This window comes from Mycobacterium sp. SMC-17 (assembly GCF_045310915.1).
In the GTDB taxonomy this organism is placed as follows: Bacteria; Actinomycetota; Actinomycetes; order Mycobacteriales; family Mycobacteriaceae; genus Mycobacterium.
Window position 1 is genome coordinate 115343 of sequence record NZ_JBJIAK010000001.1, and the last position, 113597, is coordinate 228939.

The following is a 113597-nucleotide window of genomic DNA, read 5'->3' on the forward strand; positions in this document are numbered from 1 at the left end:
CGGTGGTGCCGCGGCTCACCGCCGACCGCGCAGTGGTCGCCGATGTGGTGGGACCCTTCCGGTTCGAGGCCACCGACGCCGCGACGCTCGCCGCCGCCGGCGGCACCCTCGTCGACGCGGCCGGGGGGTCGATCTCCGCCCCGGTCGCCCCCGGCAGCGACGTCTACCTGCGGCCAGCACCACAGGTTCGGCGGGTGACCATCACCGCGAGTGTGCCTGCGGCACAGAACGGTTTCGGCGGCCGCGTCATCACCGGGGTGGCGCACGACAGCAGCCTGACGCCCGTCGCACTCGCGGTGCCGACCCCGACCGTCATCGACTTCGAACTCACCTTCTAGCCGCGGGATTTGTGCACGTTTTTCCGCGGCCACCGCGGAAAAACGTGCACAAATCGCTCACTACATCGGCGCGTTCGCGGGCTGGAACACCCCGCTGCTGTCGGCTTCCTCTTCGGCGCGGATGACGTGCACGACGGCGTTGATCAACGCCAGGTGCGTGAACGCCTGCGGGAAGTTGCCCAGGTGCCGGCCGGTGCGCGGTTCGATCTCCTCGGCGTACAGGTGCAGCGGGCTGGCGAACGACAGCAGTTTCTCGCAGAGGTGCCGGGCCCGGCTCACCTCGCCGATCTCGACCAGCGCAGACACCAGCCAGAACGAGCAGATCGTGAAAGTGCCTTCCTCGCCGGACAATCCGTCGTCGGTCTCCTCGGTGCGGTAGCGCAGTACCAGCCCTTCCTCGGTGAGCTCTTCGGCGATGGCCATCACCGTCGCGCGCACCCGCGGGTCGTCGGCCGGCAGGAACCGGGTGAGGATCGCCAGCAGCAGTGAGGCATCGAGCGCGTCGTCGCCGTACCGCTGGGTCAGCACGCCGCGCTTGTCGACACCGTGGGCCAGGACGTCGGCCTTGATCTCGTCGGCGATCGCACGCCACTGCTGCGCGTACGACTTTTCGCCTTGCAGCTCAGCGAGTTTCGAGCCGCGATCCAATGCCACCCAGCACATGATCTTGCTGGAGGTGAAGTGCTGCGGCTCGCCGCGCACCTCCCAGATGCCGCGGTCGGGTTCCTTCCAGTGCTTGATCGCTTCTTCCACTTGATTTTTCAGCACCGGCCACAGCATCTCGGGAATCTGCTCACGGGATTTGGCGTGCAGGTACACCGAATCGAGCATGGTGCCCCAGATGTCGTGCTGCATCTGGTTGTAGGCGCCGTTGCCGATCCGGACCGGCCGCGAATAGTCGTAGCCGGACAGGTGGTGCAGTTCTTCCTCGACCAGGCTGCGTTCGCCGCCGACGCCGTACATCACCTGAAGGGGATGGCGCTCACCGTTGTTGGCGCCGGACACGTCGGCGATGAACGAGAAGAAGTCGTCGGCCTCACGGTCCAGCCCCAGGGTGTACAGACCCCACAGCGCGAACGTGGAGTCCCGGATCCACGAGTACCGGTAATCCCAGTTCCGTTCGCCGTGAGGGGTTTCCGGCAGCGACGTGGTGCTCGCGGCCAGCAGCGCGCCGGTCGGGGAGTACGTCAGGCCCTTCAGCGTCAGCGCGCTGCGCTGCAGGTACGACCGCCACGGATGGTCCGGGAAGTCGCCGACGTTGATCCACTGCCGCCAGGCCTCGCTGGTCTTCCACATCTTGTCGGAGGCCTCGTCGAAGGTCTGCGGCGACGGGTGCTTGGACCACGACAGCGCGACGAAAACCTTGTCACCCTCGGTCAGCCGCGTCCGGGCCCGCGCTTCGTGGCCCTCCAGACCGATCCGCAGGTTCGTGGTCAGCCGCAGGGTCGGGTGCGCCTCCGGGTTCTTGCCCGCCCGCGCGATCGCCTCGCCGTAGGCCGCGGCCGAGTACTCCCACGTCGCGCTCTCTCGGTGGTAGTCGAACGACGGCTCGCAGCTCATGACGAACTCGACGGTGCCGCTGACGCAGCGGACGGTGCGCAGCAGGATGTGCTCGGCGTCCCAGTCCATCGGGGTGCGACGGTGTGTGCGGGACCGGGTCTCGATGTCGTGCCACGGCCCCATCACGAGGGCGTCGCGCACGATGGCCCAGCCGGTGTGCGTCTGCCAGGTGGTCTCCAGGATGAGCGAGCCCGGCAGGTACCGCCGCGCCGACGGCACCGTCACCCCGTAGGGCGCCAGGCGGAAGTGGCCGGCACCGCGGTCCAGGATCGAGCCGAAGACGCTGGGGGAGTCCGGCCGCGGCACGCACATCCACTCCACGGAGCCCGCGGACGAGATCAGGCAGGTGTTCTCGCAGTCGGAGAGGAAGGCGTAATCCGCGATGGGTGGAAACGGCGTGCGGACCGCCGTCGAGATCGCACCGCCAGTCAGTGAATCGTCGCCCGCTGCGGCGAGGTGAGGAATCCCGTGGCCGTTCGCCAGGATGTGGCCTGGGTCGCTGGATTGGCCCGACTTGTCCGTTTGTGGCAGCACCATTCGCACATCATCGACTGCATCTGCGGTTGCCGTCCACCGAAAGCCCCGACGGGGCCTGCCGGATTCGACCCAGCGCGATTCGAAAGGGCACACACCGTAGGCTGAGAATCGATGAACGGCATTCTGAATTGGTGGGACGGCGTCGAGCTGTGGCTGTCCGGCCTGTCGTTCGTGGTGCAGACGATCATCGTGATGCCCGTGGTGCTGGCGCTCGCATACGGCCTGGCAGTGGTGCTCGACGTGGCGCTGGGCTACTCCATCACGCTGCTGCACCGGGCCCGCCACGTCGAGGAGGACGCGCTGTGAACGGACTGCCGCAGTCACGAGTGACGCTGATCCTGGTGCTGCTGGTGGTGCTCGTCATCGTCACGTGGCTGCTGACTCGCTGAGCAGTGGCTACGAGCCGGCCTCTGATATTCTTCCGGCCATGCACGCAGCGTCCGGCACAACCGAGGGCCACATCCTGGCCCTCATTGCCGTGGGTACCCGCGCTGTTGCTGACGTCGCCTGTTGTCGCTGACCCCGTTTCCGTCCGCGGTTTCCGGGATCGGCGTCGGCTTCTGCTATGCCCACGTGCTGATCGATCACCTTGCCGTGTGACGGGTAGTCCATCCGTAAACCAGCAAGGAAGGCCCATCAATGCACAAGATCATCAAGAACTGGCGGCCCGCCACCGCGGTCGCTGCCGTCGTGGCCAGCACGACAGTGCTCGCCGCATGCGGTGGCGGAGCGAGTGACGTCGCCGGCGGTGGCGGTGCACAGTCGGGCGCCAACACCACCCTGACCCTGGTGGCCTACGCCGTGCCGGAGCCCGGTTGGAGCAAGATCATCCCGGCGTTCGCTGCCACCCCTGAGGGCAAGGGCGTCGCCGTGACCACGTCGTACGGCGCATCGGGCGACCAGTCGCGCAAGGTCGAGTCCGGTGCTCCCGCCGACATCGTCAACTTCTCGGTGGAGCCCGACGTCACCCGCCTGGTTAAGGCCGGCAAGGTCAGCAAGGACTGGAACGCCGACGCCACGAAGGGCATCCCATTCGGTTCGGTGGTGTCGCTGGTCGTGCGCAAGGGCAACCCCAAGGGCATCAAGGACTGGGACGACCTGCTCAAGCCGGGCGTCGAGGTCGTCACGCCCAGCCCGCTGAGCTCGGGTTCGGCCAAGTGGAACCTGCTGGCGCCGTACGCCGTGAAGAGCAACGGCGGCAAGGACGCCCAGGCGGGTATCGACTTCGTGCGGCAGCTGGTCGTCGAGCACATCAAGACCCGTCCGGGTTCGGGCCGCGAGGCCACCGATCTGTTCCTGCACGGCACCGGTGACGTGCTGATCAGCTACGAGAACGAAGCCATCAACGTCGAGCGTCAGGGCAAGGACGTCGAGCACATCAACCCGCCGCAGACCTTCAAGATCGAGAACCCGGTGGCGGTCGTGACCTCGGGCCCGCACCAGGACAAGGCCAACGCGCTGAAGAACTTCCTCTACACCGCGGACGGCCAGAAGCTGTGGGCGCAGGCCGGGTTCCGTCCGGTCGATCCGGCCGTGACCGCTGAGTTCGCCAAGGACTTCCCGACGCCGGAGAAGCTGTGGACCATCGCTGACCTGGGTGGATGGAAGACCGTCGATCCGGCGTTGTTCGACAAGGAAAATGGCAGCATCACCAAGATCTACAAGCAGGCCACTGGATGACGAGCACTGTTCAGTTCGACGGCGTCCCGGCCCGGCCCGAGTCCAATGGTGACTCGGCCGGGCCGGGCCCTGGCGTGAGGAACGCATTGGGCACGACGTCGTTGCGCGTGGGAGCGGCGAGCATCTGGCTGTCCGTCATCGTGCTGCTGCCGCTGGCCGCGATCCTGGTCCAATCCGCTCGCGGCGGCTGGGGATACTTCTGGTCGGCGGTGACGTCCAACTCGGCCATCGCGTCCTTCCGGGTGACGCTGGAGGTCTCCGCGGCCGTCGCGCTCATCAACCTCGTCTTCGGGCTGTTGGTGGCGTGGGTGCTGACCCGGGACGACTTCGTCGGCAAGCGGCTTGTGGACGCCGTCATCGACCTGCCGTTCGCGCTGCCCACGATCGTGGCCAGCCTCGTGATGCTCGCGCTCTACGGTCCGGCCAGCCCGGTGAACCTGCATCTGCAGCACACCAAGTGGGGCATCGGCGTCGCGTTGCTGTTCGTCACGCTGCCGTTCGTGGTGCGGTCGGTGCAGCCGGTCCTGCTCGAACTCGACCAGGAGACCGAAGAGGCGGCCGCGTCGCTCGGCGCCAACAACTTCGTCATCTTCACCAAGGTGGTGCTGCCGGCGTTGCTCCCGTCATTGCTGTCGGGCGCCGGTCTGGCCTTCTCCCGCGCCATCGGCGAGTTCGGTTCGGTGGTGCTGATCGGCGGCGCGGTGCCCGGCGAGACCGAGGTGTCGTCGCAGTGGATCCGCACCCTGATCGAGAACGACGACCGTACCGGTGCGGCCGCTATCTCGATTGTGCTGCTGGTGATCTCGTTCGTCGTGCTGTTCGTGTTGCGAGTCATCGGGTCGCGGGCGGCCAAGCGTCAGGAGTTGGCCGCATGACGGCCGGCGAGGAGCCGAAGGCGGATCGCGCATGACCTTGTCACCGGTGGTTCGCTACCTGGCCCGGTACGTGGCGCTGGCCTACATCACGGTGCTCGTCATCGTGCCCGTCGGCCTGATCCTGTGGCGGACGTTCCAACCCGGCCTCGGCGAGTTCTTCACCCAGATCACTACGCCGGCAGCCATTTCCGCGCTGCAGCTCTCGCTGCTCGTCGTCGCCATCGTGGTGCCGCTCAACGTGCTGTTCGGCGTGCCGACCGCACTGGTGTTGGCCCGCAACCGGTTCCGCGGCAAGAGCGTCCTGCAGGCCGTGATCGACCTGCCGTTCGCGGTGTCGCCCGTCGTGGTCGGTGTGGCCCTGATCCTGCTGTGGGGCTCGGCCGGACTGCTCGGCTTCGTCGAGCACAGTTGGGGATTCAAGATCATCTTCGGCTTCCCCGGCATCGTGCTGGCGAGCATCTTCGTCACGGTTCCCTTCGTGATCCGCGAAGTCGAACCGGTGCTGCACGAGCTCGGCACCGACCAGGAAGAGGCGGCCTCCACCCTGGGTGCGCAGTGGTGGCAGACGTTCTGGCGGATCACGCTGCCGTCCATCCGCTGGGGCCTGACCTACGGCGTCGTGCTGACCGTCGCGCGCACGCTGGGGGAGTACGGCGCCGTCATCATGGTGTCCTCCAACCTGCCCGGCCAATCCCAGACCCTGACCCTGCTGGTGTCCGACCGGTACAGCCGCGGCGCCGAATACGGCGCCTACGCCATGTCGACAGTGCTGATGGCCGTCGCGGTGATCGTGCTGATCGTGCAGGTAATCCTCGACGCCCGGCGTGCCCGGGCGGCACAATAGCTTTTCGATAGGAAGAACCGATCATGAGTGACGAGCAGAAGCAGGGCAGCCCGCCCGCCATCACGGTGCGCGGTGCCAACAAGCACTACGGCGACTTCGCGGCCCTCGACAACGTCGACTTCGACGTACCCGAGGGCTCGCTGACCGCGCTGCTGGGCCCCAGTGGGTCGGGTAAGTCCACGCTGTTGCGGGCCATCGCCGGCCTCGACACCCCGGACACCGGCACGATCACCATCAAGGGCAACGACGTCACCGGGGTGCCGCCGCAGCGGCGCGGCATCGGTTTCGTCTTCCAGCACTATGCAGCGTTCAAACACCTCACCGTCCGCGAGAACGTCGCGTTCGGGCTGAAGATCCGCAAGAAGCCGAAGGCCGAGGTCAAGGCCAAGGTCGATGATCTGCTGGAAGTGGTGGGGCTCAGCGGTTTCCAGACGCGCTACCCCAGCCAGCTCTCCGGCGGTCAGCGTCAGCGCATGGCGCTGGCCCGCGCCCTCGCGGTCGACCCGCAGGTGCTACTCCTCGACGAGCCGTTCGGCGCCCTCGACGCCAAGGTCCGCGACGACCTGCGCAGCTGGCTGCGCCGCCTGCACGACGAGGTGCACGTGACCACCGTGCTCGTCACGCACGACCAGGCCGAGGCGCTCGACGTCGCCGACCGGATCGCGGTGCTGAACAAGGGCCGCATCGAACAGGTCGGGTCGCCGACCGAGGTCTACGACAGCCCGGCCAACCCGTTCGTGATGTCGTTCCTGGGCGCGGTGTCGACGCTGAACGGGACGCTGGTGCGGCCCCACGACATCCGCGTGGGCCGCAACCCCGACATGGCCATCTCCCAGGCCGACGGCGACGTGGCGGCTACCGGAGTGCTGCGGGCCAAGGTCGACCGCGTGGTCGTCCTCGGCTTCGAGGTGCGCGTCGAGCTGACAACCGCGGCCGACCACACGCCGTTCACCGCCCAGATCACGCGCGGTGACGCCGAAGCGCTGCAGCTCATCGAGGGCGACACCGTGTACGTCCGGGCCACCCGCATCCCGCCGATCGCGGGGCAGACGCAAGAGGTCGAGGCGGTCCTCGCCGGGGCCTGAGCCACGAGGGATCACGCACCGCGGCCGCGCAACCAGACTGGTTGCGCGGCCGCAGTGTTTTCGTGTTGACCCGGTGGCCGGGTGCGTCAGATGTACATCGCGGGGTCGATGTAGGTCGTCGGGTCGACGGCGGGTTCGCGCTGTTTCTCGGTGCGCGGGCGCACGATCGCCGGAATGCCGGTGGCGATGGAGTCCGCCGGAACATCGTGTGTCACAACGGCATTCGCGCCGATCGCCGAATCGTCGCCGATGAGGATGGGGCCGAGTACCTTGGCGCCGGCGCCGACGGTCACCCGGTTGCCGATGGTGGGGTGGCGCTTGCCCTTGTTGAGGCTGCGACCGCCCAGTGTCACGCCGTGGTAGAGCATGACGTCGTCGCCGATCTCGGTGGTCTCACCGATCACCACGCCCATGCCGTGGTCGATGAAGAACCGCCGGCCGATGGTGGCCCCCGGGTGAATCTCGATGCCGGTGAGGAATCGGGTCACCTGTGCCAATACCCGCGCCGGCCCGCGCCAGGCCGGCCGCGCCCACAGCCGGTGGGCCAGGCGGTGCGACCAGATGGCATGCAGGCCCGAGTACACCAGGGCGTTCTCGACGTCCCCGCGTCCCGCCGGGTCGTGGCTGCGAGCGTTGTCCAGGTCCTCGCGGAGGGTCGAAAGAGCCCCGGCGAACAGCGTCATTTTTGTTTCTTTTCCCGTCGCTTCGCTCGCCCGGTCAGTCCCGGATGTGCTCGTACAGCGCCGTGGAGACGTACCGCTCGCCGAAGTCGGGGACGATGACGACGATGAGCTTGCCGGCGTTCTCGGGGCGCTTGGCCAGCTGCAGCGCTGCCCAGACGTTGGCACCCGCAGAGATGCCGCCGAGGATGCCCTCGTCGGTGCCCAGCGCCCGCGCGACCTCGATGGCGTCCGGGAAGGCCACGTCGATGATCTCGTCGTACACGGCGCGGTCCAGCACCTCGGGGACGAAGTTCGCGCCGAGGCCCTGAATCTTGTGCGGGCCGGCCTGGCCGCCGGTGAGGATGGGGGAGTCGACGGGTTCGACACCGACGATCTTGACGTCGGGCTTGCGGGACTTGAGGACATGCCCGACACCGGTGAGCGTGCCGCCGGTGCCAATGCCTGCGACGAAGATGTCGACCTCACCATCGGTGTCGGCCCAGACCTCCTCGGCCGTGGTCTTCTCGTGGATCGCCGGGTTGGCCGGATTGGCGAACTGATCGGCGGCGACGGAGTTCGGGGTCTCGGCAAGGATCTGCTTGGCCTTGGCGACCGCGCCGGCCATGCCTTCGGAGCCCGGCGTCAGCACGATCTCGGCGCCGTAGGCACGCAGCATGACGCGCCGCTCCAGGGACATGGTCTCCGGCATCGTCAGGATGACCTTGTAGCCACGGGCCGCGCCCACCAGTGCCAGCGCGATGCCCGTGTTGCCGCTCGTGGCCTCCACGATGGTGCCACCGGGCTTGAGTTCACCGGACTGCTCCGCGGCGTCGACGATCGCCACACCGATGCGGTCCTTCACGCTGTTCGCCGGGTTGTAGAACTCCAGCTTTGCCACAACCTGTGCACCAGCGCCCTCGGTCAACCGGTTGAGCCGGACCAACGGCGTGCGTCCGACCAGTTCGGTGACATTGGCGTAGATCTTGCCCATCGGTGACCTCTCGTCGGCGCTAGCTTGGTGAAATTGTGATGCCCGCGCAGGCACCTGCCGAATCTGCTGAATGGCGGGTGTCCCGTCAAGGGTTTCGTTCATCACAAAATCTATCTGTTTGCGACAACGCTTCAGCCCGGGGTGGGTATTTCACACCTCGATGCGCGATCCCAGGATCACCGTGCGGTCGAGAGGCAGCCGGAAGTAGGCCGCGGCGTCGGATGTGATGTAGGACGTACCGATGAAAAGCCTTGTGCGCCACGGGGCCATCGACGGCTTCTTGCCCATCACCAGATCGACCTTCGACAGGAAATAGGTCGCGCCCGCCAGATCCAGCGGCCCCTCGGTACGGGTCGAGTCGAGCAGCGCCAGCGCGGCGGGCACGTCGGGCCGGTCCATGTATCCGTAGGTGGCGGTGACGTGGATGATGCCGTCGTCGCGGTAGCCCAGGTCGTCGACCGCCAGCCGGGCGCCGTCGGTGACCCGCGGCACCGTCGCGGTCTCGAGAGACAACACCACCACGTGCTCGTGCAGCATCCGGTTGTACTTCACGTTGGCGCGCATGGCGAGCGGCGCGGTCTCGATGCCGCGGTTGAGGAACACCGCGGTGCCCGGTACCCGGGTCAGCGGGGGATCGCTGGCGACGATCGATTCCACGAACTGCCGCAGCGGGCCTTCGACGGCGTCACGGGCCCGCGTCACCACCGCGCGGCCGTCCTGCCACGTCGTCATCACGGTGAACGCGATCAACCCGATCAGCAACGGCAGCCAGGCGCCATGGACCAGCTTGGTGAGGTTGGCGGCGAGGAACAGCAGGTCCACGGTGAGCAGCGGGGCCCCGATTGCGATGACGGACCACCGGGGCCAGTTCCACCTGGCGCGGGCGATGTTGAGGAACAGCAGCGTGGTGATGGTCATGGTCCCGGTGACCGCCATGCCGTACGCGTAGCCCAGCGCCGCGGAGCTGCGGAAGGCGAAGACCAGGGTCAGCACCGCGATCAGCAGCATGCTGTTGATCCACGGCACGTAGATCTGGCCCATCGTGGACGCCGACGTGTGCAGGATCCGCAGCCGCGGCAGATAGCCGAGGTGTGCGGCCTGGGCGGCGACGGAGAACGCCCCGGTGATGACGGCTTGCGACGCGATCACGGTTGCCGCGGTGGCGAGCAGGACCATCGGCAGCCGGCCCCATTCGGGCGTCAGCAGGAAGAACGGGGCGTCGTGGACGTTCGGGTTCTGCAGCAGCAGCGCGCCCTGCCCGAAGTAGCTCAACATGCAGGCCGGGAACACCAGCAGCAGCCAGGCGACGGTGATCGGTTTGCGGCCGAAATGCCCCATGTCGGCGTACAGGGCCTCGGCGCCCGTCACCGACAGCACCACGGCGGCCAGCGCGAAGAACGCGATGTGGAAATGCCCCGCCATGAAGCCCAGCGCGTACAGCGGATTCAGGGCGCGCAGGATCTCGGGCTCCCTGATGATGCCGCCGACGCCGCAGGCGCCGATCACCGTGAACCACACGATCATCACCGGACCGAAGAACTTGCCGACGACCGCGGTGCCCCGGTGCTGCACGCTGAACAACGCGATGATGATCACCGCGGTGATGGGCACCACCCAGTCGGCAAGGCCCGGGTCGATGGTCTTCGAGCCTTCGACGGCCGACAGCACCGAGATGGCCGGGGTGATCATCGAGTCGCCGAAAAACAGTGCGGCACCGAGGATTCCGAGCGCGGCGAGGAAGGCCGCGGTGCGCCTGCCGAGCTTGTTCGACGACTGCTTCACCAGGGTGATCAGCGCCATGACGCCACCCTCGCCGTCGTTGTCGGCGCGCATCACCAAGCTGACGTAGGTGATGGTGACGATCAGCATCACCGACCAGAACACCAGAGAGACGACGCCATAGATGTTGTCGTGGCTGATCGGCACCGGATGCGGGTCATCGGGATTGAACAGCGTCTGCATCGTGTAGATCGGGCTGGTGCCGATGTCGCCGAAGACGACGCCCAGTGCACTGATGGCCAGGCCCGCTCCCAGCCCCTTGCGACCGGTGTCGGGGTGTGTGCCCACGCGCGGCGTCTCCTTCGTCCGGATCGTTGACCAACCGTCCGGATCGTAGGCGACGTAGCCGTGCAGTGTTGTCAGGTTCGAACTGCGCCCGACGGCGGGTTGCGCCGGTTGACGCGCCGGCACACCAGCAGCACCGTCGCCGGCAGCGCCATCATCGACAGCAGTTGCAGCAGCTCAGACATCGGTGGTCCCGGAAATTCGCATGAGGCCGAGTCAACCGGCGCCGTCGGCGCGGCGCCACGATCTATACGCAATCCATACGGCGCCGGCCGCGGTCTTGCCGGGATTCAGACGAGTTACGCGGCGCGTGGAATCGCGGCGACCTCGTCGAAGCGGTCCAGTACGGTCTCGGCGACGAGCCGGTGTGCGCCCAGCGGCTGGGCCATGGCGATGTGTTGTGCCGCAGCGAATTCGGCGACGCGATCGGTGATCGTGCCGTGCGCCAGGAACCAAGGCGCGATGACCAGACGCGTCGCACCCTGCTCCCGCAACAGCTCGGCGGCTTCGGCCAGGTTGGCGTGCGGGCCGGTGGCGAACGCCGTCGTGGCGTGCCAGTGGGTGCCCGCGGCGAGCCCGGGGGCCACGGTGGCGGTGCGTGCGTTGGCGGCCGCCGACGACGACCCGACAGCCGTCACCAGGACGCCGACGCTCGAGTCCAGCCGGGACACCCCGCAGTGTGTCAGCCGCTGGCTCAGCACGTGGATCAGCCGGTCGTCCTCGCCGAGCACTGGCGCTTGCCGGACCGCCGGACCGGCGTCGGCGATCATCGCGGGGATGTCGACGCGCGCGTGATAGGCGTCGGCCAGCAGCAGTGGCACCACGACGCCGTCGGTGGGCGAGTCGGCCAGCACGTCCCGCAGATTCGGCGAATTCTGTTCGCAGAACGCCACTTTGACGTCGACGCCGCGCCGTAGGGCGGCCACGGTGCGGGCCACCTCACGGGCGTTCGCCGCAGACCGCGGATCGGCACTGCCGTGCGCGGTGAGGATCAGTTGCACGGGTTCCTTCCCGTCGCTGCGCTCGCCCAGGGCGAACTCAGGACGCGTGCAGACCGCACTCGGTCTTGGCCAGGCCGGCCCAGCGACCACTGCGGGGATCGGCGCCCTCGGCCGGCTTCTGGGTGCACGGTGCGCAGCCGATGGACGGATAGCCCTCGTCCACAAGCGGATTCACCAGAATGCCGTTGGCTTCGATGTACGCCTGCATGTCGTCATCGCTCCACGCGGCGATCGGGTTGATCTTCACCAGACCGAACGCCTCGTCGAAACTGATCAGCGGAGCGTTGGCGCGCGTCGGCGCCTCGACGCGGCGGATGCCCGTCACCCACGCCGAGTAGCCCTTGAGCGCCTTCGACAGCGGCTGCACCTTGCGCAGGTTGCAGCACTGCGCCGCATCACGCGCGAACAGGTCCTTGCCGAGGAGCTGGTCCTGCTCGGCGACGGTGTGCTCGGGCGTCACGTTCACCACGTGCACGCCGTAGACGGCCTCGACGGCGTCCCGGGTGCCGATGGTCTCGGCGAAGTGGTAGCCGGTGTCCAGGAACAGGACATCGACGCCGGGACGGACCTTCGCGGCCATCTCGACGAGCACCGCGTCCTGCATGTTGGACGCCACGACATACCGGCCGGCGAAGTTCTCGTCGACCCAGCGCAGCAGTTCCTCAGCAGTGGCGTCGGCCAGTTCGGCAGCGCCGCGCGCGGCAAGTTCCCGTAGCTCGGTTTCAGTCATGGCTGTGTTCACCAAGGTCACCTCAAGTCAGCTTCGTCGGCCCGAACGGCCCACTGGGCAAAACGCTCTCCGGCCTCGCGTTGTTTCACGAAGTTGCGCACGACACGGTCGATGTAGTCACCGAGCTCGGTGGCCAGCACCTTGTGCTGACGCAGCTTGCGCCCGAAACCGCTGTCCAGGCCCAGGCTGCCGCCCAGGTGCACCTGGAAGCCCTCCTCGGGACCGTTGCCGTCGTCGATCATCTGGCCCTTGAAGCCGATGTCGGCGATCTGGATACGGGCGCACGAGTTCGGGCAGCCGTTGAGGTTGATGGTGACCGGCACGTCGAGCTGCGAGTTCAGGTCGGCGAGCCGCTGCTCGAGCTCGGGGACCAGCGACTGCGCCCGGACCCGGGTCTCGGCGAACGACAGCTTGCAGTACTCGATACCGGTGCAGGCCATCAGGTTCTTGCGCCAGTGCGACGGCCGGGTCTGCAGGCCCAGCGCGTCCAGGCCGGCGATCAGTTCCTCGACCTTGTCGTCGGGCACGTCGAGGATGATCAGCTTCTGGTACGGGGTGAGGCGGATCCGGTCGGAGCCGGCGGCCTCGGCCAGGTCGGCGACCTTGGTCAGGATGGTGCCCGACGAGCGGCCGGCGATGGCCGCGACGCCGACGGCGTTCAGGCCGTTCTTCAGCTTCTGCACGCCGACGTGGTCGATGGTGTGCGGCACCTGCTCGGGCGCCGGGCCGTCGATGAGCTTGCGGCCGAGGTATTCGGTCTCGAGAACTTCCCGGAACTTCTCCACGCCCCAGTCCTTGATCAGGAACTTAAGGCGGGCCTTGGAGCGCAGCCGGCGGTAGCCGTAGTCGCGGAAGACCTTGGTGATGCCCTCCCAGACTTCGGGCACCTCGGCCAGCGGCACCCACGCGCCGAGGCGCTGCGCAAGCATCGGGTTGGTGGACAGGCCGCCGCCGACCCAGACGTCCAAGCCGGGGCCGTGCTCGGGGTGGTTGACGCCGATGAAGGCGATGTCGTTGATCTCGTGGGCGACGTCCTGCAGACCCGAGATGGCGGTCTTGTACTTGCGCGGCAGGTTCGAGAACTCCGGGTTGCCGACGTAGCGGCGCACGATCTCGTCGACGGCCCAGCTCGGGTCGAGCACCTCGGTGAGGGACTCACCGGACAGCGGGCCACCGAGCACGACGCGCGGGCAGTCGCCGCACGCCTCGGTCGTCTGCAGGCCGACCGATTCGAGGCGACGCCAGATCTCCGGCACGTCCTCGACGCGGATCCAGTGGTACTGGATGTTCTCGCGGTCGGTGATGTCGGCGCTGTCGCGGGCGAACTCGACCGAGATTTCGCCGATGGTCCGCAGCGCGGCGCTGGTCAGGGCCCCGCCGTCGCAGCGCACCCGCATCATGAAGTAGGGCGCCTCGAGCAGGTCGGCGTTGTCGTCGCCGGTGTAGGTGCCGTCGTAGCCCTGCTCGCGCTGCGTGTACAGACCCATCCAGCGGTAGCGTCCGCGCAGATCGTCCTTGCTGATCGACTCGAAGCCCTGCTTGGAGTGGACGTCGATGATGCGCTGCCGCACGTTGAGCGCGTCGTCCTCCTGCTTGAACACCTCGTTGGGGTTCAGCGGTTCACGATTGCCCAGCGCCCACTGGCCTTCGTCGCGGGTCTTGGCGGGTTTTGCTGTTGTCACTGGGTGGTTTCCTTCGCGCAAGAGCTGGCGTTGGATCACGCGTACGCCGGGGGCTGTCCGGCACTGCCGATCCTGTGCCGGCTGAAAGATTCTGGTGGCAGAACTAGGGCATCAAGGCAGCATCAAGGCAGACAGCAACAGCTGCATACACGCTTGAAGTCGACATGCCGCCGCATTACCAATGCGGAACCGAGGGCGCGGTTGAGGCTGGCGGACACCCGGCCATTCTGCCACGAACAGGACATTCGGCCTAACCGGGCCAGGTTCGGAATCATCGCGAGCAAAACCTTGCTCGCCGCGGTGGGACACTGGTTGCCATGACCGACGCCCATACCAGCGCTACCGGGCCGTTCGGCATCTATATCCACGTCCCGTTCTGCGCGACCCGCTGCGGCTACTGCGACTTCAACACCTACACCGCCAGTGAGCTGGGCGGAGCCAGCCCCGAGGGCTGGCTGACGGCGCTGCGCACCGAGCTGGCGATGGCCGGCGCCCAGGTCGACCTGCCGGTCGACACGGTGTTCGTCGGCGGTGGCACGCCGTCGCTGCTGGGTGGCTCCGGCCTGCGGGCCGTGCTCGACGCGGTGCGGGACAACTTCCGGCTCGGTCCCGGCGCCGAGGTGACGACCGAGTCCAACCCGGAGTCGACGTCGCCCGAGTTCTTCGCCGAGTTGCTGGACGCCGGCTACACGCGGGTTTCCCTCGGCATGCAGTCGACGGCGCCGCACGTGCTGGCGGCACTCGACCGCACCCACTCGGCCGGCCGCGCCCCGGCGGCGGCGCGGGAGGCGCTGGCGGCCGGGTTCGCGCACGTCAACCTCGACCTCATCTACGGGACGCCGGGGGAGTCCGACGACGATCTGCGCCGGTCCGCGGATGCGGCCATCGAGGCCGGTGTCGACCACGTCTCGGCGTACGCGCTGATCGTCGAGGACGGCACCGCGCTGGCCCGCAAGGTGCGGCGCGGCGAGATCCCCGCACCCGACGACGACGTGCTCGCAACCCGCTACGAGCTGCTGGATACGCACCTGAGCCAGGCCGGGCTGGACTGGTACGAGGTGTCGAACTGGAGCCGTCCGGGCGGCGAGTGCCGGCACAACCTCGGCTACTGGGACGGCGGCCAGTGGTGGGGCGCCGGGCCGGGTGCGCACGGTTTCGTCGGCGCCCGGCGCTGGTGGAATGTCAAGCACCCCAACGCTTATGCCGAGGCCCTCGCCGCGGGCAGGCTGCCGGTCGCGGACTTCGAGGAGCTGGACGACGCCACCCGGCACGTCGAGGACGTCATGTTGCGGTTGCGGCTGCGCAGCGGTCTGCCGGTCGCCGTGCTCACCGCGGCCGAGCGGGACCGGGCCGAAGGTGCGGTGGCCGACGGTCTCGTGGCGGTCACCGACGACCGTCTGGTGCTGACGGAGTCCGGCCGGCTGCTGGCCGACGCCGTGGTGCGCACGGTCCTGGACTGAACCACTGGACTGAACCCAGCGGGCGGGTTCTCGCATCCCACAGCCAGTCGCTATGGTTAGGCAAACCTTAGTCTACGGGTGGAGTGGGTATTCCGATGACCGACGCAGAACCGTCGCCGCGTGCGCAGCTCAAACAGGCGAAGCTCGCGGCAGCGCAGGACCGCGCGGCGCTCAAGGAGCTGCTGGCGCCCGTGCGCGGCCGCACCGCGCTGGCCCAATTGCTGCAGCTGATCGCGGCGGCCGCGACGGTGGTGCCGTTCATCGGCATCGTCGAGCTGGGCCGGTATCTGCTGGCGAGCGGCCCGATCGAGGCGGCCCGGGTGTGGACGATCGTCGCGGTCTTCATCGGCGGCGGCCTCGGCCTGCGCACCCTCGCCGGCGGCCTGGCGCTGACGCTCACCCACCACGCCGACGTCCAGCTGCAGGGCGAGCTGCGCCGCCGGTTGGTGACCACGCTGGGACGGTTGCCGCTGGGCTGGTTCGGTGCGACGTCCTCCGGCGAGGTACGCAAGGCCGTCCAGCACGACGTCGGCGAGCTGCACCACCTGGTGGCCCACGCCGCGGTCGAGAAGACCGGCGCACTCGCCACACCGGCATTCGGCCTGGCGTACTGCTGGTACCTGGACTGGCGGCTGGGGCTGCTGGCCATCGGCACGATTCCGATCTACCTCGTCGTCTACAGCGTCCTGATGCGCGGCGCGATGGCCCGCATGGCCCAGATGAACGAGGGCATCGCCCAGATCAGCGCCACCATCGTCGAGTTCATCGCCGGGGTCTCGGTGGTCAAGACCTTCGGGGAAACCGGCAAGGCGCACAAGCGATTTGCCGACGCCGCCGACGAGTTCAACGACGGCTTCGCCGGATTCGTGGGACCCATGGTGCGGCTGCGCGCGGTGTCGTCGGTGTTCGTCGAAGCGCCGGTGGTGCTGCTGGTGAACCTCGCCGGCGGCCTGTGGTTCATCCGCAACGGCTGGGTGACGCCGATCGAGGTCCTGGGGTCGACGCTCGTCGCCGTCACCATCCCCACCGCCGTGCTGGCCGTCGGGTACTCCGCCGCCGCGAGCCGCCAGGCCGTCGCCGCAGCCGGCCGGCTGACGGCGTTGCTGACCGCCCCCGAGTTGCCGATCGCCCAGAACCCGCAAGTGCCGCAGGATAATTCGGTCAGCTTCTCGGGCGTCGAATTCTCGTACGACGGCACCAACACGGTGCTGCACGACATCTCGCTCGACCTGCCCGCCGGCAGCATCACCGCGCTGGTCGGCCCGTCGGGCAGCGGCAAGTCGACGCTTGCGACGCTCGTCCCGCGCTTTCACGACGTCACCGGTGGCGAGGTGCGCATCGGCGGCGTGGACGTCCGTCAGATCGACCCCGCGGTGCTGTACCGGCACGTTGGTTTCGTCCTGCAGGACGTGCAGCTGCTGGGCATGAGTGTGGCCGACAACATCCGCCTGGGCCGTGCCGATGCCGACGACGATGCGGTGTACGCCGCCGCGCGCGCCGCACACATCCACGACCGGATCCTGGCGCTGCCCAAGGGGTATGACTCGGTGGTCGGGGAGGACGCGCACTTCTCCGGTGGCGAGGCGCAGCGCATCAGCATCGCCCGCGCGCTGCTCGCCGACACCCCGATCCTGGTGCTCGACGAGGCCACGGCATTCGCCGACCCCGACTCCGAGGCGCAGATTCAGGCCGCGCTGTCGACCCTGATCGAGGGCCGCACAGTGCTGGTGATCGCCCACCGGTTGGGGTCGATCGTCGGCGCCGACAACATCGTCGTCCTGCGGGACGGGCGCATCATCGAACAGGGGCGCCACGACGAATTGCTCTCCCGGGAAGGTGTTTTCGCGCGCATGTGGCAGACGTACACGGCCACCGGTGAATTGGAGGCGGTGCGATGACGATGATCAACGGGTTCCTGCGGATACTCGGCCCCGAGCGTGGCCGCATGTACAGCTTCCTGGCCTGGGCCGTCGCGTACGGCCTGCTGCACGGTCTTTCGATGACGCTGCTGGTGCCGATCTCGCTGGCTTTGTTCGACGGTGACTTCGGTGCGGCGGGCCGCTGGCTCGTCGTCCTGGCGGCGGTGGTGCTGCTCAGCGCCGTCGCCCACTACGTGCAGGCCGCGCAGTCGATGCGGATGGCCCTGACCACGATGCGGCTGCTGCACCACCGGCTCGGCGACCACATGGTCACCCTGCCGCTGGGCTGGTTCACCCGCGAGCGGGTCGGCCAGGTGTCCCAGATCGCGGTCAAGGGCACGACTTTCGTCGGCACGAGCAGCGCGCACCTGGTGACGCCGCTGGTGGTCAACACCACCAGTGCACTGACCGTCGTCGTCGGGCTGTTCGTCTTCGACTGGCGCATCGGCGTCGCGGCCCTGGCGGGTGGGGTGGTCCTCATCCTGGCCACCCGGGCGTCCGCCGCGTTGATCGCGTCGGCCGAGGCGCGCACGCATGCCGCCGAGATCGAGGTGAACTCCCGTGTCATCGAATTCGCGCGCTGCCAGCCGGTGCTGCGCGCGTTCGGGCGGACCGGGGCCGAATTCGATCCGCTGACCGGGGCGCTGGCCGAGCAGGAGCGGGTCGGCAAACGGGCGCTGTGGGCCTCGGTGGCCGGCATGATGCTGAGCGGCGTCGGCGTGCAGGCGGTGCTCGGCGGACTCATCACGGTGGGCGTCTGGCTGGCCGTCGGCGGCGAGATCAACCCGGTGACGCTGGTGGCCATCCTCGGGCTGGCGGCGCGCTTCACCTCGCCGCTGTCGGAACTGGCCGAATACGGCTCCGCGATGCGGATGGCCGGTGCGGAGCTGGATCGGATCACGTCGGTGCTCGACACGCCGGCGCTCCCGGAACCGGCTGCACCGCAATCGGTTACGACGCCCGGGCAGGTTGAACTGGACGGTGTCGCCTTCAGTTATCCGGGGCGCCGCGTGCTCGAGGACGTCAGCTTCGTCGCGGCGCCCGGCACCATGACGGCGCTGGTCGGCCCGTCTGGCTCGGGCAAGACCACCATCACCCGCCTGCTGGCGCGCTTCTACGACGTCGACGCCGGCGTGGTCCGCGTCGGTGGCGTCGATGTCCGGGACCAGAGCACCGCGGAGCTGATGGCCCAGCTGTCCCTGGTGTTCCAGGACGTGTACCTGTTCGACGACACGCTCTGGGAGAACGTGCGGATCGGGGCACCGGCCGCGTCCGACGACGACATCCGGGAAGCGGCCCGCACCGCCGGCCTGCAGTCCGTCGTGGACCGGCTGCCGGCCGGTTGGCAGACGCGGGTCGGCGAGGGCGGTTCGGCGCTGTCCGGCGGTGAACGTCAGCGTGTCTCGATCGCGCGGGCATTGCTGAAAAACGCTCCGGTGGTGCTGTTCGACGAGGCCACCAGCGCGCTGGACCCCGAGAACGAACGCCACGTCGCCGCGTCCATCCGCGAACTGGCGGATCGCAGCACCGTCATCGTGATCGCGCACAAGCTGTCGACGGTCACGGCCGCCGACAACATCGTCGTGCTGTCCGACCGCGGCACGGTGGACGACAGTGGCACGCATGACCAGCTGATGGCGCGCGGTGGCCGCTATGCCGACTTCTGGGCGCAGCGGACGTCGGCCAGCGGGTGGACCGTCGCGACGCGGGAGGCGAAAGCCGGCGCTGGGTCCTGAATCACAGGGGCGGGCAGTGTTTTTTGGGTGAGGTTAGGCTAAATTAACTTTCGTGACTGCTGAAGCTATAGACGCGGCGTCGGTGACGCGCATTGCTTTGCCCGCCGACGTCGTCCCGGCCGATCTGATCGCGCAACTGGCAGCCGAACTTCCCGAGCGCTCCGGCGCCGACTATGTCGGCTACGAGCACTCGGGCGAGTGGGTGCTGGCCATCGGAGTGCGCACCGCCATCGAATTCGACAGCGACGAATTGCGGATCGTCGACGCCGGCGGCGCAGTCGCCCGCCAGGCGTGGAGCGGCCGGCCCGGCGAGGTGCTGGGCGACGCCGTCGACCGGCTGCTCTTGGAGACGGACCGGCTTTTCGGTTGGGTCGCTTTTGAATTCGGCACCTACCGCTTCGGGCTGGCACAGCGACTGCCGGCGGGGACCCCGCTGGCGCGGGTCTTCAGCGCGCAGACGCAGGTGGTCGTCGCCGACGGCGAGGTGTGCGTGTCGGGTGACGGGGACGTGGTGGTCGAGACGCTGAATCGGCTGCTGCAGTCGGGTATCCCGGCGGTCGGGGCCACCCGCGCCGTCGACGTGAGCGTCGACGGCAGTGACTACCCGTCGCGGGTTGCCGCCGCCGTCGCCGAGATTGTGGCGGGCGACTACCAGAAGGTCATCCTGTCGCGCCGGTTCGAGGTGCCGTTCGCGGTCGACTTCCCGGCGACGTACCGGGTGGGCCGGGCGAACAACACCCCGGTGCGGTCATTCCTGTTGCGGCTGGGCGGGATTCGCGCGCTGGGCTTCAGTCCGGAGCTCGTCGCCGCGGTGCGGGCCGACGGCACCGTGGTCACCGAGCCGCTGGCCGGCACCCGCGCCTTCGGCCGCGGCGTGGATCACGACCGCGCTGCCCGCGCCGATCTGGAATCGAACTCGAAAGAGATTGTCGAGCATGCGATTTCGGTCCGCAGCTCGCAGGAGGAGATCGCCGAGGTGGCCAAGCCCGGCACCACGGTCGTCAGCGACTTCATGACGGTGCGGGAGCGCGGCAGCGTGCAGCACCTGGGCTCGACGGTGTCCGGCGAGCTGTCGGAACAGATGAACCGGATGCATGCGCTGGAGGCGCTGTTCCCGGCGGTGACGGCCTCGGGCATTCCCAAGGCCGAGAGCGTCGACGCCATCATGCGGCTCGACGAGTCGCCGCGTGGTCTGTACTCCGGCGCGGTCGTGATGTTCAGCGCCGACGGCGGTATGGACGCCGCGTTGACGCTGCGCTCGGCCTACGAGGCCGACGGCCGGACCTGGCTGCGCGCCGGCGCCGGGATCATCGCCGAGTCGACGCCGGAACGCGAGTTCGAGGAGACCTGCGAGAAGCTGACGACGCTGGCCCCGTATCTGGTGCCCCGCGCCTGAGCTAGAAGTCCAGGCCGGCCGGGGCGTCGGCGGGCGGTTCGCCGCCGGCGTCGGTGAACGCGTGGAGCGCGCGGACCAACCCCATGCGCTCACGGGCCGGCATGACCTCGACGATCCGGGCGATCTCGGCACGGCGGCGGGCGGTCACGGTGTCCACGACGGCGCGTCCCCGGCGGGTCAGCTCCACGACGATCTCGCGGCGGGAACCGGGGTTCGGGTGCCGGTCGATCAGACCGGCCGTGACCAGGCGCTCGGTCATCCGGCCGATCGTCGAGGGCTGTACGTCGAGCTGACCGGCAAGTGTCGTCAGATTGCTCGTGCCGTGTGCCGCCAGGATCGCCAGGACTCGGAGCTGGGGGATGGTCAGCATGTCGTCGACGGCCGCAACGGAGCGGGCCGTGATGTCCAGGAGCAGGCGCGATGCGGTCACGAGAGCGTCGGCGATGGTGTCGACCGACGGCTCGGCGGCGGTTCTCGGTTGGGCGGACACCGCGGTTCCTCCTCGTGGGGTAGAGATAATTTACCAGCTCGCTAATTTTGAAGCCGTTACCAAACGGTGACCTGCGGGGTATGGTGCACCGGTGGACAAGGCCGGATTAGCTACCGCGACGCGCGCCAGGCGCCGCTGGTCGGTGGCTCTGGCGGCGCTCGTCATGCCGGCTGCGGCGTTCGTCACCGCCGGCACCGCGACCCAGGCCGTCACCACCGCCGCTGACGTGGATGTCTGCTGCGCGCAGGTGGTCCTGGCCGAGCGGGCCGCTTCCCATCCGGGTTCGCTGATCGTCGCCGAGGCCGCCGAGAGTTCGCGTGCCATGGTGCGCACCATGGCTTTGCCGGTGGGCGTCGCCGCCGAACGCGGCCTGCAGGTCGACACCATCCTCGCCGAACGCGCGGTCAGCGCGACGTTCCCGGAGATTCACACCATGACCGGGGTCCGGCCGGACGCGCTGCGCTGGCATCCCGAAGGCCTGGCGCTCGACGTGATGGTGCCCGACTACGGGTCGTCGGCAGGCAAGGCGCTCGGGGACCGCATCCTGCGGTACGTGCTGGCCAACGCGCAGAAGTTCGATCTGAACCATGTGATCTGGCGGCAGGCCATCTATTTCCCGGACGGCACCGCCCACCGGATGCCGGACTACGGCGGGCCCGACGCCAATCACTACACACACGTGCACATCTCGACCAACGGCGGCGGCTACCCCACGGGCAACGAGTCCTACGTCTTGTCCGCTTCCGGGCCGACGTTGGTCAAGGGTTCATCGACGCCCACCGTGACGTTCGTCAGCGCGCACTGAGTTCGACCCGCGCTGAGCCGGGCCCCGGCGAGCGCACCGATGAAGAGCGCCAACAACATCCAGCCCGCGCTCGTGCCCAGCCCGTTCTTGGCCATCAGCAGCAGCGCCACGCCGGCCGCGCAGATCAGCACACCGGCCACCGTCGACGCGCGCCCCGTCGCCCGGACGCGTGCGTCCCACCAGCGCAGCGGATTGTGCTCGAGCGGGGACAGCAGCAGGAACATGACCGTCATCACCACGGCGAAGACCAGCGCGCGGATCGCGATGTTGCGCCAGAAGTACGGGGCCGCCGGGTCGTACGCGTCCAGGCCCACGGCATGCAGGCTGAACGTCGCGATGGCGATGGCCGCGATGTGCCACAGGTACAACGTCATCGCCCCGCTGTTGCCCACCACGATCAGGTACCAGATGCGGGGACGCCCGGCCCACCGGCGGACCGCACCGGCGCAGGCGATGAACAGACTGGACATCCAGACGCATTGCAGGGCAAGCAGCAGCGTCGGCGGGGTGACGTTCGACATCCGTTCGGTGCCGGTGACCACCAGTGACACGTCGTAGGGCCCGTACCTGGCAACCAGCACCTGGACGGCCAGGGTGCCGGCGGCGACGGCCAGCGCCGTCCTCGGTGCGATGAGCCGGTGCGCGTACGCCGCGCCGATGACCATCGGAATCAGCCAGACCACAATCAGATTCGCCGCGCCGGCTTCCAACATGTGCGTGCTGATCCGGGCCCAGTCGCCGAGCGCCGCAGCCGCCATGAGGGCCGCGACGACCAGTGCGGCCGACCGCGCCGAGCGCAAGCGCGCCAAGGCGGGGACGAACGCCAGCACGATCAGATAGGTGCCGAGGAACCACAGCAGTGCGACGGCCTCGTTGCCCAGGGCCGCCGCGGACTCGGCACCCATGGTGAACCGCACCACGATCAGGGCGACGGTCCACGCGCCCAGGTACCACAGCGCCGGTCGGCACAGGCGTTGCGCGCGGGTGAAAAGCCAGGTGCCCCAGGGCGTCCCGGCACGCCAGCTGTGAATGCCCGCCGCGGCTCCGGCGAAGAAGAACAACGGCATGACCTGCAGCACCCAGGTGGCCGGCTGCAGGCCGGGAACGGCGCCCAGGGTGTTGCCGATCTGGACGCCGTCGGCGGTGATGGTGGCCAGCAGCAACGCGCAGTGACCGAACATCACCACCAGCAGCGCACCGAGGCGCGCCACGTCGATGCTGCGGTCGCGGTCGGGCGCGGTGCCGTCAATCACGGTGTGGAAATCGGGCAACAGTCTCGGCATGAGCTGATGATGCCCGAGCGCCGGGCGGCGTGGATGAGTGTGACTACTCAGACCCGCCCGCGACCACCGCGACGTCGGCGGCACCGTCGTGCTGCCCGACGAACCGGCGAATGCGGGCCACCGCGAACACGATGCACAGCACCACGAGCGTGGGACCGGTCGCGACGATGACGAACTGCGAGATGTCGACCGGGTAGTTGAAGATCATGTACAGCGCGAAGACGGGATAGAAACCGCACAGGAGCCCGAGCCCGACGCACAGCTGCGTGTGCAGCCGGTGCCAGTCCTGGATGCTCTGCTCGGTCCAGCCGCGTTCGGGCAGCGCCGGCTCGGCGAGCGCGGGGGAGATGACGCCGGCCATCTTCTTCGAATTCGGTTTGCGCAGTAGCCCGCTGATGGCGAAGGACCACACCAGCAGCGACATGGGGACGAGTTCGAGGGCCTGCACGATGCGCGGGTTCCTGGTGGTGAGCGCGATGATCAGCGAGCACGCGGCGCCGACGATCACCACGACGTTCGCGGGCTCGACCTTGCGCTTGCGCACCATGGTCAGCGCGCCCTGCGCGGCGGCGGTGATGATGGCCCCGACCAGCGCGAGGTACGGCTCGAAGTCGAACACGCGCAGCACGTAGTACGCGATCAGCGGTGGAATGGTGTTGATCGCCGTGTTGACGATGTACTCGCGCAGGGTCTTCGGGGTATCGGACATGGAAGCTGGCTCCTAGCGGGGGTCGGTTTATCCCGCGAGCAGACGTAAAACTGTCGATATCTGGCGAAATTCGACAGTTTTGAGTCTGCTCGCGAGGGATTTCATGGTCAGGCGGATGTGGCGGCCGCGATGGCCCGGCTGATGGCCTTCTTGTCGACCTTGCCGACAGCAGTCACCGGCAGCGATGGCTGTGCGATCAGGGTGTCGGGCCGGCTGTGTACCGCAACGCCGCGGTCGTCGAGGTAGCTGTTGAGGTTGCTGAGGCTGACGGCAGGACCGCTGAATACGACCACCGCGCATATCTTTTCGCCCAGATAGGGGTCCGGCAGCGGGACCGCGGCCGCGGCCCGGATCGACGGGTGCGTGAGCAGGTGTTCCTCGAGATCGAGCGCCGAGATCGTCTCCCCGCCCCGGTGGATGACGTCCTTGATGCGTCCGGTGACCTCGAGGTAGCCGTCGGCCCGGCGGCGCACCCGATCCCCGCTGCGGTAGAAGCCATCCGGGCTGAATGACCGCTCGTTGTCGGACGGGGCCCGGTAGTAGCCGTTCAGGGTGTACGGCCCACGCACCAGCAGCTCACCCTCGCCGCCGACCGGCACGTCGGCGCCCTCGTCGTCGACGATGCGCAACTCGTCGTCCGGGCACAGCGGTGCCCCTTGGGTGTGGTCCAGCAGTTCGGGATCATCGCCGGGACGGGTGTAGTTGATCAGCCCCTCGGCCATGCCGAAAACCTGTTGCAGGCCGGGGGTCAGCGCGGCGCGCGCGGCCGCCGCGTCCGGTGCGGACAGTTTGGCGCCGCCGACCTGGAGCAGTCGCAAGGTGGTGGGGCGCTGCGGTTCCCAATCGCAGGCCTGCGTCCACAGGGTGGCCAGGGCGGGCACCAGAGCGCAGACGGTGACGCGGTGCCGGGCGATGGTGGCGAACGCGGACTCCGGGCTGGGATCGGTGGTGAAGACCGTGGTGGCGCCGACGGACATGGCGCCCAGCATCCCCGGGCACGACAGCGGGAAGTTGTGCGCAGCCGGCAGCACCGTCAGATACACGTCGTCACCGGTCATTTCGCACACCGCGGCGCTGGCGGTGGCGTTGTAGTAGTAGTCGTCGTGGGTGCGGGGGATCAGCTTCGGCGCCCCGGTGGTGCCGCCGGAGACCAGCAGCAGGGCGGGTTCCGCGGTGTCGATCGTCGGCGCGGCTGCCGCCGCGTGGCCGAAAAGGGAAGTCCAGCTGGTGAATTCGCCGGCATCGCCGCTGACGACCACGTGCCGCAGGCGCGGGTGCTCGGCAACCAGCTCGCGCGCCATGTCGCGATAGTCGAAGCCGCCGAACCGGTCGGCGATGACGAGCGCGACGGCGCCGCTGACCGTGGCGAAATGACCGAGTTCGGCGCGCCGATGAGCGGGCAGGCACATGACGGGCACCGCACCCGCGCGCAGCAGTCCGAACAGGGCGATGGCGAAGTCGGTGGTGTTGGGCATTTGCAGCAGTACGCGGTCGCCGGTTTCGATGCCGAGAGCGGCGAAGCCGGCGGCGGCTTCGGCGGCCAGCCGATCGAGTTCGGCAAACGTGTGTGACGCGGATGAGTCGACGACGGCGACGCGGTCCGGCCACTGTCGCGCGGCGTCGGACAACAAGCTGTCCAGCGGTTTGCCTGCCCAATAGCCCGCCTCGCGGTAACGCTCTGCGCGATCGTGCGGAAACGGAACGAATCCATTCAGCAAATGCTGGTCGGCCTCGGTGGAGACAGTGGTGCGCGTCACGGCGGATCCCTCGGGGTAGGCATGGAGGTAGCGGCAATATAGGGTAGCCTAATCAAAATTAGGACAGCCTGTCTTTAACGTGTTCGGGAGGGTTTTGTGGGCGTCGTGGCAGTGAATTCGCAGGCCATCCGCGAGGAGGTTGCCGAACTGCTGGGTGCCCGTGCCGACACCCTCGACCCGGGCGCCGACCTGATCAGCCAGGGCCTGGATTCCATCCGCATGATGTCCCTCGCCGGACGCTGGCGGAAGCAGGGCATCGACATCGACTTCGCCGCACTGGCCGCCGAGCCGACCATCGCGGCCTGGTCCGAACTGCTGTCGGCGGCGGGCGGCCTGCAGCGCGCCGAAACTTCGGCACCGCAGGATGATTCGGAACATGACCAGCCGTTCGGCCTGGCCCCGATGCAGCACGCCATGTGGATCGGCCGGGAAGACGACCAGCAATTGGGTGGCGTCGCCGGGCACCTCTATGTCGAATTCGACGGCCACGGCGTCGATGCCGGGCGACTGACCGCCGCCGCAACGGCTTTGGCGGCACGGCACCCCATGCTGCGCGTGCAGTTCCTCGCCGACGGCACGCAGCGCATCAAGGCGCTCGACGGCGACTTCCCGGTGACGGTCACCGACCTGCGGGACCTGCCGGCGGACCAGATTGCCGAGCAGCTGGCCGCGACCCAGCGCCGCAAGGCGCATCAGCAGTTGACCGACCAGGTCTTCGAACTGACCCTGACCCTGCTCCCGGACGGCAAGACCCGCCTGCACGTCGACCTGGACATGCAGGCCGCCGACGCCATGAGCTACCGCACCCTGATGACCGATCTCGCGGCCCTGTACCGCGGTGTCGAGCTGGCTCCGCTGGCCTACACGTACCGCGAATACCGCGTGGCCACAACGCAATCGGCGCAAGAACCCAATCCCCGCGCCGACGCGGATCGGCAGTGGTGGGGCGAGCGGCTCCCGGAACTGCCCGACCCGCCACGCCTGCCGCTGGTTCCGGTTGCCGAGCAGAACGACCCGCGGCACACCACGCGGCGCTGGCACTGGCTGGCCCCCGACGTGCGGGACGCGCTGTATGCCGCGGCCCGCCGGCGCGGCATCACGCCCGCGATGGCCCTGGCCGCGTCCTTCTCCGATGCCCTGGCCTGCTGGTCGGCCGGACAGCGCTTCCTGCTGAACGTGCCGCTGTTCGGGCGCGATCAGCGGCACGCCGACGTCGACCGCCTGGTGGGTGACTTCACGTCGTCGCTGCTGCTGGACGTCGACCTGACCGACGCGGCCACCGCGACGGCGCGCTGCGGCGTGCTGCAGGATGCATTCCGCAGCGCCGCAGCGCATTCCGAGTACTCCGGGCTCGAGGTGCTGCGCGACCTGAGCCGGCACCGCGGCACCCAGGTGCTGGCACCCGTCGTCTTCACCAGCGCCCTCGGCCTCGGCGAACTGTTCGGCTCGGCCGTGCTCGAGACGTTCGGCACGCCCGGGTGGATCAATTCGCAAGGGCCGCAGGTGATGCTGGACGCCCAGGTTACCGAGTTCAACGGCGGCGTGCTGGTCAACTGGGATGTGCGCGAGGACGCGTTCCCCGACGGCGTCATCGACGCCATGTTCGCCCGGCACATCGCCGAGCTCGAACGGCTGGCCGGCGACGACGCCGCATGGGAGGCACCCACCCCGGAGCCCTTGTCGGCGGCGCAGCGCGCGGTCCGTGACGCGGCCAACAGCCGCACCGCGGCGCCCAGCGGCGCGGCGCTGCACACCGGCTTCTTCGCCTCGGCAGCAGCCCGCCCCGACGCCACCGCCATGATCGGCGAGTCCCGGCAGTGGACGTATGCCGAACTGGCCGAGGAGGTTTCGGCCGTCGCGTCCGCGCTGCAGATCGCCGGTATCGTGCCGGGGGACACCGTGGCCGTCCTCGGACCCAAGGGCGCCGAACAGATCATCGCGCTGCTGGCCATCCTCGCCGCCGGCGCGGTCTACCTGCCGATCGGCGTGGACCAGCCCGCCGACCGCACCGAGAAGATCCTGGCCACCGGCGGCGTCCGGATGGCGCTCTACTGCGGTGACCTGGCACCGTCGTGGAAACCGTCGCTCACCGTGACGGAGGCATTGCGGATCGGCCGTCGCGCCGAGGGACCGTTCGTCCCGGCCGCCACCGATCCGCACGAACTGGCCTACGTGCTGTTCACCTCCGGCTCCACCGGTGAGCCCAAGGGCGTCGAGGTCACCCACGACGCGGCGATGAACACCGCGGAATTCCTGTACGGGCACTTCGACATCGGACCGGCCGACCGCTGCCTCGCGCTGGCCACCCTCGAGTGTGACCTGTCGGTGCTCGACATGTTCGCCACGCTCGCGACGGGCGGCAGCATCGTCGTCGTCGACGAGCCGTACCGGCGCGACCCGGACCGCTGGGCCGCCCTCATCGCCCAGCACGGCGTGACGGTGCTCAACTTCCTGCCGGGCTGGCTGGAGATGCTCGTGGAGGTCGGTGCGGGGCGTCTGGACACCGTCCGGGTGGTGCTCACCGGTGGCGACTGGGTCCGGACCGCCATGGTCCGGCACCTGCAGGCGCAGGCGCCCGGTGTCCGCGTCGCGGGCCTCGGCGGAGCCACCGAAACCGCCATTCACGCAACGATTTTCGAGGCCGGCAAGTTGCCGGACACCTGGTCGGCGGTGCCCTACGGCGTGCCGTTCACCAACAACGCGTGCCGCGTGGTCAACGAGTCGGGCCAGGACTGCCCCGACTGGGTGGCCGGCGAACTGTGGTTCGCCGGACGCGGCATCGCCTCGGGCTACCGCGGCCGGGCCGATCTGACCGCCGACCGCTTCGTGCGCTACGCGGGCCGAACCTGGTACCGCTCAGGGGATCTGGCGCGCTACCGGCCGGACGGCATCCTGGAGTTCGTCGGGCGTGCCGACCACCGCGTGAAGATCAGCGGCTACCGCATCGAGCTCGGTGACGTCGAGGCCGCACTGCAGCGGGTTCCGGGCGTGCGTGCCGCGGTGGCCGGAGTGGTCTCCGGCGGGGAGCGTGGACATGACGTGCTGGCGGCCCTCGTCTCGGTCGACGACGCGGAGCTGACCGCCGAGCGCATCTCCGCGGCCGTTGCCGAACTCGTACCGCCGCACATGATCCCGCGGCAGCTGCAGGTGGTTGCGGCGATTCCGTTCACCGTCGGCGGCAAGACCGACCGCCGGGCCGCGGCCGGTCAGCTCGCGGCACTGGTCCAGGCGGCCGACGGCGCCGGACGGGCGCAGCCGGAGACGATGCTGGAGCGCGCCCTGGTGGCGATCGTCTCCGAGCTGGTCGCAGTCGATGCGGGTGTCGAGGACGACTTCTTCGAGCTCGGCGGTGATTCGGTTCTGGCGACCGCCACCGTCGCGCGGATCCGGAAGTGGCTGGATACCCCGACCGTGGGCGTGCCGGACATCTTCGCCGCCCGGACGGTGCGGGCGCTGGCGCAGCGGCTGACCGGCCGCGAGAACGGCAGCGACCGACTGGAAATGGTCGCCGAGCTCTACCTGGAGATTTCCGAGATGAACCACGACGACGTGCTCACCGCGCTGGACCCGGCGGCCGTCTCATGACCGACGTGCATACCGGCTCCGCGACCGAGCCGAAAAGCGCCTTCGCGCCCTGGATCAAGCACTACGCGGGCTCCGGCGACGCCGGAGCGGTCGTGATCTTCCCGCATGCCGGCGGGGCCGCGGTCGCCTACCGGGACCTGGCCACCGCCTTGTCGGGCAAGGGGATCGACGCGTATGTCGTCCAGTACCCGCGCCGCGCCGACCGGCTGGCGCATCCGGCGCACCCGACCGTCGAGCAGCTGGCCGCCGACCTGTACGCCGCGGGCGACTGGCCGGGCCTCGGCCCGCTGCGACTCGTCGGGCACTGCATGGGTGCGGTGGTGGCCTTCGAATTCGCACGCGTGGCGGAACAGAGCGGCGCCACCGTGCACAGCCTGTGGGCGTCGGCCGGCCAGGCGCCGTGCGATGTGGTCGACGCGCCGCCGCTGCCGACCGGCCCGCGCGAAATGCTCGCCGAGATGGTCGATCTCGGAGGTACCGACCCCCGGCTGCTCGCCGACGTGGATTTCGTCGAGATGCTGCTGATGGCGGTGGGGGCCGACTACGAAGCCCTCAACAGGTACGTGGGCGGCGGCCGCATCGCTGCCGACATCCACGCTCTCGGCGGGCGCGACGACCATCGCATCGACCGGGACATGCTGCGCCGCTGGGAGAACCACACGTCGGGCGCCTTCACCCTGGCCGAGTTCGACGGCGGCCACTTCTACCTCAACGACCAGCTGGACGCGATCGCGGAAGTGATCAGTGCGCGCTGAATCGATGGGCGCCGACTCGGCAACGGACGATCCGGTGGTCATCGTCGGGATGGCGGTCGAGGCCCCCGGCGATGTGGACGACGCGGACAGCTATTGGCAGCTGCTGTCTGCCGGGCGAGAGGCGCTCGGCGCGTTCCCCGAGGACCGCGGCTGGGCCGTGCGCGACCTGCTCGCGGGCTCGCGCCGCGACGGGTTCAAGCGCATCCACAACCGTGGCGGATTCCTGACCGGCGCAGCGCTTTTCGACCCCTCGTTCTTCGGCATCTCGCCGCGCGAGGCGGTGGCGATGGACCCGCAGCAGCGCGTCGCGCTGCGCGTGACATGGCGGGCGCTGGAGAACGCCGGCATCAACCCCGATGATCTGGCCGGGCACGACGTCGGCTGCTACATCGGCGCCTCGGGCACCGGATACGGCCCCGATCTCGCCGAATACTCCGACCTGAGTGGGCATCTGATCACCGGGACGTCGCTGGGCGTGATCTCCGGACGAATCGGTTACCTGCTGGGCCTCGACGGCCCGGCGCTGACGATCGACACGTCGTGCTCATCGGCGCTGACCGCGTTCCACACCGCGGTGCAGGCACTGCGCTCGGGTGACTGCAGCATGGCGCTCGCCGGCGGGGTGTGCGTGATGGGGTCGCCGGGATACTTCGTCGAATTCGCCAAACAGCACGCCCTCTCCGACGACGGGCACTGCCGGCCGTACAGCGCGCAGGCCAGCGGCACCGTCTGGGCCGAAGGCGCCGGCATGTTCGTGCTGGCACGAAAGTCGGTGGCGCAGCGGAGCGGTCACCGCGTGCTCGCGGAGGTCCGGGCCAGCTGCCTCAACCAGGACGGCCGCAGCACCGGCCTGACCGCGCCGAGCGGGCCGGCGCAGGCGCGGCTGTTCGCCCGCGCGCTCGATCTAGCCGGTGCCCGGCCCGACCAGATCGGGATGATCGAAGGCCACGGCACCGGAACCAAACTCGGGGACCGCACCGAATTGAACTCGCTGGCGCAGACCTACGGTGCCACCGCACCCGGCCGGGGCGCGGTCCTCGGTTCGGTGAAATCCAACGTCGGACACAGCCAGGCCGCCGCCGGTGCGCTGGGACTGGCCAAGGTCCTCGTGTCGGCCGAGCACGCCACCATCCCGGCAAGCCTGCACACCGCGCAGGCCAGCGCCGAAATCGACTGGAGCGCACAGGGATTACGGCTCGCGACCGACCACACCCCATGGCCCGCCGTCGGTGGTGAGCGCCTTGCCGCGGTCTCGGCGTTCGGCATGAGCGGCACCAACGCGCACGTCGTCGTCGCGATGCCGGAGGGATTGGTGGCGTGATGAGCCTTTCGCACTTTCCCGACGGCCGCGTCCCCGTCCTGCTCAGCGCGCACACCGAGGAGCTGCTGGCCGCTGAGGCGACCGGCGTCGCCGACTACCTGGACCGGCATGGTGCCGTGGGCCTGGGCGCGGTGGCCGCGATGCTGCTGCGGCTGCGCCGTCGCCGGCGGTTCCGGGCCGTGGTCCGGGCCCATGACGCCGCCGAGTTGGCCGCCGCACTGCGGGCACTGGCGGCGGGGGAGGAGCATCCCCTGGTGGCCGTCTCCGCGCGGACCACAGCGCCCCGGACGGCCTTCGTGTTCCCGGGTAACGGCGGCCAGTGGCCGTCGATGGGCACCGATGCATACCGGCAGCTGCCGGTGTACCGCGCCGCGGCCGACCGCTGCGCCGCCGCATTCGTCGCCGCGGGCATCGACTCGCCGCTGGCCTTCCTGGTCGACCCGGGCGACCGCGAGTGGACGCAAATTCACAGTCAGAGCGCGCAGTTCACGCACGCCGTCGGTCTCACGGCGGTGTGGCGGGCACTGGGCATCGAGCCCGACGTCACGCTGGGGCACAGCCTCGGTGAGATCGCCGCGGCGTATGTCGCCGGGGCCATCACACTGGACGAGGCCGTCGCCGTCGTCATCGCCCGGGCCGGGGCACTCGACAGCCTGGCCGGTGAATTCGGCGCCGCGAGCCTGGGGATGAGCGTCGACGAAGCGCAGCAGGTGGTTTCGGACGCCGCCGGGTGGATGGAACTGTCCGTGGTCAACTCGTCGGCATCGGTCGTGGTGTCCGGCGAGCGCACCGCCGTCGCCGACCTGGTGTCCGACCTGCAATCGCGCGGCCGCTTCGCGCGCGTCATCGCCATGAGCTTCCCGGCGCACACCAGTGCCCTGGATCCGCTGCGCGCACAACTGCTTTCCGGCGTGCCGAAGACACAGTTCGGTGCCGGCGCGGTGCCGTTCATCGGATCGGTGACCGGCGCGGCAGTCGAGGCGGGCACCGAATTCGGTGAGTACTGGTACCAGAACCTGCGGAACACCGTGCGGTTCGACCGGGCCGCCGCCGCAGCGCGGGACAGTGGCGTCGAGGCCTTCGTCGAGATGTCGGCGCACCCGGCGCTGCTGCACGCGCTCGCCGATACCGATGCGCCGCTGACAGTCGGCTCGGGACGCCGCGACGAGGCGCTGCCCGACGTGCTGTCCGACAACATCGCCACGGTGGCCGTGTCCGACCCCGATTACGACTGGGCCGGGCACATCGAGCCGTATCAACCCCTGCTGCGCGGATTTCCGCATGCCCCCATGGCGGCGATGCACCTCTGGGCGACTCCCGAACCGCTGCCGCCGGTGGCCGGCCTGACGGTCGGTGCCGAGCAGTGGCTGCCCCAGCCGGACGAGACCGTGCCGCTGATCATCCGGCGCGCTGCCGTGGTCGAACTGGCGGGACCGCGCGGCGAGCTCGCCGACCAGCTGCGCGACGGCGTGCGGGCCAACCTCGGCACGGTGCTGGTCGAGCCCGTCGACGCCGATCTGCTCATCGTCGTCGCACCGATGCTCGACCACCCCGACGCCGAAGCGGCGGCCACCGACCTCGCCGAGCTGATCGGCGGCGGGCTGTGTGACTACCCGAATGCCATTGGGCCGCAATGCGCCGACGTGTGGCTGGTCACCGTCGGCGGCCAGCACGTGCGCGACGACGAGCCGGTGGCGCTGCCGGCCCAGGCGGCCCTCGCCGCCATGCACCGCAGCATCGGCTTCGACCATCCGGACCAGTCCTTCCGGCACCTCGACCTGGCATCCTGGGAACTCGACGCACCGGCGGCCACCGCCGTCATCGAGACCATGCTGGGCACCGGAACCGAAGTGGCGCTGCGTGATTCGCAGCAGTACCGCCGCGGTCTGCAAGCCCTGCCGGACGCCGACGCACCGCCGCCCGGGCTCCTCGACAACGTGGTGATCACCGGCGGCAACGGCGCCGTCGGGCTGCATTTCGCGCGGACCCTCGCCGCCGCGGGCGCCCGCCGCATCGTGCTGGTGAGCCGCAGCGGCACCGGCGCGCAGCAACTGGCCGGCCTCGACGGCACCGACGTGGTGTCGGTGCAGTGCGACATCACGTCGCCCGAACAGCTTTCGGCCGCCGCGGCCGCCCACGGCGGTGACGGTGCGACGCTCGTGGTCCATGCAGCCGGTGCGGCGGTGTTCGGCACCGAGGTCGGTGCGGACGAATTCATCACCACCGCGGCCGCGAAGGTCGGCGGTCTGGCCCGGCTGGCCGAGTACTGGCCGCTGCGTCCGGACGCCCGAATCCTGGTGTGCTCGTCCGTGTCCGGACTGTGGGGCGGGCTCGGTCATGTCGCGTACGCGGCCGTCAACCGCATGCAGGACGTGCTGGCCGGGCAGTTCCGCGCCAAGGGTCTCGACTGTGTCGCCGTGCGGTGGGGACTGTGGCCGGGTGCCGGTATCGTCGGGGCCGACGAAGTGGCGCGCATCGAGCGCGCCGGACTGCGGGAGATGGATCCCGACATCGCGATCGAGGCGGCTCTCGGAACCCAGGCGCCCGCACCGCTGATCTTCAGCGCGGACGCCGAGCGGCTGGCGACGCTGCTCGGCGCTGCGCCACTGGCCGCGGAACCCGCTGCACTGCAGCATGTTCCGGCGACCCTCGGAGCCGGTGCCGACGCCGCGGACGTCGTCCGGCACGAACTTTCGGCAGTGCTCAAACTGGGCGACCCCGCTGCCATCGACCTGACCGCGGCCCTGTTCGACCTGGGCCTGGATTCGCTGCTGGCACTGGACCTGCGCAAGCGACTGCGCCGGGGCACCGGCCGATCCGTGCCGCTGGCCGGGCTGCTCAGCGGCATCACCGGTATCGAACTGGTGGATTTGCTAACCGACAGAACAGAAAAGGTGGAGAGCTAGCGTGACCGAGACCGACATCGGGGCACTGCGCACGCGAGGAGCAAACGGGGCAGACGACGCGCGCCTGGAGCTGTTGCGGCGCAAGCTGGCCGAGCGCGGCCTGCAGTCCCAGAACGGCACGCAGTCGAGCGATGGCGGCCCCGTCGTGCCGGTGCTGTCCGACGGCCAGCGCCGGATGTGGTTCGTGCAGACCGCCGACCCTGCCGGCGCACTGCTCAATGTCTGTGTGTCCTTTGCGATCACCGGTGCGCTGGACCACGAGCGCCTGCGGGACGCGGTGAACGCGGTGGCCCGCCGCCACCCGGTCCTGCGCACCACGTACCGGGCCGATGCGACGGGCGAACCCGGGCTGACGGTCCACGACGAACTGGCGCCCGGCTGGAGCACGCACGACCTCAGCGACCTCTCCGAAGCGTCGCGCGCCCTGCGGCTCGAAGTGCTGGCACAGCGGGAGTTCGGCACGCCGTTCCAGCTCGACACCGAATCACCCTTGCGGATCAGCCTGATCCGCACCGGGGCCGACGAGCACATCATGCTGCTCACCGCACACCACATCGCCTGGGACGACGCCTCGTGGCAGGTGTTCTTCAGCGATCTCACGCGGGCCTACGAGGGCGAGCAGCTGGCCGAGGTGATTCCGGCCGCGGTGCCCGCCGACGACCACACCGAGGAACTCGAGTACTGGCGCTCGGTGCTCGCCGATCCGCCTGAGCCCCTGGAGCTCCCGGGTGCGCACGGCTCCCTCGTGCCGACCGGTCACCGCTCGCAGCGGGTCACCCGGCGCATCGACGCCGACACCGTGGCCCGGATTTCCGAGCTGGCGCGCCAGACGGGCTCCACCCCCTACACCGTGCTGCTGGCGGCGTTCGGGACCTTGCTGCACCGCTACACCCACGCCGACGACGTCCTGGTCGCCACGCCGGTCCTCAACCGCAGCGGTGGCACCGAGGAGGCGCTGGGGTACTACGGCAACACCGTGGCGCTGCGGCTGCGCCCCGACGCCCGGCAGAGCTTCGGGGAGTTCGTCAGCCATGCCAAGGACACCACCCAGGGGGCCTTCGCCCATCAGCAGATCAACCTGGATCGCGTGGTACGCGAGCTGAACCCGGACCGCCGGCACGGTGTGGAGCGGTTGGCCCGGGTCTCCTTCGGCGCCCGCGAGGCCGACGGCCGGGGCTTCTGCCCGTCCGGGATCACCTGCCGCCGGGCCGAGTACCGGGGTCACCAGACCCAGTTGCCGCTGGGCTTCATGGTGGAATTCGACGACGCCGGGGCAATCGTCGAGGCGGAGTACCTGACCGAGATCCTCGACGCCACACTGGCCGACCAGATGCTGCGGCACTACGCGGTGCTGCTGGAATCCGCGCTGACCGACCCGGGCCGGGCCCTCGCCGAGCTGGACCTGATGGACGAGCACGACGCCGACTGGCTGCGCCGGATGGCCACCGGCGAGCAGTTCAGCACCCCGGACACGACGCTGGCCGCGCTGATCGAAGCCCAGGCCGAACGCACCCCGGACTCGGTCGCCGTCGCGTACGAGGGCCGGTACTACACCTACCGCGAGCTCAACGCCGAGGCGAACCGGTTGGCACACTGGCTGATCGGGCAGGGCATCGGTACCGAGGACCGCGTCGCGGTGCTGCTGGAGAAGTCGCCCGAGCTGGTGATCACGGCGCTGGCCATCGTCAAGGCCGGCGGTGTGTACCTGCCGGTCGACCCGACCTATCCCGAGGACCGGCTGTCGTTCATCCTGAGCGACGGTGACCCGAAACTGGTCATCCGCGAGCCGATCACCGACCTCGACGGCCTGCGGGACGACAACCCGACCGATGCCGATCGGATTCGGCCGCTCACGGCGGCCAACACCGCCTACCTGATCTACACGTCAGGTTCGACGGGGCTGCCCAAGGGCGTGCCGGTGCCGCACCGTCCGGTCGCCGAGTACTTCGTGTGGTTCGTCGACGAGTACCAGATCGACGCCGACGAACGCCTGCTGCAGGTGGCCTCGCCGAGCTTCGACGTGTCCATCGCCGAGGTGTTCGGCATGCTGGCCTGCGGTGCGCGCCTGGTCATTCCGCGCCCGGGCGGGCTCAACGACATCGGGTACCTGACCGAACTGCTGCGCACCGAAGGCATCACCTCGATGCACTTCGTGCCGTCGCTGCTGGGGCTGTTCCTGTCCCTGCCCGGCGTCAACGAATGGCGCAGCCTCAAGCGGGTGCCGATCGGCGGCGAAGCGCTGCCGGGCGAGGTCGCCGACAAATTCCACGCCACGTTCGACGCGCTGCTGCACAACTTCTACGGGCCGACCGAGACCGTCATCAACGCCAGCCGGTACCGCGTCGAGGGCACGCAGGGCACGCGCATCGTGCCGATCGGCAAGCCGAAGATCAACACGCAGATGCACCTGCTGGACGACGCGTTGCGCCCCGTCCCGGTCGGCGTCATCGGTGAGATCTACATCGGCGGAACCCATGTCGCGCACGGTTACCACCAGCGCCCCGGCCTGACCGCCGAGCGTTTCGTCGCCGACCCGTTCACCCCGGGCGGTCGGCTGTACCGCTCCGGCGACCTGGCCCGGCTCAATGCCGACGGTGACATCGAGTTCGTCGGCCGCGCCGACGAGCAGGTCAAGATCCGCGGCTTCCGCATCGAACTCGGTGAGATCGCCGCCGCCATCGCGGTGGATCCCAGCGTCGGCCAGGCGGTCGTCGTGGCGAGCGATCTCCCCGGGCTGGGCAAGAGCCTCGTCGGCTATCTCACCCCGGCCGAGCGCGGCGACCTGGAATCGGTCGACGTGCCACGGATCAAGGCGCGGGTGGCGGCAGCGCTGCCCGAGTACATGGTGCCGGCCGGGTACGTCGTGCTCGACGAAATCCCGATCACCGCGCACGGCAAGATCGACCGCCGCGCGCTGCCTGATCCGGACATCCAGTCCCGCACCGCATTCCGGGAACTGACGACCGACACCGAGCGGAAGGTTGCCGAGCTGTTCGCCGACCTGCTCGGCGTCGAGCAGGTCGGTGCCGACGACTCCTTCTTCGAACTCGGCGGACACTCGCTGCTGGCCACCAAGCTGGTCGCGGCGATCCGGGCGCGGTGCAACGCCGACATCGGGGTGCGTGAGGTGTTCGAGTTGGGCACCGTGGCCGAGATCGCCGCGCGGGTCGACACCGGCGCGCCGCGCAACCGGCCGCCGCTGCTCGCCATCGAGCACACCGGCCCGCGCCAGATGTCGGCATCGCAGCTGCGCCAATGGTTCCAGTACCGCATCGACGGTCCCGGACCGGTCAACAACATCCCGTTCGCGGCCCGGATCACCGGACCATGTGACGTCGACGCCTTCGTCGCGGCGCTCGGTGACCTGGTCGAGCGGCACGAGGTGCTGCGCACCACGTACACCGAAATCGACGGCGTGCCATACCAGGTCGTGAACGACCCGGCGCCGCTGCCGGTGCGCCGCGCGCGCGGCGCCGACGAGGAGTGGCTGCAGGCCGAACTCGACGCGGAACGTCGCTACGTGTTCGACCTGGAAGCTCAGTGGCCGATCCGGGCTGCGGTGCTGTCCATCCCCGGGCAGCACGTGTTGTCGATCATGGTGCACCACATCGCCGCCGACCACTGGTCGGCCGGCGTGCTGTTCACCGACCTGGTCACCGCCTACCGGGCGCGCCTCGAGCAGCGGGCGCCCGAGTTCGCGCCGCTGCCGGTGCAGTACTCGGATTACGCGGCCTGGCAGGCCACCCTGCTGGCCGACGAGTCGGGAACGCTCGCCGCGCAACGGGACTACTGGCGCAGCCAGCTGGCCGAACCGCCCGCCGACCCGGGTCTGCGTCCCGATTTCACGCGGCCACCGGTGCTCTCGGGTGAGGGCGCGTCGGTGCCGTTCGTCGTCGACCCAGAGGTGCGGACCAAGCTGACCGCGCTGACCCGAGAACTCGGTATCACCGACTTCATGCTGCTGCAGTCCGCGGTGGCGGTGGCGCTCGCGAAATCGGGTGAGGGGCTGGATATTCCGCTCGGCACCCCGGTGGCCGGGCGTACCGAGGCCGAACTCGACGCACTGGTCGGCTTCTTCATCAACATCCTGGTCCTGCGCAACGACCTGAGCGGGGATCCGACACTGCGCGAGATTCTGGTCCGGTCCCGCGACACCGCACTGGCCGCCTACGCGCACCAGGACCTGCCGTTCGATCACGTCGTCGACGCGGTGAGCCCGGCCCGGTCGCTGTCACGCAACCCGCTGTTCGGTGTCGTCGTGCACGTGCGCGAGGACCTGCCCACCGACCACGTCATCGATTCCCGGGCCGACGGCGACACCACGTTCACCGCGCTCGAGCCGACGTTCGACGTGGCGCACGCGGACCTGTCGGTGAATTTCTTTGCCACCCAGGACAGTTACCGTGGCCACCTGATCTACCGCACCGATCTGTACACGGCGGAGACCGCGCAGCGGCTCGCCGACCGGTTGGTCCGGGTGATCACGGGCATCGCCGAGGACGCCGATCAGCGGCTGCGGGACCTGCGGGTCGACGAAGCCGTCCGAGGCAACGACGGGGTGCAGGTGCTCGATGAGTGGCAGCAGCCCGTGGGCGTCGGCGTGGTGGGCGACATCTACCAGGAGTCGGCACCCACCGGCGAACGCGGCAGGTGGCTGGCCGACGGACAGCTCGAGCGCATCGAGGCCGTCCAGTTGCGCGCCGTGCGCACCGGGTCGGCGGTGGCAGAGCCCGCGCGTACCGACACCGAACGCGCCCTCATCACCCTGCTGACCGAGGTGCTCGACGCCGAAGGCGAGATCGGCCGGGGCGACGACTATTTCAGCCTGGGCGGCGACAGCATCAAGGCGGTCCAGCTGGCGGCGCGGGGCCGCGACGCGGGCATGAAGCTGACGGCCCGCATGGTCTTCGAGTACCCGACGGTGCACGAGCTGGCCGCGGCGATCGACGCCCGGTCGTCGGCGGAAACCCAAGGGGCACCAGGTGAGGACCGCGAACACGCGCCGATGACGGTCTCGGGCCTGTCGGCCGACGAACTCGCCGAGCTGACCGCATCGTTCGCGTCATCGTGGAACGCACCGCAGGAGCCGCAGTGACAACGGTGCAGCCGGCGCCGGTCATCGAGGACGTCCTGGCGCTCAGCCCGCTGCAGCAGGGGCTGTACTCGATGGCGCAACTCGATCAGGCGGACGACCCGTATCTGATCGCGATGTCCGCCGACATCGACGGCGACGTGGATGCGGCGCTGCTGCGGGACTGCGCGGCCGCATTGCTGGTGCGTCACCCCAACCTGCGGGCCAGCTTCGTGCAGGCCGGAGCCCGCACGGTGCAGGTGATCCCGAGTGCGGTCGACCTGCCGTGGCGGCAGCTGACCGCCGCGTCGCCCGATGCCGCCGATGACCTCGAAGCGCAGGAACGGCGCCGGCCCTTCAGCCTGGAGCGCGGCCCGGCGATCCGGTTCCTGCTCATCGAAATGCCGCAGCAGCGTTGGCGTTTCGCGGTCGTCGCGCACCACATCGTCATCGACGGGTGGTCGCTGCCGTTGTTCGTCGGTGAACTGCTCGCGCTGTATGCCGCCGGCGGCGACATCTCCGTGCTGCCTGCCGCGCCACGCCCGTACCGCGACTACATCGGCTGGCTCGCGGCCCGTGACCCCGAGGCCAGCCGCGGGCTGTGGCGGCAACACCTGGCCGGGCTCGACGGCCCCACGATGCTGGCTCCGGCCCTCGGCTCCGGTGAACTCGGCGACGACCTGCCGCACACCACCGAGATCAAGGCACCCCGAGACGAGACGCACCGTCTGGTCGAGGCCGCGCGGGCCCGCGGTGTCACGCTCAACACCCTCACCCAGATGGCCTGGGCGGCAATCCTGTCGGTGCTCACTGACCGCCGCGACGTCGTCTTCGGCGTCACGGTCTCGGGCCGGCCGGGCGAGCTCGCCGGCGTCGAGACCATGGTCGGTCTCTTCATCAACACCGTGCCGCTGCGAGTTCGCCTGGACCCGCAGCGCCGCGTCGGCGAGCAGTGCCTGGCCCTGCAGCGGGACGCCGCCGAGCTGCGCGAGCACAGCTACCTGTCGCACACCGAACTGCGCTCGCTCGGCGGTGTCGGCGAACTGTTCGACAGCCTCCTGGTCTATGAGAACTTCCCGCCGGGCGGCCTCGTCGGCAGTGGCGAATTCGACGTCCGCGGAGCCACATTCCGGCCCCGGGCACTGCAGAGCCTGGCGCACTTCCCGGTCACTGTCGCAGCGCACCTGACCGATGGCGAACTGACCGTCCTGGTCGAGACGAAAGACGGTGCCACCGGGCTCGTGCCACCGGAGAGCCTCGGCCGGCAGGTGCTCGCGGTGATGCAGCGCCTCGTCGACGGTTGGGACCGCCCGTTGCGCGACGTCGGTATCCATCTCGCCGCGCCCACGGTGGCAGCACATCCCGCCAGTACCGAAACCGGTGGCATCCATGAGAAGTTCACCACTACCGCGCGCAGCAAGCCGGGTTCGGTGGCACTGAGCTATGACGGCGGCGCGCTGACCTTCCGCGGTCTCGACGAGGCGTCCGACCGCGTCGCCACCGAACTGCGGCGCCGCGGCGTCGAGACCGAGACGCCGGTGCCGGTGCTGTTGCGCCGGGGACCCGACTACGTGGTGGCGATGCTCGGCGTGCTCAAGGCCGGTGGGTTGGTCGTGCCGCTGGATCCGTCGATGCCCGCCGACCGGATCGAGGAGATCCTCGGCCAGACCAATGCGTCGGTGGTCGTGGACGACGCCCTGCTGGCGGCTGCGGGCAACCACCCCGCCGGCGAATTCACGCCGCTGCCAATACATCCCGGCCAGGGCGCCTACATCGTGTTCACGTCGGGTACCACCGGCAAGCCCAAGGGCGTCATCGGTACCCATGACGCGGTGCTGGCCTATGCCGCAGACCATGCCGCCCGGGTGCTGCGGCCCGCGGTGGCGAAAGCCGGTCGGCCACTTCGGGTTGCGCACGCCTGGTCGTTCACGTTCGACGCGGCCTGGCAGCCGCTGGCCGCGCTGCTGGACGGCCACGGTCTGCACATCGTCGGTGACGAGGTGCAGCGTGATGCCGAGGCACTGGTGGCGACCATCGGGCAGTACGGCGTCGACCTGATCGACACCACACCGTCGATGTTCACGCAGCTGCAGGCCGAAGGTCTCCTGACGACGGTGCCGCTGACCGCGCTGGCGCTGGGCGGCGAAGCCGTCGACCCGAACGCGTGGGCGGCCATCCGCAACGAGTGCGACCGCACCGGCATGTCGGCCTACAACTGTTACGGCCCAACCGAAACCACGGTCGAAGCCGTCGTGGCCGCATTCACCGAGCACGGCACCCCCTCGATCGGGCACCCGACCACAGCGACGCGCGCCTACGTCCTCGACGCCTGGCTGCGCCCGGTGCCGGACGGCGTCACCGGTGAGCTCTACCTGGCCGGTGGACAGCTCACGCGCGGCTATCTGGGCCGCGCCGCCGAGACCGCCGCGCGATTCGTCGCCGACCCATTCGTGGCCGGCGCGCGGATGTACCGCACCGGCGACGTGGTGCGCCGCGACCCCGGCACCGGTGGCCTGCAATTCCAGGGGCGGTCCGACGATCAGGTGAAGATTCGCGGATTCCGGGTGGAACCCGGTGAGGTCGCCGCGGTCCTGCACGCGCACCCGGGTGTGCGGCATGCGCACGTCACCGTCCGGCGGCACGGCAGCGGGCCGCGGTTGGTCGCGTACGTCGCCGGGGCGGCAGGGGCCACCGAGTTGCGGCGCATGCTGGCGGCCCGGCTGCCCAGATACCTGGTGCCGCACCACATCATCGCCGTGGACGAGATTCCGCTGACGGTCAACGGCAAAGTGGACGACGCGGCACTGGCCGCGATCGATGCTGCCGCCGGCACCGGGCAGGCGGCGGCGCCGGCGACCGCAACGGAACTGGCCGTGGCCGAGTTGTTCGCCGACGTGCTGGAGGTGGCCGATCCGGCCGGACTCGACGTCACCGCCGATTTCCTCGATCTGGGGCTCGACAGCATCGTCGCGCTGTCGGTGGTCCAGGCCGCGCGCCGCCGCGGCCTGGCGCTGCGTGCGCGGATGATGCTGGACTGCAGCAGCATTCGCGAACTGGCCGACGAACTGGACGCCGAGGACGAATTGGCCGCGACGGCGGTCGAGGAGGCGGGCCCGGTACCCGTGCTGCCCAACGTGCATTGGCTGTATCAGTACGGCGACGGCCGCCGCCTGGCCCAGACCCAGGCGGTGCGGCTACCGGATGCCATCACCGCCGAGCACCTGACCACGTTGCTGCACAGCGTCATTGCCGCGCACCCGGCCCTGCGAAGCCGCTTGGACCGGGCCACCATGACTCTGGTCGACCATCCGGTGGGCGACGTCCTGTCCGAGGTCACCGTCGACGGTGACGTCGTGGCCGCGGTGGCCGAGCAGACCGATCTCGCGGTCGAACGCCTCGATCCCGAGCAGGGGCGCCTGCTGCAGGCGGTGCTGCTGAACACCACGTCCAGCGGCAAGGTGCTGGTCCTCAGTGCTCACGTGCTGGCTGTCGACCCGGCATCCTGGCGAATTGTGCTCGGCGAGTTGGAGAATGGCTGGCACGCGCTGGCCTCCGGTGCCCGGCCCGCAGTCATCCGCGAGCACACCAGCTACCGGGCCTGGTCACGGCTGGTCGCCGAACGGGCGCAGCGCCTCGACACCGTGGACTTCTGGGAGGCACAGGTCGCCGGCCCGGATCCCGCGCTCGGCCGTCGCCGCGTGCAGCCCGAGACCGACTGTGCCGCAGACGTGGTGGTCGCCATGTCGATCATCGACACCGACCTGACGGCGCGCGTACTGGGGGCCGGCCGGCCGGTCACCGATCTGCTGGCCGCGGCGACCGCGCGCACCATCACCCGGTGGCGGCAGCGTCGCGGCCAGGACACCCCGGCGCCGCTGGTGGCGCTGGAGACCCATGGCCGCGCGGACACCGTCGTCGCCGGTGCTGACGTCGACACCGGCGACACCGTCGGACTGTTCAGCGCCATCTACCCGGTGCGTATCAGTTCCGAAGCGCCACAACAGGTCAGCGCCGAGATCGCCGCGGTCCCCGGCCACGGCATCGACTTCGGGCTGCTGCGGTATCTGCGCGCGGACACCGCGGAGCGGTTGGCGGCCTACCCGGAACCACAGGTGCTGCTGAACTATCTGGGCCGGGTACACCTCGGGGCGAGTGGGGCCGCACTGCAGCTCGACGGTGCGCTCCTGGCCGGTGCGTCACCGGTGCCCGAACCGAACTACGCGGTGCACCACGACCTGACCCTCCTGGCGGGAATCATCGACCATGACGGCACCGCGGCGCTCGGTGTCCAATGGCGCACGGTGCCAGACATTTTCAGCGCAGACGACATTGCCGAATTGCAACAGCTGTGGGAATCACAGCTCAGGGAAGTGATGAAATGACCGACACCCGAAATACCCTGGCCGTCATCGGCGCCGGCGCCAAGGCGGTCGCCGTGGCCGCCAAGGCCGCCGAGCTGCGGGCCATGGGCGTGGACGCGCCCGACGTCATCGCGGTGGAGCGCCTGGGCGTCGGCGCCAACTGGCAGGCCGCAGGCGGCTGGACCGACGGCCGGCACCGGCTGGGCACCGGCCCGGAAAAAGACGTCGGCTTCCCGTACCGGTCGGCGCTCGTGCCGCGCCGCAACGTCGAACTCGACGAACGGATGATGCGGCACAGCTGGCAGTCGTACCTGATCTCGACGGGACAGTTCGCCGAGTGGATCGACCGCGGCCGGCCCGCACCCACCCACCGGCGCTGGAGCCAGTACCTGGCGTGGGTCGCGGAAAGCGTTGCCATGCAGGTGGTCACGGGTGAGGTCACGAAGCTGTCGGTCGACGGCGACCAGTGGGTGCTGCACTGCCGCGATCAGCAGGTGCGCGCCGACGGCGTGATGATCACCGGGCCGGGACAGGCCGAGCGGTCCATCCTGCCGGGGCATCCGCGGGTGCTGTCGATCGCTCAGTTCTGGCACCGCGTCGCCCAGGACGAGCGCATCAACGCCGAGCGGGTCGCCGTCATCGGCGGTGGGGAAACCGCCGCCACCATGCTCGACGAGCTGTTCTCGCACCGGGTTTCGACCATCACGGTGATCTCCCCGGGCGTCACGCTGTTCACCCGCGGCGAGGGCTACTTCGAGAACACCCTGTTCTCCGACCCCACGGGCTGGGCCGGGCTCAGCATCTCCGAGCGCCGAGATGCCATGGCCCGCACCGACCGTGGCGTGTTCTCCGCCCGCGTCCAGGACTCACTGCTGGCCGACGACCGCATCCGGCACCTGCGCGGCCGCGTCGCCCATGCCGTGCCCCGCGAAGACCGGATCCGGTTGACCCTGCAGACCGAACGCGACTCCGGCTGCCTGGAGACGGTGCACGGCTTCGATCTGGTGATCGACGGTTCCGGCGCCGATTCGATGTGGTTCGCGCCGCTGTTGAGCCAGGACGCGTTGGACGTGCTGGAGCTCGGTATCGGTGCGCCGCTGTCGGCCGACTCCCTGCAGCGGTCCATCGGCTACGACCTCGCCGTCAGCGGCGTCACACCGAAGTTGTTCCTGCCCAGTCTGTCCTGGCTCACGCAGGGCCCCGGATTCCCCAACCTCAGCTGCCTCGGTCTGCTCAGCGACCGCGTGCTGGGGGCCGAATATGCCACACCATCCGTGAGGAGAAGCGATGAGCAGCAATCCGTTCGATGACGACAGCGGCGCGTTCTACGTCCTGATCAACGACGAAGAGCAGCACAGCCTGTGGCCGGTGTTCGCCGACGTGCCCGCCGGCTGGCGGGTCGTGTTCGGTGAGAGCACGCGCGCCGACTGCCTGGCCTACGTCGAAGAGACCTGGACCGACATCCGGCCGAAGACGCTGCGGGAGACCCTGGCCGGCTGAGCCGGGGTAAAGTCGCGGAAGCCAGAGCTGACCAGGGGGAGTGCAGCAATGACGTATCCGGATCCGCGGTATCCGCAGCAACAACCGCCGGCGGGGTCGTATCCGCAAGGCCATCCCGCCAGGCATGGGTACGGATATCCGCCGGCCGGCGACCCGTACCCCCAGCAGCCATACGTCCCACAGCAACCGCCCGAGCCGAAGAGCAATGGCAACTCCGCGGGCTGGCACGCCGCGAGCATCGCGATGGCCACGTTGTTCCGTGGCACCTACCGGCTGGGTGGCGACGCCCGCAGCCGCGTCGTCACAGCGCTGATGTGCCTGGGCATCGGGCTCGTCGCGCTGGTGCTCGTAGTGCTGGTCGGCACGTACCTGCGCTAGCGCACGCTCATTCGCCGGCCGGCGAAAGCTGCTGCGACAGCGGCACATCCATGTCGTACACCCGGGCGTGCAGCACCACCCGGTTCCGCAACGCCGACCGCACCGCACGGTGCAGGCCGTCCTCCAGGTAAATGGTGCCCTGCCAGCGCACGGCATGCGGGAACAGATCGCCGTAGAACGTCGAATCCTCGGACAGCAGCCGGTCCAGGGCGAGCACCGTCGTCGTGGTGACGATTTCGTCGAGACGCAACTGGCGCGGCGGAATCTGGGCCCATTCGCGGTAGCTCAGCCCATGCTCCGGGTAGGGCTTTCCGTCGCGTACCCCTTTGAAAATCATGAGTAGATCACTCTGCAAAGCTCCCCGTGAGCCGAGCGGGTCCGCGGTGACAGCGTCGGCATACAGGTGACCCTAGCGGGTCGACTCGGCGTTTGCCGAGGCATCCGACCACCAGATGCTGCCGAATGACGTCTGTCGACCGCCCGAATCCATCGTCACCGTAAAATGGCGGTGAAACTGGAGGTGACGAATGGGTAGTGCCGACGACCGTCGCTTTGAAGTGCTGCGTGCCATCGTTGCCGACTTCGTCTCCACGAAGGAGCCCATCGGCTCCAAGACGCTTGTCGAGCGCCACAACCTCGGCGTTTCGAGCGCCACGGTGCGCAACGACATGGCTGTGCTGGAGGCGGAGGGCTACATCACGCAGCCACACACCAGCTCGGGCCGGGTGCCCACCGAGAAGGGCTATCGCGAGTTCGTCGACCGGATCGACGACGTCAAGCCGCTGTCGTCCAGCGAGCGCCGGGCCATCCTGAGTTTCCTCGAATCCGGCGTCGACCTGGACGACGTGTTGCGCCGCGCGGTGCGCCTGCTCGCGCAGCTCACCCGGCAGGTCGCCATCGTGCAGTACCCCACCCTGTCGCGCTCCACGGTGCGCCACCTCGAGGTCGTGGCGCTCACCCCGGCCCGGCTGTTGCTGGTGGTCATCACCGATACCGGACGCGTCGACCAGCGCGTCGTCGAGCTCGGCGACGCCATCGGTGAACACGAGCTGTCGCAGCTGCGGGAGCGGCTCGGCGCGGCCCTGGAAGGCAAGCTGTTGTCGGCCGCGTCGGTCGCGGTGGCCGACCTGGCATCGCAGATGGACGGTCACGGCGGCCTGGGCGACGCGGTGGGCCGCGCGGCGACGGTCTTGGTCGAGACGCTGGTCGAGCACCAGGAGGAGCGGCTGTTGCTCGGCGGCACCGCCAACCTGACGCGCAACACCGCCGATTTCGGCGGGTCCCTGCGGTCGGTGCTGGAGGCGCTGGAGGAGCAGGTCGTGGTCCTGCGGTTGCTGGCCGCCCAACAGGAGGCAGGTAAAGTCACGGTACGCATCGGCCACGAAACCGAGGCCGAGCAGATGGCTGGGACGTCCGTCGTGAGCACCGCCTACGGCAGTTTGGGCAAGGTTTACGGCGGCATGGGCGTGGTGGGCCCCACCCGGATGGACTATCCGGGCACCATCGCCAACGTCGCGGCTGTCGCCCGGTACATAGGCGAGGTACTGGGCACCCGGTGAGGGTGCCCAGCAGTTCGAGAGATTAGGCAAGGTTCTTAGGCGTGGCACGCGATTACTACGGCCTGCTCGGCGTGAGCAAGGGCGCCAGCGACTCGGAGATCAAGAAGGCCTACCGCAGGCTGGCCCGGGAGCTGCACCCCGACGTCAATCCCGACGAGGGTGCACAGCAGCGGTTCGCCGAGATCAGCACCGCGTACGAGGTCCTCAGCGACCCGGAGAAGCGGCGCATCGTCGACCTCGGCGGTGATCCCATGGAGAGCGGCGGCGGTGGCGGCGGTGCCGGTGGCTTCGCCGGTTTCGGAGGCCTCGGCGACGTGTTCGAGGCCTTCTTCGGTGGCGGCGCGTCCGCGCGCGGTCCGATCGGCCGCGTGCGCCCGGGCTCGGACTCGCTGCTGCGCCTGCGGCTGAACCTCGAGGAGTGCGCGACAGGCGTCACCAAGCAGGTCACCGTCGACACCGCGGTGCTGTGCGACCTGTGCCAGGGCAAGGGCACGCACGGCAATTCGCAGCCCGCCCGCTGTGATACCTGCCACGGCCAGGGTGAGGTCCAGACGGTCCAGCGCTCGCTGCTCGGGAACGTCATGACATCGCGGCCCTGCCCGGTGTGCGGTGGTGTCGGCGAGGTCATCCCCGACCCGTGTCACCGCTGCGGCGGCGACGGCCGGGTGCGCGCACGGCGCGACGTCAGCGTGAAGATTCCGGCCGGCGTCGGCGAGGGCATGCGGGTGCGCCTGGCGGCCCAGGGCGAGGTCGGCCCGGGCGGTGGCCCCGCCGGCGACCTGTACGTCGAAGTCCACGAGCAGCCTCATGAACTGTTCCTGCGCGACGGCGACGACCTGCACTGCACCGTCTCGGTGCCGATGGTCGACGCCGCGCTGGGCACCACCGTCACCGTCGACGCCATCCTCGATGGGCCCACCGAGATCACCATCGCGCCGGGTACCCAGCCCGGTTCGATCACCACGCTGCGCGGCCACGGTATGCCACACCTGCGGTCCGGGGTCCGCGGCAACCTGCACGCGCACATCGACGTCGTGGTGCCGACGCGGCTCGACAACCGTGACCTCGAACTGCTGCGCAAGTTCAAGGAGCAGCGGTCCCGCGACGTCACCGAGGTGCGCTCGACGCAGGCCGTCGCCGGCGGCGGGGGCGGCCTGTTCAGCCGCCTGCGCGAAACCTTCAGTGGCCGTTAGCCTTCGGGGCTATTGGTGAGCCGGGCGCTGTTCTACGTCGACGCGGTACCGGAGGTCGGCGGTCTCGCCGTCGTCGACGGCGACGAGGGCTTCCACGCGGCGACGGTGCGACGCATCCGTCCGGGCGAGGAACTCGACCTGTCCGATGGGGCCGGGACGCTGGCGCACTGCGTGATCGAAGACGCCGTGAAGGGCCGGTTGACGGCACGCGTGCTGTCGATCACCGACGTCCCGGCCGCGGTGCCGGCGGTGACGGTGGTGCAGGCCCTGCCCAAGTCCGAACGCTCCGAGCTGGCCATCGAATTGGCCACCGAGGCCGGTGCCGACGCGTTCGTCGCGTGGCAGTCCGAGCGCTGCGTCGCGCGCTGGGATGGTACGGCCAAGGTGGAGAAGGGTTTACGGCGCTGGAGTGCGGTGGCCCGGTCGGCGGCGCGGCAGTCCCGTCGCCCGTTCGTACCTTCGGTCAGTGGCCCGCTGTCGACGGCTGAGCTGGTCGCGTCGATCGGCGAGGGCAGCGACGGGACGGGTCACGTCGCGCTCGTGTTGCACGAATCCGCGGAAGTCCCCCTGCGCGAGGTGGTTTCGGCAGCCACCGAGGCGGTGACGCTGATCGTGGGTCCGGAAGGCGGCATCACCGACGGCGAGTTGGCGGCGTTGGTGGGCGCCGGCGCCGTTGCCGTTCGGCTGGGGCCGTCGGTGTTGCGCACGTCGACCGCGGCCGCGGTTGCCTTGGGTGCCCTGGGTGTGCTGACGCCGCGCTGGCAGGTCTAGAACCAGCGCGGCCGGTCACGGCGGGCGAACCTCTCAGTCGCCCAACCATGTTCGGGCCGGCTATCGATGCTCACCGCGCAGGTATGCCGCCTCTGCCTCGGCGACCGCGTCGTCGGCCTGTCGCGGTGTCGGCAGGTCGGGCGCGTTCATCTCGATGATGGTCTCGACGCGCTCTTCGTCGAGCCCTTCGGCCGCGAGGACGCCTTCGATGAGTGCCCGTTGCACCGCACGGCCCTTCATGTTCGCGAGCTTCGCGGTCGCGAGGATGCTGCGGGCGAGTTCGGCCTCGGGCATCGAGGCCGCCTTGGGCGCCAGCTTGATCCGCTGGATCGACCCGGCGATGGACGCCTCGGCCGTGACGTTTCCGGCGGGGTCGGAGACCGCGAACACCACCACCCGGGGTGCGTCGTCATCCGGCGTTTCGTCGTCGTCGTCCACTGCGCCACCGACATTCGGCGCGATGGCGTCCGCATAGGAGCCCGCCGTCTCGTCGTCGTACGTCTCGTGATCCGACGTCACCAGCTGGTCGAGACCCGAATCGCCCGGGTCCGGGTCGTCACTGCCGTCGGTGGTGAAGTAGTCGAGCGAGCTCTCGGGTTCGGCGAGATGCTCGTCGTCGTCGTGGTCGTCCCAAGAATGGTCTGACATCGATCAGATCTGCATCTGCTTGCCGAGGTTGGAACCTTCCTGCGCATCCGTCTGGTCGTATTGCGCCGCGGCCTTGTTCAGGTTCGAGGCCAGGTTGCGCGACTTGTTCATCATCTGCTCGCAGGCGGCCTTGCGCGCGTTGTTCGCAGCACTCAGTGCCGATTGCGTCGACATGCACAGCGGCCCGTGGGTCGCGAGCACCTTGACCTCGACGTAGGACGTGGTGTTGCCGGCGGCGCTGAACGTCGCGGCCGCATCGGTCTGTTTGGTGGAGAGCGCCTGCAACTCTGAGGTCTCCACGGTGAGCTTGCCGCCCATGTGTTGCTCCTTTCGGGAAAGCCGGAAAAACTAGGTTTCGGTCGTGATGCGCGGGGGCGCAGTGGGATTCGACGGGTCCAGGCTCACGTGCACGGGGCCTTTGGCGGTGTCGGGATCGACGGCCACTTCGACGTGGTGCGCGCCGTCGTCGAACGACACCTGGATGGGCGCCCGTCCCGCGGGCGACTCCGTCCCGGCTGCCGCGCCCGGCGGATTTGCTTCCGCGGGTTGGGCATTGGGGTCGGCGGCCGGATCGTCCGGCTTGCCGTCGCCGTCTTTGTCTTCGCCGAGCGCGTTGGGGTCCTGTGCGTTCGGATCCTGCTTGCCCTGCTGGGCGGCCTGGGCCGCCTGCGTCGCGGTCTGTGCCGCCTGGCCGGCCAGGCCGGCGAGGGTGCCGAGGAGACCGCCGCCTCCGCTGCCGGAGCCACCGCCGCCCATCTGCGGCAGCGACGGCATACCGCCCATACCGGACCCGGCGCCGGTGCCGGCACCCGATGCCGCTGGGGCGGACGGCATCTCGGGTACCTCGGGCATCTTCGGCATGCTCGGGGTGCCGCCGCCACCGGCGCCCGAACCGCCGCCGGAGCCCGAACCGCCGCCGGAACCTGAACCGCCACCGCCGCCACCGGTGCCCGTCGGGCTGCCGGTGCCGGGCGGGTTGCCCGTGGGCGGACCGGACGGCGTGCCCGTCCCCGGCCGCCCGGGCTGGTTGGGATTGCCCGGCGCGTTGGGGTCGGCATTGCCGAAATCCGGTCCGTCGCCCGGCTTCTTCGCGGGCGGCGGCATGGTGCTCAGCGGCGGAGCGTGCGAGGCGCTCTGGTACATGCTCGTCGCCTGGCTCAATTGCGCTGCGTTGCTCGATGACTGCGCCATCATGTTGTTCATCGTCACGGCCGAAGCCGCGGCGGCGACGGCGACGGATGCGGCCTGCAGCGCGAGCGACTCGGGGGCGCCGATGACCGTCGCCTCCAGGGCCAGACAGACGGGGATCATCGCGCCCAGGCAGGTGGCGATGTTGTCCATCTGCTGGCGGCCCGCGTCGACCTGTTCGGCTTCGGCGCTCAGGATCTGCACGACGAAATTGTCGGCCTGCAGCAGCTGTTCGGCGCTGCCGATCTGTTCGGCGTTCCGGTTGGAGTAGGCCGTGGAGGACGTGCCTTGCCACACGGTCGGATAGGCGCTGCTGAGTCCGTCGCCGGCGGCCTGGAAGAGTTCGGCGCCGTCGGAGAACGATTCCCCGGTGTCCGGATCGCCGATGCCGAAACCGAGCCCCGCGAGGTCCAGGGCCCACAAGCCGCCCTCGATGATGGGCGTGCCGGCGGCCGCGGGCATCAGCATCTTGGCGATGTCGCCGGCATCGCTGATGAGCCCGACGGCGCCCATCGGATCGCCTTCCATCAGCTTCTTGACGTTGTCGGCGATGTCCGAGGCGGTGTCCAGGACGTCGTTGGCCTTGTCGAGGATGTCGTTGATCTTCTCGCCGAGGCTCGGGCTGTCACCGCCGTCGTGGTCACGCCGGTGCGAGTTGCCGTCGTGATCGTCGTGGCGCCGCGGGTTGTGGTCGTTGCGGTCGTTGTGGTTCGGCCGGGGGATGCGCACAGTGGGCTCGTCGTCGTGGCGCGGATGGCGGTTGCTCGGCGAATTGTGCGAACCGCCGTGATGACCGCGACCCCTACCCATGCAGAACCCTCCCCGATTCCTCATCGCCCCGGCGGACCCTCGCCGGTGAATCGAGCGTAACAGCGGCCGGCGCCCCTCCAATGCGCTAATTCCGAACTCCGCGACGTGGCCTTTCGGGCCAATCCTGTGGCCTGGGTTACAGCAATTCCTGCCAGTAAACACTAATTTCCTGCCAGCGGAATTAATCCTTTGACCTGCCTGTTTACATGGATGTCACAGCGGCTCGGGCCGCCAGGGGACAAAGACGGACAGAAGACGCGAAGGGAACACTCCATGAAGAATTTCGGAATTGCAGCAGTTATCGCCGGTGCATTGGCCGCCGGTGCCATGGGGTTCGCCGTTCCCGCCGTAGCCGCCACCGGACCGGCCCCGACAGGGGTGCAGGCAACTGTGGTGCCGACGGGAGTTGATCACCTGAACTGGCTGGACGACGTGCACCAGGGCGCCAAGTCGCCCAAGGTCGACACCAACGTCCACCAGAGCCGGTAATCGGCGACCCAACTACTACGCAACCCGCGGGCGGTACCGAAAGGTGCCGCCCGCGGCTTGCGTGACCAGCCAACTCGTTGGGCGTGCCTTCGGCCCGGCGGTAGAATGTGCTCCTCAGCTCGACACCAGAAAGCAGGCATCGAAAACCACGTGACGCCCCGCGATACGAACGCCGCCGCGTCGCGCTCCTCGGAGCTCGACCCGTCGGTTCGAAGCAGCATCACTGTTCCGCCTGATCTTGTCGTGGGCCTGCTCGGCTCGGCCGACGAGAATCTGCGAGCTCTCGAGAACCTGCTCGCGGCCGACATCCACGTCCGCGGCAATTCGCTCTCGATATCCGGCTCGCCCGCCGACGTGGCGAAGGCCGAGCGCGTGGTCAGTGAGCTCATCACGATTGCCGCCGGCGGGCAGACACTGACCCCGGACGTCGTGCGCCGCAGCGTCGGCATGCTCGACGGCGCCGACGCCGAGTCGCCGGCACAGGTGCTGACGCTCGACATCCTGTCGCGCCGCGGCAAGACCATCCGGCCCAAGACGCTCAACCAGAAGCGCTACGTCGACGCCATCGATGCCCACACCATCGTCTTCGGCATCGGCCCCGCCGGCACCGGCAAGACCTACCTGGCAATGGCCAAGGCCGTCAGCGCTTTACAGACCAAACAGGTCAGCCGGATCATCCTGACGCGTCCCGCCGTCGAAGCGGGGGAGCGCCTCGGCTTCCTGCCGGGCACGCTCAACGAGAAGATCGACCCGTATCTGCGGCCGCTGTACGACGCGCTGCACGACATGATGGACGCCGAGATGATCCCGAAGCTGATGGCAGCCGGGGTGATCGAGGTCGCGCCGCTGGCATACATGCGCGGCCGTACGTTGAACGACGCCTTCATCATCCTCGACGAGGCGCAGAACACGACCGCCGAACAGATGAAGATGTTCCTGACCCGCTTGGGTTTCGGTTCGAAGATCGTCGTCACCGGTGACGTCACACAGGTCGACCTGCCCGGCGGATCGAAGTCGGGTCTGCGGTCGGCCATCGAGGTCCTGGACGGTATCGACGACATCCACATCGCTGAGCTCACGAGTGCAGACGTGGTGCGCCACAAGCTGGTTTCGGAGATCGTCGACGCATACGAAGCGGCGGAAGCCAAAGTGAGCGAGCACGGTCTGGCCAACCGCGCGCACCGTCGAGCCACCGGCCGGACGAGGCGGTGACGCAGTGACGGTCGAGGTTTCCAACGAGTCGGGAATCGACGTATCCGAAGACGAGCTGATCAGCGTGGCGCGGTTCGTCATCTCCAAGATGGACGTCAACCCCGCCGCTGAACTCTCGATGGTCCTGGTGGACCAGTCGGCCATGGCCGATCTCCACATGCGCTGGATGGACCTGCCGGGCCCCACCGACGTGATGAGCTTCCCGATGGACGAGCTCGAGCCCGGCGGCCGGCCGGATGCGCCCGAGCCCGGGCCGTCGATGCTCGGGGACATCGTGCTGTGTCCCGAGTTCGCCGCGAATCAGGCTGAGGCCGCCGGACATTCACTGGGTCACGAGCTGGCGCTGTTGACCGTGCACGGCGTGCTGCACCTGCTGGGCTACGACCACGCCGAGCCGGACGAGGAAAAAGAAATGTTCGACCTGCAGCGTCAGCTGCTCGAGGAGTGGGTCGCCGACCAGGTGCACGCCTACCACAAGGATCGGCAGACCGAGAAAGACCGCCGGCTGCTGGACAAGTCGCGGTACTTCGACGAACCGTGACCGGGTTGACGCCGTTGATCGGCGCCATAGTGCTCGTCGTGATCGGCGGGGTGTTCGCGGCGATCGATGCCGCCATCAACACCGTCTCGATCGCGCGGGTCGACGAGCTGATCCGTGATGAGCGGCCCGGTGCGGTGCGGCTGGCCAAGATCGTCCGGAACCGGCCGCAGTACGTCAATCTCGTTGTGCTGCTGCGGGTTGTCTGCGAGGCTTCGGCGACCGTCCTGCTGGTCGACTACCTCGACGAGCTGATGACGCGCGGGTGGGCCCTGGTGTCCGCCGCGGCCATCATGGTTGTCGTCAGCTTCGTCGCCATCGGTGTCGGCCCCCGCACCGTGGGGCGGCAGAACGCCTATTCCATCTCGCTGCTGTCGGCGCTTCCGCTGCAGGTGATCGCGGTGCTGCTGACCCCGATCAGCCGGCTGCTGGTGCTCATCGGTAACGCCCTGACGCCGGGCCGCGGTTTCCGCAACGGACCCTTCGCCTCGGAAATCGAACTGCTCGAGGTCGTCGACCTCGCGCAGCAGCGGGGTGTCGTGGCCGCCGAAGAGCGGCGAATGATCAAGTCCGTCTTCGAACTCGGTGACACCCCGGCACGCGAGGTCATGGTGCCCCGCACCGAGATGGTGTGGATCGAGAGCGACAAGTCGGCCGGGCAGGCGACCTCGCTGGCGGTCCGCAGCGGACACTCCCGCATCCCGGTGATCGGGGAGAACGTCGACGACGTCGTCGGCGTCGTCTATCTCAAAGACCTTGTGGAGCAGACCTACAACTCCACCAACGGCGGCCGCGAGACCAAGGTGGCCGCGGTGATGCGTCCCGCGGTGTTCATGCCGGACTCCAAACCGCTCGACGAGCTGCTCAACGAGATGCAGCGCACCCGCAACCACATGGCGTTGCTGGTCGACGAGTACGGCGCGATCGCCGGCCTGGTGTCCATCGAGGACGTGCTCGAGGAGATCGTCGGTGAGATCGCCGACGAATACGACACCGACGAGGTGCTGCCGGTAGAAGAACTGGGCGACAACCGGTTTCGGGTGTCGGCCCGGCTACCGCTGGAGGACCTGGCCGAACTGTGCGGCTTCGAGGTCGACGGCGACCTCGACGTGGACACCGTCGGCGGGCTCCTGGCGCACGAACTGGGGCGCGTGCCGCTGCCGGGCGCCGAGGTCCGGGTGTCGTTCCCGTCGCATCGATCGCAGTACCCGGCGACCCTCCAGCTGCGGGCCGAGGGCGGCCGGGACCATCGCGGCCGGGTCCGGATCGGCACCGTCCTGGTGACGCCGGTGGAGCCGGAACGCACTGATGACGTGGAAGAAGGAGAACCCGATGAGTGACGAATTCCGTTCCGGCTTCGTCTGTTTGGTCGGCCGGCCGAACACCGGCAAGTCGACGCTGACCAACGCGCTCGTCGGCACCAAGGTCGCGATCACGTCGAATCGCCCGCAGACCACGCGGCACACCATCCGCGGCATCGTGCACCGCGAGGACTTCCAGATCATCCTGGTGGACACGCCCGGTCTGCACCGGCCGCGCACGCTGCTCGGCCAGCGGCTCAACGAACTGGTCAAGGACACCTATTCCGAGGTCGACATCATCTGTCTGTGCATCCCGGCAGACGAGGCCATCGGGCCCGGCGACCGCTGGATCTACCAGCAGATCCGTGCTGTCGCACCGCGAACCACGTTGCTGGTGGTCGTCACCAAGACCGACAAGGTGCCGCGCGACAAGGTGGCCGCGCAGCTGCTGGCGGTCAGTGAGCTCACCGAGGGCAAGGCCGAGATCGTGCCGGTGTCCGCGGTGGCCGGCGAACAGGTCGACGTCCTGATCGACGTGCTGGCCAGCAAGTTGCCGCCGGGTCCGGCGTTCTACCCGGACGGCGAACTGACCGACGAACCCGAGGAAGTGCTCATCGCCGAGCTCATCCGCGAAGCCGCGCTGGAAGGCGTCCGCGACGAACTGCCGCACTCCCTGGCGGTGGTCATCGAGGAGTTCACCGAGCGCGAAGGCCGCACCCCCGAGCAGGGCGAGATGTGCGACATCCACGCCATCATCTACGTCGAGCGCGACAGCCAGAAGGGCATCGTGATCGGCAAGGGCGGCTCCCGCTTGCGTGAGGTCGGGACGGCGGCGCGGACGCAGATCGAGAAGCTGCTCGGCACCAAGGTGTACCTGAACCTGCGGGTCAAGATCGCCAAGAACTGGCAGCGTGACCCGAAACAGCTTGGCAAGCTGGGCTTTTAATCTCGCGCGAGCGGCCGTGTCTGTACGCGACACGCGGGTCGTGGTGCGCCGTCCGCGCACGCTCGCGGCTGGCGAGCGCGACGATAGTGCTCGGTTCACGCGGCGTGTCGCGGGCAGACACGCACGCTCGCGGAAAATGAATGGCCAGGGCCTAGGGCTGAGTCCACCAGTTGTCGGGCTGCTTGGTGGCCCAGCCGCTGATCGCCTCCAGACTGGCGGCCAGGGAAATCAGCAGCGGCTCGCTGCCTTCGGGACCCATCAGCTGCACAACGATGGGCAGCCCGTCGGCGGTGAAGCCGGCCGGGACGTTGATCGACGGCCAGCCGAGCGCGTTCCACGGCCAGCACACCGGGCACGCCGCGATGATGGCGCGGTCGGTGGCGGTGCTGCCGAGCCGGTCGAAGGCGTCGATCAGCGGTGGCGGCTGCGCGGTGGTCGGCGCCAGCACGACGTCGACGAGATTGAAAATCCAGCCGATGCGGCGCTGATGGGCGGCTTCACGCCGCCGTGCCTCGCGGAGCGCGTGCTCCGACAGCAGCCATCCCGTCCGGATGTTGGCCCGGGTGCGGCGGTCGAGGGTCACGTCGGGTCCCACCCGGTCGCGCCATTCGGCGAGTCCCGTCGTGGAACGGGCGAGGAAGTCCACGGACAGCTGCAGTCCGTACTCCGGATCGTCCGGCCGGACGGTGTGCCCGAGTTCTTCGAGTTGTCCCGCAACGGTGTTCAGCGCGGCCCGGATCTCCGGATGCAACCGGGCGGGGAACAGGGTGAACGGAAACTTGGTCGACAACGCGACGCGCAAAGGACCCGGTGCCCGGCCGACGGCCTCGGCCGCGGCGATGGGCGCCGGTTTGTGGAGATCACCGTCGACGTTGCCGGAGGCGGCGTCGAGAACCAGGGCCGCGTCGGCGACCGTCCGGGCCAGCACCCCGTTGACCGTGATGCCGTTGAAGGCCTCGGGCAGCGGCCAGGTGGAGATGCGTCCGCGCTGCGGCTTGATGCCGACCAGATGGGTCCATGCGGCGGGGATGCGGACGCTGCCCGCACCGTCGGATCCGATTGCGGCGGTGACCAATCCGGCCGCGACGGCCGCGGCGCTACCGCCCGACGACCCGCCCGGGGTGTGCTCGCGCGACCAGGGATTGCGGGTGTGCCCGAAACCGGGCCCGCTGGTGAACGGCCACTGGCCGAGTTCGCAGGTGTTGGTCTTGCCGACGATCACCGCGCCGGCCGCCTTCAGCCGGCGCACCACCTCGGCGTCCGCGGTGGCCGGGGGCACGTCGCCGTCGGTGCCGAACCGGGTGGGCACGCCCGCGACGTCGACGTCGTCCTTGATCGCGATGGGTACGCCGAGAAGCGGAAGATGTTGTCCGGCAGCGCGTTTGCGGTCTGCTTCGGCGGCGTCGGCGAGCGCCTGTTCGGTGAAGACCACCCGGAAGGCGTTCAGCTCGAGCTGACTGGCCGCGATGGCATCCAGCGACTGCCGCACGATCTGCTGTGACGTCACCGTGCCGCTCGCGAGGCGGTACAACTGCTGGGTCAGAGTCGGGAATCGGGGCTGCGCGGAACGTTCGGCCATGACGATTTACGAGGATAGTGGTGCGCACTCGCCCGGCGCTGCCTAACGGAAGTTGTCGGTCCGTGATGGGACAATCGCCCGATGCGGTTGTACCGGGATCGAGCGGTCGTGCTGCGCCAGCACAAGCTCGGCGAGGCCGACCGGATCGTCACGCTGCTCACCCGCGAACACGGGCTGGTCCGCGCGGTGGCCAAGGGCGTGCGGCGGACCCGCAGCAAGTTCGGCTCGCGGCTGGAGCCGTTCGCCCACATCGATGTGCAGCTGCATCCCGGCCGCAACCTCGACATCGTCACCCAGGTGGTGTCCCTCGACGCGTTCGCCGCCGACATCGTCAACGACTACGGCCGCTACACCTGCGGCTGCGCCATCCTGGAGACCGCCGAGCGGCTGGCCGGTGAGGAACGCAACCCGATGCCGGCGCTGCAGCGGCTCACCGTCGGCGCACTGCGGGCCGTCGCCGACGGCAGCCGGCCCCGTGAACTGGTGCTCGACGCCTATCTGCTGCGGGCCATGGGGATCGCCGGCTGGGCGCCGGCCATCACCGAGTGCGCGCGCTGCGCCGCACCCGGTCCGCACCGGGCGTTCCATGTCGCGGCCGGCGGCAGCGTCTGCGTGCACTGCCGGCCGTCGGGATCGGTCACCCCGCCGCAGGGTGTGCTGGATCTGATGGCCGCGCTGCACGACGGCGACTGGGAGTTTGCGCAGGCCTCGCCGAGCGGGCACCGCAGCCAGGCCAGCGGGCTGGTGGCCGCGCACCTGCAGTGGCATCTGGAGCGTCAGCTGCGGACATTGCCCCTCGTCGAGCGTGCGTACCGTCCCGATACCGCACTCATTGAGCAGCGCGTGACCCTACTCAGGCAGGATATTGCCCATGGCACTCAACCGGGCGCGCAAGACCAGCTATCCACAGCTGCCTCAGGCGCCTGACGACTATCCGATTTTCCCGGACGTTTCGACCTGGCCGGTGGTCTTCCCGGAGCTCCCACCGAACTCCAACGGCCGCTTCGCACGGCCGCCGCAGCATCCGTCCAAGGCCGTCGCACCGCAGATTCCCGCCGACCAGGTACCCAACCACGTCGCCGTCGTCATGGACGGCAACGGCCGGTGGGCCACCCAGCGCGGGCTCGGACGCACCGAGGGCCACAAGATGGGCGAGGCGGTGTTGATCGACATCACCTGCGGAGCCATCGAACTGGGCATCAAACACCTGTCGGTGTACGCGTTCTCCACCGAGAACTGGAAGCGCAGCACCGAAGAGGTGCGGTTCCTGATGGGCTTCAACCGCGAGGTGGTGCGCCGCCGCCGCGAGAACCTCAACGCGATGGGCGTCAACATGCGGTGGGTCGGGTCGCGGCCGCGCATGTGGAGCAGCGTCATCAAGGAGTTCGACATCGCCGAGCAGATGACCGTCGGCAACGACGTCATCACCGTCAACTACTGCGTGAACTACGGCGGGCGTACCGAGATCGTCGAAGCGGCGCGCGAACTCGCCGAGCAGGCGGCGGCCGGCAAGATCAACCCGAACCGCATCTCCGAGGCGTCGTTCGCCAAGCACCTGCACCGCCCCGACATCCCCGACGTGGACCTGTTCATCCGCACCTCGGGCGAGCAGCGCGCCAGCAACTTCATGCTGTGGCAGGCGGCGTACGCCGAGTACGTCTTCCAGGACAAGCTCTGGCCGGACTACGACCGCCGCGACCTGTGGGCCGCGTGCGAGGAGTACGTCAACCGCAACCGACGGTTCGGGAGGGCCTGATGGCGGACTTGTTGCAGCGGTTGGCAGCCGTGCTCGCGGATTCGGTGACCATCGTCGAAGAGACCGACGGCGCCCTCACCGTCGCACACGACGGGACGGTGGCGTCACTGCGCGTGGTGAACATCGGCGAGGGACTCGACCTGGTCTCACTGACGCAGCCACTGGCGTGGGATATCAAGCTCGACAACAAGGTTCGGGACCGCGTGGCCGATCACGCGGGTCGCACCATGCTCGGCTCGGTGGTGCTGGTCGAGCGGGCCGGTGATCCACGGTCCAACGGCGCCAAGAAGGTCGGCGACGTGATGCTGCGCTACAACTTCCCGGCCGCCGGACTCAGCGACGACGCCTTGTCCACCCTCGTCATGCTGGTGCTGTCCACCGGTGTCGACGTGCGGGCCGACCTGACGTCGTGACGCCGACGTGACCGTCATCCGGATCGTCGCCGCGGTGGTCGCCGACGAACGCGGGCACCTGCTGGTCGTCCGCAAACGTGGCACGACGACGTTCATGCAACCCGGCGGCAAGTTCGAACCGGGGGAGTCGCCGGTCGACGCGCTGGCCCGCGAGATCCGGGAGGAACTCGGGGTCGGCATCACCGACGTGCGGGAGTTGGGTCACCACACGGCGGTCGCGGCCAACGAACCCGGGCACACGGTCGACGCCGAACTGTTCCTCGTGCAGCTCGACGGCGCGCCGCAGATCGCCGCCGAGATCGAGGAGATGGCCTGGATCGATCCGTCGGCACCCGGCGACATCAAGCTGGCGCCGCTGACGGCCGAGGCGGTGCTGGGCTGGGCGCGGAGCCGGGCGGCTCTGGAGCCCTGAACCTCAGGCGCCGGTGCAGGCCGAGCACACCCCGAAAATCTCGATGGTGTGACTGACATCGGAAAAGCCGTGGGCGGCAGCGGTTTCGGTGGCCCACGCCTCGACCTCGGTGCCGGCCACCTCGACCGTGGCGCCGCACTGCCGGCACACGAGGTGATGGTGATGGTGGGCCTGCGAGCAGCGCCGGTAGAGCGCCTCACCGCTGTCGTTGCGCAGGCTGTCGACCTGTCCGGCCGCGGCCATCGACTGCAGGGTGCGGTAGACGGTCGTCAGGCCGATGCCTTCGCCGCGGCGGCGCAGTTCGTCGTGCAGCTCCTGTGCGGACCGGAATTCTTCGACGTTGGTGAGCAGCGCCGCGATCGCGGTGCGCTGCTTGGTGGACCGGGTGGGAGCGCTCACGACCGGTCCTCCTCGACGTGCGCGATGGCGTCGACGACGATGTGCGCGAGGTGATGGTCGACCAGGCGGTACATCACCTCGCGGCCGGCGCGTTCCCCGGCGACGACCCCGGCCGACTTGAGAATGCGCAGGTGCTGGCTGACCAGGGGCTGCGGGACTTCCAGGGCGTCGACGAGTTCGTGCACGCAGCGCTGTGACTCCCGCAGCTGCATCACGATGGCGATGCGGATGGGCGCGGCGAGGGCGCGCAGCAGGTCGCCGGCGGCGTCGAGCGTGTCCCGCGGCGGGGACGACGGAAACGGCGCGCCGCTGTGCTGGTGGTCGAGCTCGTCATGCGTAGTGGTGGGTGGCACCCCGGCAACTCCCGACTATTGGAAATAGTTTTCATTTAGCTTTCCATGCGCGCATACGCATGTCAAAGGTGGGTGCGACATTGGCCGATCAGCGGGGCCTTTAGGCTGGACGGGTTGCATCCCAGCTGACTCGAGGAGTGCTCGAACATCGTGGCGTCCATCATCGACACCGTTGCCAACCTGGCCAAACGCCGTGGTCTGGTCTTCCAGTCCGGCGAAATCTACGGCGGCACAAAGTCTGCGTGGGATTACGGGCCACTGGGTGTCGAGCTCAAGGAGAACATCAAGCGCCAGTGGTGGAAGTCCGTCGTCACGTCCCGCGACGACGTCGTCGGCCTGGACAGCGCGATCATCCTGCCCCGTCAGGTGTGGGTGGCCTCGGGCCACGTCGCGGTGTTCAACGACCCGCTGGTCGAGTGCCTGAACTGCCACAAGCGGCACCGTCAGGACCACATGCAGGAGGCCTACGCCCTGAAGAAGGGCCTCGATGACCCCGATGCCGTGCCGATGGACGAGATCGTCTGCCCGGACTGCGGCACCAAGGGCCAGTGGACCGAGCCCCGTGACTTCAACATGATGCTCAAGACCTACCTCGGGCCCATCGAGTCCGAGGAAGGCATGCACTACCTGCGCCCGGAGACCGCGCAGGGCATCTTCGTGAACTTCGCCAACGTGGTGACCACCGCGCGCAAGAAGCCGCCGTTCGGCATCGGCCAGATCGGCAAGAGCTTCCGCAACGAGATCACGCCCGGCAACTTCATCTTCCGCACCCGCGAGTTCGAGCAGATGGAGATGGAGTTCTTCGTCGAGCCCTCGACCGCGCCGGAGTGGCACAAGTACTGGATCGACACCCGCTTCCAGTGGTACGTCGACCTGGGCATCAACCCGGAGAACCTGCGCCTCTACGAGCACCCACTGGAGAAGCTGTCGCACTACAGCGCCGGCACCACCGACATCGAGTACAAGTTCGGCTTCGCCGGCAACCCGTGGGGTGAGCTCGAAGGTATCGCCAACCGCACCAACTTCGACCTCAGCACGCACGCCGAGCACTCGGGCGTCGACCTGTCGTTCTACGACCAGGGCACCGACACCCGCTACGTGCCGTACGTCATCGAACCCGCGGCCGGCCTGACGCGCTCGCTGATGGCGTTCCTGGTCGACTCGTACCACGAGGACGAGGCCCCCAACGCCAAGGGCGGCGTCGACAAGCGCACGGTGCTCAAGCTCGACCCGCGCCTCGCGCCGGTCAAGGCCGCGGTGCTGCCGCTGTCGCGCAACGCCGATCTGTCGCCCAAGGCCCGCGACCTGGCCGCCGAGCTGCGCAAGAACTGGAACGTCGAGTTCGACGACGCCGGCGCCATCGGCCGCCGCTACCGTCGCCAGGACGAGATCGGCACGCCGTACTGCATCACGGTCGACTTCGACTCGCTCGAGGACCACGCCGTGACCATCCGCGAGCGTGACGCCATGACCCAGGAGCGCGTCGCCATCGACGCCGTCAGCGACTACCTCGCGGTGCGCCTCAAGGGCTGCTGACGGCCGACCGCCAACCGTCGTATGCGCACCGGTGAGAAATTGCCGCCGGGGACCCGCCGCGGGCTCGAATAGGCTTGTGGGCCAGGGGCAAGGGACGCCGGAGGGGGCGACAGTGACGGTTCTCGGCGCATTTCTTTCGACGTGGGACGACGCGCGCGCGACGTTCGGGTCCGGTACGCCGGTCGGCGGTGCCGAATTCGACATGAGCGACCAGTTCCACGAACTGCGCAGCACAGTGCTGTCGGCGGCGAGCGGCGGCGAGTGGACGGGCACCGCGGCCGAGGCGTACGACGACCGCAATCGCGCGCATGCCGGGGCCATCGGCAGGCTCGCCGAACTCGACCGACGGCTCGGTGTCGAGGTCGACCGGTCGGCTGCCGTGGTGACGGCGGGCCGCCGCGATCTCGACTCCGTCAAACAGTGGGTGGTCGACGCGGCCGCCAGCGTGCCGCCCACCGCCGCGGGCGACCGTGTACTGCTTCCCGTGGTGGTGAAGGGGACGGCCGAGATCGCCGACATCATCAGTCGGTCGAACGCCGATATGGATGCCATCGCGGCGCGCATCCGCGAGATCGGTTCGGGCTATGAGGAAATCGCCGGGCGGGACGGACGCGATCCCGACGATCCGAACGGAAAACCGGAGGACCCGCCGGCCGACAAACATCCGGGCGACACCATTCCGGCGCCGCCGCCATGGGCGAAACATGATGGCGGGGCTGGAGAGTGGGGTTCGCAGCCGTGGTACGCGCGGGGTGACGACGCCGCCTTCAAAGCCGCCATCGAGGCCGGGCTGCCATTGATCGGGCTCAAGTGGCCGCATGCGGCCGACCTGATGGACCACTATCTCGACAACACCGGGAAGCCCTACAACCTCGATGTGAATTCGATGATGAACGACATCCCGCAGATGCGCGCGCGAGCCGACGCCAAGATCAACGACGAGGTCAACCGGATTGTCGCGGACGCCGCGGCGACGGGGCAGTACGGCCGGCCGGTGGCGTTCCGGACGGGCTGGGACGGCTACTACATGGATGCCGAGGCCAATCCCGACTGGTACCACGCTGTCGGTGGCGTCGACATGTCGGTCGGTGGGGTGGTCACCGTCTACCCGCCGGACACTCCGGGCGGGCCGCCTCGCGTCCACGTCGAATCGCAGGTGAACGTGGCGGATCAGTACAACTGGGACGAAGGGAAGGAGACCAAGGTGGGACCCATCACGATCACCGACAAGGACATGGGCGGCCTCCAGACCGCAGGCATGGCAAGGGAATTCGAGATCGCGGGTGCGTCGTCGGTCGCGACGTACGACGGGGTGCCGCGGTGATGCGGCACCTGGGAATGTTGGCCGCCGTCCTGGTGATGTGCGCGTTCTCCGCGTGTTCGGTCGAGAAAACAGGAGAGCAGAAGGTGTCTGCGGAAACGGCCGCGGCGTTCGGCGATGTGACCCTGCCGCACGGCGCGCAGGTTCTGGCCACCGCCACCGATGCGGGCCGGGACACCCGCTACCGGCTGTCCCTGCGGCTGACCGACAGCCAGCTGCGCGAATTCCTGGGCCAGTTCCCGGCGCAGCCGCGGCCGTCCGAGATTCCGAAAACCATCACCGTGCTCGCCGGGCCGTCGCCGGCGACCGCGTCCAAGCCGTTGTTCCTGCAGGACAAGGTCACGACCAAGGACCACAAGCTGGTCAACCGTGAGGTCGTCGTCGACGAGCGCGGGCCCGACGAGGTGTACGTCCACCTGTCGCTGTACACCACCTGACCGAAGTGCTGAGCAGTCTCTCAGCACCCGTCGTCGATCCCGTTGCACTCTCGGTATAGCGTGGCGCCCATGACACGAGTTTCGGTGATCACCGGCGGTGCCGGCGGGATGGGCCGGGCGACGGCCAAGATCGTCGGGCGGGACCACACAGTGGTGCTGGCCGATGTGCGTCAGGACCGTCTCGACGCCGCGGCGGCAGAACTGTCCGGTCTCGGGATCGCCGCAATACCGGTCCACGCCGATGTCACCGACCGGGTCGCGGTGGACCAATTGTTCGCCACCGCAACAGAGTTCGGTCCGATCGTGTCGGTGATCCACGCTGCCGGCGTCAGCCCGAGCATGGGGCCGGCGGAGTACGTGGCACGCACCAATGCGATCGGCACCGTCAACGTCAACGAGGCCTTCTACCGCTTCGCGGACGCAGGTGCGGCGATCGTCAACGTGGCGTCGATGGCGGCACACCTGCTGCCCGACGAGATCATCCCGACGGCGAAGTTCCCGCTGGCCCTCACCGATGAGGCCGCGTTTCTGGCCGAGATGCTGGCGGCCTGTGCGTTCGCGCCCGAGGAACTGCGCTCGGGCATGGCCTATGGCGTGAGCAAGAATTTCGTCAAGTGGTACAGCAGCTCGCAGGCCGAGCGCTTCAACGGCAAAGGGCTGCGCATCGTTTCGGTGTCACCGGGCTCGGTCGACACCGAGATGGGACTGCTCGAGGCCGACGCGGGCGCCGGTGCGATGGTCATGAACGCCGCGGTACCGCGCTGGGGCAAGGCCGAGGAGATGGCCGAGCTGTTCGCGTTCTGCGCCAGCGACAGGGCCGGGTACCTCACCGGCACCGACATCCTGAACGACGGCGGCGTGGTCGCCTCGATGCGGGAACGGGCCCGCCGCGCCGCCGCGGCGGGCTGATCGCTCACCGCGACTAGAACCGCCCGCCACCGCCGGAGAAGCCGCCGCCGGAGCCGCCGAAACTCGTTGAGCTCCAACCGCCCCCGTGGCTGCCACCACCGCTGCCGCCGCCGCGGATCATCCCCGACAAGATGCCGCCGATGATGATGCCGCCGATGTCGCCTGCGGTACTCGAACCCGTCCCGGCGTAGGCCTGGCGGGCGGCGCGGACATCGTCGTCGGCCAGTCTCTGGGCCTGAGCTGCCAGGGCGTCCGCGGCGTTGGCCTGTTCGATGGCCGCCGGCAGGTCGGTGGCCTGTGCTGCCTGGGCGGCTTCGAGGCGGCGCTGCGCCTCGGCCAGCCGGGTACGGGCTTCGGAACCGACGCTGCCGCGGCGGGTGTCGATGAAATCCGAGACGCCCCGCACCCGGGACTGCGCCGCCAGCAGTGCCTGACCGAACGACTGCCGGAGCCGGTTCAGGGCAGCGGTTTCCTCCGAGATGGTCGCGAGGAGCTTGTCGAGCTGCGAGTCGGCGGCGGTCAGTTGCGTGAACGCGCTCAGCGGATCGGCCGCGCCCGACGCCTGCGCGTTCGAAACCGCTTGTACCGCAGCGGTACGCGCGGCCGTCAGCTCGGCGTAGTGCGCGCCCGGCGGTGTGGCCTCCGCCGCCGCGATGCCGTTCTGGATGTCGGTGATCGCGGCGGGCAGCGCGCTGATCGCGTGGGCGATATCGGTCGCGGCACTGTCGACCGAATCGAGCAGGCGTTGCGCCTGGCCCACTGCGGATTCCGCGGCCCGGATGGCGTTGACCAGCGCGGCCTGACTGTCGCTCGGCTTGCTGACCAATCCGCGGGCGGCGGTGATGTTCTGATCGGCGAACGCCAGGCGCTCTCTGGCGCCGTCCACATTGCCGGCCACCGAGGCCAGTGCGGTCTCGGTGAACTGGCCGTGCAGCCCGGTCAGGGTCTGCTGGGCCGGCTCGATGCGGGCGGTCAAGGCGACCATCTGCTGTGTCAGCGCGTCCAGCCGGGTCGGCGCGTTGATGACAAGGTCGCGCATCTGATGGAAGGCGGTGCGCTGGTTCTCCAGTTCTCTGTCGGCGCGGGCCGCCGAGACGACCACCTGGGTCAGGAGATCGCGGCGTTGTTGCGGCGTCTCGGGCACCGCGTCGTCGAGCGTCTGGCGCACGCTGAACGCCTGTGCCATGGCGGCTTTCGCGTTCTGCACGGCGGCGATGAACGGCGCGGTGTCGCGCTCGCCGAATTCGCCGACGGCCAGGGCCAGCTCGTTGTCGCTGGTGCGCACGGCGTTGTCGACCTCGACGAGGATCGACTTGGACAGGTCCTCCAAGGTCTCCGGCGACATCTTCGCGAGGACGGCGGGATCGGTGGCGTCGGCCTGCTGCGCGGCGTTGAGGTCGGCCTGCCGGCGCTGCCGACGCCGCCGCCGGGCCCACCAGATGAGCCCGGCGAACGCGACGCCGATGACCGCAAGCGCAATCACCAGCCCGACCCAGTTGAACGGCGCAGACGAGGCCCCCCGAAGTCCGTCGGCTGCCGCGACGGCCGCGCCCGCCCAGTCGCCGTCGTGCAGCTTGGCCTCGACGACCTCCTGGCGCAGGCGGTCGACGTCCACATCGCCCGTCGCGGCCTCGGGGACCAGGAGCGCGTAGGCACGATCCTTGATCGCCACGGCAAGGATGGCGTCGTGGTTGCCCAGAAAGCTTTTGCGCCAGGTGCTTTCTGCCCAGTCGCGGGGACTGGACCCGGAGAAGGTGTCGACATAGACGACCCACAACCGGGTACCGCGCTTGTCGTACAGCTGCTGCACCGCGCCGGAGACCTGGCTGTGTTGTTGCGCGTTGAGCGCACCGGCCTCGTCGGTGACGTAGTCCGGGAGCCGCATGGGTGGTTCAGCGCACGCGACCGGGGCCAGCAGCGTTCCCACCAACAGGACCGAAATCATCAGCCAGAGCACTCGCACGATGCGCATGTCGCTCAATGTAGTGACAGGGTATGTGGTAAGCGGACGCGCCCGGGCTGGCAGACTTCGGCCGTGGGCATTGCAAGCGACGGATACAGCGACTTCGACCGGCAGCGGCTGGTCGGGGAGGGCACGAAGAGCGCCACGCTGCCCGGCACCGATTCCGGCCACCGCACGGATTTCGCGCGGGACCGGGCCCGTGTGCTGCACAGCGCCGCGCTCCGCCGGCTGGCCGACAAGACCCAGGTGGTCGGACCCCGGCAGGGCGAGACCCCGCGCACCCGGCTCACCCACTCGCTCGAAGTGGCGCAGATCGGGCGCCACATGGCGGTGGGTCTGGGCTGTGATCCCGACCTGGTCGACCTCGCCGGTCTGGCCCACGACATCGGCCACCCGCCCTACGGCCACAACGGCGAACGCGCGCTCGACGAGATCGCCAAGCCGTTCGGCGGGTTCGAGGGCAATGCCCAGAACTTCCGCATCCTGACCCGGCTCGAACCGAAAACGCTTGACAGCGAAGGACGTTCGGCTGGTCTGAACCTGACCCGGGCCGCACTGGACGCCGTGATCAAATACCCGTGGTTCCGCGAGGACCGCGTGAAGTTCGGCTTCTATGACGACGACGCGGCGGCCGCCGCCTGGGTGCGGGAGGGCGCGCCCGCCGAGCGGCTGTGCCTGGAAGCCCAGGTCATGGACTGGGCCGACGACGTCGCGTACTCCGTGCACGACGTCGAGGACGGCATCATCTCGGGCCGTATCGACTTGCGCGTCCTCGCCGACGCCGACGCCGCCGACACCCTGGCCAAACTGGGTGCCCGGTCGCATCCGACGGTGACGCACGACGACATGCTGGCCGCCGCCGCGCGGTTGTCGCAGCTGCCCGTCGTCACCGCCGTCGGCAAGTACGACGGTTCGGTCGCGACGTCGGTGGCGCTCAAGCGGCTCACCAGTGAGTTGGTCGGCCGGTTCGCCAATGCCGCGGTCACCGAGACCAAGAAGCAGGCGGGCCGCGCGACGATGCGCCGTTTCGACGCCGAGCTCGCGGTGCCGACCCTGGTCCGGGCCGAGGTGGCCGTGCTCAAGATGCTGGCCCTGCAGTTCATCATGTCCGACCACCAGCACCTGCAGATTCAGGCCGACCAGCGCACCATGGTCCGCGAGGTCGCGCTGTCACTGTGGGGCCAGGCCCCGGCGAGTCTCGACCCGCAGTTCGCCGCCGAGTTCGCCCTCGCCGACGACGACGGGGCCCGGCTGCGGGTGGTCGTCGACCAGATCGCGTCGTACACCGAGACCCGGCTGGAACGCGTGCACGAGGCGCGCTCGCCGCGGCCGCTGGACTGAATCCCGCGCCGCCTACACTGGGCGCGTGGCCGGCCGGATTCCTGATCGCGATATCGCGGCCATTCGTGAACGCACCCGCATCGAGGACATCGTCGGCGAGCACGTGCAGCTGCGGCGCGCGGGCGCCGACTCGCTCAAAGGCCTGTGCCCGTTCCACGACGAGAAGTCGCCGTCGTTCCATGTGCGGCCCAACCACGGGCTGTTCCACTGCTTCGGCTGCGCCGAGGGCGGCGACGTCTACGCGTTCGTGCAGAAGATCGAGCACGTCACCTTCGTCGAAGCCGTGGAGCTGCTGGCCGACCGGCTGAACTACACCATCAGTTACGAGGGGTCGTCGACCACCAACGTGCAGCGCGACAAGGGCAGCCGCAGCCGCCTGCTCGCCGCCAACGCCGCCGCGCAGGAGTTCTACGCCGAGGCGTTGCAGTCGGCGGAAGCCGCCGCCGCCCGCCAGTACCTGATCGACCGGAACTTCGACGCCGACGCCGCCAAGCGTTTCGGCTGCGGATTCGCCCCGTCGGGCTGGGACACCCTGACAAAACACCTGCTGCGCAAGGGATTCACCTTCAAGGAGCTGGAGGCCGCCGGGTTGTCCCGCGAGGGGCGCCGCGGCCCCATGGACCGCTTCCACCGCCGGCTGCTGTGGCCCATCCGGGGCGCGACGGGTGAGGTGATCGGGTTCGGCGCCCGCCGCCTGTTCGACGACGACCACATGGAAGCCAAGTACGTCAACACGCCGGAAACGGTGCTGTACAAGAAGTCCCACGTGTTGTTCGGCCTCGACCTGGCCAAGCGTGACATCGCCAAGGGCCATCAGGCCGTCGTCGTCGAGGGCTACACCGACGTCATGGCCATGCACCTTGCCGGGGTGACCACCGCGGTCGCATCGTGCGGCACGGCCTTCGGCGACGAGCACCTGTCGATGCTGCGGCGCCTGATGATGGACGACAACTTCTTTCGCGGCGAGCTGATCTACGTGTTCGACGGTGACGCCGCCGGACGCGCCGCCGCCGTGAAAGCCTTTGAGGGCGAACAGAATCTGACTGGGCAGTCGTTCGTGGCGGTCGCCTCCGACGGCATGGATCCGTGCGATCTGCGGCTCAAGTCCGGTGACGGTGCGCTGCGGGATCTGGTAGCGCGCCGAACCCCGTTGTTCGAGTTCGTGATTCGCACCGCGCTCGAGGAGCACGACCTGGACAGCGCGGAGGGCCGCGTCGCGGCGCTGCGCCGGTGTGTGCCGCTGACGGCCCGGATCAAGGACCCCACCCTGCGTGACGAGTACGCCCGCCAGCTCGCCGGCTGGGTCGGTTGGGACGACGTGGCACAGGTGATCGCGCGGGTGCGCGAGACCGCCAAGTCGGGCCCGGCGGCGTCGAAGCGGGACGCGCGGCGTCCGGCGGCGCCGGCGGCCCCGGCCGCGGCAGTGGGGCGCCCGAACCCGAAGGACCCGACGCTGTGGCCGCAGCGCGAGGCACTCAAGTCGGCTCTGCAGTACCCGGCGATGGCCGGCCCGGTGTTCGACGGGCTGCCGGTCGACAGCTTCACCCATCCCGGGTACGCCGCCGTCCGGCAGGCGATCACCGCGGCAGGCGGGACATCTTCGGGCCTGGGCGGTGCGGAATGGATCGAGGCGGTCCGGGCGGCCGAGCCGTCGGCCGCGAACCTGATCAACGAACTGTCGGTCGAGGCCTTCCAGGCCGAAGAGGACAAGCTGCCGCGGTACATCGCGAGCGTGCTGGCCCGCTTGCAGGAGGTCTGGGTCGGCCGCGAGATCGCCGAGCTGAAGTCGAAACTGCAGCGCATGTCGCCCGTCGAGCAGAGCGACGAGTACCACGCCCTGTTCGGCGACCTCGTCGCCATGGAGCAGTACCGGCGCAGCCTGCTGCAGCAGGCCAGCGGCGACGATCTCAGCTGAGGGCTTTCGTCTGCTGTAACGCGGGGACGCAGTCTGCGCGATATGGTGGGGCAGAACCGACCCCAGGGGAGAGGCCAATCATGACCTTCGGAGCAACCCGGCTCTTCGCCGCAGCAGCGCTCGTGGCCACCGCAGTGGCCGCCCCCGTCGTCGTTGCGCTCAGCAGCGCCCCGTCATCGCAGACGACGGCCGACGGTGGCTGCCTCGCCTGGTTCGGTAACAAGGAAGACGGCTACTGCATGGGCCGTTCCAACGGCCAGCCGGTGAACGTGGGCACGCCGTGGGGCGTCTGGGGACCGCAGGGCGGCATCAGCAGCGGCCCGCTGCTGCCGGGCCAGAGCTGGAACCAGCCGCTCGGCTGACGCCGCCCGCACCGATAACCGCCCGATTGTCGGTCGGGTCAGTCGTGAACCGACTCCGGATGCAGCACAGCGGTCTGTGAGTCGATAGCCGTCAACCGCACCATGTTCGGGTCCGGTGACACCTTGTCGGCCAGCTTGCGCCGCCCGGCATCCAGCATCGCCTTGGTCATCGGGCTCTCGGTGATGGCGCGGTATGTGCCGGCGATCTGCTCGTAACGGCGACGGCCTGCTTTGGCTCCCAGAACATAGCCAACGGCCATGACGGCGACGGCTCGGATCACTGGACCCCTCCCTGATGACGGTGCGTGGCTCCATCCTGCCTCACGATCGCCGATGCGTCTGGCCCGACCGGCAGCTACCAGCCGATTCAAAGATCCGCGCAGTCATGCGCTAGAGTCATGCCTCGGTTCAGGGACACGCGCCCAGGGCCTGAGCACAATCCCCTGTAGCTCAATTGGCAGAGCTCCCGACTGTTAATCGGGCGGTTATTGGTTCGAGTCCAATCGGGGGAGCAACGGTGACCAGCACGGAAGTGCTGGTCATTTTGCATTCCGGGGCTACTGCGTCGGCCTCGCCTCGGGCCCTGCGCCGAGCGTGCGGCCTGACGTGATTTTTCTGGCGCGTGACCTCGAAAAGACCCACGCTCGGTGCGCGCCCGGAGTTTGGTGCCCACGCTCACGGGTACCCGCAAGGCATGAACGAATCGCGTACCTCGGTCGGCGCCATGGTGCCGGGCCTGGTGACCATCGCCACGAGTTTCGTGGCCCTGGTCGTCGGAGCCGTCGCGATGGTGGCCGGATATCTGACGTTCGGCGCAGTGGCGATGATCGTTTCGCTTGCCGCTGCGACCTTCGGCGCCGTGTGGTTGCTGTCGGGCATGCTGCTCAGTGAGCACCATCCGCACCTCCACGGCCGGCACGTCTGAGCCGCCGGCAGATCCCAAAAGCACTCGAGAAAAAGGCGTTTGAGCGCCTTTTCGGTGTGGTGTTGCCGCGTGCGGCAACCGGGACCGACCGAGATCGCCGTCAACACGCCCACGTGGGCCCGAACGGGTCTGCGGCGCAATGGGAAATAGGAGTACGGACGAAAGGGAGCGAATCTATGACGAACGTTTTGGAACAGATCAAGGGAGCGACCGCTTACGACCCGTCTGGCGAGAAGATCGGCAAGATCCACGAGCTCTATCTGGACGCACAGAGCAGGCAGCCCAAGTGGGCATCCGTTCACACCGGCCTCTTCGGTATTTCGGAGTCGCTGGTCCCGCTGGCGGGCGCGCGCCCCGACGGCGACGATTCGGTGCAGGTGGCCGTGGCGAAGAGCGCCGTCAAGAACGCCCCGCACGTGGACATCCGTGACCGGATCAGCCCGGCCGACGAAGCCACCCTGATGCAGTACTACGGCATGCGGTCCGATCGGCCGGCCACCCCGCAGCCTGGGCAGCGACCCGCGCCGCAGCCCGGCCCCGAGACCCCGCCGTCCAATGGCGGCAAGCACCTGCGCGGAGCGGCACCGGCCCTTGGCGGCATCGGCGGCACCTCGGCGAACACGTCGGCCCACGCCTCCCAGGCGTCGCCCACTGCTCAGACCGGGCCGGAGATGATCCGTTCGGAGGAGCACCTGCAGGTGGGCACCGAGCGCGCGACGTCGGGTACGGCCCGCCTCAACAAGCATGTGGTGACCGAGCAACAGACCGTCCAGGTGCCCGTCACCCACGAAGAGGTGCGCGTGGAGCGCGCCGCCATCACCGACCCGTCCCATGCCCGTGACAACCGGATCGCCGACGACCAGCGCGAAGTGACGCTGCACGAGGACAAGGTCGTCGTGAGCAAGGAATCGGTTCCTGTCGAACGGGTTCGACTCGCAGTCGACGAGGTCACCGAGAACAAGCAGATCACCGAGAACGTGCGCCGCGAAGAGATCAACGCGGAAGGCGTGCACCGCCGTCAGCGCTGACCATCTCAGTCGAGCGGAGCCGACGGGGGCGGGCCCAGATGCAAGATCGGAAACGGTCGCCCGTCGCCGTCGGTCTCCGACCGGCTCAGGGTGACGAAGCCGTGACGCTGGTAGAACCCGACCGCTTGTGGATTCTGCTCGTTCACGTCGACCAGCAGCCCCGGATTCTTGGCCCGCGCGTCGGCCAGCAGGACCGAGCCAGCGCCACGACCACGGTGCTGGTGGTCGATGAACAACATCTCCAGGTTGCCGCCGGCGACACCCGAGAAGCCGACCGGCACACCGTCGGAATCCGCGACCGTGAGGTCGACCATCTTCAGGTACTCCTCGGCCAGCCGGCGCTCGTAGAAATCGATGTCGCCGGCAGTCAGGAAGTCATGCGTCGCTTCGACCGCGCTACGCCAGATCCGTAGGAGCTCCGGCCATTCCGCGGGCCCGTGGCATGGCCGGAGTGCGAATTCTTGCGTCGTGGTCACGTTCTCAGCGTAAAGACACGCCGGGTCGCCTCACCAAGCCAGGACGTGATCCGGGCCGGAATTCGGTTCTTCGTCGGCGGCCGCCGGGGGAGTCAGGAGGTCGCCCCAATGCTTCAGAGCGATTCGCATCGCGTCGGGTCGAGACCCTCCCGCCAGCCGCAGCGAATGGCCGCCGGACAGCTCGACCAGCGCCTCGGCCAGGACGTACGGCGACATGTCGGAATCGTGGGCGACGCCGATCAACTCGACGGCCGCATCCTGCCACCGCCGTCGTTGCAGGCCGACGAGAACGCCGACGGCAAGCGCCAGTACGCGACGTTGCGCCTTGCTGCCCGCGGCCGGCCAGGTGCCGCCGCCGTAGAGACCGGCGACGCCTCCAGGCAAATCACCGTCATACTCCGGTGGCCCACTACCGACCGTGATCGACATGGCCATTGTTTACCCGCGCGACAGTGCCGCGAAACGCACAGCTATCCGGAGCGGCGCGCGCACCGCCCCGGATGACTGGATGACGCTACTTCTTCGTGGTGCTCTTCGGCGCGGTGTTCTTCGGGCCGGAGTTCGTCGGCGCCGACTTCGCCTTCGGGCTCTGTTTCGGTGCCGTTGCCTTCGAGGACGCCGCCGGTGCTGCGGTATCGGCGGTTGCCGTCGAGGTTGCCGCTGACGCTGTGGGCGCCAACGCCTTTGGCGCGGCAGGGGCCGTTGGCACGGCCGCCGAGATGGGTGCGGCCGGCGTCGCGGGAGCTGCCGGTGTGGCGGGGGTGGCCCGTGTTGCCGGGGTGGCCCGTGTCGCCGGAGTGGTGGCGGTGGCCGGGACTGCCGGCGTGGCTGCGGTGGCCGGGGTGGCCGGAGCGGCAGGCGTCGCCGGGACGGCAGTGACGGGCGTGGTGGCCGCGGCGATCGGGCCGGCGATCACGGGCACCGCCGCCGGGTCGGTCGCCGGGTCGGTTGCTGCCGAGGTCGTGCTCGTCGTCTTCAGCGCTGCCGCAGGATCACCGGAGGCAGTGCGCATCGTCGAAACCGATGGGTCGGCAACGGGATCGGCGGTGGCGCTCAGTGTCGAAACCGATGGGTCGGCAAGGGATCTGGTGGCGCTGAGTGTCGTGAGAGCCATCATGGGGCTCGAGACCGTCGCCGGGTCCGGCGCGCCGATCGGCGTCTGCGGATGCGTCGCCGTCCATTGGGCGATGACGTTCGCCGCGGGCTTGGGCGTCCAATCCGTCTGGAAGACACCGAGAGTGTCCTGGTCGCTCGTGCTGGCGGTGTTCCGGTCGCGGGTGGTGTAGATGAACATCGGCCCGGTGTAGTCGAAGCTGCTCCACGAGTTCAGGAAGTTGGAGATGAACGCCGCCTGGGTGTTGTTGTCGACGACCGAGGTCGGCTCTCCGTACTCGGTTGCCCAGATCTGCTTGCTGCCGTCGCCGGCCGCGACCATTTCCTGATGGATCGTCGCGAGCTGGTTGATCGGGGCCACCGGCCCGTACGGCGTGCCGTTCCCGAAGGGCACCTGGTACTGGTACGGGTGGAACGAGAGCGCGTCGAAATATCCTTGGGCTCCGTTGTCGTACATGCCCTGGACGTATGAGGCCGCGTTGATGGCCAGGCCAGGGGTATCGGTGACCCAACCGACCACGCCGCCGATCACCGTCGCGTTGGGATCAGCGGCCTTGATCGCCGGATATGCCGCCTGCAGCAGTCGGGTGTACGCCGCGGGATCGGGTGTCGGGTACCAGGAGGGCGCCGCGTTGGGCTCGTTCCACACCTCGTAGGCCGACACCTTGCCCGCGTAGCGCTCCGCCACTGCGCTGACGAATTGCGCGTACTGCGTGTTGTCGGCCGGCGGCGCGGCCACGGCCGGATAACCGGGCTGCACTGCCCACGCCGGCGTCGCGTTGAGCACGCCGAGGATGCCCATGTTGCGTTCGGCGGCAGCGTTCACCAGGGTGTCGACGGTGCTCCAGTTCCAATAGCCCGGTGCGGGCTCGATGTTGTTCCACGGGAGCAGAATCCGCACGTTCTGCACGCCGAGGGACTGCATCTCGTCGAGTGTCTTGTTGATGTCGGCATTCGACATCCCGATGATGTCCGAATCGGCGAAACCCACCGTCGTGTTCGATTCGGTGATCGCCGCGGACAGCAAATAGGGCGCCGGTCCAGGACCGGTGCCCACGCTCGCAAAAATCAGACCCGCAACCCCAACGGGCAATGCCGCCGAGATTGCCACTCTCACACCGGTCTTGATCACCGGCCGTTGCTGTTGACCTCGCTTCTGTCTGTGCCACATCGAAATTCCCCTAATCACAATTGATTTCGCTCCCGGCTAACCCCGCCGGGGCGTCAAAGACAAGGTTTGGGTGCCCCGTGCAAACTGCGGGCAACCAGGTTGCTGGCAAAAAGCTTGGTGCACTTGGCCGTAGTCTGGCCGCATGCGGTCCATCGGCTACTCCTCAGCGTTCGTTCTGCTCTCGGCATCTGCCCTGCTCACGGCCGGATGCGGCTGGAGCCCGAAAGGTCCGGACCCGGAGCCTCAGGCCGACAAGTGCACACCCGCCGACGGGCCGGCGCAGAACGTCGTGACCGCATCCGTCTACGCGCTGCCGGCGCCGCCCTCGGGCAAGTGGACTCAGATGGGCAGCGGCCACACCGCGAACTGCGCGTTGTACTGGGTGCAGGTCGGGCAGAACAATTCGACGCCGGACAGCCTGCAGCAGGTGGTGTTCTTCAACAAGAACACGATGATCGGCACACCGACGCCCAACGCGCGGCCGTACATCACGGTGACCGCGAGCGCTCCGGACAGCGTGACGGTGCAGTACCAGTGGCAGCAGCCCAAGGATCAGCCGGGAATGCCGACCGGCATCGGCAGTGTGCGGTTCACCGTCGACGGCGGCGCACTCAAGGCGCTGGACCCGATCCCCGGGCCGTGAGCGTCAGTGCGCGGCGAGCAGGCCGCGCATGATCTCGACGGCGGCCGCCAGGGTGTCCCGGTCGGTGCTGTCGAGTTCCTCCATGAACGGGTCGATGGCGTTGCCGCGGTCGGCCCGTACCTGCGCAAGCGTGGCGATGCCCTGCGGCGTGATGCTGATGAGGACGGCGCGGGCGTCGTCGGGGTCGATGGTGCGGGACACCAGCCCGGCGTCCTCGAGGCGACGGACCTGGGTCGTCATCGTCGGTTGTGAGCAGTGGTCGAGCGCGGCGAGATCGGAGATGCGGGCGCGGCCCTCGGCTTCGATGGTGGAGAGCAACCGGGCCTGGGCGAAGGGCAGCGGGAGCCGGACGCGCTGATTGGCCAGGCGGTTGATGCGTGCGACGACGGCGAGCAGATCCGAGGCGAGGGTCGTTTCGGTCGCCGGTGCAACTGTCATGTTCAACATGGTTCCATAGATTCTCTATGTAGTCGAACCTGCCGCCGGGAGTGGTGACGGTCACAACACCGTCAAGTTTACTCGTCTACGCAGCTGGCAGAATTGTGCAATGACTGCTGCCGGCACCCGAGATAAGGCCGGTCCCCTCGATCCGGGCGAGTACGCCCAGGCCGCTGTGATGGCGGCACTGAGCGCGGCCACCGCCATCATCGCCGTCGTAGTCCCGTTCGCCGCGGGGCTCGGCATGCTGGGCACGGTCCCGATGGGACTGTTGGCCTACCGCTACCGGATTCGGGTGCTGGTCGCCGCGACCATCGCCGGCAGCACCATCGCGTTCCTCATCGCCGGCATGGGCGGACTGATGACCGTGGTGTTCTGTGCCTACATCGGCGGCCTGACGGGCATCGTCAAGCGCACGGGGCGGGGCATCGCCACGGTCCTGTGGGCTTCGGTGGTCGCAGGCGCCGCATTCGGCGCGTACGTCATCGGCATCCTGCTCGTGGTGGCGCGGCTGCGAGAGCTGATCTTCGCGTCGATGACTTCGAACATCCACGGCATCGCCAACATCATCGCGGCGGTCCCTGGCGGGGAGCGCGCGGCCGAGGATCTGCGCACCGATTTCGCCGTGTTCCTGCACTACTGGCCGGTGCCGGTGATGATCTCCGTCATCATGCACATCGTCGTCGTCACGCTGCTGGGCTGGTGGGCGTTGTCGCGGGTGCTGAAGCGGCTCTTCGGAATTCCCGATGTGCACAAGCTCGACACCGTCGAATCCACCGGCCTCGTCGCACCGGTGCCGGCGCGCCTGCGCGACGTCCGATTCCGGTATCCGGGCACCGATCGCGATGCGCTCGGCCCGGTCAGCATGGACATCGACGCGGGTGAACATGTCGCCGTCACGGGCGCCAACGGATCGGGCAAGACCACCCTCATGCTGACGCTCGCCGGCCGTGCGCCGACTGCCGGCACCATCGACCGGCCGGGTGCGGTGGGGCTTGGCAAGGCCGGCGGCACCGCGGTCGTCATGCAGCATCCGGAGAGTCAGGTGCTCGGCACCCGCGTCGCCGACGATGTGGTGTGGGGCCTGCCGTCGGGGACGACCATCGACGTCGAAAAGCTGTTGGGCGAAGTCGGTTTGAGCGGCATGGCGGACCGCGACACCGGCGGGCTGTCCGGTGGCGAACTGCAGCGCCTCGCCGTCGCCGCCGCCCTGGCCCGCGAGCCGGCACTGCTGATCGCCGACGAAGTCACCAGCATGGTCGACCAGGAGGGCCGCGACGTGCTGCTCTCGGTGCTGTCCGACCTCACCCGTCACCACCGCACCTCGCTGGTGCACATCACGCACTACAACGACGAGGCCGACTCGGCTGACCGGGTCGTCCGGCTCGACGGCGCCAGTGACAACATCGAGATGGTCGCGACCGCACCGGTGCCGATCGTGTCCGCCGGCGTCGAACCCGACGGCCCGGCCGTGCTCGAAGTCCAAGGTGTGGGACACCAGTACGGCAGCGGGACGCCCTGGGAATCAACGGCATTGCGCGATATCAGCTTCACCGTCCACGAGGGCGAGGGTGTGCTGATCCACGGGCTCAACGGCTCCGGCAAGTCGACACTGGCCTGGATTCTGGCCGGCCTCACGGTGCCGACCACCGGCAGCTGTCTACTCGACGGCAAGCCCGTTTCCGACCAGGTTGGCGCCGTGGCGATCTCGTTCCAGGCGGCGCGGCTGCAGTTGATGCGGTCCCGCGTCGGTGCCGAAATCGCCTCGGCCGCGGGCTTCTCGAAGCGCGACACCGTCCGGATCACCGAGGCGCTCGCGATGGTCGGGCTCGATCCCGAACTGGCCGACCGCCGCATCGATCAGCTCAGCGGCGGCCAGATGCGCCGGGTCGTGCTGGCGGGCTTGCTGTCTCGTCGTCCCCGCGCGCTGATCCTGGACGAGCCGCTGGCCGGCTTGGATGCGGCCAGCCAGCGCGGCCTGGTGACGTTGCTCGCCGAACTGCGCCGGACCACGGGGCTGACGGTCGTCGTCATCTCGCATGACTTCGCCGGGCTCGACGAACTGTGCCCGCGCATCCTGCGGCTGCACCGCGGCGAACTCGTCGAGGCTCCGATCACTGCGGGAGGACGATCATGACGGCTCCCGCGACGCAGCGCCGGTCGATGGTGCTGCTGCGTCCCGTGCCGGGGACGTCGCCCATTCACGAACTGTGGGCCGGTACCAAGCTCATCGTGGTGGCGCTGATCGGCATCGTCCTGACGATGTACCCCGGCTGGGTGCCGATCGGCCTGGTCGCCCTGCTGGTGCTGCTCACGGCGTGGCTGGCCCACATCCCGCGCAGCGTGCTGCCGTCGGTACCGCGCCTGGTGTGGGTGCTGCTGTTGCTCGGTGGTGGAACGGCCGCCCTGGCCGGCGGCGAGCCGTTCCTCGACTTCGGGTCTGTGCATCTGGGAGTGGGTGGTCTGCTGAACTTCCTGCGGATCACCGTGCTGTCGATCGTGCTGCTGGGACTCGGCGGGCTGGTCTCGTGGACCACCAACGTCGCTGAAATCGCGCCCGCGGTGGCCACTTTGGGTCGGCCGCTGAAGTGGCTGCGCATCCCTGTCGACGAGTGGGCGGTCACGCTGGCCTTGGCGCTGCGCGCCTTCCCGATGTTGATCGACGAATACCGGGTGCTGTTCGCGGCCCGCCGGTTGCGGCCGAAGGTGCGGCCCGAGACGCGACGGGAGCGTAGCCGGCAGCGCCGCGCCGAGATCGTCGACCTGCTGGCGGCCGCCATCACGGTGGCGCTGCGCCGCGGCGATGAGATGGGCGACGCCATCACGGCGCGCGGTGGTGTGGGCCAGATCGTCGCCAGTCCGGCACGGCCGGGACGGGCCGATACGGTGGCGCTGCTGATGGTCGTCGCGATGTGCGCGTTGTCGCTGTGGGTCGAGGTGGCCACGCCGCTGGCCACCCACCGGCTTTAGCGATCAGAGGCGGCATTGGCTGCGCGCTGGGCATCGGCCAGGGTTGATGCGACCGGCGCGCGGCCCAGGAACATCTCGTCGAAAAATGGCCTGATGGCGAGGAACCCGGCCGGGAAGCCCGCGCCGCCGGGGGCCGGGAGACGGGGGCCGTCCAGCACCGAGAAGAACGGCTGCACGTCGACACCGCGCCGTTTCCAGTAGTCGAAGTAGACCGGCTGGGCAGCCAATACGGCAGGCACTGCCGCCCCTTTGGTGCCCAGGAACGCATTTCCGTCGGCGCTGCCCATCCACTGCAGTACCGCGCGCACCGCATCGGGATGGCGGGTGGCCGAATTGGCCGCGGCGGCAATCCCGTTGGTGACGCTGACGCGGCCGTCCGGTCCGCTGGGCAGCATGGCCACACCCCACCGGAAGCGCGCCTGATCGGCGATGGCAGCCAGGTTGTAGGTGCCCGACTGGAACAGCGCCATGCGGCCCTGCAGGAACTGGTTGCGGGAGAAGTCGCCGTTGCCGTTGGTGTCGGCGGCAGAAGGGGAGACGTGGTCGGTGTTGATCAGCCGCACCAGGTACTCGAAAGCCTCCCGGGCTCCCGGATTGTCGAACGCGAACCGGTCACCGTCGCTGAATATCCCACCGGCCGAACCGATGTAGTTGAGATAGATACCCTGCAGATCGTTGGCGGCGTTGTAGCCCCACTGCCGTACCTGCTCGGGGTCGAATCCCGGTGTCCCGGCCTGGTTTCCGTGCCGATCCAGCGTCAGCCGGGCCAACAGCGGACGCAGCGTGTCATCGGCGCCGGGAGACCAGCGCACCGCATCCAGGTCGGCGGGCTCGACGCCGGCGGCCGCCAGCAGGTCGGCGTTGTAGTACACCGCGATGCCGCCGTCGGTCAGTTGCGGTACCGCCCACAGCGTCCCGTCGCGGGTGAACTGCTGATTCACCGACGGCTCCCACGCATCGGCGGCGCCGCGGCCCAACAACTTTCCGATGTCGAGCAGCCGGCCGGTGTCCGCGTAGCCGGCCAGGTAGGCGTTGGACAGCCAGAAGATGTCGTCGGCGCCGCCGCCGGCGACATCGGTGCGCAGCGAATCGAAGTACGACGCATAGGCGACGACGTCGACCCGGACCTCGATGCCCGGATGCCGGCGGGCGAACTCCGCGAATGACGACCGGTACGCGGCTGCGACCTGCGCGTCCCACAGCCGCACCGTGACAACGGTTTTCCCGGTGTCCTGCGTCCGGCCCATCAGCACGGCGGCCACCAGCAGCACCGCCATGGTGGCGGCCAGCGCGATGACGAACCGGGTCGAGAACTTCATTTCAAGCCGGTGACGACGATCGAGCGGACGATGTGCCGGCCCAGCACGCTGAACAGCAGGATCAGCGGCACGATCGCGACGGTCGTCGCGGCGAGTACGACGGTCCACTGGGTGTCGAACTGGGATTGCAGCCCTGCGGTCGCGACGGTCAGCACCCGCCAGGACGAGCCGCTGGTGATCACCAGCGGCCACATGAAGCTGTTCCATTGCGAGACAACGGTGATCAGTCCGAGCGTGACGAGAATCGACCGGCTGGCTGGCAGCACCACGTGCACGATGACGTCCAGCGTGCCGGCACCGTCGATGCGGGCGGCGCGGATCAGGTCGGCCGGGATGGACCGGAAGTACTCGCGCAGCAGGAAGATCGCGTAGGGCGAGCCGAACATGAACGGCAGCACCAACGCCCAGAAGGTGTTACGCAGCCCGGCCTCGGCCATCATGAGATACAGCGGCACGACCGTCACCGTCGCGGGCACCATCAGCGTCGCCAGGTACAGCCAGAACAGGGTGTCGCGTCCCGGAAATTCGAGCCGGGCGAAGGCGTACGCGGCGGTCACCGAAAACGCCAGCTGGCCCAACAGGATCACCGCGGTCATCAACGCGGTGACCAGCGCGGCCCGGCCGAAGCCGGCGTCGGACAGGGCGGTGTAGTTGGCCAGCGTCGGTGGATTCGGCAGGGACAGCGGCGATTCGGTGTTGAACTGGCGCGCCGAGGTGAACGACGTCAGCAGGCCCAGGCCGAACGGCACGAGGGTGATCGCAGCGGTGAGCACCAGCACCGTATAGATGAGTGCGTTACGTGAGGTCATAGGTGACCCGCCGGCGGAAGTAGAGGTGCTGCACCAGCGTGATGCCGAGCAGCAGGACGAACAGGATGAGGGCCATGACCGCGGCGCGGCCCACGGCCGCCGAGCCGAAGGCCTCGGCATAGATGCGGTGGGCGATCAGGTCGGTGCGGCCCTCGGGGCCGCCGCCTGTGAGCGCGTAGACGGTGTCGAAGACCTGCGCCGCGCTGACGACACCCGTCACCAGGACGAAGAAGAATGTCGGCCGCAGCATCGGCAGCGTGATGCGGCGGAACCGTTGCCAGGCGCTCGCCCCGTCGATGCGGGCCGCGTCGTGAACGTCGTTGGGGATGGCCAGGATTCCGGCGAGGAAGAACAGCGTCACATAGCCGACGTTGGTCCACACGGTCACCGCCGAAACCAGCGGCAGCGCCAGGGTGGGGTCGGTCAGCCATTCGATGCGGTGCCCGAGCACGGTGCTCACTGCGCCGTCGGTGGGGCTGAGAATCCAGCGCCACAGCACCGCGATCGCCAAGGGCGAGCAGATCCAGGGCAGGACATAGAGCGTGCGGAAGAATCCGGTGCCCGGCAGTCCGCGGGCCAGCTGCATCGCGGCCGCCAGACCCAGCACCGTCTGGACCGGCACCACCAGTGCGACGAAACCCAGCGTCACCGCCAGCGAGCGGTCGAATGTCGGGTCGGTCAGCACGGCGTGCCAGTTGTCGAGTCCGACGAACCGGATGGGTCCGAGCAGGTCCCACCGCTGCAGGCTCAGCCAGCCGACGACCAGCATGGGGAGCAGCAGGAACATCACCACGCCGAACAGGCTGGGGGCGAGCAGCGCATAGCCGGTCAGGGTGTCCCGAAACCTGCGGCGTGCCACCGGATCATTAAAGCGTGTGGTGCTACTACGGTGTAGCCGTGACTGCGCTGCGACGGGTTGACGCCGACTTCCTGGCCTTGCCGCGCCATTTGCTGGCCGAGGCCGCGGTGTCGGCCGCGCTGGCTGCCGGTGCGAGCTACGCCGACCTCCGGATTCACCGGATCACCACCGAACACATCCAGCTGCGTGACGGCGAGCTGGAATCCTCGGTGGTCAACCGGGAAATCGGGCTGGCGGTGCGGGTGATCGTGGACGGCACCTGGGGTTTCGCCTCGCACGCCGAGCTGAACCCCGAGGTCGCGGCCGAGACCGCCCGTCGCGCCGTGCAGGTCGCGGTGGCGCTGGCGCCGCTCAATGCCGAGCGCATCGAGCTGGCTTCCGAACCGGTCTACACCGATGTGTCATGGGTGTCGCCGTACCGGATCGACCCGTTCGAGGTCACCGCTGCCGACAAGATCGCGCTACTGGGCGAGTACTCGGGCCGGTTGCTCGCGGCCGACGGCGTGGACCACGTGTCGGCGGGACTGCAGGCCGTGAAGGAGCAGGTGTTCTACGCCGATGCGTTCGGTTCGTCGATCACGCAACAACGGGTCCGGGTGCAGCCGACGATCGAGGCCGTCGCGGTGGATGCCGCAGCCGGTGCGTTCGAAACGATGCGCACACTGGCGCCGCCGACCGCGCGTGGTTGGGAGGCCGTCGCCGGTGACGAGGTCTGGGACTGGACAACCGAATTGGCGGAGCTGCCGACGCTGTTGGCCGAGAAGATGAAGGCGCCCAGCGTGACGGCCGGTCCCACCGATCTGGTGATCGACCCGACCAACCTGTGGCTGACCATCCACGAATCCATCGGCCACGCCACCGAATACGACCGGGCCATCGGCTACGAAGCGGCGTACGCCGGTACGTCGTTCGCCACCCCGGACAAGCTGGGGACCATGCAGTACGGGTCACCGATCATGAACGTCACCGCCGACCGCACCGTCGAACACGGTTTGGCCACCATCGGATTCGACGACGAAGGCGTCCGCGCGCAGAGCTGGGACCTGGTGCGCGACGGTGTCTTCGTCGGCTATCAGCTGGACCGCGTGTTCGCGCCGAAGCTCGGGGTCAGCCGGTCCAACGGCTGCTCGTACGCGGATTCGCCGCATCATGTGCCGATCCAGCGGATGGCCAACGTCTCGCTGCAGCCGGGTACTGACGACCTCAGCACCGAGGATCTGATCAGCCGGGTCGAGAACGGTATCTACATCGTCGGCGACAAATCGTGGTCAATCGACATGCAGCGGTACAACTTCCAGTTCACCGGGCAGCGGTTCTTCAAGATCCGCGACGGCAAGCTGGACGGCCAGGTGCGCGACGTCGCCTACCAGGCGACCACCACCGACTTCTGGGGATCGATGGAAGCCGTTGGCGGAGAGTCGACCTGGCGACTCGGTGGCGCGTTCAACTGCGGCAAGGCCCAGCCCGGCCAGGTGGCCGCCGTCAGCCACGGCTGCCCGTCCGCGCTGTTCCGCGGAATCAATGTGCTCAACACGCGAACTGAATCGGGGCGTTGATGCTGAATAATTCTCCCGGTCGCTACGCTCGCCCTGCTGCACCGCAGGTTGTCGACCTGGTGTTGGACGAGGCTGCCCGCCGGGGTCGAGCCGACGAGACCATCGTCCTGGTGACCGACAGGTCCACCGCGTCACTGCGCTGGGCCCGCAACACCATGACCACCAACGGTGAGTCGGTGAGCCGCGAGACCACCGTCATTTCGATTGTCCGCCAAGGGGATAAGGCCCGGGTCGGCGTCGTGAAGTCCAGTGAGGTCGATCCGTCGACCATCGCGGGCCTGGTGGCGGCGTCGCAGGACGCCGCGGAGGCGGCGCCCGAGGCGCGTGACAGCGCGCCGCCGCTGGCCGGCGTGGAGACCTCCGACGACTGGGACGCACCGTCGCCGTTGACCGGTGCCTCGGTGTTCGGGAACGTGGCCACGCGTCTGGTCGACGGCTTCCACCGCAGCGACGCGCTGTACGGGTTCGCGCGGCACGAACTCGACACCACGTACCTGGCGACGTCCGGTGGCATCCGGCGGCGGTTCACCCAACCGACGGGCTCGGTGGAGATCAACGCCAAACGCGATGGTGCCAGCGCGTGGGCGGGCGTCAGTACCGCCGACTTCGTCGACGTGCCAGTCGATTCCATGCTCGACGATCTGTGCCTGCGTCTCGGCTGGGCCTCGCGGACCGTCGAGTTGCCCGCCGGTCGGTACGAGACGCTGATGCCGCCGTCGACCGTCGCGGACATGATGATCTACCTCGGCTGGAGCATGGACGGTCGTGGCGCGCAGGAAGGCCGAACCGCGCTGTCGGCGCCGGGCGGCACCCGGGTGGGGGAGAAGCTCACCGACCTCGGGCTGACGCTGTACTCGGATCCCTTTGCGCCCGGGCTGGATTGCCTGCCGTTCGTGGCGACGTCGAGTTCGTCGGAGCGGGTGTCGGTGTTCGACAACGGCTTGGACATCGGTCGCGTCGACTGGATTCGCGACGGTGTCGTGAACGCGTTGGCGTATCCGCGTTCTGCCGCAGCCGAATTCGACGCGCCCGTGGCCGTGCCGGCCGACAATCTGCTGATGACGGGCGGCACGGTGAGTCTGTCGGACATGATCGCCGGCACCGAACGCGGCCTGCTGCTGACCACGCTGTGGTACATGCGTGAGGTCGATCCGACGGTGCTGCTGCTGACCGGCCTGACGCGTGACGGCGTCTACCTCATCGAGGACGGGGAAGTGACGGCCGCGGTCAACAACTTCCGGTTCAACGAGAGTCCGCTGGACCTGCTGCGGCGCGCGACCGAGGCCGGCGTCAGCGAAACCACGCTGCCGCGCGAATGGGGCGACTGGGCCACCCGGGCCCAGATGCCGTCACTGCGGATTCCGGACTTCCACATGTCGTCGGTCAGTCAGGCGCAATAACTTTCAGCGCCCCGGCGACGTCGTCGTTGGTGGTGGCCCAGGAGCAGACGAAGCGCACGATCGGTCTCAGCGGGTCGGGAGCATGGATCGCGAACCGCTCCCGGACACGCGCTGTGGTCGCGGCGTCGAGGATGACGAACACCTCGTTGGCCTCGGTCGGCGCCGCCAGCTGCAGCCCTGCCTCCGCGAATCCGGCGCTCAATGTCGCCGCCATGCGGTTGGCGTGGGCTGCCGTCTGCAACCAGAGATCGTCGTGCAGCATGGCCTCGAACTGAGCCGAGATGAAGCGGTGCTTGCTGGCGAGGTGGCCGATCTGCTTCTGTACGAAGCGAATTCCCTCGAAATGTGCGGGCCGGCGGATCAGTACCGCGTCGCCGAACAGCATGCCGTTCTTGGTGCCGCCAACCGTGACGATGTCGGCGTCACCGATGGCTTCCTGTGGACTGATACCAAGGGCGGCAATGGCATTGGCGACCCGCGAGCCGTCCACGTGGACCAGCAGGTCGTGCTGGTGGGCGTAGTCGATGAACTCCGTCAGCGCGGCGGGCGACCAGACGCGGCCGTTCTCGGTCGACTGGGTGATGGTGACGATGCGCGGCTGCGAGTGGTGCACCTCGCCGCGGCGCGCAATGTGTCGATCGAGCTCCTTCGGTGAGATCAGGCCGTCATCGCTCGGTAGTGGTGTCAGTTGTGCCGCCGCGATTCGTACCGGCCCACCGGCTTCGTCGAGCAACGAGTGCGCGATATCGCTGCACAGAATTTCCTGCCAGGGCCGCACTGCCGAAGCCAGCGCGATGATGTTGGCCGCGGTGCCGGTCAGCGCGAACAGGACCTCGGCATCGGGGGCCCCGAAGGCCGCTCTGAGGGCCTGCGCTGCGCGTTCGGTGCCCGGGTCGGTGCCGTACGAGCTCACCGGGCCCTGGTTGGCGGCGACGATCGCCTCCAACACCCGTGGGTGAGCACCAGCAGCGTTGTCGGAGGCGAATGCGGCCGAGACGGTCGAACTCATGCGTCGATGGTCTCATCGCGGCAATAATCCGGGGTGTGGAGGAGCTACTGACGTCCCTGATCGCACTGTCGCCACCCGCCGATCGGCGGCTCAACGCGGCGATGCGGCAGACGTGTGCCGAGACCCTGGGCCTCGCGCCATTGCCCTATGAAGCAGTGTTCGGGCCCGTGTCCGACGCCGAGCCGCTGGTGGCTGAGTTCGCCGAGCAGTTCAGCACCGACGTGTCGGTGATTTCTGTGGCTCAGCGCGGAGAGCTCACTGCAGCGCTGGGCGCCAACAGTTTTCGCATCGTGGCGTTGATGTACGTCGCGGACTTCGTGCCGCGAGTGCGGGCCGGATTTGCGGCGCTCGGGCTGCCGCCGATCGCCGATCCCGACGGCTGGGACCACGACACTGACCCGGTGGACCTGCTGTTGAACCGCTTCGCAAGTTCGGTAGGGGCGCGTCGCGAACTCGATCCGGTGATGACCGAGGTGGTGCGACTGCGCGGCGCGGCCGCGCACAACTGCCGGCTGTGCAAGTCGCTGCGCGAGGGCACAGCATTGGATGCCGGCGGCAATGAGTCGCTGTACTCGGAGATCGAGCTGTACGAGTCGTCGACGCTGCTCGACGAGAGGCAGAAAGCCGCGCTGCGCTACGTCGACGCCCTGGTGTGGACGCCGTCGCGGATACCGGCCGACGTTGCCGCGGGCGTACGGGCGCACTTCTCCGACGCGGAGGCCACCGAGATCACCCTCGACGTGATGCGCAACGGCATCAACAAGATTGCCGTCGCGTTGGGTGGGGACGCGCCGCGGGTCAGCGAGGGCACCGAGCGCTATCTGCTCGGAGCCGACGGGCAGCCGGTGTTCTCCTAGGCGTTCTTCGGGAGCTCTCTGAAAAACTTTGGTCACTTTGTTTGCGCTGGTCACAGTGGGTAACTAGCGTCACATTCGCGGCGGCTTCTTGTCGGTGGTTCGAACTAATGTTCGATGTATGGGGTTGACCGATCCGGCTGTTGTCGAGGAGGCGTACGCCGCCTACGAAGCGGCGCACGCGCGGCTCGCGTCCCTGGATTACAGCGGTCTGGATGTGGCGACGTTGTTGGCGTTGAAGTCGCGCCGCGAGAGGTTGAGGTGTGCGGCCGAGGCGGTGGATCACCGGATCTTGGTTGCGGCGCAGTCTCAGGTCACGGCCCGAGAACTTGGCGCGAAAAACTGGGCCGAGGTGCTGCGTATCCGGCTGCGCCTGGACACCACCGAAGCCAACCGCCAGGTCCGCGACGCCCAGTATTTGGCGCCCCGCACCGGGCTGACCGGCGAACCGTTGCCGCCGCTGTGGGAGTTCGTCGCCGCCGCCCAGGCCGAAGGCGCGCTCAACACCGAGCACGTGAAAGTGATCGGCCAGTTCATCAACAAACTCCCCGGCTGGATCGACCCCGCCACCCGTGGGCAGTTCGAACAGTCCCTCGTTGCCGGGGCGCGGCACCAGACCCCCGAAGAACTGCGCGCCGCCGCCGAGGCGCTGCTGTACCTGCTCGATCAGGACGGGCCGCTGCCCGATGACGCCGAACGCGCCCGCAAACGCAGCTTCCGCATCGGCAAACAACAACCCGACGGCATGTCCAAAGTGGACGGCTGGCTCGACCCCGAAGCACGCGCCACCCTCGAAGCAGTCCACGACAAACTCGGCGCCCCCGGCATGTGCAACCCCGCCGACCCCACACCCTGCCAATCGGGCACCCCCACCCAGGCCCAGATCGACCACGACACCCGCAGCACCGACCAACGCAACCACGACGCCCTGGCCGCCATGGGCCGCATCGCCCTCGGCACCGACCTCGGCGACCACAACGGCCTACCTGTGGCCATCGCGGCCACCTGCACTGTCGCCGAATTGGAGCGCGGCACCGGCCACGCACTGACCCTCACCGGCAGCCGGTTACCGATCCGCGATCTCATCCGCATGGCTGCCCGCGGCGCCGACCACTACCTCGTCGTCTTTGACGACCACACCGAACAACCGCTGTACCTGGGCCGAGCGCGTCGCACCGCCACCGTCGCCCAACGCTTTGCCCTGTTCGCCCGCGACCTGGGCTGCACCAAACCCAACTGCACCGCCCCCGCCTCCCGCTGCCAGGCCCATCACGTCGACACCGACTGGCGCGATGATGGCCCCACCGACATCACCAACCTTGCCCTGGCCTGCGGCCGCGACAACCGCCTCGCCGACACCGGCGGCTGGACCACCACCATGGCCAACGGCCGCGCCCACTGGACCCCACCACCACTACTGGACGTCGGCCAACCCCGAACCAACCACTACTGGCATCCCACGCTCTACCCACCCGAGAGCGGCGATGATGACGGTGAAACAGACAGGCCCGCAAGCTAACTCGGCACCGCGCCACGGCATCCGATGCCGCGACGGCAGTGCCACGTGCGTCGCAACGAGTCGCTCGCCGGTGAGGACGTCAGCCCTTGAAGTAGACGACCTGGTGGGTGCTGGCGAGCAGCGCGCCGTCGCGGGCCCACGCATGCGCACTCTGGTCGAAGTATCCGTCCGAGAAGCGATTTGCGTGCGCACTGCCCAATACGTAGTCCCCGCCGATGCTTTCGAGCTCCTGCCCATTGGCGTGGAAGTACGTGGTGAGTGAGATGGTGCCGGCCGGGAAGAATCCGCCGCGCCGCAGGAAAACCCGGGGATAGAAGATGTCGGACATCGCGGCCAGGGCGGCGAAGTCGAGGCCGCGCTGGTTGGCGTCCCGCACCCACAGCGTCGTCCGCGAGGACTCACTGGGCTCGGCATCCTCTGCCGGGAAAGGGTTTTCGACGAAACGCATGTCGTACTGGCTGACCCATGGCAGGGGAGGGCCGCTGACTTCGAGTCCCTCGGGCCCGGGCGCACTCGGCATGCGTGACTCGTCGTCCGACCAGGTGTCGCGGCGGATGCCGAAAACCATGGTGGCCGTGGTCTTGATGTCGCCGTCCTGGCTGAGTTCGGCGATCCAGTGCTGGTTCGTCCGGTTGGTGCGGGCGGGCTTCAGTGCGATATCGAACTCGCCGTCGGCGATGGGTGCCGCGAAGTTGACCGTGAGTGCCAGCGGTTCACCGATGCGGTCGGGCCGCAGCTCGACTGCATGCAGCAGCGTCGCCGCAGTGATGCCGCCGAAGGGGCCGACCATGTTCGCCCAGTCCGGGTGCGTCTGCCCACGCATGCGCGTGTCATCGACGGGCTGTAGTTCCAGGGCTTGGTCGAACGGATGAGAGTCGGTCACGCTCCACATGATGCCTGGTGGCAGTGCGGTCAAAGAGACGCATCCGCTCAGGGCCGATCAGATGCCCGTTTACACAGAGCCACGATGACAAACGGCGCGGTGCGCAGTCTCGATAGATAGGCGGTGAATTCGCAGAGGAGATCAGTGATGGCTATCCAACACAGCCGCATACAGGTATCGCGTGTCGTGGACGCGAGTGCAGATCTCGTGTTCGCGTTTCTGACCACGCCGGACAACCATGTTGTGCTCGATGCGAGCGGCATGATCCTCAGTGCGGCCGACCATCGCCCCTTCAGCGAATTGGGTGCGGTGTTCGTGATGAACATGCGTGCGGGCAACCGCGTCGAGAACCACGTCATCTGTTACGAGCCCGACCGTGCTGTCGGATGGGCCCCCGCCGAACCCGGCCAGGAACCTGCGGGTCACACCTGGATATGGCGGCTCACGCCGATCGGACCGGAGCGGACACTTGTCACTGAGACATACGACTGGTCGGCATTCCGACACACCGACATGCTGGAGCACCTGCCGGTCATCGGCCGCGCGCAGATGGAAGAGTCGACGGAGCGGCTGGCGGAAGCGCTCTGCCGGCGTGGCATCTCTTAGACCGCAACGCCGATGGCAGCCCATGGGGTGCCCGCCCGTGGCGCCATGCGAACATGGTGGCCGCGATCTTCGCGATGGGGCGGTAGCTCAGTTGGTTAGAGCCGGGGACTCATAATCCCTTGGTCGCGGGTTCGAGCCCCGCCCGCCCTACTCAAAGCCGCTGGGACGGTGGACTCAACGACACCCGCCGCGTCACCCGTGCCGAACTGCCCCGACTATCCGTCGCTTCGACTTCGATCACGGCGATGACGGGTTCGCCTCGTTTCAGTGCGCGAGCGGCCTTGCGCTGCGCGACGGGAGGAATCTCGACAGCAAGCGTGGCTTTGCGCAAGGGCGGCAGGTTCAGCATGGCGGGCCGCAGATGCAGTGTCCGCGGCTGGCGCATCCGGCGCGGGACGTCGATCTCGCCGGTGGCGATGACATCGCAGGGCAGGCCGGCCGAGCGCACTTGCAGAACCACCGAATCGCCAAGTGGCTGATTGCGTTCGCCGCCGAGCCACAGCCGCACGTTCGGCAGCGTCATCCCGCCGACTTCTTCATCGCGACTTAGCCGCGATGCGATGGCAGCGCTGATCAACCTGCTGGTCAGCCCACCTTTGCGACGCGCCACGACGGTAACTTACGCCCGTTGGCAACGCTGCGAAGCCAGAACCGCGACGTCCACCGAGCTGGACATGCCACACAGGCTGATGCCGCAGAATTGGCCTGTGCAGGTAGCGGCGGTGGTGCGGAGAGCGAGTGTCCTCGGCGCTGCCGACCCCGGACGCATCCGGTTGCGCAGCGCGGCGGCGACCACCTTCTCGCTGCTGCTGGCGATCGGCGCGATGCTGGTGTTCACCCGTGCGGCCGGCCAGCCGGTGACGGTCGCGATGCTGGGCGCGGTGGTGGCGATGCAGGCCTCGGCCGCCGTGAAGGACCGAGACCAGCGCAGCCGCAACATCACGACGCTGCTGCTGTTCTTCCCGGCGATCGGCGCCATGGCCTTGGCCGCATTCCTGGTGCCCCACGGGAAGATCGTCGACGTCGGCTTCATCGCTGTTCTCTTCGCCGCGGTGTGGGTGCGGCGGTACGGCCCGCGCGGAAACGCGCTCGGGATGGTCGCCTTCATCTCGTACTTCTTCGTCATGTTCCTGCGGACCCCGGTGCATCAGATTCCGGTGTTGGCAGTGGCCGTTGCGGTGGGCATCGTGTCGTCACTGTTGGTGCACGTGCTGCTGTTTCCCGAACGGCCACGTGTCGAGGCACGTCGCCTCCTGTCGGCACTGCGTGCCGCGTCGCTTTCGACACTGGATGTCGCCACCCGGCGCGGCGAGGTGAGTGTTGAGGTCGCCCGGCACCAACTCGACCAACTCGGTGAGACGGCGCTGCTCATCGACGACTGGCTCGATCGGCACGAGGCCGCCAAATCACTGAGCGTCACCAGTAAGGACCTGGCGCTGCGGGTTTTCGAGGCGCAGATCATGCTGGAGCAGGCGGCGTCGTTCCTGTGGTGGCTGGACCAGGACGAGCCGTGGCCCGACGGCCTGGTTGATGCGGTCGCGGCGCTGCGGATCTGCCTGGACAACAACCCCACCGACGAACAGTTGCGGCAGGCCCGGCGGATGGGTGCCGCAGCGGCGGACAAGGCTGACCTTTCGACCTCGGCGGGCGTCGCGACCGTCACGGCGTACCGGGCGATGCAGGCGCACTTGGCAATTCACCACATCACCACCAACGCCCGCGGCATCAGCGACGACGATATCGCCGCCGCCGAGACCGACGGCGACGACGACCACGACACGCCTCAGGGGCTCAATCCCAGCACCAAGGCCGCGATTCAGGTCGCGGTGGCGACCAGTGCCGCAACGGTTCTGGGCAATCTGATCTCGCCCGATCGCGGATATTGGGCGGTGCTGACGGCCTTCCTGGTGTTCACGGGCGTCTCGACGCGCGGCGAGATCCTTTCGCGTGCCGGTCATCGCATCGTCGGCACCATCGCCGGGGTGGTGGCGGGCGTGCTGCTCGCCGCGGAGATCGGGCGGAACCCGGCGCTGCAGATCGTCGTCCTCGTGGTCTGCGTGTTCTTCGCGTTCTACCTGGCAACCGTCGCCTACTTCTGGTTGACCTTCTTCGTGACGGTCCTGCTGGCGATGTTGTATGGCCTCCTCGGCAATTTCAGTGCCCAGGTGCTAGAGGTGCGCATCGCGGAAACAGCAGTGGGAAGCCTGGTGGGTATCGCGTCCGCGTACTTCGTCTTCTCCACCAAGACCCGCGCCACGTTCGCCGAAAAGGTCACCGATTACCTCGACCAGATGGAGCGGGTGATCGACACCGCGGTGACGGCGGTACTGACCGCCGGCGATGCCGGCGATCTGGTTGTCGACACCCGCCGGATGGACAACTCGTTGAAGGCAGCCATCACTGCCGGCAAACCGCTCCAGATGGGCCCGGTTTCGGAACTGCGGCACGGGGTGCGGCGGCTGATGCGCGGATTGCAGGTCGCCAACCGTTCGGCGCATGCCCTGGCGCGTGCCGGGGTGACCGCGTCGCATGCCGGGCAGCCTCCCGATGGCGCCGACGACGCGTTGCATCAGGCCGCCGCACGCGCCGATGAAGCGATAGCGCGGGTGCGGAGACTGATCGCCGGCGAAGACGTCGGAGCTGAGAAGCGAAGCGACGCAGCCGTATTCGATGTCGGTCTACCGGAGATGCGGCCGGGCCCGGTGCGTGCGTCGGTGCGTGCGCTCAACATGCTGGATCGGGCGCTGACCGAGGTCACCAGCAGGGTCTGAGTCATGCGTAGGGCCTCCGAGAATCGGGGCTGCCGTTTACGCATCTGAAAGCGGGGAATGCCGGTCGATGAGAGGAGTCGATCGATGTCACTGCGAACCCTGGGCAGGCACGCGTCAGCGCACGTCATCCGCTCCGTCGCGATCGAGGCGCCCGACGGGGTACCGCCGGTGGACGTGCTGGAACAGCTGATCGGCGATGCGCGAATCGTCCTCATCGGGGAGGCGTCACACGGAACGCATGAGTTCTACGCCGCACGTGCCGCGATCACGCGGTGGCTCATCCGGCAGAAGGGATTCTGCGCCGTTGCGGCCGAGGCGGATTGGCCGGACTCCTACCGGGTGAACAGGTTCGTTCGTGGACTGGGCGACGATCGGTCCGCGGATCAGGCGCTGAGTGGGTTCGAACGATTTCCGGCCTGGATGTGGCGCAACATCGTGGTCCGGGATTTCGTCGATTGGCTGCGCCGCTGCAACACCGAATTCGCCGATCGCAGCGGCAGGCCGGCCGGTTTCTACGGCTTGGACCTCTACGCATGCACCGCTCCATGAGTGAGGTCATCGCGTATCTCGACAAGGTTGATCCGCGAGCCGCGGGGAGGGCCCGCGAGCGCTACGCCTGCTTCGACCATGTCGCGTCGGCCGAAGACGGTCAGGAATACGGCTATGCCGCGGCCTTCGGCGCGGGACGGACGTGTGAACGCCAGGCGATCGAACAGCTCTTGGATATGCAGCGCAACGCGGCGGATATCGCCAATCAGGACGGCCTGCTCGGTGAGGACGAGGCGTTCTACGCCGAACAGAACGCGCAGGCCGTTCGTGACGCCGAAGAGTATTACCGCACGATGTTCGGTGGCCGGGTTTCGTCATGGAATCTGCGCGACGAACACATGGCTCGCACGTTGAGCGCGTTGCTGGACCACCTGGACCGCGACGGCGCCAAAGACTCAAAAGTCGTTGTCTGGGCGCATAATTCGCATGTCGGTGACGCTCGCGCGACGGAGGTGGGTCGTGATGGAGAGCTCACGCTCGGCCAGTTGGTCCGGGAACGGTATGGCCGTGAATGCCGGTTGATCGGCTTCAGTACCTACGCAGGCACCGTGACCGCGGCGAGCAGGTGGGGTGGCGTCGCCCAACGCAAGGCGGTCCGGCCTGCACTCAGCGGCAGTGTCGAGGAGCTCTTGCACGCAGTGGGTGGCCCGTCATTCTTCGTATCGCCCCTGCTCACTCGCCAAGCCGCCGAACCGCTTTCGGTCGCGCGCCTGAGCCGCGCCATCGGCGTCATCTACCGCCCCGAGACGGAACGGCAGAGCCACTACTACCACGTGCGTGCCGCCGATCAGTACGACGCGATGATCCACATCGACCGGACCCGGGCGCTGGAACCACTCGAGCCGACCAGCGTCTGGCACGAAGGGGAAACGCCGGAGACGTATCCGAGTGGGCTCTGAACCGCTCGCCTCAGCGTGAGGTCGATGCCGCGCCTACGGGAGGGAGCGGACGACCGTCAGCCGTGCAGTCCGTTCTTGATGGCCAGGGCCTGTTTCTGGCCGACGTCGAGCACGAAGTCGGACGGCGGGGTGGCGTCCTTCGGTCCGTCGAATTCGAGGGTGACGAATGCGCGGCCTTCGGTGAACAGCACGACGGTCACTGATTTGGAGTCGTCTGGCGAGTTCCCCGACACCGAAATGCCGCCGCTACCAACCTCGATCGGCGTGGGGGTACCGCCGACCACGCTGCCCCCGAGCGTGGCTTTGGCTGCCTCGAGCGCCGCGGTGGCGGCGGCCGGGTCCGGCAGGATCAGGATGGTGTCGCCGACGACGTGGGTGCGGTCGGCGTTGCCGAACGACGTTGCGACACCGGGTTTACCGCCCGGGTCCGGTACGGGCGGGGTTGCGATGAATTCCTCGGGTGCGACGAGGTCGGTAGCCTTGATCAGCAGCGCCGAGTAGTCGACGGGCTGGGCCGGAGTGGAGGCGGTCGTCGACGTGGCGGCGCTCGACGACGTCGCCGACTTCGACGCGGCGGGTGGCGCAGAATCCTTGCTGCATCCGGTGATCGTCACGATCACCGCCGCGCTGACCGCAACCGCGCCGCCGGCCACCCTCATGCGAGAGCTCATCGGTTTCACTCCTCTCCGGCCCCCGCCGTCAGTTCAGCGGACCGTCCGGCATCGGGGCGTTGCAGCGCGCGCGGAAGTCGGCCGCAGGCTGGCGGATACCCTCGATGTCGGTCTTCACCTGCGGGTTCGCATCCATGTACGCGGTGATATCGGTCCGCATCTGATCCCGAGTCTTGCCCTTGAGACCCGTGAAGAACGCATTCACATCGGGGTGCGTGAACAGGTACGACGCGGTTGCGGCGTTCACGCCGGACATCACGTTCGCGAGGTCGCCGGCAGTGCAGTCCGGCGGGTCGGCAATGGCGGTCGTGGCTGTGCCGATGAACGTCGCACCGGCGATCAGGCCGGCACCGATGATGTTGCGGATTCTCATGTTTGGTTGCTCCTCGAGGTTGTCGAAATAAAGGGATCAGCGACGCGGACCGATACCGCCACCGCCGCCGGGGCGCAGCGGCGGGCGCGGGGGCAGGGGCACGATGACGTCCACGCCCCAGCCGTCGTCGCAATACCAGGGATCAGCGCAGTACGACGGGTAGGCCGCGCTGGGCGGCGTGGGGCCGCCGCCACGAACGTCACCCTGTGCGCACACGGTGGCGTATCCGGCGCCGGTGCAGTCGGCCGAGGCCGGCGCTGCCGCACTGAGGCCGATGGGCACAAACGTGAGCGCCAGACCCAGACTCAGGGAGCGCTGCTTCAGTCGCATGGTCTTCTTCCTTCGAACGGCTGGCTCGCGGTGGTCGGCACGGTGCCGGTGCGCGGAACCGGTGTCGGCTGAGCATAATTGGGCGTTGCCGCTCAAGAAGCGGTTGCGCGATTATTGCGTTGTTTAGGCTGTGTTAATCCTTGGTGCGGTTTGCTGAGCGGCCGGGCCACAATCGCCGCGCGAAGCATGGCGGCGGTGGTACCGTCCGTCCCGTCGAGTATGCGTGACGAAGGGGTCAATATGAGCGAGAACAGCCAGGATTGGACCAAACCGGCGGCCATGGCGATCCCCAAGGAGGGCTACTTCGAGGAGGTGCGGGGCCGCTACGGCCCGGTGTTCCCGAAGACGCCGGCCTGCTACGGCTTCTCAATCATCGCGAAGGTGAAAGAGGGCCGCGAGGAAACGGTCAGGGCGTACGGCAAGACCATCGAGGAGACCATCAAGGCGAGCCCGGACGCGTTGGCGCCGCTGCGCTTGCACTACCTGCGCTGGAACCTCTTCGACGTGGGCTCGGGTCTGCACTTTCAGTACATGGGCATCTTCGACACCGATTTCGACAAGTACACCGAGGACGCGGTGGCACTGTTCAGCGCGACCGGCATCACGACGGTGTTCACCAATCTCGAAGGCTTCCCCGAGGATTGGAAGACCAACACCGAGGCGTTCATCAAATTCGTCCGGGACCACCAACAGCCGAGCTTCCTGGAGTACGGCGAGTACCCCTACGTGACCGCGGACGAGATCAAGAAGGCGTTGCGGCTCAAGGCGGCGTTCTCGACGATGCTCGATCAGATGCAATGACCGATACCCCACTGGGTGCGGTCCGTGCCTACATCGATGCGTTCAACGCCAACGATCCGGATGCGATGTCGGCTGCCTTCGCTCCCGATGGGGCGATCCTCGATGGCATGACTCCGCACCTGTGGGTGGGTCCGACCGCGGCGAAGGACTGGCATCGCGATGTCGTCGCCGAAGGAGCCCACCTCGGAGCCGCGAACTACCGGGTCACCCTCGGCGACCCGCTGCACGACGAGACTTCCGGCGACAGTGCGTATGTGGTGGCCCCGGCAACCATGACGTTCGACCTCAACGGCGTCCCCGTGACCCAGACGGGAGCGGTGTTCACCGTGGCGCTGCGCCGACTTCCGGACGGCTGGCGAGTCGCGGCATGGGCTTGGGCGAAGGGGCAGCGCACACCGTGACGGGCACTCCCAACCTGGAATTCGACGATATTCAGCACATCCTGCTGACCCGGACCCCTGCGCTGACCGGGCGCTACGAGCTCCTGACGTTCGACACCCCTGAAGGTGGCCGGGCATGGCTGGCAGAGATGCAGGACAAGGTGCAGTCGGCGACCGACGCCAAGGCCACGATGGACGAGTCCGATCGTTGGGTCACGTTGGCGTTCACGTGGAATGGCCTGCGCGCGTTGGGCGTGCCCGAGGAGTCATTGGCGACGTTTCCCGATGCGTTTCGGGAGGGTATGGCATCGCGGGCCGCCATCCTCGGTGACGTCGGGCCCGCGGCACCGGAGCACTGGGTCGGCGGGTTGGCCGGTGACGACCTGCACGCCATCGCAATCCTGTTCTCCCGCACGGACGAACAGAATGCGAAGTCCATCGCGGCGCATGACGACCTGCTCGCGCGGACCGACGGCGTGCGCAGCCTGTCGTATCTGGATCTCAATGCCACGCCGCCGTTCAACTACGCCCACGACCACTTCGGATTCCGGGACCGGTTGTCGCAGCCGGTCATGAAGGGGTCGGGGGAGGAGCCGACGCCAGGCTCGGGCGACCCGTTGGCGCCCGGGGAGTTCATTCTCGGGTACGACGACGAGAACGGGCCGGTGGTGGATCTGCCTCAGCCCGAGGTGCTTTCGCGCAACGGCAGCTACATGGCGTACCGCAGGCTCGAGGAGCACGTCGCCGTCTTTCGCGAGTACCTGCGCCAGAACGCGGACAGCCCGGAAGGTGAAGAGCTGCTGGCCGCCAAGTTCATGGGCCGGTGGCGCAGCGGCGCCCCGCTGGTGCTGGCTCCGGACAAGGACGACCCCGAGTTGGGCGCGGATCCGATGCGCAACAACGACTTCAACTACAAGGAAGAGGATCCGTTCGGTTACGCGTGTCCGTTGGGGGCGCACGCACGGCGGCTCAATCCGCGCGATACCGCGCACTACATGAATCGCCGCCGGATGATCCGGCGCGGCGCGACGTACGGTCCGGCACTGCCCGACGGAGCACCGGACGACGGTGTCGACCGCGGTATCGCGGCCTTCATCATCTGCGCGGATCTGGTGCGCCAGTTCGAGTTTGCGCAGAACGTCTGGATCAACGACAAGGCGTTTCACGAACTCGGCAACGAGCATGATCCGATATGCGGTACGCAGGACGGCACGCTCGACTTCACCGTCCCGAAACGGCCGATTCGCAAGGTGCACAAGGGACTTCCGGCCTTCACCACATTGAAGGGCGGCGGCTACTTCTTCCTGCCGGGTATCGGCGGCATCCGTTACCTGGCGTCGTTGGGGGACTGAGACTTCTCCGCGGCCGGCGTGGGCCGATGTTGTGCAGCCACGTGGGCCCATGTTTCGCATCCGACGGTCGGGGAACCCATCCAGTGGCGGCTGGATGGCTCGGCCGTCGCGAAACCACGACCGGAAAGAGGAGCTCATGGGTAAGAGCGGTCCGGAAGAAGCTGCCAGGGGTGTCGTCGAAGGCATCAAAGGCAAGGTGAAGACGTTGCTCGGTGCGCTGATCGGCCGCGACGACCTGTTCCGTGAGGGGCAGGCGCAGCAGGACAAGGGCGAGGCGCAGCGCGATGCGGCGAAGCGGGAAGCCGAGGCGGAATCCGCCCGGGCGGCCGCAAAGGCGGCAGAGGCGCGGGAGCGCGCGAACCAGCAGGATCAGTAGTTGGCGCTACATCGGAGAGGCGCGCGTATGACTTCATTCGGCTACACCTTGATGACTGAACAATGCGGCCCGAAAGAGCTTGTCAGACATGCTGTTCGGGCCGAGGAAGTGGGCTTCGACTTCGAAGTCTGCAGTGACCACTACTCGCCGTGGCTGGTCTCGCAGGGGCATGCGCCGAACGCCTGGGTGGTGCTCGGTGCCGTTGCGCATGCGACCAGCCGGGTGGAGCTCTGTTCCTACGTCACGTGTCCGACGATGCGGTACCACCCGACCGTCGTCGCACAACAGGCGGCGACCGCACAGATTCTCGCGGACGGCAGGTTCCTCCTCGGGCTGGGCACCGGCGAGAACCTCAACGAACACGTGGCGGGTCAGGGCTGGCCGGCCTACGAGCGCCGGCTCGACATGCTGTGCGAGGCGACCAAGATCATCCGCCAGCTCCTCGACGGCGCGGTCGTCAACCACAAGGGTGAGTACTTCCAGGTCGACTCCGCGCGACTGTGGGATCTGCCGGCCGATCCCGTCCCGATCGGCATCTCGATGACAGGGGAGAAGGCGGTCGGGCGGTTGGCTGACTTCGCCGACTTCATGATCGACGTGTCACCTGACAAACCGATCGTCGACCAGTGGATCCATGAGCGTCGGGTGCAGGGCCTGGAGACGACGGGACGCGCGGTGGCGCAGTTGCCGATCTGCTGGGACCGCGATCGCGACAAGGCAGTGGCGCGTGCGCACGAACAGTTCCGGTGGTTCGGCGGTGGCTGGCCGACGAACGCGGAATTGCCCAACCCCAAGGCTTTTGATGCCGCGACGCGGTTCGTGCGACCGGAGGACGTGGCAGAGCAGATTCCCTGTGGCCCGGACATCGACGCCGTCGTTGAGGCCGTCAGCGCCTACCGGGACGCCGGCTTCACCGATATCGCACTCGTGCAGATCGGCGGAGATTCCCAGGACAGCTTCTTCGATGAGGCGGCCCCGGCGCTGTTGGCGGCACTGCGCGCCGACGCCGCCTGACGGGCGTCGTGTCGCGGAGCGCGGCACGGTCTCACGACGATTGCGCGCGACACGCGCACGGCACGCCAACGTGCGCGACATGTGATGCAGCCGTATCCAAAATGTGACGCGTGTAGACCAGTGTGATCAGAGTGGCCGGAGGGCAGTCAGGCCATTCAGTTCGTGGTTGGGAGCGTCCAATGATGTCTACAGCTCGCAAGGTGGAACGCATCGTCGCGCAGGTCACCGCCGCCGTCACCCGTCGTCCGTCCGACGACCAGGCCTACCGGGCCGAGATGGAGCGCTTGGTCACCGAGCAGGAACTCGCGATGCTGACCAGCAGGTAGTTCTCCTGGCCGTCAGCGGAAGACGCTGAGCAGCGTCCGGCACAGGAACGGCAGGTTCGACAGCGGGATGAACTGCACGAGAGTGCGGCACACGTTGGGCGCTTGAGCCTGTCCAGCCGCGCTACCGCATACCGGCCATGCGCCGATTCCCTGTGTCTTCATGACATTTCGGGCCACGCGGATCTGTTCTCCGCGGCTGGCCGCCGCCGGTGAGCCGGTGCCGCCGTTGGCGGTCCAGGTGCCGGGGCTGAATTGGAGCCCGCCGTAGTAGCCGTTGCCGGTATTGGCCGACCAGTTGCCCCCCGATTCGCACTGGGCGATGGCGTCCCAGTTGGGTTCGGCGTTTGCCTCGGAGATCGCCAACGACAGTTGGGAGATCGCGAGGACGCCGGAGATGGCGACCGCACGAACAAATAGGTGCCCGCTCATACCCACCTCGATCCTGTTGTGCGAACGGCCTGATTCCGCTCGCAAAAATGGTTCGCAATTGACGCATGGTGCTGTCTATACAGACGTTAAACCTGATAATCAGCTGTGCTAATGGGGTAATTGTTATTCTTCGAGTAATTTTAGTGTTTCTGCATATTTCTGATGCAGAAGCGACGGCGCTGACTGTTGTTACTGGGCGTGTCGCTGCAGGTCAGTGAGTTGTTACGTGAGTAGTGTTTACCGTGTGGTTATAGGCACTACTGGGGCCTGTGATTCTTTTGTTATTAGTGATTCAATCGCGCTCAGTGATGCAATTGTTATTGAAGTGATCTGAGTTACTAATCCACATTAGAGTTTCCTATGTGACAGCTGTGACTGCTGTTACTAGAGTGAATTGGACCGTCTGGCATTCGTTCGGAATGGTCCTGGCGTCCCGAATCGGCCGGGCGCAAACTGGTCACAAGGCGGAAACCGGCATGGCGACGAATGCCCGAGCAATGACGAGTGCAATGAACGCGATGAACAAGACAGCGCGGCTGGCCGCCGGACTGTCGGCGGCTCTCTGTGCCGGATTCCTCACGGCGCCGACCGCGACCGCCGACCAGCCGGCCACCTGCCAGAGCCGGCACGTCGACGGCGTCGAGGAGGACGTCTGCGTCGGCATTCCGGGACAGGCCGGCGGCGCCAACCCGCGCGACCTCTTTCCGGGCGTCGTGCCCGAGCTGTATTTCGGCGTGGGGATCGGCTAGCCCGAAGCTCACGAGCCTCATGCGGTCAGCACAGCCGGCGCACAGCTACCGCCACCATCATCGAATTCTGTGACGACGACGCTCCTTGCCGACGCCTCCGGCGGCCCCGCCGCCCCGACTCTTCCGCCCGTTGTCGCCCCCAATCACCACGGACTGTCCCTGCTCTACGGCTGGCTGCCGGTGACCATCCAGGTGATCGCCGCGATCGTGCTGCTCGTCGCCATCGGCTGGCGGGGCCGGCGGTGGCGCTACCTGTGGCTGCCGGTCTGCGCCATTCTCGGCATCGCGGCCGCCGCATGGGCGAACTGGTTCACCACATCGCAAGGCCTGGCGGGGAACCCGGCGCCGCCGGCCCTGTGGATCTGGGTGGGCCTGTCGGGCCTGGCGCTGGGCGTGCTGATACTCGGCTGGCGCGGCACCCCGTGGTGGCGCCGCGGCGTCGCGGTCCTCGCCGTGCCGCTGTGTGTGCTCAGTACCGGCGTTGCCCTCAACGACTGGGTCGGCTACTTCCCGACGGTGCAGACCGCGTGGGGCGAGCTCACCGCCGGCCCGTTGACCGACGAGACCGAGATGTCCAGCGTCACCTCGATGAAGGCCGCCGGTGTCGTCCCGTCGCACGGCGCGGTGGTCGAGGTGGACATCCCGGACACCGCATCGGGCTTCAAACACCGCACCGAGATCGTCTACCTGCCGCCGGCATGGTTCGCGCGCAACACCCCGCCGCTGCCGGCTGTGATGATGGTCGCCGGCGAGTTCAACACCCCGGCGGACTGGCTGCGCATCGGCAACGTCGCCAGCCTCTTCGACAACTTCGCCGCGACCCACGGCGGCAACGCGCCGGTGTTCGTCTTCGTGGACGCGGGCGGTTCGTTCAACAACGACACCGAGTGCGTCAACGGCCCGCGCGGCAACGTCGCCGACCACCTCACCAAGGACGTCCCGCCCTATATGGAATCGACGTTCGGCGTCAGCGCCACACCCGCCAACTGGGGCGTCGTGGGCTGGTCCATGGGCGGCACCTGCGCGGTGGACCTCTCGGTGATGCACCCCGAGCAGTTCGGCACGTTCGTGGACATCGCCGGGGACATGGGACCCAACGCGGGTACCAAGGAGCAGACCATCGCCCGGCTCTACGGCGGCAGTGAAGCTCAGTGGGCGGCGTTCGATCCGCGCACGGTGATGGCCAAACACGGTCCTTATCAAGGTGTTTCGGGCTGGTTCGCCATCTCGTCGGATGCCCCGACGCAGTGGAAGGGCGCCAAGGCACACCCCGATGCCATCGGCCTCGGCGGCCGCGACGGCGCCGGCAACCCGGGCGACCAGACCGAGGCCGGGAAGACGCTGTGTGCCCAGGGGCGTCAGCTGGGCATCGACTGCGCCGTCGTGGCGCAGCCGGGCAAGCACGACTGGCCGTTCGCGGTGACGGCGTTCCAGACCAGCCTGCCGTGGCTGGCGGGACGCGTCGGCACTCCCGGTGTGCCGGTGACCGGGTTCCCGGCGGGATCGACGACCCCCGCACCGCCCGCCGGCCCGGCCGCGACGATCGCGGCCGGAACAAACCCGGGCAAGTAGACGTCGAATGTAACGCCGAGCCCGTCTAAGTAGATGGACTCGGTGAGACGTTGCGACACAGCAGGGAGTCGATGCGCGATGGGTACTCGAACCGATAAAACCGATAACAAAAATTTTGGCCAGGCACGCCGGCAGAGCCGGCTCGTGGGAGTCGTCGCCACTGGTGTGGTGACGACGTTGACCGCGCTCACCGTGGGCGCGGCGCCGGTGTCCGCCAAACCGAGCAGTGATTCAGACAGCTCGAGCACCACCACGCTGGTGCCGAAGCCGCCGCGGCAGGATTCGTCCGCTGCGCAGGACGGCTCCGGTTCCGGTGGCGGCTACGGGCAGGACGGCGGCCAGCGGGGACGCAAGCAGCGCGAGCAGCCGGTAGAGGCAGAGGCGCCGAGCCGGCCTGTTCCTGCCGACGTTCCCGCCGTTCAGGCCAAGCCGCCGGCCGATCCGCCCGCGGCGCCCGTCACCCCGGTGGCGCCGGTGATCGCCGCTCCGGAGAACAAGGTCCCGGAGAACAAGGCTCCCGAGAAGGCACCGGAGAAGACGCCACAGGCTCCGGCGACCACGACCCCGCCGGTCGAGACGCCTGTCGTCGCGGCCCCGCCGTCGCACACCGAGGCTCCCGCGCCGACCACCAAGGTCACCAAGGCGCAGGAAGCGCCTGTCGACCCGACCACGCCGGCGCGGCCATCGACCGCCGTCGCCGAGCCCGACAAGTCGGCGCCGTCCGCCACCTCGGTGACGCAGGGCCCGACCACCGCGCTCGCCGAGCGTCCGGCGCCGGCCGGTGCTGTCGATCCGGACAAGTCGACGGCGCCCACGGATCGCACTGTGGCAGAAGGCAAGCCGGTCGCCGGTGTGGAGGGCCAGCTCGGTGAGCGCGTCGAGGCCGGGCCGGGACGGGTCGAAGCCTCGGCCTCCGCGTCGGCCACGGTGACGGCAGGTTCGTCGAAGTCGGCGTCGCCGTCGACCGCCGCGGCCCGCGAAGTCCGCGACGTGAAGCCGATCGAGCTGCTCAAGCCCGAGACGCTGACCGCTCCGGTCGAGGACATCGCCACCGCAAAGGCCGCCGCAGCAGTCGACGTGAAACTGCCTGCGCCGGCCCCGGTGCACGACGTGGCCGATCTCGCCAAGGTCGTCAACGTCGCCAACTTCCAGTTCGACAGCCGCGCCGACTGGAACCTTCGTGACAACCGGCGGGACTGGGACCGTCGCGACGACCGGCCCATGGGCCGGGACTGGGACAACCGCGTGCGGCAGTGGCGGCCGGACTGGGTGCAGTACGACGACTACTACCGTCCGGTGCTGTTCAACCCGTACCGCGACCCCGTGCGGGTGGTGTACGTCTACCGGAACGCGCCGCGCATCGTGTACATCCCGCCGCTACAGCGCATCGTCATGGAGGTCGCCGACCTCGCGGCGTACAGCTTCACCGCAGTCGTGGTGAACGCCGTCAACACCGCCGTCAACGTGGCAGTCGGCAGCTTCTTCGGTGGCGGCTACTACCCGGGTGTCGGCGTGCCGCTGCCCCCGCCGCCTCCGCCGGTGCTGAGCTACGCGAATGTGCCTGTCCAGGTTCGCTATTCGGATGCGGTCTACCAGCCGTTCCGGGTGCAGCGCATCGTCGACGCCGGTGACGACGCGCAGTACGGCGAGCGCCGCGTGCTGCTCGACGGCGTCACGCCGGCCTGGGGGCAGTGGACCCAGAGCCCCAGTGGCGAACGGCAATTCGAGGTGCACCGGACGCAGCAGTTCCCGGGTCTCGACGAGCCGCGTGAGGCGCCGCTGCCCGGCGACTACAACCTGCAACTGGTCAACGACCAGAAGGGGCTGGAGAACCCGAACAAGGGGCTGATCATCGCCGCGGTGACCTGCGGCCTGCTGAGCCTGGGTGCCGTCGGCCTGAGCGTCTACATCGGGCGCCGGCGCCGCGAGGTGGTCTGACGTTGTCCCCGCGGTCAGTCGCGCTGCTCGAGCCGGCTGCCGCGGGGAAACGTGATCGACATGATGTCGCTGGGACGTGTCAACGCGATGCGGTGCCACGTCCCAGTCGGCACGACCATCGCGTGTCCCGTCGTCAGCGTGACGCCGGGACCGTCCTCCTCGGCGCGTAGGTACAGCCGTATCTCACCGGCGACGCAGACGACGAGTTCGTCTGCCTCCGTGTGGATTTCCCAATAGTCGGCATGCACCTCGGCGTCGGTCTCCGCGTGGAACGTCATGACATGCCACCCCGGCTCCCCGGAGCCGAACGCGCGCTCGGCCGGTTCGATGCGGCCGTCGTCGTAGAGGTGGACGAAGGCGGCGAAGAGGTCGACGGCGGTGGTCATGCGGACACCGCCCGCAGGTCCGCCGCGCCGGCGGCGAGGCCGCGGCGCAGCGCCCCACCGAGTTCGGCGAGCTGGCGTTGCGAGACGTCGGCACCGAGGATCACCTGCGAGCCGTGGAACGTGCCGGGCCACTGGTGCAGTTCGACGGAAACGCCGGCCTGCAGCAGCCGGATACCGAATTCGAGCGCTTCGTCGCGATTGGGATCGAACTCCGCGGTGGCGAGGTACGTGGGCGGCAGGCCGGACAGTTCTTCGGCGCGGGCCGGCGCCGCGTAGGCCGACGCGGGCCGCCCGCCGAGATAGTGCCGCCAACTGGCGGCGACCTTGTCCCGTGTCATGAAGACGGTGTCGGTGAAGGTCCGGGCCGACCAGCTGCGCTGGCGATCATCGAGCGGTGGTTGGTTGAGCAGTTGAAAGGCGATCCGGGGGCCGCCTTCGTCACGTGCCCGCAGCGCGGCCGCGGCGGCGAGGTTCGCGCCTGCCGCATGGCCGCCGACGGCGATGCGGCTCGGCTCGACGCCGAGCTGCGGCGCATTCGCCGCTAGCCAGATGAGGGCCTGATAGACGTCGTCCAGCGCTGCGGGATAAGGATTTTCGGGTGCGCAGCGGTAGCCGACGGACACCACGACGGCGCCCGTGGCCTGGGCGATGCGTGCGGCCCACGGGTGCTCGGTATCGAGATCGCCCATCACGAATCCGCCGCCGCGCAGCCACAGGGCCGCGCCGATCGGCTCCGCAGGTTGGTACACGCGTACCGGAATGTCGGGGCTTCCGGGCACGAGGCGGTCACTGATCCGCAAGCCGGCGGTGTCGGGCGCGGGCACGGCGGCGGACAGTTCGGCAAGCCGCCGGCGGGCCGCCACCGGATCGTCCAATTCGGCTTTCGGGAACAGCGACAGGAAGGGCTGCAGCTCGGGGTCCATGCCCCCACGATGGCGGCCGGATGCGGTGGTGTCTTGGAGGAATGTTCCCTTACTGCCAGGCCACGGGGTCGATGTCGAGCCACGGTGCCGCGGCCACGCCGGCCGGCGTCATCCCCGCGAACAGCCGGGCGTCGCGGTGCAGGTGCGACTGGTCGGCATAGCCGCAGGCGTCGGCCACCTCGACGGGCGCGGTGCCGGTGGCGAGGCGGTGCGCGGCGTCGTCGAACCTGATCAGTTGTGCGGCCCGCTTGGGTGGCAGGCCGATCTGCGTGCCGAACCGTGACCACAGTCGCTTGCGGCTCCAGCCGAGCTCGTCGGCGATGCGCTCGATCCGGACCTGCCCGTGGCTGTGCGCCATCCAGTGCCACGCCGCCGCGACCTCGGGGTCCACGGCGGGCCCGGATTCGCGGCGCCGCGCCAATTCCGTTGTGGCGATGGCGAACCGCTCATCCCACGACGCTGCGGTGTGCAGCCGATCGCACAGGCGCTCGGCATCGCGGCCCCAGACCGCGTCGAGCGGCAGCACGGCGGTGGGGTCGCCGGCGCCGAACACCGCGCGGGCGAGCACCGGCGACAGCCGGATCTGTAAGCAGTCGACGTTGCGGCCGACGGCGGTCACCGTGCCCGGCGTCAAGCCGACGATGCCGCCCCCGGTCCGCTGCGCGCCCGAGGCGTCGATCAGCACCCCGTCGCCGAACTCGATGAACACCGTCACCGCGGGGTAGGGCACGAGCTGCAGCGCGAGCTGCGCGGGCGCCCGGCCGCGGAACCCCGCCATGGCCAGACCAGGCTGTCGGCGCGCCGGAATCGCGAGATCCCACACAGCGGCACTCAGCCGCCGGGTGCCCGCTTCCATGTCTCGATGGTAGGCGCGGCGGGGGCTTGCCGAGGGTTCTCGACACAGCGGGATCCGGACTCCGTAAGGTGACTCTGTAACACCGTTACGGAACACCGGATCAGCAGAGGTGGACAGTTGAGAACCGTATTGATCGACGCCCCCGGGAACGTCTACGTCGACACCGTGCCCGATCCGGTGTTGCCCGGGGCGGACGGCGCCGTCGTCCAGATCACCACGGCCGCCATCTGTGGATCGGACCTGCATTTCTACGAAGGTGACTACCCGCTGGCGACGCCGCTGGCGCTCGGTCACGAGGCCATCGGCACCGTGGTCGAAGTGGGTTCGGAGGTGCGCACCGTCAAAGTCGGTGACCCGGTGCTGATTTCGTCGGTGGCGGGTTGCGGCCACTGCGTCGGCTGCGACACCAAGGATCCGATCACCTGCGTGTCGGGTCCGCAGATCTTCGGCTCCGGGGTGCTCGGCGGTGCGCAGGCCGAACTCCTCGCCGTGCCGTCCGCGGATTTCCAGTTGCACCGGCTGCCAAGCGATCTCAGCACCGAGGCCGCGCTGCTGCTCACCGACAACCTCGCCACCGGCTGGGCCGCGGCGCAACGCGCCGACATCCCGCCCGGCGGCACCGTCGTCGTCTTCGGTCTGGGTGCGGTCGGCCTGTGTGCCGTGCGCTGCGCCATCGCGCAGGGCGCCGGGCAGGTGTTCGCCGTCGATCCGGTCGAGGGGCGCCGCGAGATGGCGGCCCGCAGCGGCGCCACCGCGATCACACCGGAGCAGATCGGTGCCGTGTACGAAGCGACGGGCGGCAGGGGAGCAGCCGCCGTGATCGACGCCGTCGGCAACGACACCACCATGAACGCGGCTCTGACCACCGTGCGCGCGGGCGGCACGGTGTCGGTGGTCGGTGTGCACGACCTCAACCCGTTCCCGTTCCCCGCGACGCTGTCGCTCATCCGCAGCATCACGCTGCGCATGACCACCGCGCCCGTGCAACAAACCTGGCCGGCGTTGATCCCGCTGCTGCAGTCGGGCCGCCTCGACGTGGACGGCATCTTCACGCACGCCATGTCGCTCGATGATGCGCCGAAGGCCTACGCCGCTGTCGCGGCGCGGACCGCGGACTGCATCAAGGTCACGCTGACCCCGTAGTCATGATGGCCGATCAGGAGACCCTGGATCTCGCACTGCCGCGCCTGCGCATGCGGGCGCTGGCGTGGGGCCCGGCCGACGGGCGATTGATGTTGTGCCTGCACGGTTTTCCGGACAGCGCACACGGCTGGCGCCGGGTCGCCCCGCTGCTCCGACGACGGCGCGATGCAGGTCGGCTACACCGAGCAATTGCTGAACGCGTTGCCCGCCGGTTCGGCGGTCCGAATCATCGATGGGGCAGGGCATTTCCTGCAGGTCGACCGCCCGGCCGAGGTGGCCGCCGCCATTCTGGATTACGTGGGAAACTGACGAAGGACAACTGATCATGCGCGTACAACTGCAGATCGACGGAGCGCCCCGGCGGGCGGCCCACCACGCCCGCGAACTGGCCGGCCTCGGGGCCGACGGGGTGTTCACCTTCGAAGGCCCGCACGACGTCTTCCTGCCGCTGGTCGCGGCAGCCGGTGCGGCGAGCGTGGACCTGATGACCAACGTCGCGATCGCTGGGCCGCGCAGCCCACTGCATCTCGCGCATGCTGCTTACGACCTGCAGGTGTACAGCGGGGGCAGGTTCCGGCTGGGCCTGGGCTCACAGATCAAGGTGCACATCGAAAAGCGTTACGGCGCGCAGTGGGCCAAACCCGCCGAGAAGATGGCCGAGACCGTCACCGCGATCAAGGCGATCTTCGACTGCTGGGAAGGCAAGGCGCCGTTGAATTTTCGCGGCAAGCACTTCACCCACACCCTGATGCCGCCGAACTTCAACCCCGGCCCCAATCCGTTCGGGCCGCCGGCGGTGCTCATGGGTGCGCTGGGCCCGATCATGACCCGCACCGCCGCCGAGGTCGCCGACGGGCTGCTGGTGATGCCGTTCCACAGCGCCCGGCATTTCGCCGACCGGACCCTGGTGGCAGTGGGGGAGGGACTGGCGCGCGCCGGCCGCGCGCCCGCCGATCTGCAGATGATCGCGCAGGCCATGGTGGCGGTGGGACGCACGGAAGAAGACCTGACCGCGGCGATCAACGGCGTCGCCACGCTGATCGCGTTCTACGGCTCCACGCCCGCCTACCTGCCGGTGCTCGAGACCGAGGGATGGGCGGATCTGCAGCCCCAACTCAACGCGATGTCCAAGGTCGGTGACTTCGCGGGCATGCGCGCCTTGATCAGTGACGACATGGTGCGCACCATCGGCATCGTCGGCACCCCGGAGGAATGCGCCGCCGAGATCGGCCGCCGCTTCGGCGGACACGTCGACGAAATCTGTTGCTATTTCCCGGGTTACGAACAGCGGCCCGAGGACGTACGGGACCTGGTCACGGCCCTGCACACCCAGTGATTTGTGCACGAAAATCCGCGGTCCGCGCGGAAAATCGTGCACAAATCGCTAGGAGACTACGGTGCCTGGACCCAGTTCCAGACGCTCAGGTCGCCCTTGGGGTAGTTCTGGCAGACGTCGGTGGCCTTGGCGACGACGCCCTTGTTGTTGAAGAAGATCTTGGCCCAGTTGCCCCAGTGCGTGGCCACCTGCTCGTAGTAGACGTTGGTGGCGGTGTCCTCGGAGTACTGGCGGCGGCCGACCGGGTCGAGCGAGAAGAACCAGTGGATGCGGTCCTGGGCCATCTGCTGGATGTCGGCCGGGCGGTTGTGCATGTCGATCATGTACCGCGAGTAGTAGACCGGGCTGGTGTCGCGGGCGGCGGCCAGGTACTGCTCGGCATCACAGGTCGTGATGATGATGCGGTGGGGGATCGGGTAGTCGTCGGTGGCATCGGCGGCTGCCGGTCCGGCGAGCGTCGTCGCGACCGCGCCCAGGGCTGCGACCGCGGTACCGGCGCGCTTCAGGCCACGCTTGATCTGGACCATAGTCATTACTCCTGTTTCCTAGATACCTGTGCTGCTGGAGGCTGATTGCAGTTCGCCGGTCGGCTTGGGCTGGGGCCACGGCTCTGGCACCGGACGCTGACGCACCCGCTGCGGCCACCAGAACCACTTGCCCATCAGGGCGGCGATGGCCGGTGTCATCAGAGATCGGATGATCAACGTGTCGAACAACAGACCCAGACCGATGGTTGTTCCCACCTGACCGACCACGTGCAGCTCACTGACCGCCATGGACATCATGGTGAAGGCGAAGACCAGGCCGGCCGAGGTGACCACGGAACCGGTGCCGCCCATCGACCGGATGATGCCGGTGTTGAGGCCGGCGTGGATCTCTTCCTTGAACCGGGCGACGAGCAGCAGGTTGTAGTCCGCGCCGACGGCCAGCAGGATGATGACCGCCATCGCGATGACCATCCAGTGCAGGTTGAGCCCGATCAGGTGCTGCCACAGCAGAACCGACAGACCGAATGATGCGCCGAGTGAGAGCACCACGGTGCCCACGATGACCGCCGCGGCCACCACGGATCGCGTGATGATCAGCATGATGACGAAAATCAGTGCGAGCGCGGAGATTCCGGCGATCAGCAGGTCGTAGTCGGCACCCTCCTGCAGATCCTTGAAGGTCGCCGCGGTGCCGCCTAGATAGATCCTGGAGCCCTCCAGGGGAGTGCCCTTGATGGCCTCCTTGGCGGCGTTCTTGATCGCGTCGATGTGCGAGATGCCTTCGGCACTCATCGGTTCGCCCTCATGCGAGATGATCAGCCGCACGGCTTTGCCGTCGGGCGAGATGAAGTTCTTCATGCCGCGCTTGAATTCGGCGTTGTCGAAGACCTCGGGCGGCAGGTAGAACGAGTCGTCGTTGCGGGAGTTGTCGAACGCCTCGCCCATGGCGCTCGCGTTGTCCTGCTGCGCCTGCATCTGATCCTGCAGACCCTTCTGGGTCTGGTACATGGTCAGCATGTACTGCTTCATGTTGGTCATCGTCGAGATCATCTCGGGCATCAACGCGACCATCTGAGGCATCAGCTTGTCGAGCTTCAGCATGTCCGGCATCAGGTTCTGGATGTCGTCGGTCATGGTGTCGATGCCGTCGAGGGTGTCGAAGACCGAGCGCATGGTCCAGCAGACCGGGATGTCGTAGCAGTGCGGTTCCCAGTACAGATAGTTGCGGATCGGCCGGAAGAAGTCGTCGAAGTCCGAGATGTGGTCGCGCAGGTCGGCCACGTCCAGGGTCATGTTCACCATCTTGGCGACCATGCTGTGCGTGGTGGCCGCCATCTGGGTGGTGATGCCCTGCATCTTCTTCATCGTGTCGATGTTGATCTGCATGTCGTTGGCCTGCTTGAGCATGTTGGCCATCGAGTCCTGCGCGTACTTCTCGTTCATCTTCTGAGAGGTGCCGCTCATGCTCATCAGGAACGGGATCGAGGTGTGCTCGATCGGCTTGCCCTCGGGGCGCGTGATCGTCTGCGAGCGCGAGACGCCGGGCACCTTGAAGATGGCCTTGGCGATCTTGTCGATCACCAGGAAGTCGGCGGAGTTTCGCAGATCGTGGTCGCTCTCGATGAGCATCAACTCGGGGTTCATCCGGGCCGGCGAGAAGTGCCGGTCCGCCGCCGCATAGCCCTCGTTGGCGGGGATGTCGGCGGGCAGGTACAGGCGGTCGTTGTAGGCGGGCTCGTAACCCGGCAGCGTCAGAAGGCCGACCAGGGACAGCGCGATGGTGCCGACCAGGATGGGAGCCGGCCACCGGACCACGACGGCGCCGAGCTTGCGCCAGCCGCGCACGCGCATGGCGCGCTTGGGCTCGAGAGTCTTGCGGAACCGGCTGGCGAGCGAGATCACGGCCGGGCCCAGGGTCAGGGCGGCGAACACCACGGTGATCATGCCGATGGCCAGCGGGACGCCGAGCGACACGAAGTACGGCATGCGGGTGAAGTGAAGACAGAACGTGGCGCCGGCGACGGTCAGGCCGGAGCCGAGCACGACGTGGGCGGTGCCCTCGAACATCGTGTAGTAGGCGTCTTCGCGGGATTCGCCCGCGCCGCGCGCCTCCTGATACCGGCCGATCAGGAAGATGGCGTAGTCGGTGGCCGCCGCGATGGCCAGTGTGACCAGCAGGTTGGTGGCGAAGGTCGACAGACCGATGATGTCGTAGAAGCCCAGCGCCGCGACGACGCCCTGTGCCGCGGACAGCTCGAGGACCACCATCAGCAACGTCAGCAGCACGGTGATGAACGACCGGTACACCAGCAGCAGGGTGACGATGATGACGAGGAACGTGACGCCCTCGATCATCTTGACGCTGCGGTCACCGGCGATGTGCTGGTCCGCCGCCAGTGCCGCGGGTCCGGTCACGTAGACCTTCAGGCCGGGCGGCGTCTTGATGCTCTTGATGATGTCCTGCGCGGCCTGAACGGACTCGTTGGCCAGCGCCTCGCCCTGGTTACCGCGCAGGTAGACCTGGACGTATGAGGCCTTGCCGTCATTGCTCTGGGAGCCGGCGGCGGTGAGCGGGTCGCTCCAGAAGTCCTGGATGTGCTCGACATGCGTGGTGTCGGCCTGGAGCTTCTTGATCATCTCGTCGTAGTAGGCATGTGCCTCTGCGCCGAGCGGCTGATCGCCTTCCAGCACGACCATGACCGAGCTGTTCGACTTGAACTCCTGGAACACCTCGCCGACGCGCTTCGTCGCGATGACCGACGCGGCCTGGTCCGGCGACATGGAGACCGAGCGCATCTTGCCGACCTCGTCGAGCGACGGAACCGCGCTGCCGAGGAAGACGATGACGCCGATCCAGAAGAGGATGACCGGGATCGCGAAGGTGCGGATCAGGCGGGCGATCAGCGGCCGGTGCGGCGGCTGCTCGGCCTTCGGGAAGATGACGGTGTCTTCGTCGGTTGGCTGTGTCATGCGGATTTCACCAGGCAGAAGGTCTGGGCGTGCACGCCGGTGGAGGTGCGGGTGTCTTTGAGTTCGTCGTCGACGTGGACGGTGCAGGTGATGGAGTCACCGTCGCCCTGGGCGACGATGTTCGGCGATGCTGCCGGTGCGGTGGTGGACAGGGTGAGCTTCCAGGGCAGGGGCGCGTGGTCGATGCGCTGGGGCTTGGCGTCCAGGTCGAGGTAGTTGATGTCGGCGTAGCTGCCGGTGCCGGTGATCTCGTAGGTGACGACCTTGGGTTTGAACGGTTTGGCATCGTCGGCGAAGTTGCGTGGGGTGACGATGACGGGGTTCTGGCCGAAGTAGGTGCGCACGCGCTGCACGGTGAAGCCGGCGACGAGGGCCACGGCGAGGATGAGCAACGGGATCCACGCCTTCTTGAGCGCATTGCCGATCACGCTGCGGACACCATGGTCGACTGCACTCGCTGTTCCCCGCTTCCCGTACCCTGACCCCGACAGATTAGGTCATTTAAGTGTTAGATTAGACCAGTTAAGTTAATCATGGGAAACCTACGCTGCGGGT

General features: G+C 68.4%; 104 protein-coding genes, 2 tRNA genes and 2 pseudogenes (1 of these 108 cut by a window edge). 67 read left to right on the plus strand and 41 right to left on the minus strand.

Annotation, left to right across the window (positions count from 1 at the left end; all coding sequences use genetic code 11):
* Positions 1-338, plus strand: partial view of a thioester domain-containing protein gene (locus tag ACJH7A_RS00510; protein ID WP_212812271.1) — the final stretch only. 904 nt of this gene lie to the left of the window's left edge; the window shows 338 of its 1242 coding nt (coding positions 905-1242); its start codon lies off the left edge, out of view; its stop codon occupies positions 336-338.
* 60 nt (positions 339-398) lie between these two features.
* Here the strand turns inward: ACJH7A_RS00510 and ACJH7A_RS00515 are convergent, their stop codons facing one another.
* Complete coding sequence (locus ACJH7A_RS00515; protein ID WP_110767782.1) at positions 399-2435, minus strand: glycoside hydrolase family 15 protein; 2037 nt, start codon at positions 2433-2435, stop codon at positions 399-401.
* A 111-nt stretch (positions 2436-2546) separates the two neighbouring features.
* Between ACJH7A_RS00515 and ACJH7A_RS00520 the strand changes: the two genes are divergently transcribed.
* The 6 genes from ACJH7A_RS00520 to ACJH7A_RS00545 all read left to right on the plus strand — a co-directional run bounded on the left by ACJH7A_RS00520 (position 2547) and on the right by ACJH7A_RS00545 (position 6919).
* Entirely contained in the window at positions 2547-2741 is a 195-nt protein-coding gene (locus tag ACJH7A_RS00520; protein WP_212812270.1) for a hypothetical protein, read from the plus strand.
* A 121-nt stretch (positions 2742-2862) separates the two neighbouring features.
* On the plus strand, positions 2863-2955 hold the full coding sequence (locus ACJH7A_RS00525; protein ID WP_350224460.1) for an Ms4533A family Cys-rich leader peptide: 93 nt from the start codon (positions 2863-2865) through the stop codon (positions 2953-2955).
* Between the two features lie 119 nt (positions 2956-3074).
* Positions 3075-4115 carry a sulfate ABC transporter substrate-binding protein gene (locus ACJH7A_RS00530; RefSeq protein WP_061006468.1) on the plus strand — a complete coding sequence of 347 codons (1041 nt, stop codon included), beginning with the start codon at positions 3075-3077 and terminating at the stop codon, positions 4113-4115.
* A complete protein-coding gene (gene cysT, locus ACJH7A_RS00535; protein WP_212812269.1) occupies positions 4112-4990 on the plus strand; it encodes a sulfate ABC transporter permease subunit CysT in 879 nt (292 codons plus the stop codon). The genes ACJH7A_RS00530 and cysT overlap by 4 nt, the downstream gene beginning before the upstream one ends.
* 31 nt (positions 4991-5021) lie before the next feature.
* Positions 5022-5834 (plus strand): sulfate ABC transporter permease subunit CysW, encoded by an 813-nt coding sequence (gene cysW / locus ACJH7A_RS00540; RefSeq protein WP_061006466.1) that lies wholly within the window; start codon positions 5022-5024, stop codon positions 5832-5834.
* A gap of 23 nt (positions 5835-5857) precedes the next feature.
* Positions 5858-6919, plus strand: coding sequence for a sulfate/molybdate ABC transporter ATP-binding protein (locus tag ACJH7A_RS00545; RefSeq protein ID WP_212812268.1), 1062 nt, complete (start codon positions 5858-5860; stop codon positions 6917-6919).
* Between the two features lie 86 nt (positions 6920-7005).
* On the opposite strand, the gene epsC is transcribed toward ACJH7A_RS00545, so the two are convergent.
* The 7 genes from epsC to ACJH7A_RS00580 form a co-directional block, all read right to left on the minus strand.
* Positions 7006-7602 (minus strand): serine O-acetyltransferase EpsC, encoded by a 597-nt coding sequence (gene epsC / locus ACJH7A_RS00550; protein ID WP_212812267.1) that lies wholly within the window; start codon positions 7600-7602, stop codon positions 7006-7008.
* Between the two features lie 34 nt (positions 7603-7636).
* Positions 7637-8572, minus strand: coding sequence for a cysteine synthase A (cysK, locus tag ACJH7A_RS00555; protein WP_212814896.1), 936 nt, complete (start codon positions 8570-8572; stop codon positions 7637-7639).
* A 150-nt stretch (positions 8573-8722) separates the two neighbouring features.
* Complete coding sequence (locus tag ACJH7A_RS00560; RefSeq protein WP_256445358.1) at positions 8723-10639, minus strand: potassium transporter Kup; 1917 nt, start codon at positions 10637-10639, stop codon at positions 8723-8725.
* A 296-nt stretch (positions 10640-10935) separates the two neighbouring features.
* A complete protein-coding gene (locus ACJH7A_RS00565; protein WP_212812266.1) occupies positions 10936-11637 on the minus strand; it encodes a sirohydrochlorin chelatase in 702 nt (233 codons plus the stop codon).
* Between the two features lie 37 nt (positions 11638-11674).
* Entirely contained in the window at positions 11675-12367 is a 693-nt protein-coding gene (locus ACJH7A_RS00570) for a phosphoadenylyl-sulfate reductase (protein ID WP_212812265.1), read from the minus strand.
* Between the two features lie 17 nt (positions 12368-12384).
* Positions 12385-14049 (minus strand): nitrite/sulfite reductase, encoded by a 1665-nt coding sequence (locus ACJH7A_RS00575; RefSeq protein ID WP_212812264.1) that lies wholly within the window; start codon positions 14047-14049, stop codon positions 12385-12387.
* Positions 14050-14171: 122 nt separating this feature from the next.
* On the minus strand, positions 14172-14381 hold the full coding sequence (locus ACJH7A_RS00580) for an Ms4527A family Cys-rich leader peptide (protein WP_371824529.1): 210 nt from the start codon (positions 14379-14381) through the stop codon (positions 14172-14174).
* Between ACJH7A_RS00580 and hemW the strand changes: the two genes are divergently transcribed.
* The 4 genes from hemW to ACJH7A_RS00600 all read left to right on the plus strand — a co-directional run bounded on the left by hemW (position 14367) and on the right by ACJH7A_RS00600 (position 20560).
* On the plus strand, positions 14367-15509 hold the full coding sequence (gene hemW / locus ACJH7A_RS00585; protein ID WP_212812263.1) for a radical SAM family heme chaperone HemW: 1143 nt from the start codon (positions 14367-14369) through the stop codon (positions 15507-15509). The two genes, ACJH7A_RS00580 and hemW, sit on opposite strands and share 15 nt — an antisense overlap.
* A gap of 95 nt (positions 15510-15604) precedes the next feature.
* Positions 15605-17407, plus strand: a complete 1803-nt coding sequence (locus tag ACJH7A_RS00590) for an ABC transporter ATP-binding protein (RefSeq protein ID WP_244872615.1) — start codon at positions 15605-15607, stop codon at positions 17405-17407.
* Positions 17408-17409: 2 nt separating this feature from the next.
* Positions 17410-19164: an ABC transporter ATP-binding protein gene (locus ACJH7A_RS00595; RefSeq protein WP_406801317.1), complete on the plus strand. Its 1755-nt coding sequence runs from the start codon at positions 17410-17412 to the stop codon at positions 19162-19164.
* 52 nt (positions 19165-19216) lie between these two features.
* On the plus strand, positions 19217-20560 hold the full coding sequence (locus ACJH7A_RS00600; protein WP_406801271.1) for a salicylate synthase: 1344 nt from the start codon (positions 19217-19219) through the stop codon (positions 20558-20560).
* Between the two features lies 1 nt (position 20561).
* On the opposite strand, the gene ACJH7A_RS00605 is transcribed toward ACJH7A_RS00600, so the two are convergent.
* The gene (locus ACJH7A_RS00605) at positions 20562-21050 is read right to left on the minus strand and encodes a MarR family winged helix-turn-helix transcriptional regulator (RefSeq protein ID WP_212812261.1); all 489 of its coding nucleotides are present in this window, start codon (positions 21048-21050) and stop codon (positions 20562-20564) included.
* Positions 21051-21141: 91 nt separating this feature from the next.
* Here ACJH7A_RS00605 and ACJH7A_RS00610 point away from each other — a divergent pair, with 91 nt between their 5' ends.
* The gene (locus tag ACJH7A_RS00610) at positions 21142-21855 is read left to right on the plus strand and encodes a hypothetical protein (protein WP_244872614.1); all 714 of its coding nucleotides are present in this window, start codon (positions 21142-21144) and stop codon (positions 21853-21855) included.
* Here ACJH7A_RS00610 and ACJH7A_RS00615 read toward each other — a convergent pair.
* The 3 genes from ACJH7A_RS00615 to ACJH7A_RS00625 all read right to left on the minus strand — a co-directional run bounded on the left by ACJH7A_RS00615 (position 21777) and on the right by ACJH7A_RS00625 (position 25604).
* The gene (locus ACJH7A_RS00615) at positions 21777-23138 is read right to left on the minus strand and encodes an acyltransferase (protein ID WP_406801272.1); all 1362 of its coding nucleotides are present in this window, start codon (positions 23136-23138) and stop codon (positions 21777-21779) included. The genes ACJH7A_RS00610 and ACJH7A_RS00615 overlap by 79 nt on opposite strands.
* Positions 23139-23181: 43 nt before the next feature.
* Complete coding sequence (locus ACJH7A_RS00620) at positions 23182-23847, minus strand: VC0807 family protein (protein ID WP_318985320.1); 666 nt, start codon at positions 23845-23847, stop codon at positions 23182-23184.
* A 107-nt stretch (positions 23848-23954) separates the two neighbouring features.
* Positions 23955-25604 carry an AMP-binding protein gene (locus ACJH7A_RS00625; RefSeq protein WP_318985319.1) on the minus strand — a complete coding sequence of 550 codons (1650 nt, stop codon included), beginning with the start codon at positions 25602-25604 and terminating at the stop codon, positions 23955-23957.
* Between the two features lie 105 nt (positions 25605-25709).
* Here ACJH7A_RS00625 and ACJH7A_RS00630 point away from each other — a divergent pair, with 105 nt between their 5' ends.
* From ACJH7A_RS00630 to ACJH7A_RS00670, 9 genes are read left to right on the plus strand one after another with little or no spacing between them, the layout of a single operon-like run.
* Entirely contained in the window at positions 25710-29189 is a 3480-nt protein-coding gene (locus ACJH7A_RS00630; RefSeq protein ID WP_406775446.1) for an amino acid adenylation domain-containing protein, read from the plus strand.
* Positions 29186-29944, plus strand: coding sequence for a thioesterase II family protein (locus ACJH7A_RS00635; protein ID WP_212812256.1), 759 nt, complete (start codon positions 29186-29188; stop codon positions 29942-29944). Before ACJH7A_RS00630 ends, ACJH7A_RS00635 begins: the two co-directional genes overlap by 4 nt.
* Positions 29945-29948: 4 nt before the next feature.
* The gene (locus ACJH7A_RS00640) at positions 29949-31265 is read left to right on the plus strand and encodes a polyketide synthase (RefSeq protein WP_212814889.1); all 1317 of its coding nucleotides are present in this window, start codon (positions 29949-29951) and stop codon (positions 31263-31265) included.
* A complete protein-coding gene (gene mbtD / locus ACJH7A_RS00645; RefSeq protein WP_212812255.1) occupies positions 31265-34171 on the plus strand; it encodes a mycobactin polyketide synthase MbtD in 2907 nt (968 codons plus the stop codon). The genes ACJH7A_RS00640 and mbtD overlap by 1 nt, the downstream gene beginning before the upstream one ends.
* Before the next feature lies 1 nt (position 34172).
* The gene (locus tag ACJH7A_RS00650) at positions 34173-39266 is read left to right on the plus strand and encodes a non-ribosomal peptide synthetase (RefSeq protein ID WP_305798715.1); all 5094 of its coding nucleotides are present in this window, start codon (positions 34173-34175) and stop codon (positions 39264-39266) included.
* Positions 39263-43624: a non-ribosomal peptide synthetase gene (locus tag ACJH7A_RS00655; protein WP_212812254.1), complete on the plus strand. Its 4362-nt coding sequence runs from the start codon at positions 39263-39265 to the stop codon at positions 43622-43624. The genes ACJH7A_RS00650 and ACJH7A_RS00655 overlap by 4 nt, the downstream gene beginning before the upstream one ends.
* On the plus strand, positions 43621-44913 hold the full coding sequence (mbtG, locus tag ACJH7A_RS00660; RefSeq protein ID WP_212812253.1) for a SidA/IucD/PvdA family monooxygenase: 1293 nt from the start codon (positions 43621-43623) through the stop codon (positions 44911-44913). Before ACJH7A_RS00655 ends, mbtG begins: the two co-directional genes overlap by 4 nt.
* A complete protein-coding gene (locus tag ACJH7A_RS00665) occupies positions 44891-45103 on the plus strand; it encodes an MbtH family protein (protein WP_318985311.1) in 213 nt (70 codons plus the stop codon). The genes mbtG and ACJH7A_RS00665 overlap by 23 nt, the downstream gene beginning before the upstream one ends.
* Positions 45104-45151: 48 nt before the next feature.
* Positions 45152-45481, plus strand: a complete 330-nt coding sequence (locus ACJH7A_RS00670; RefSeq protein WP_318985310.1) for a hypothetical protein — start codon at positions 45152-45154, stop codon at positions 45479-45481.
* Between the two features lie 7 nt (positions 45482-45488).
* On the opposite strand, the gene ACJH7A_RS00675 is transcribed toward ACJH7A_RS00670, so the two are convergent.
* Positions 45489-45818, minus strand: coding sequence for a type II toxin-antitoxin system VapB family antitoxin (locus tag ACJH7A_RS00675; RefSeq protein ID WP_064860908.1), 330 nt, complete (start codon positions 45816-45818; stop codon positions 45489-45491).
* Positions 45819-46008: 190 nt separating this feature from the next.
* On the opposite strand from ACJH7A_RS00675, the gene hrcA reads away from it, so the two are divergent.
* From hrcA to ACJH7A_RS00690, 3 genes are read left to right on the plus strand one after another with little or no spacing between them, the layout of a single operon-like run.
* Positions 46009-47040, plus strand: a complete 1032-nt coding sequence (gene hrcA / locus ACJH7A_RS00680) for a heat-inducible transcriptional repressor HrcA (protein ID WP_212812251.1) — start codon at positions 46009-46011, stop codon at positions 47038-47040.
* Positions 47041-47081: 41 nt separating this feature from the next.
* Positions 47082-48233 carry a molecular chaperone DnaJ gene (gene dnaJ / locus ACJH7A_RS00685; protein WP_212812250.1) on the plus strand — a complete coding sequence of 384 codons (1152 nt, stop codon included), beginning with the start codon at positions 47082-47084 and terminating at the stop codon, positions 48231-48233.
* A 15-nt stretch (positions 48234-48248) separates the two neighbouring features.
* Positions 48249-49004: a 16S rRNA (uracil(1498)-N(3))-methyltransferase gene (locus ACJH7A_RS00690; protein ID WP_406801273.1), complete on the plus strand. Its 756-nt coding sequence runs from the start codon at positions 48249-48251 to the stop codon at positions 49002-49004.
* Between the two features lie 60 nt (positions 49005-49064).
* On the opposite strand, the gene ACJH7A_RS00695 is transcribed toward ACJH7A_RS00690, so the two are convergent.
* From ACJH7A_RS00695 to ACJH7A_RS00705, 3 genes are read right to left on the minus strand one after another with little or no spacing between them, the layout of a single operon-like run.
* Entirely contained in the window at positions 49065-49652 is a 588-nt protein-coding gene (locus ACJH7A_RS00695; protein ID WP_406801274.1) for a hypothetical protein, read from the minus strand.
* A gap of 3 nt (positions 49653-49655) precedes the next feature.
* Complete coding sequence (locus ACJH7A_RS00700; RefSeq protein WP_064980653.1) at positions 49656-49970, minus strand: ESX-1 secretion-associated protein; 315 nt, start codon at positions 49968-49970, stop codon at positions 49656-49658.
* A gap of 30 nt (positions 49971-50000) precedes the next feature.
* Positions 50001-51650, minus strand: a complete 1650-nt coding sequence (locus tag ACJH7A_RS00705; RefSeq protein ID WP_406801275.1) for an EspA/EspE family type VII secretion system effector — start codon at positions 51648-51650, stop codon at positions 50001-50003.
* Between the two features lie 273 nt (positions 51651-51923).
* Here ACJH7A_RS00705 and ACJH7A_RS00710 point away from each other — a divergent pair, with 273 nt between their 5' ends.
* The 5 genes from ACJH7A_RS00710 (at position 51924) to era (ending at position 56136) form a co-directional block, all read left to right on the plus strand.
* Positions 51924-52139: a hypothetical protein gene (locus tag ACJH7A_RS00710; RefSeq protein ID WP_029105369.1), complete on the plus strand. Its 216-nt coding sequence runs from the start codon at positions 51924-51926 to the stop codon at positions 52137-52139.
* A 150-nt stretch (positions 52140-52289) separates the two neighbouring features.
* On the plus strand, positions 52290-53351 hold the full coding sequence (locus ACJH7A_RS00715; RefSeq protein WP_064982702.1) for a PhoH family protein: 1062 nt from the start codon (positions 52290-52292) through the stop codon (positions 53349-53351).
* 4 nt (positions 53352-53355) lie between these two features.
* On the plus strand, positions 53356-53892 hold the full coding sequence (ybeY, locus tag ACJH7A_RS00720) for an rRNA maturation RNase YbeY (RefSeq protein ID WP_020102089.1): 537 nt from the start codon (positions 53356-53358) through the stop codon (positions 53890-53892).
* Positions 53889-55229 (plus strand): hemolysin family protein, encoded by a 1341-nt coding sequence (locus tag ACJH7A_RS00725; protein ID WP_212812245.1) that lies wholly within the window; start codon positions 53889-53891, stop codon positions 55227-55229. Before ybeY ends, ACJH7A_RS00725 begins: the two co-directional genes overlap by 4 nt.
* Positions 55222-56136, plus strand: a complete 915-nt coding sequence (gene era / locus ACJH7A_RS00730) for a GTPase Era (protein ID WP_406801276.1) — start codon at positions 55222-55224, stop codon at positions 56134-56136. The genes ACJH7A_RS00725 and era overlap by 8 nt, the downstream gene beginning before the upstream one ends.
* A gap of 151 nt (positions 56137-56287) precedes the next feature.
* Here era and ACJH7A_RS00735 read toward each other — a convergent pair whose 3' ends face one another.
* On the minus strand, positions 56288-57715 hold the full coding sequence (locus ACJH7A_RS00735; RefSeq protein WP_406801277.1) for an amidase: 1428 nt from the start codon (positions 57713-57715) through the stop codon (positions 56288-56290).
* Positions 57716-57796: 81 nt separating this feature from the next.
* On the opposite strand from ACJH7A_RS00735, the gene recO reads away from it, so the two are divergent.
* The 4 genes from recO to ACJH7A_RS00755 are packed head-to-tail and all read left to right on the plus strand — an operon-like array spanning position 57797 to position 60296.
* Complete coding sequence (gene recO / locus ACJH7A_RS00740) at positions 57797-58642, plus strand: DNA repair protein RecO (RefSeq protein WP_406801278.1); 846 nt, start codon at positions 57797-57799, stop codon at positions 58640-58642.
* Complete coding sequence (locus ACJH7A_RS00745) at positions 58587-59471, plus strand: decaprenyl diphosphate synthase (protein WP_212812241.1); 885 nt, start codon at positions 58587-58589, stop codon at positions 59469-59471. Before recO ends, ACJH7A_RS00745 begins: the two co-directional genes overlap by 56 nt.
* Positions 59471-59884, plus strand: coding sequence for a hypothetical protein (locus tag ACJH7A_RS00750; protein WP_212812240.1), 414 nt, complete (start codon positions 59471-59473; stop codon positions 59882-59884). Before ACJH7A_RS00745 ends, ACJH7A_RS00750 begins: the two co-directional genes overlap by 1 nt.
* A gap of 7 nt (positions 59885-59891) precedes the next feature.
* Positions 59892-60296, plus strand: coding sequence for an NUDIX domain-containing protein (locus ACJH7A_RS00755; RefSeq protein WP_406801279.1), 405 nt, complete (start codon positions 59892-59894; stop codon positions 60294-60296).
* Positions 60297-60299: 3 nt separating this feature from the next.
* Here the strand turns inward: ACJH7A_RS00755 and ACJH7A_RS00760 are convergent, their stop codons facing one another.
* Positions 60300-60695 carry a Fur family transcriptional regulator gene (locus tag ACJH7A_RS00760; protein WP_212812238.1) on the minus strand — a complete coding sequence of 132 codons (396 nt, stop codon included), beginning with the start codon at positions 60693-60695 and terminating at the stop codon, positions 60300-60302.
* A complete protein-coding gene (locus tag ACJH7A_RS00765) occupies positions 60692-61048 on the minus strand; it encodes a metalloregulator ArsR/SmtB family transcription factor (RefSeq protein ID WP_212812237.1) in 357 nt (118 codons plus the stop codon). Before ACJH7A_RS00765 ends, ACJH7A_RS00760 begins: the two co-directional genes overlap by 4 nt.
* Positions 61049-61198: 150 nt before the next feature.
* Between ACJH7A_RS00765 and ACJH7A_RS00770 the strand changes: the two genes are divergently transcribed.
* From ACJH7A_RS00770 to ACJH7A_RS00785, 4 genes are all read left to right on the plus strand, one after another.
* Positions 61199-62584: a glycine--tRNA ligase gene (locus tag ACJH7A_RS00770; protein WP_318985304.1), complete on the plus strand. Its 1386-nt coding sequence runs from the start codon at positions 61199-61201 to the stop codon at positions 62582-62584.
* 112 nt (positions 62585-62696) lie between these two features.
* Entirely contained in the window at positions 62697-63908 is a 1212-nt protein-coding gene (locus ACJH7A_RS00775; RefSeq protein ID WP_406801280.1) for an EspA/EspE family type VII secretion system effector, read from the plus strand.
* A complete protein-coding gene (locus tag ACJH7A_RS00780) occupies positions 63908-64342 on the plus strand; it encodes a hypothetical protein (RefSeq protein WP_406801281.1) in 435 nt (144 codons plus the stop codon). Before ACJH7A_RS00775 ends, ACJH7A_RS00780 begins: the two co-directional genes overlap by 1 nt.
* Before the next feature lie 69 nt (positions 64343-64411).
* Positions 64412-65251: an SDR family oxidoreductase gene (locus tag ACJH7A_RS00785; protein WP_406801282.1), complete on the plus strand. Its 840-nt coding sequence runs from the start codon at positions 64412-64414 to the stop codon at positions 65249-65251.
* Between the two features lie 13 nt (positions 65252-65264).
* Here ACJH7A_RS00785 and ACJH7A_RS00790 read toward each other — a convergent pair whose 3' ends face one another.
* Positions 65265-67223, minus strand: coding sequence for a TPM domain-containing protein (locus ACJH7A_RS00790; protein WP_406801283.1), 1959 nt, complete (start codon positions 67221-67223; stop codon positions 65265-65267).
* A gap of 63 nt (positions 67224-67286) precedes the next feature.
* Here ACJH7A_RS00790 and ACJH7A_RS00795 point away from each other — a divergent pair, with 63 nt between their 5' ends.
* The 3 genes from ACJH7A_RS00795 (at position 67287) to ACJH7A_RS00805 (ending at position 70832) form a co-directional block, all read left to right on the plus strand.
* Positions 67287-68555 carry a deoxyguanosinetriphosphate triphosphohydrolase gene (locus tag ACJH7A_RS00795; RefSeq protein WP_346414413.1) on the plus strand — a complete coding sequence of 423 codons (1269 nt, stop codon included), beginning with the start codon at positions 67287-67289 and terminating at the stop codon, positions 68553-68555.
* 25 nt (positions 68556-68580) lie between these two features.
* Entirely contained in the window at positions 68581-70470 is a 1890-nt protein-coding gene (gene dnaG, locus ACJH7A_RS00800; protein WP_406801284.1) for a DNA primase, read from the plus strand.
* An 80-nt stretch (positions 70471-70550) separates the two neighbouring features.
* A complete protein-coding gene (locus tag ACJH7A_RS00805; protein ID WP_212812229.1) occupies positions 70551-70832 on the plus strand; it encodes a hypothetical protein in 282 nt (93 codons plus the stop codon).
* Positions 70833-70870: 38 nt separating this feature from the next.
* Here the strand turns inward: ACJH7A_RS00805 and ACJH7A_RS00810 are convergent, their stop codons facing one another.
* Positions 70871-71113: a hypothetical protein gene (locus ACJH7A_RS00810; protein WP_212812228.1), complete on the minus strand. Its 243-nt coding sequence runs from the start codon at positions 71111-71113 to the stop codon at positions 70871-70873.
* Positions 71114-71271: 158 nt separating this feature from the next.
* Between ACJH7A_RS00810 and ACJH7A_RS00815 the strand changes: the two genes are divergently transcribed.
* The 3 genes from ACJH7A_RS00815 (at position 71272) to ACJH7A_RS00825 (ending at position 72785) form a co-directional block, all read left to right on the plus strand.
* Positions 71272-71344 (plus strand) — tRNA-Asn (locus tag ACJH7A_RS00815).
* A 182-nt stretch (positions 71345-71526) separates the two neighbouring features.
* Positions 71527-71757 carry a hypothetical protein gene (locus tag ACJH7A_RS00820; protein ID WP_133427281.1) on the plus strand — a complete coding sequence of 77 codons (231 nt, stop codon included), beginning with the start codon at positions 71527-71529 and terminating at the stop codon, positions 71755-71757.
* Between the two features lie 176 nt (positions 71758-71933).
* A complete protein-coding gene (locus ACJH7A_RS00825; RefSeq protein WP_406775434.1) occupies positions 71934-72785 on the plus strand; it encodes a DUF2382 domain-containing protein in 852 nt (283 codons plus the stop codon).
* A 5-nt stretch (positions 72786-72790) separates the two neighbouring features.
* Here the strand turns inward: ACJH7A_RS00825 and ACJH7A_RS00830 are convergent, their stop codons facing one another.
* The 3 genes from ACJH7A_RS00830 to ACJH7A_RS00840 all read right to left on the minus strand — a co-directional run bounded on the left by ACJH7A_RS00830 (position 72791) and on the right by ACJH7A_RS00840 (position 75431).
* Complete coding sequence (locus tag ACJH7A_RS00830) at positions 72791-73261, minus strand: GNAT family N-acetyltransferase (protein WP_406801285.1); 471 nt, start codon at positions 73259-73261, stop codon at positions 72791-72793.
* Positions 73262-73291: 30 nt separating this feature from the next.
* Entirely contained in the window at positions 73292-73690 is a 399-nt protein-coding gene (locus ACJH7A_RS00835) for a hypothetical protein (protein WP_212812225.1), read from the minus strand.
* 85 nt (positions 73691-73775) lie between these two features.
* Complete coding sequence (locus tag ACJH7A_RS00840) at positions 73776-75431, minus strand: cellulase family glycosylhydrolase (RefSeq protein ID WP_406801286.1); 1656 nt, start codon at positions 75429-75431, stop codon at positions 73776-73778.
* A 256-nt stretch (positions 75432-75687) separates the two neighbouring features.
* Between ACJH7A_RS00840 and ACJH7A_RS00845 the strand changes: the two genes are divergently transcribed.
* Positions 75688-76188: an LppP/LprE family lipoprotein gene (locus ACJH7A_RS00845; RefSeq protein ID WP_406801287.1), complete on the plus strand. Its 501-nt coding sequence runs from the start codon at positions 75688-75690 to the stop codon at positions 76186-76188.
* A 3-nt stretch (positions 76189-76191) separates the two neighbouring features.
* On the opposite strand, the gene ACJH7A_RS00850 is transcribed toward ACJH7A_RS00845, so the two are convergent.
* The gene (locus tag ACJH7A_RS00850) at positions 76192-76635 is read right to left on the minus strand and encodes a MarR family winged helix-turn-helix transcriptional regulator (protein WP_135355795.1); all 444 of its coding nucleotides are present in this window, start codon (positions 76633-76635) and stop codon (positions 76192-76194) included.
* Between the two features lie 100 nt (positions 76636-76735).
* Between ACJH7A_RS00850 and ACJH7A_RS00855 the strand changes: the two genes are divergently transcribed.
* Positions 76736-78763 (plus strand): ATP-binding cassette domain-containing protein, encoded by a 2028-nt coding sequence (locus tag ACJH7A_RS00855; RefSeq protein WP_406801288.1) that lies wholly within the window; start codon positions 76736-76738, stop codon positions 78761-78763.
* Positions 78760-79596 carry an energy-coupling factor transporter transmembrane protein EcfT gene (locus ACJH7A_RS00860; RefSeq protein ID WP_212812221.1) on the plus strand — a complete coding sequence of 279 codons (837 nt, stop codon included), beginning with the start codon at positions 78760-78762 and terminating at the stop codon, positions 79594-79596. Before ACJH7A_RS00855 ends, ACJH7A_RS00860 begins: the two co-directional genes overlap by 4 nt.
* Here the strand turns inward: ACJH7A_RS00860 and ACJH7A_RS00865 are convergent.
* The 3 genes from ACJH7A_RS00865 to ACJH7A_RS00875 are packed head-to-tail and all read right to left on the minus strand — an operon-like array spanning position 79593 to position 82583.
* Positions 79593-80915, minus strand: coding sequence for an ABC transporter substrate-binding protein (locus ACJH7A_RS00865; protein WP_406775428.1), 1323 nt, complete (start codon positions 80913-80915; stop codon positions 79593-79595). The two genes, ACJH7A_RS00860 and ACJH7A_RS00865, sit on opposite strands and share 4 nt — an antisense overlap.
* Entirely contained in the window at positions 80912-81724 is an 813-nt protein-coding gene (locus ACJH7A_RS00870) for a carbohydrate ABC transporter permease (RefSeq protein ID WP_406801289.1), read from the minus strand. Before ACJH7A_RS00870 ends, ACJH7A_RS00865 begins: the two co-directional genes overlap by 4 nt.
* Complete coding sequence (locus ACJH7A_RS00875; protein ID WP_406801290.1) at positions 81711-82583, minus strand: carbohydrate ABC transporter permease; 873 nt, start codon at positions 82581-82583, stop codon at positions 81711-81713. The genes ACJH7A_RS00870 and ACJH7A_RS00875 overlap by 14 nt, the downstream gene beginning before the upstream one ends.
* Positions 82584-82621: 38 nt before the next feature.
* On the opposite strand from ACJH7A_RS00875, the gene ACJH7A_RS00880 reads away from it, so the two are divergent.
* Entirely contained in the window at positions 82622-84139 is a 1518-nt protein-coding gene (locus ACJH7A_RS00880; RefSeq protein ID WP_212812217.1) for a TldD/PmbA family protein, read from the plus strand.
* A complete protein-coding gene (locus ACJH7A_RS00885; protein WP_212812216.1) occupies positions 84139-85539 on the plus strand; it encodes a metallopeptidase TldD-related protein in 1401 nt (466 codons plus the stop codon). The genes ACJH7A_RS00880 and ACJH7A_RS00885 overlap by 1 nt, the downstream gene beginning before the upstream one ends.
* On the opposite strand, the gene ACJH7A_RS00890 is transcribed toward ACJH7A_RS00885, so the two are convergent.
* Entirely contained in the window at positions 85523-86548 is a 1026-nt protein-coding gene (locus ACJH7A_RS00890) for a low specificity L-threonine aldolase (RefSeq protein WP_212812215.1), read from the minus strand. The two genes, ACJH7A_RS00885 and ACJH7A_RS00890, sit on opposite strands and share 17 nt — an antisense overlap.
* 14 nt (positions 86549-86562) lie before the next feature.
* On the opposite strand from ACJH7A_RS00890, the gene ACJH7A_RS00895 reads away from it, so the two are divergent.
* Both ACJH7A_RS00895 and ACJH7A_RS00900 read left to right on the plus strand, forming a co-directional pair.
* Positions 86563-87405: a carboxymuconolactone decarboxylase family protein gene (locus ACJH7A_RS00895; protein ID WP_212814887.1), complete on the plus strand. Its 843-nt coding sequence runs from the start codon at positions 86563-86565 to the stop codon at positions 87403-87405.
* Between the two features lie 118 nt (positions 87406-87523).
* On the plus strand, positions 87524-88921 hold the full coding sequence (locus ACJH7A_RS00900) for an HNH endonuclease signature motif containing protein (RefSeq protein WP_212812214.1): 1398 nt from the start codon (positions 87524-87526) through the stop codon (positions 88919-88921).
* A gap of 79 nt (positions 88922-89000) precedes the next feature.
* Here the strand turns inward: ACJH7A_RS00900 and ACJH7A_RS00905 are convergent, their stop codons facing one another.
* Positions 89001-89804, minus strand: coding sequence for an acyl-CoA thioesterase II (locus ACJH7A_RS00905; RefSeq protein ID WP_212812213.1), 804 nt, complete (start codon positions 89802-89804; stop codon positions 89001-89003).
* A gap of 123 nt (positions 89805-89927) precedes the next feature.
* Here ACJH7A_RS00905 and ACJH7A_RS00910 point away from each other — a divergent pair, with 123 nt between their 5' ends.
* Positions 89928-90410 carry an SRPBCC family protein gene (locus ACJH7A_RS00910; protein ID WP_212812212.1) on the plus strand — a complete coding sequence of 161 codons (483 nt, stop codon included), beginning with the start codon at positions 89928-89930 and terminating at the stop codon, positions 90408-90410.
* Between the two features lie 76 nt (positions 90411-90486).
* A tRNA-Ile gene (locus ACJH7A_RS00915) sits at positions 90487-90560 on the plus strand.
* Position 90561: 1 nt separating this feature from the next.
* On the opposite strand, the gene ACJH7A_RS00920 is transcribed toward ACJH7A_RS00915, so the two are convergent.
* Positions 90562-90933: a hypothetical protein gene (locus ACJH7A_RS00920; RefSeq protein WP_212812211.1), complete on the minus strand. Its 372-nt coding sequence runs from the start codon at positions 90931-90933 to the stop codon at positions 90562-90564.
* A gap of 166 nt (positions 90934-91099) precedes the next feature.
* On the opposite strand from ACJH7A_RS00920, the gene ACJH7A_RS00925 reads away from it, so the two are divergent.
* Positions 91100-93181: an FUSC family protein gene (locus tag ACJH7A_RS00925; protein ID WP_371824561.1), complete on the plus strand. Its 2082-nt coding sequence runs from the start codon at positions 91100-91102 to the stop codon at positions 93179-93181.
* A 117-nt stretch (positions 93182-93298) separates the two neighbouring features.
* A pseudogene (locus ACJH7A_RS00930) lies at positions 93299-94629 on the plus strand (erythromycin esterase family protein); the annotation flags it as partial.
* 56 nt (positions 94630-94685) lie between these two features.
* Here ACJH7A_RS00930 and ACJH7A_RS00935 read toward each other — a convergent pair.
* The 3 genes from ACJH7A_RS00935 to ACJH7A_RS00945 are packed head-to-tail and all read right to left on the minus strand — an operon-like array spanning position 94686 to position 96003.
* Positions 94686-95300 carry a hypothetical protein gene (locus tag ACJH7A_RS00935; RefSeq protein ID WP_244872610.1) on the minus strand — a complete coding sequence of 205 codons (615 nt, stop codon included), beginning with the start codon at positions 95298-95300 and terminating at the stop codon, positions 94686-94688.
* 28 nt (positions 95301-95328) lie between these two features.
* A complete protein-coding gene (locus ACJH7A_RS00940) occupies positions 95329-95673 on the minus strand; it encodes a heme-binding protein (RefSeq protein ID WP_212812209.1) in 345 nt (114 codons plus the stop codon).
* A gap of 36 nt (positions 95674-95709) precedes the next feature.
* On the minus strand, positions 95710-96003 hold the full coding sequence (locus tag ACJH7A_RS00945) for a hypothetical protein (RefSeq protein ID WP_064860199.1): 294 nt from the start codon (positions 96001-96003) through the stop codon (positions 95710-95712).
* Between the two features lie 240 nt (positions 96004-96243).
* On the opposite strand from ACJH7A_RS00945, the gene ACJH7A_RS00950 reads away from it, so the two are divergent.
* From ACJH7A_RS00950 to ACJH7A_RS00975, 6 genes are all read left to right on the plus strand, one after another.
* The gene (locus tag ACJH7A_RS00950; protein WP_212812208.1) at positions 96244-96804 is read left to right on the plus strand and encodes a hypothetical protein; all 561 of its coding nucleotides are present in this window, start codon (positions 96244-96246) and stop codon (positions 96802-96804) included.
* Positions 96801-97205 carry a nuclear transport factor 2 family protein gene (locus tag ACJH7A_RS00955; RefSeq protein ID WP_212812207.1) on the plus strand — a complete coding sequence of 135 codons (405 nt, stop codon included), beginning with the start codon at positions 96801-96803 and terminating at the stop codon, positions 97203-97205. The genes ACJH7A_RS00950 and ACJH7A_RS00955 overlap by 4 nt, the downstream gene beginning before the upstream one ends.
* Positions 97172-98536, plus strand: a complete 1365-nt coding sequence (locus tag ACJH7A_RS00960; protein WP_212812206.1) for a peroxidase — start codon at positions 97172-97174, stop codon at positions 98534-98536. The genes ACJH7A_RS00955 and ACJH7A_RS00960 overlap by 34 nt, the downstream gene beginning before the upstream one ends.
* A gap of 136 nt (positions 98537-98672) precedes the next feature.
* Positions 98673-98912, plus strand: coding sequence for a CsbD family protein (locus ACJH7A_RS00965; RefSeq protein WP_212812205.1), 240 nt, complete (start codon positions 98673-98675; stop codon positions 98910-98912).
* A gap of 27 nt (positions 98913-98939) precedes the next feature.
* Complete coding sequence (locus tag ACJH7A_RS00970; protein WP_212812204.1) at positions 98940-99926, plus strand: TIGR03557 family F420-dependent LLM class oxidoreductase; 987 nt, start codon at positions 98940-98942, stop codon at positions 99924-99926.
* Positions 99927-100105: 179 nt separating this feature from the next.
* Positions 100106-100252: a hypothetical protein gene (locus ACJH7A_RS00975; protein WP_212812203.1), complete on the plus strand. Its 147-nt coding sequence runs from the start codon at positions 100106-100108 to the stop codon at positions 100250-100252.
* Positions 100253-100264: 12 nt separating this feature from the next.
* Here the strand turns inward: ACJH7A_RS00975 and ACJH7A_RS00980 are convergent, their stop codons facing one another.
* Positions 100265-100681 carry a transglycosylase family protein gene (locus ACJH7A_RS00980; protein WP_020104397.1) on the minus strand — a complete coding sequence of 139 codons (417 nt, stop codon included), beginning with the start codon at positions 100679-100681 and terminating at the stop codon, positions 100265-100267.
* Between the two features lie 518 nt (positions 100682-101199).
* On the opposite strand from ACJH7A_RS00980, the gene ACJH7A_RS00985 reads away from it, so the two are divergent.
* The 3 genes from ACJH7A_RS00985 to ACJH7A_RS00995 all read left to right on the plus strand — a co-directional run bounded on the left by ACJH7A_RS00985 (position 101200) and on the right by ACJH7A_RS00995 (position 104940).
* Complete coding sequence (locus tag ACJH7A_RS00985) at positions 101200-101430, plus strand: hypothetical protein (RefSeq protein WP_212812202.1); 231 nt, start codon at positions 101200-101202, stop codon at positions 101428-101430.
* A 69-nt stretch (positions 101431-101499) separates the two neighbouring features.
* Positions 101500-103002 (plus strand): alpha/beta hydrolase family protein, encoded by a 1503-nt coding sequence (locus ACJH7A_RS00990; RefSeq protein WP_212812201.1) that lies wholly within the window; start codon positions 101500-101502, stop codon positions 103000-103002.
* Between the two features lie 144 nt (positions 103003-103146).
* Positions 103147-104940, plus strand: coding sequence for a hypothetical protein (locus ACJH7A_RS00995; protein WP_406801291.1), 1794 nt, complete (start codon positions 103147-103149; stop codon positions 104938-104940).
* Between the two features lie 14 nt (positions 104941-104954).
* On the opposite strand, the gene ACJH7A_RS01000 is transcribed toward ACJH7A_RS00995, so the two are convergent.
* Genes ACJH7A_RS01000 through ACJH7A_RS01010 form a run of 3 tightly spaced genes read right to left on the minus strand, consistent with a single transcriptional unit; the run spans position 104955 to position 107105 of the window.
* Positions 104955-105326, minus strand: coding sequence for a cupin domain-containing protein (locus ACJH7A_RS01000; RefSeq protein WP_406801292.1), 372 nt, complete (start codon positions 105324-105326; stop codon positions 104955-104957).
* Entirely contained in the window at positions 105323-106249 is a 927-nt protein-coding gene (locus ACJH7A_RS01005) for an alpha/beta hydrolase (protein ID WP_406801293.1), read from the minus strand. Before ACJH7A_RS01005 ends, ACJH7A_RS01000 begins: the two co-directional genes overlap by 4 nt.
* 49 nt (positions 106250-106298) lie before the next feature.
* On the minus strand, positions 106299-107105 hold the full coding sequence (locus ACJH7A_RS01010) for a helix-turn-helix domain-containing protein (RefSeq protein ID WP_406801294.1): 807 nt from the start codon (positions 107103-107105) through the stop codon (positions 106299-106301).
* Positions 107106-107222: 117 nt separating this feature from the next.
* Between ACJH7A_RS01010 and ACJH7A_RS01015 the strand changes: the two genes are divergently transcribed.
* From ACJH7A_RS01015 to ACJH7A_RS01030, 4 genes and pseudogenes are all read left to right on the plus strand, one after another.
* Positions 107223-108248 carry a zinc-binding dehydrogenase gene (locus ACJH7A_RS01015; RefSeq protein WP_064860209.1) on the plus strand — a complete coding sequence of 342 codons (1026 nt, stop codon included), beginning with the start codon at positions 107223-107225 and terminating at the stop codon, positions 108246-108248.
* A 5-nt stretch (positions 108249-108253) separates the two neighbouring features.
* Positions 108254-108400, plus strand: a pseudogene (locus tag ACJH7A_RS01020) (alpha/beta hydrolase); the annotation flags it as partial.
* Positions 108401-108413: 13 nt separating this feature from the next.
* Positions 108414-108557 (plus strand): hypothetical protein, encoded by a 144-nt coding sequence (locus ACJH7A_RS01025; RefSeq protein WP_167837904.1) that lies wholly within the window; start codon positions 108414-108416, stop codon positions 108555-108557.
* Between the two features lie 16 nt (positions 108558-108573).
* Positions 108574-109584: a TIGR03617 family F420-dependent LLM class oxidoreductase gene (locus ACJH7A_RS01030; RefSeq protein WP_406801295.1), complete on the plus strand. Its 1011-nt coding sequence runs from the start codon at positions 108574-108576 to the stop codon at positions 109582-109584.
* Positions 109585-109640: 56 nt separating this feature from the next.
* Here the strand turns inward: ACJH7A_RS01030 and ACJH7A_RS01035 are convergent, their stop codons facing one another.
* From ACJH7A_RS01035 to ACJH7A_RS01045, 3 genes are read right to left on the minus strand one after another with little or no spacing between them, the layout of a single operon-like run.
* Positions 109641-110111, minus strand: a complete 471-nt coding sequence (locus tag ACJH7A_RS01035; protein ID WP_020104387.1) for a DUF5078 domain-containing protein — start codon at positions 110109-110111, stop codon at positions 109641-109643.
* 18 nt (positions 110112-110129) lie between these two features.
* A complete protein-coding gene (locus tag ACJH7A_RS01040; protein WP_212812190.1) occupies positions 110130-113042 on the minus strand; it encodes an RND family transporter in 2913 nt (970 codons plus the stop codon).
* Positions 113039-113470: an MmpS family transport accessory protein gene (locus ACJH7A_RS01045; RefSeq protein WP_133425868.1), complete on the minus strand. Its 432-nt coding sequence runs from the start codon at positions 113468-113470 to the stop codon at positions 113039-113041. Before ACJH7A_RS01045 ends, ACJH7A_RS01040 begins: the two co-directional genes overlap by 4 nt.
* Between the last annotated feature and the right edge of the window lie 127 nt (positions 113471-113597).

Coding starts and splice junctions, on each gene's coding strand:
- ACJH7A_RS00955 (WP_212812207.1), top strand. CDS start 96,801: ATGACCGATACCCCACTGGGTGCGGTCCGTGCCTACATCGATGCGTTC.
- ACJH7A_RS00970 (WP_212812204.1), top strand. CDS start 98,940: ATGACTTCATTCGGCTACACCTTGATGACTGAACAATGCGGCCCGAAA.
- ACJH7A_RS00705 (WP_406801275.1), bottom strand. CDS start 51,650: ATGGGTAGGGGTCGCGGTCATCACGGCGGTTCGCACAATTCGCCGAGC.
- cysW (WP_061006466.1), top strand. CDS start 5,022: ATGACCTTGTCACCGGTGGTTCGCTACCTGGCCCGGTACGTGGCGCTG.
- ACJH7A_RS00750 (WP_212812240.1), top strand. CDS start 59,471: ATGGCGGACTTGTTGCAGCGGTTGGCAGCCGTGCTCGCGGATTCGGTG.
- cysK (WP_212814896.1), bottom strand. CDS start 8,572: ATGGGCAAGATCTACGCCAATGTCACCGAACTGGTCGGACGCACGCCG.
- ACJH7A_RS01025 (WP_167837904.1), top strand. CDS start 108,414: ATGCAGGTCGGCTACACCGAGCAATTGCTGAACGCGTTGCCCGCCGGT.
- ACJH7A_RS00850 (WP_135355795.1), bottom strand. CDS start 76,635: ATGTTGAACATGACAGTTGCACCGGCGACCGAAACGACCCTCGCCTCG.
- ACJH7A_RS00870 (WP_406801289.1), bottom strand. CDS start 81,724: ATGACCTCACGTAACGCACTCATCTATACGGTGCTGGTGCTCACCGCT.
- ACJH7A_RS00570 (WP_212812265.1), bottom strand. CDS start 12,367: ATGACTGAAACCGAGCTACGGGAACTTGCCGCGCGCGGCGCTGCCGAA.
- ACJH7A_RS00925 (WP_371824561.1), top strand. CDS start 91,100: ATGCCGCAGAATTGGCCTGTGCAGGTAGCGGCGGTGGTGCGGAGAGCG.
- ACJH7A_RS00745 (WP_212812241.1), top strand. CDS start 58,587: ATGGCACTCAACCGGGCGCGCAAGACCAGCTATCCACAGCTGCCTCAG.
- ACJH7A_RS00520 (WP_212812270.1), top strand. CDS start 2,547: ATGAACGGCATTCTGAATTGGTGGGACGGCGTCGAGCTGTGGCTGTCC.
- ACJH7A_RS00595 (WP_406801317.1), top strand. CDS start 17,410: ATGATCAACGGGTTCCTGCGGATACTCGGCCCCGAGCGTGGCCGCATG.
- ACJH7A_RS00615 (WP_406801272.1), bottom strand. CDS start 23,138: ATGCCGAGACTGTTGCCCGATTTCCACACCGTGATTGACGGCACCGCG.
- ACJH7A_RS00985 (WP_212812202.1), top strand. CDS start 101,200: ATGAACAAGACAGCGCGGCTGGCCGCCGGACTGTCGGCGGCTCTCTGT.
- ACJH7A_RS00780 (WP_406801281.1), top strand. CDS start 63,908: ATGCGGCACCTGGGAATGTTGGCCGCCGTCCTGGTGATGTGCGCGTTC.
- hrcA (WP_212812251.1), top strand. CDS start 46,009: ATGGGTAGTGCCGACGACCGTCGCTTTGAAGTGCTGCGTGCCATCGTT.
- ACJH7A_RS00695 (WP_406801274.1), bottom strand. CDS start 49,652: ATGTCAGACCATTCTTGGGACGACCACGACGACGACGAGCATCTCGCC.
- ACJH7A_RS00675 (WP_064860908.1), bottom strand. CDS start 45,818: ATGATTTTCAAAGGGGTACGCGACGGAAAGCCCTACCCGGAGCATGGG.
- ACJH7A_RS00945 (WP_064860199.1), bottom strand. CDS start 96,003: ATGCGACTGAAGCAGCGCTCCCTGAGTCTGGGTCTGGCGCTCACGTTT.
- ACJH7A_RS00860 (WP_212812221.1), top strand. CDS start 78,760: ATGACGGCTCCCGCGACGCAGCGCCGGTCGATGGTGCTGCTGCGTCCC.
- era (WP_406801276.1), top strand. CDS start 55,222: ATGAGTGACGAATTCCGTTCCGGCTTCGTCTGTTTGGTCGGCCGGCCG.
- ACJH7A_RS00805 (WP_212812229.1), top strand. CDS start 70,551: ATGACCTTCGGAGCAACCCGGCTCTTCGCCGCAGCAGCGCTCGTGGCC.
- ACJH7A_RS01030 (WP_406801295.1), top strand. CDS start 108,574: ATGCGCGTACAACTGCAGATCGACGGAGCGCCCCGGCGGGCGGCCCAC.
- ACJH7A_RS00845 (WP_406801287.1), top strand. CDS start 75,688: ATGCGGTCCATCGGCTACTCCTCAGCGTTCGTTCTGCTCTCGGCATCT.
- mbtD (WP_212812255.1), top strand. CDS start 31,265: ATGAGCCTTTCGCACTTTCCCGACGGCCGCGTCCCCGTCCTGCTCAGC.
- ACJH7A_RS01035 (WP_020104387.1), bottom strand. CDS start 110,111: ATGGTCCAGATCAAGCGTGGCCTGAAGCGCGCCGGTACCGCGGTCGCA.
- ACJH7A_RS00960 (WP_212812206.1), top strand. CDS start 97,172: ATGGGCTTGGGCGAAGGGGCAGCGCACACCGTGACGGGCACTCCCAAC.
- ACJH7A_RS00580 (WP_371824529.1), bottom strand. CDS start 14,381: ATGGGCGTCGGTCATGGCAACCAGTGTCCCACCGCGGCGAGCAAGGTT.
- ACJH7A_RS00975 (WP_212812203.1), top strand. CDS start 100,106: ATGATGTCTACAGCTCGCAAGGTGGAACGCATCGTCGCGCAGGTCACC.
- ACJH7A_RS00620 (WP_318985320.1), bottom strand. CDS start 23,847: ATGTCCGATACCCCGAAGACCCTGCGCGAGTACATCGTCAACACGGCG.
- ACJH7A_RS00525 (WP_350224460.1), top strand. CDS start 2,863: ATGCACGCAGCGTCCGGCACAACCGAGGGCCACATCCTGGCCCTCATT.
- ACJH7A_RS00900 (WP_212812214.1), top strand. CDS start 87,524: ATGGGGTTGACCGATCCGGCTGTTGTCGAGGAGGCGTACGCCGCCTAC.
- ACJH7A_RS00825 (WP_406775434.1), top strand. CDS start 71,934: ATGACGAACGTTTTGGAACAGATCAAGGGAGCGACCGCTTACGACCCG.
- ACJH7A_RS00835 (WP_212812225.1), bottom strand. CDS start 73,690: ATGTCGATCACGGTCGGTAGTGGGCCACCGGAGTATGACGGTGATTTG.
- ACJH7A_RS00820 (WP_133427281.1), top strand. CDS start 71,527: ATGAACGAATCGCGTACCTCGGTCGGCGCCATGGTGCCGGGCCTGGTG.
- ACJH7A_RS00545 (WP_212812268.1), top strand. CDS start 5,858: ATGAGTGACGAGCAGAAGCAGGGCAGCCCGCCCGCCATCACGGTGCGC.
- ACJH7A_RS00530 (WP_061006468.1), top strand. CDS start 3,075: ATGCACAAGATCATCAAGAACTGGCGGCCCGCCACCGCGGTCGCTGCC.
- ACJH7A_RS00935 (WP_244872610.1), bottom strand. CDS start 95,300: ATGAGCTCTCGCATGAGGGTGGCCGGCGGCGCGGTTGCGGTCAGCGCG.
- hemW (WP_212812263.1), top strand. CDS start 14,367: ATGACCGACGCCCATACCAGCGCTACCGGGCCGTTCGGCATCTATATC.
- recO (WP_406801278.1), top strand. CDS start 57,797: ATGCGGTTGTACCGGGATCGAGCGGTCGTGCTGCGCCAGCACAAGCTC.
- ACJH7A_RS00665 (WP_318985311.1), top strand. CDS start 44,891: ATGAGCAGCAATCCGTTCGATGACGACAGCGGCGCGTTCTACGTCCTG.
- ACJH7A_RS00790 (WP_406801283.1), bottom strand. CDS start 67,223: ATGCGCATCGTGCGAGTGCTCTGGCTGATGATTTCGGTCCTGTTGGTG.
- ACJH7A_RS00865 (WP_406775428.1), bottom strand. CDS start 80,915: ATGAAGTTCTCGACCCGGTTCGTCATCGCGCTGGCCGCCACCATGGCG.
- ACJH7A_RS00890 (WP_212812215.1), bottom strand. CDS start 86,548: ATGAGTTCGACCGTCTCGGCCGCATTCGCCTCCGACAACGCTGCTGGT.
- ACJH7A_RS01005 (WP_406801293.1), bottom strand. CDS start 106,249: ATGGACCCCGAGCTGCAGCCCTTCCTGTCGCTGTTCCCGAAAGCCGAA.
- ACJH7A_RS00785 (WP_406801282.1), top strand. CDS start 64,412: ATGACACGAGTTTCGGTGATCACCGGCGGTGCCGGCGGGATGGGCCGG.
- ACJH7A_RS00635 (WP_212812256.1), top strand. CDS start 29,186: ATGACCGACGTGCATACCGGCTCCGCGACCGAGCCGAAAAGCGCCTTC.
- ACJH7A_RS00700 (WP_064980653.1), bottom strand. CDS start 49,970: ATGGGCGGCAAGCTCACCGTGGAGACCTCAGAGTTGCAGGCGCTCTCC.
- epsC (WP_212812267.1), bottom strand. CDS start 7,602: ATGACGCTGTTCGCCGGGGCTCTTTCGACCCTCCGCGAGGACCTGGAC.
- ACJH7A_RS01010 (WP_406801294.1), bottom strand. CDS start 107,105: ATGGAAGCGGGCACCCGGCGGCTGAGTGCCGCTGTGTGGGATCTCGCG.
- ACJH7A_RS00670 (WP_318985310.1), top strand. CDS start 45,152: ATGACGTATCCGGATCCGCGGTATCCGCAGCAACAACCGCCGGCGGGG.
- ACJH7A_RS00855 (WP_406801288.1), top strand. CDS start 76,736: ATGACTGCTGCCGGCACCCGAGATAAGGCCGGTCCCCTCGATCCGGGC.
- ACJH7A_RS00950 (WP_212812208.1), top strand. CDS start 96,244: ATGAGCGAGAACAGCCAGGATTGGACCAAACCGGCGGCCATGGCGATC.
- ACJH7A_RS01000 (WP_406801292.1), bottom strand. CDS start 105,326: ATGACCACCGCCGTCGACCTCTTCGCCGCCTTCGTCCACCTCTACGAC.
- ACJH7A_RS00940 (WP_212812209.1), bottom strand. CDS start 95,673: ATGAGAATCCGCAACATCATCGGTGCCGGCCTGATCGCCGGTGCGACG.
- ACJH7A_RS00965 (WP_212812205.1), top strand. CDS start 98,673: ATGGGTAAGAGCGGTCCGGAAGAAGCTGCCAGGGGTGTCGTCGAAGGC.
- ACJH7A_RS00735 (WP_406801277.1), bottom strand. CDS start 57,715: ATGGCCGAACGTTCCGCGCAGCCCCGATTCCCGACTCTGACCCAGCAG.
- ACJH7A_RS00640 (WP_212814889.1), top strand. CDS start 29,949: ATGGGCGCCGACTCGGCAACGGACGATCCGGTGGTCATCGTCGGGATG.
- ACJH7A_RS00515 (WP_110767782.1), bottom strand. CDS start 2,435: ATGGTGCTGCCACAAACGGACAAGTCGGGCCAATCCAGCGACCCAGGC.
- ACJH7A_RS00920 (WP_212812211.1), bottom strand. CDS start 90,933: ATGACGCTGCCGAACGTGCGGCTGTGGCTCGGCGGCGAACGCAATCAG.
- cysT (WP_212812269.1), top strand. CDS start 4,112: ATGACGAGCACTGTTCAGTTCGACGGCGTCCCGGCCCGGCCCGAGTCC.
- ACJH7A_RS00885 (WP_212812216.1), top strand. CDS start 84,139: ATGCTGAATAATTCTCCCGGTCGCTACGCTCGCCCTGCTGCACCGCAG.
- ACJH7A_RS01040 (WP_212812190.1), bottom strand. CDS start 113,042: ATGACACAGCCAACCGACGAAGACACCGTCATCTTCCCGAAGGCCGAG.
- mbtG (WP_212812253.1), top strand. CDS start 43,621: ATGACCGACACCCGAAATACCCTGGCCGTCATCGGCGCCGGCGCCAAG.
- ACJH7A_RS00590 (WP_244872615.1), top strand. CDS start 15,605: ATGACCGACGCAGAACCGTCGCCGCGTGCGCAGCTCAAACAGGCGAAG.
- ACJH7A_RS00980 (WP_020104397.1), bottom strand. CDS start 100,681: ATGAGCGGGCACCTATTTGTTCGTGCGGTCGCCATCTCCGGCGTCCTC.
- ACJH7A_RS00710 (WP_029105369.1), top strand. CDS start 51,924: ATGAAGAATTTCGGAATTGCAGCAGTTATCGCCGGTGCATTGGCCGCC.